This window comes from Microbacterium hydrocarbonoxydans (assembly GCF_900105205.1).
In the GTDB taxonomy this organism is placed as follows: Bacteria; Actinomycetota; Actinomycetes; order Actinomycetales; family Microbacteriaceae; genus Microbacterium; species Microbacterium hydrocarbonoxydans.
Map to the genome: position 1 here is coordinate 1,974,129 of NZ_FNSQ01000005.1, position 113,840 is coordinate 2,087,968.

Below are 113,840 nucleotides of genomic sequence, written 5' to 3' on the forward strand. Positions count from 1 at the left end.
TACGACGTCGTGCTCCAGCGCGAACGCCAGAAGGTGCTGGGACTGATCGACGATCTCGACCGCAACAGGTTCATCGTGTTCCGCTCGCTCACCCTGCTGCGCATGCTGAGCCTCGCCCCGGCGCTGGTCGACGACGCGGATGCGGAGATCGGGTCGAGCAAGCTCGACACCCTCCTCGAACGGGTCGTGGAGCTGCAGGCCGAGGGACACCGTGCGCTCGTCTTCAGCCAGTTCACCTCGTTCCTGGATCTGGCCGCCGCGCGTCTCGAGGCGGCCGGCATCCCGTACGCCCACCTCGACGGCTCCACGCGACACCGCGAGCAGGTCATCGACGGGTTCAAGGCGGGGGAGCAGCCGGTCTTCCTGATCAGTCTGAAGGCGGGTGGGTTCGGGCTCACGCTCACCGAGGCCGACTACGTCTTCCTGCTGGATCCCTGGTGGAACCCGGCGGCCGAGGAGCAGGCGATCGACCGCACGCACCGTATCGGTCAGACGAGCCAGGTCTTCGTCTACCGGATGATCTCGACGGGCACGATCGAGGAGAAGGTGCTGGAGCTGCAGCGGCGCAAGGCGCGGCTCTTCACCGCCGTGATGGACGACGACGAGCTGTTCGCGCAGTCGCTCACGGCAGACGACATCAAGGGACTCTTCGAGGATCGATGATTTCTCCCGGCCGGGTCACCGCATCCGCCCAGGACCCCATCGGTAGAATCGAACGGCTCACTTCAGGAGGATTGCATGCGGATCACGGGACTCGGCCACGCCGGGATGTTCATCGAGACGGTCGGCGGGAACATCATCTGCGACCCCGTCCTCGGGCCTTCCTTCTTCGGCTCCTGGTTCCCGTTCCCCGACAACAGGGGGCTCGACTGGGAGCGGTTCGGTCGGGAGGCCGACTTCCTCTACATCTCGCACCGGCACCGCGATCACTTCGATCCTGCGCTGCTCGAGCGATACATCCGCAAGGACATCGAGGTGCTGCTTCCCGAATACCCGATCGATGACCTCGAACAGGACATCAGGGCCCTCGGCTACACGAACATCACGTATGCGCCCGCCGGGGAGATCATCGAGCGCGGCGAACTGAAGATCATGATCACCCCGCTGCGGGCGCCGAGTGACGGCCCGATCGGAGACTCGTCGCTGAGCGTCGACGACGGCACGGGCTCTGTGCTCAATCAGAACGACTCGCATCCGCTCGACCTCGACGCCCTGCTGCACTTCGGCAAGCCTGACGCGTACTTCACCCAGGTGTCCGGAGCGATCTGGTGGCCGATGGTCTACGACCTGCCGATGGACGCCAAGCAGAACTTCGCGAAGCTGAAGCGCGACGCTCAGAACAAGCGCGCCATGTACTACATCGACAAGGTCGACGCGCCGCACGTCTTCCCGATGGCAGGGCCGCCGATGTTCCTGCGCGACGACCTCTTCGACTTCAACGGCATGGGGCGCAACGGCGAGTCGATCTTCACCGACCAGAAGCAGTTCCTCGCGCACATGAAGGAGCTGTCGCCGCAGTATGCCGGACACCTCTTCGTCCCCGGGACCGTGGTCACTGTCGACGGGGGAGAGGTGTCGACCGAGCAGTCGCTCTACACCGAGGCGGAGCTCGCCCACATCTTCGACGAGAAGTGGGACTACCTGGAGGAGCAGCGCGCCTCGCGTCAGCAGGAGCTCCGCGACGAGGAGGCCTCCCGCGCCGCGGTCCTTCCCGCCGCCGAGATGCTCGAAGAGCTCAAGACCTGGTGGGAGCCGCTGCTGAAGAAGTCGCGCACCATCCGTCTCGGCGTCGGCGGCTGCGTGCGCTTCCGGATCGGTGACCTCGACATGGTCGTCGACTTCCCCCGAGCAAAGGTCCGCGAGTACGCGGGCGAGGAGTGCATCTACTGGTACACGATCCCCGCCGACCTGGTCTCGACGAACATCCGCGACCACGAGATCGACTGGTCGAACTCGATCTTCCTGTCGATGCAGTTCCAGGTCGGACGCAGCGGCAAGTTCAACGAGTTCCTCACGACTTTCCTCAAGTGCCTGTCGGTGGATCGCATCGAGTACGTCGAGAACTGGTACCAGGAGCAGACGGATCAGACCGAGGATGCCGAGATCGGCGACTGGGTCGTGCAGCGCCGCTGCCCGCACCTGCGCGCTGACCTCACCAAGACCGGGAAGGTCGATGAGGACGGCATCCTGACGTGCAGCATGCACGACTGGAAGTGGGATCTCAAGACCGGGCGGTGCCTGTCGACGAGCGGCCACCCGATCCGGTCGAGCAAGATCGACGAGGTCACCGACGCCGTGCTCCGCGAGGCCAGCTGATCGTGCCGGGAATCGACCCCGGCGGTCCGCTCAGCGGCGCCAGGTGGGTCGCGCGCTCCACGACGGATCGACTGGTCCGCGTCGCCCAGGGGTTTCTGCAGGCAGAGGGCTTCGAGGAGCGACCGGACTGCTCCGTGGAGCAGCTCGCTGCCGCGAGCGAGGAGTGGGTGACCAGCGTGCTGAGCGTCGGCGCGGAGAAGCCCGCGCGCCGGCGATGGTGGGCGCTGCGATCGAGCGATGTCACGACAGTGCAGGTCGGCAGTCTTCCGCACACCGTGGTGGTCGCCGCTGCACGCCCCGTCGCATCCGGGGTGGCTGAGCTGGTCGTCTTCCCCTTCGTCTCCGGCGCCGCGGATGCCGCGCATGCCGAGGCCGTCGCACCGCGCATCGCGTCCGCTCTCGCGAGGATCACCGAGGCGGCAGGGGCCGAGACCGCGATGCTCTCGCACGAGGCGCTGACCGAGCCGCCCGCCGACGGCTTCCCAACCTCTCGAGATGCTGTCCGTCACAGGCTCGGATGGGACTGATCGCACCCGCTAGACTGGATGCATCGAGCAACCTTTAACACCGTCCTGTGAGGCGGAGAAGGGAGCGGCTGATGAGTGCACGCACGATTCTGCACGAAGCCGACATATCGCGGGCTCTGACCCGCATCGCACACGAGATCCTCGAGTCCAATCGGGGGGCTGAGAACCTCGTCCTGCTGGGCATCCCGACCCGCGGCGTGACTCTCGCCCGTCGCCTCGCCGCTCTGATCGGCGAGATCGCCCAGACCTCCGTCCCGGTCGGCGCGCTGGATGTCACGATGTTCCGCGACGACCTCGCCAAGCACCCGACCCGCTCGCCGCGGCCGACCGAGATCCCTGCCGGCGGGATCGACGGCAGGACGATCGTCCTCGTCGACGATGTGCTGTTCTCCGGCCGCAGCATCCGTGCCGCCCTCGACGCCCTGCAGTCGATCGGGCGTCCGTCGGTCGTGCGGCTCGCCATCCTCGTGGATCGCGGACACCGCGAACTGCCGATCCGCCCCGACTTCGTCGGGAAGAACATCCCCTCGTCCCGTCAGGAGCGTGTCAACGTACGCCTGACGGAGGACGACGGGGCCGAGGAGGTGACGATCGAAGCATGAGACACCTCCTCGACACCCGTACCCTCGATCGCGAGACCGCCCTGCGCATCCTGGATGTCGCCGAGGACATGTCAGACACCCAGTCACGCGAGGTCAAGAAGCTCCCGACCCTGCGCGGCAAGACCGTTGTCAACCTGTTCTTCGAGGACTCGACCCGCACGCGGATCTCGTTCGAGGCCGCGGCGAAGCGGCTCTCGGCCGACGTCATCAATTTCGCGGCCAAGGGATCGAGCGTCTCGAAGGGCGAGAGCCTGAAGGACACCGCCCAGACCCTGCAGGCGATGGGAGCGGATGCGGTCGTTATCCGCCACCACGCCTCCGGTGCGCCGCAGACGCTCGCGACGAGCGGCTGGATCTCCGCCGGGGTGGTCAACGCCGGAGACGGCACCCATGAGCATCCGACGCAGGCGCTGCTGGACGCGTTCACGATCCGCAAGCGCTTCTTCGGCGCGGACAGCCGGGGCCGCGATCTGTCCGGCCTCCGCGTCGTCGTCGTCGGCGACGTGCTGCACTCCAGGGTCGCGCGGTCGAACGTGTGGCTGCTCACCACGCTCGGCGCCGAGGTCACACTGGTCGCGCCGCCCACGTTGGTGCCGCAGAACATCTCGCTCTGGCCCGTCAGGATCGTCTACGACCTCGATGAGGCGCTGGCCGAGGGCCCGGACGCCGTCATGATGCTGCGCATCCAGCTCGAGCGGATGAGCGCCGCGTATTTCCCCACTGAGCGGGAGTATTCCAGGCGCTGGGGTCTGGACGCACGGCGAGTGGCCGGGCTTCCGGACGGTAGCATTGTGATGCACCCCGGACCCATGAACCGTGGGTTGGAGATCTCCTCCGAAGCCGCCGATTCCCCGCGCTCGACAGTGCTGGAACAGGTGACCAACGGAGTGTCCATCCGCATGGCGGTGCTGTACCTGCTTCTGGCAGGCGAACGAGACGACGAACGAGGGGGAGACCAGTGAGCGAGACCCTCGTCATCACCGGCGCACAGCTTCTCGGCGCACAGAGCGCCGACATCATCGTGGAGAACGGCGTGATCGCCGAGATCGGCTCGGGACTGAGCCGTTCGGGTGCGCGCGTCATCGACGCCGACGGCCTCGTCGCTCTCCCCGGCCTCGTGGACCTGCACACGCACCTGCGTGAGCCGGGGTATGAAGCCTCCGAGACGATCCTCACCGGTACCAGGGCCGCGGCCGCCGGCGGATTCACCGCGGTGTTCGCGATGCCGAACACCTCACCGGTGGCCGATACGGCGGGCGTGGTCGAGCAGGAGCTGGCCCTCGGCGAAGCGGCCGGCTACGCCACCGTGCAGCCGATCGGTGCCGTGACGGTCGGGCAGAAGGGCGAGCGCCTCGCGGAACTCGGCGCCATGGCGTCGTCGCGGGCGCAGGTGCGCGTGTTCAGCGACGACGGCTTCTGCGTCTTCGACCCGCTGATCATGCGCCGCGCGCTGGAGTACGTGAAGTCGTTCGGCGGCGTCATCGCGCAGCACGCGCAGGATCCACGGCTCACCGAGGGCGCCCAGATGAACGAGGGCACCGTGTCGGCGGAGCTCGGACTCGCCGGGTGGCCGGCAGTCGCGGAGGAGTCGATCATCGCTCGTGACGTGCTGCTCGCCGAGCATGTGGGCTCCCGCCTGCACGTGTGCCACCTCTCGACGGCAGGCTCGGTCGACATCATCCGCTGGGCCAAGAAGCGGGGCATCGACGTGACTGCGGAGGTCACCCCGCATCACCTGCTGCTCACCGACGAGCTCGTACGCGGCTACGACGCCCGGTACAAGGTCAACCCGCCGCTGCGTCGCGAGGAGGACGTCCTGGCCGTACGGGAAGGACTCGCCGACGGGACGATCGACATCGTCGCGACCGACCACGCGCCGCACCCCAGCGAGCACAAGTCGTGCGAGTGGCAGGCGGCCGCCAACGGCATGGTGGGTCTCGAGAGCGCACTGCGCGTCGTGCACCAGTCGATGGTGCAGACGGGGCTCATCGGATGGGACGACGTGGCACGGGTGATGAGCGCCGCGCCGGCGCGCATCGGCCGCCTCGCCGGCCACGGCACGCCTCTCGAGGTCGGCGCCCCCGCGCAGCTCACGCTGTACGACGCCTCGGTCGCAGGGGTCTTCACGGAGGCCGACCTGCACGGTCGCAGCGCGAACTCGCCCTACCTCGGGCGCGACCTCCCCGGGCGCGTCGAGTACACGGTGCACGGCGGCACGCTGACGGTCGACCGCGGCACCGTGGTCGAGGAGCTGGGCGCATGAGCGCTCGGGACATCGCCGTCGCCATCACGATCGGCGTCGCCATCCTCGTGCTGATCGTGATGTTCACCGCCTGGCGACGACGACTCCGACGCGACTCGGGGCTGACCGCACCGCTCGGAGTGCCGGAGCATGCCGAGGTCCTCGATCGCCACGAGGTGCTCTATGTCTCCACGACGAAGCACGATCAGCCGCTCGAGCGGCTGGCGATCCATCCGCTCGCGTACCGCGCCCGCGGCGAGGTCGCGGTCACGGACAGGGGGCTCGCCCTCTGCCTGGACGGAGCGCCCACGGTGTTCCTCGCCTCCTCGCGACTCGAGAGCGTCGGACGAGCGACGGTCACGATCGACCGGGTCGTCGAACCCGGTGGTCTCGTGCGAGTGGCCTGGGAGGTCGACGGCGGCACGATCGTCGACTCCTATCTCCGCCTGACCGACGGCGACCCGAAGAACTTCATCTCTGAACTGCAGCGACTCGTCCCCGCCCCCGGCGCCAGGGACGACATCGCCACCCCCGACACAGGAGCATCGTCATGACAGCCCTCCCCGAACCCGCCGTCCTCGTCCTCGAAGACGGCACCCGCCACACCGGTCGCGCTTACGGCGCGCTGGGCACCACGATCGGCGAGGTCGTCTTCGCCACCGGCATGTCCGGATACCAGGAGACCCTCACCGACCCGTCCTACGCCGGACAGATCGTGCTGCAGACCGCTCCCCACATCGGCAACACCGGGATGAACGATGAGGACACCGAGTCCCGCCGCATCTGGGTCGCCGGATACATCGTGCGCGACCCCTCGCGCGTCGTCTCGAACTGGCGGGCGAACGCCTCGCTCGACGAGATCCTCGTGCAGGACGGGATCGTCGGCATCAGCGGCATCGACACCCGCTCCATCACCCGCCACATCCGCTCGGCGGGGTCCATGCGCGGCGGAGTGTTCTCCGGCGAGGCGGCGACGCTCGATGCCGAGGAGCAGCTGCGTCTGGTGCGCGAGGCGCCGCAGATGGCCGGCCAGAACCTCTCCGCGCAGGTCTCCGTGGAGACGGCGACCGTGACCGAGGCCGTGGGGGAGAAGGTCGGCAACCTCGCCGTCCTCGACCTCGGAGTCAAGCAGGCCACGGTCGACAACCTCGCCGCCCGCGGTTTCGAGGTGCACGTGCTCCCGCAGGACGTCTCGATCGAGGGCATCCGCGCGATCGACCCTGTCGCCGTCTTCTACTCGAACGGCCCCGGCGACCCCGCAGCCTCCGGCGACCACGTCGAGCTGCTGCGCTCGGTGCTCGATGACGGCCTGCCGTTCTTCGGCATCTGCTTCGGCAACCAGCTGCTCGGACGCGCACTCGGACTCGGCACCTACAAGCTGCCGTTCGGACACCGCGGCATCAACCAGCCGGTCCTTGACAAGTCCACCGGGCGAGTCGAGATCACCGCGCACAACCACGGGTTCGCCGTGGAGGCACCGCTGGAGGGCTCCTTCGACAGTCCCCACGGCTACGGCAAGGTCGAGGTCAGCCACGTCGGCCTCAACGACAACGTGGTGGAAGGACTCCGCGCCCTCGACATCCCCGCGTTCTCCGTGCAGTACCACCCGGAGGCGGCCGCAGGCCCGCACGACGCCAACTACCTCTTCGACCGCTTCCGTGACATGGTCATCGCCAGCAAGAAGGACGCCAAGTAATGCCCAAGCGCGACGACATCAACTCCGTTCTCGTCATCGGCTCCGGCCCGATCGTCATCGGCCAGGCCTGTGAGTTCGACTATTCGGGCACCCAGGCGTGCCGGGTGCTCCGCGAAGAGGGCGTCAGGGTCATCCTGGTGAACTCGAACCCGGCGACGATCATGACCGATCCGGACTTCGCCGATGCGACCTACATCGAACCGATCACCTGGCAGGTCATCGAGACGATCATCGCCAAGGAGCGGCCGGATGCGATCCTCCCGACGCTCGGCGGTCAGACCGCTCTGAACGCCGCGATCGAGCTGCACAATCACGGCATCCTCGAGAAGTACGACGTCGAGCTCATCGGCGCGAGCTTCGAGGCGATCAACAAGGGCGAGGACCGCCAGATCTTCAAGCAGCTCGTGCTGGATGCCGGGGCCGACGTCGCCCGCAGCATCATCGCGCACACGATGGACGACCTGCTCGAGGGGGCGGCCGAGCTCGGCTACCCGCTCGTCGTGCGGCCCTCGTTCACGATGGGCGGCCTCGGATCCGGCTTCGCCTACAACGAGGAGGACCTTCGCCGTATCGGCGGCGCGGGGCTGCGCGACTCGCCCACCACCGAGGTGCTCCTCGAGGAGTCGATCCTCGGCTGGAAGGAGTACGAGCTCGAGCTCATGCGCGACACCGCCGACAACACGGTGGTCGTCTGCTCGATCGAGAACGTCGATCCGGTCGGCGTGCACACCGGCGACTCGATCACGGTCGCGCCCGCGCTGACCCTCACCGACCGCGAGTACCAGAAGCTGCGCGACATCGGCATCGACATCATCCGGGCCGTCGGGGTGGACACCGGCGGCTGCAACATCCAGTTCGCGGTGGATCCGAGCAACGGACGCATCATCGTGATCGAGATGAACCCGCGCGTCTCGCGCTCCAGCGCCCTGGCGTCGAAGGCCACCGGATTCCCGATCGCCAAGCTCGCCGCCAAGCTGGCCCTGGGCTACCGCCTCGACGAGATCCCCAACGACATCACCGGCGTGACCCCCGCGAGCTTCGAGCCCACGCTCGACTACGTCGTGGTCAAAGTGCCCCGGTTCGCGTTCGAGAAGTTCCCGGCGGCCGACGCGACCCTGACCACGACCATGAAGTCGGTCGGCGAGGCGATGGCCATCGGTCGCAACTACGCGACGGCTCTCCAGAAGGCGCTGCGCTCGCTCGAGAAGCGCGGCTCCAGCTTCCACTGGGGCGACGAGCAGCGCTCGATGGAAGAGTTGCTCGAGATCGCGAAGGTCCCTACCGATGGCCGCATCGTCACGCTGCAGCAGGCGCTGCGCAAGGGTGCCACGATCGAGCAGGCCTTCGAGGCGACGGCGATCGACCCGTGGTTCCTCGACCAGATCGTGCTGATCAACGAGGTCGCCGAGATCGTCCGCACCGCGCCGGAGCTCGACGCCGCCACCCTCCGCTATGCGAAGGAGCACGGTTTCTCCGACGCGCAGATCGCCGAGCTGCGGGGCGAGAAGGAGGCCGAGATCCGCGGTGTACGCCACGGCTTCGGCATCCGCCCGGTCTACAAGACGGTCGACACGTGCGCGGGCGAGTTCCCGGCCCTCACGCCGTACCACTACTCGAGCTACGACTTCGAGACCGAGGTCGCGCCGTCCGAGCGCACCAAGGTGGTCATCATCGGCTCCGGCCCGAACCGCATCGGCCAGGGCGTGGAGTTCGACTACTCCTGCGTGCACGCGTCGTTCGCCCTCTCGGATGCAGGTTTCGAGACAGTCATGGTCAACTGCAACCCCGAGACGGTCTCGACCGACTACGACACCTCGGACCGGCTGTACTTCGAGCCGCTGACCCTCGAAGACGTCCTCGAGGTGCTCGACGCCGAGGCGGCGAGCGGAACCATCCTCGGCGTCGTCTGCCAGCTCGGCGGACAGACCCCGCTCGGCCTCGCCAAGGGCATCGAGGCGGCCGGCTACACGGTGCTCGGCACGAGCCCCGAGGCGATCGACATCGCCGAGGAGCGGGAGCTGTTCTCGCAGCTGCTCGATTCCGCTGGCCTCATCGCGCCGCGTCACGGCACCGCGATCGACGCGGACGGCGCGGTCGCAGTGGCCGAGGAGATCGGCTACCCGGTGCTCGTGCGTCCGAGCTTCGTGCTCGGGGGCCGCGGCATGGAGATCGTCTACAGCTCCGAGTCGCTGCGCGAGTACTTCGTCCGCACCGCGGGTGAGGTCATCATCGAGGAGGGCAAGCCGCTCCTCGTCGACCGATTCCTCGACGACGCTATCGAGCTCGACGTCGACGCACTGTACGACGGCACCGACCTGTTCATCGGCGGCGTGATGGAGCACCTCGAAGAGGCAGGCATCCACTCCGGCGACTCGAGCTGCACGCTGCCCCCGGTCTCGCTCGGACGCAGCGACATCGACCGTGTGCGCGAGGCGACGCTCGCGATCGCGAAGGGCGTCGGCGTGCGCGGGCTGCTGAACGTGCAGTTCGCGATCAGCGCCGGAGTGCTCTACGTCATCGAGGCGAACCCCGGGCGAGCCGCACGGTGCCCTTCGTCTCCAAGGCGCTGGGCATCCCGATGGCCAAGGCCGCGAGCCGCGTCATGGTGGGCGCGACGATCGCCGAGCTCCGCGCCGAGGGGATGCTCCCCGAGCAGGACGGCTCGCGGGTTCCGCTCGACGCTCCCGTCTCGGTCAAGGAGGCCGTGCTGCCGTTCAAGCGGTTCCGCACCGCCGAGGGCAAGACCGTCGACTCGATCCTCGGACCGGAGATGCGCTCGACCGGCGAGGTCATGGGCATCGACCGCGACTTCCCGACGGCGTTCGCCAAGAGCCAGGCCGCCGCATACGGAGGGATGCCGACCTCCGGCACCGTGTTCATCTCGGTCGCCGACTCGGACAAGCGCGCGGTGATCCTGCCTGCGCACCGTCTGCAACAGCTCGGCTTCACGATCGTGGCCACCGAGGGCACCGCCGAGATCCTCTCCCGCAACGGCATCGCGGTCACGGTCGTCGAGAAGTTCAGCGAGACCCAGGAGTCGGGCGCCACGAACATCGTCGACCTCATCAACGAGGGCGCCATCGACATCGTCGTGAACACCCCGTCCGGCGGAGCCGCTCGTGCCGACGGCTACGAGATCCGGGCGGCGGCCGTCGCTGCCGACAAGGCGCTCTTCACGACGATGGCCGTGCTCGGTGCGGCGGTCAGTGGCATGGATGCGGCGCACGAGGGCTTCCAGGTGAAGAGCCTGCAGGAGTACGCGCTCGATCGGAAGGCCGCGGTGTGAGCACGCGCTTCGGTGAGCGGGTCCGTGCGGCGGTGACGTCGCACGGCCCGCTCTGCGTGGGCATCGACCCGCATGCGGCGCTGCTCGCAGCCTGGGGCCTCGGAGACGACGCAGCAGGCGTGCGCGAGTTCGGACTGCGCACGGTCGAGGCCGCTGCCGGTCGGGTGGGCATCGTGAAGCCGCAGGTGTCGTTCTTCGAGCGCTTCGGGTCCGCGGGATTCGCCGCGCTGGAGGACGTGCTCTCCGCCGCGCGCTCCGCAGGACTCATCGTCATCGCCGATGCGAAGCGCGGCGACATCGGATCCACCATGGATGCCTACGCCGCGGCGTGGCTGACGCCCGGGTCACCGCTGGAGGCCGACGCTCTCACCGTCAACCCGTTCCTCGGAGTCGGGGCGCTCGACGGCGCCTTCGACCTCGCAGCGACCCACGGCAAGGGACTGTTCGTGCTGGCAGCGACCAGCAACCCCGAGGCGGAAGTGCTCCAGCGCTCCGTGTCGGAAACGGGGCGCGCCGTGTCGGCTGACATCATCTCGGTGGTCTCGGCGCGCAACGCCGAGCACGCGGCCGCGGGGGAGTGGGGCAGTTTCGGCTTCGTCATCGGCGCGACGGTGGACTGGACTGATGCCGGCATCGCCGCCTTCACGCCGACGGCACCGATCCTCGCGCCCGGCTTCGGCGCGCAGGGCGCCGATCCATCCGATCTGCACAGGCGGTTCGGCTCGATGAGTGCCGCCGTCATCGCGAGTGAGAGCCGCAGCATCCTCTCCGCTGGACCGTCCGGTCTCGCCGCCGCCATCGACGCCCGCGTCGCAGAGTACAGAGAGGTCGGCCGTGTCTGAATCCCGTCCAGTGCCGGAGGTCGACCGCGCAGCCGCGGCACGCAAGGCCGTCGAACGTCGTCGTGCCCGTGCGTCTCTCAAACGCGACCTCACGATGCGGGTGGTGACGCCGCAGACCGTGCTCGAGCGAGCCACAGCCGACCCCGATTCGGTCGAGGGCTCGATGCGCATCACCGATTTCCTGCTCGCGCTGCCGGCGATCGGCGCGGGCAAGCGCGACCGCATCCTGGACGAGCTGCACATCTCGCCGGTGAAGCGACTGGGCGGTCTCGGTGTGCGTCAGCGCGTGGCGCTCGCGCAGTGGCTCGACACCCGCTTCCCGCGCCTCCAGCCGCGGGGAGCACGCAGCCGCCTGCTCGTGCTCGCCGGTCCGACCGCGGTCGGCAAGGGCACGGTGGCCGCCCACATCCGCGAGCACAATCCCGAGATCCACCTGTCGGTGTCCGCCACCACGCGTGCTCCGCGCCCCGGCGAGATCGACGGCGTGCACTACTACTTCGTGGACGATGCGGAGTTCGATCGGCTGATCGCCGAGGACGAGCTGCTCGAGTACGCGGTGGTGCACAACCGCTCGCGCTACGGCACGCCGCGGGCGCCGATCGACGCGGCTCTCGCCGAAGGCAGGACCGTGCTCCTCGAGATCGATCTGCAGGGTGCGCGTCAGGTGCGCAAGGCCGAGCCCGCCGCCACGCTCATCTTCCTGCTCCCTCCGACCTGGGACGAACTGGTGCAGCGCCTCGTAGGGCGGGGCACCGAGGGCCCGGAGGAACGGGCCCGCCGACTGCGCACAGCCAAGGTCGAACTGGCCGCGCAGAACGAGTTCGACCACCTCATCGTGAACGAGGACGTCGCCGCCGCGGCCGCAGAGGTCATAGAATTGTCTTCAAGCTCTGCGCGCTGAGCGTCTTCGCGCGCCTGCTGCACCGTCTTCGCGACGATCCCGTCGCCTGATCAGGAGGTCCCACCATGGCCGGACACCACACCAACGGCATCATCGATCCCCCATCGACAACCTGCTCGACCGGGTGGACTCGAAGTACGAGCTCGTGATCTACGCGGCCAAGCGCGCCCGTCAGATCAACGACTACTACTCCGATCTGCACGAGGGCAACCTCTTCGACAACGTCGGCCCGCTGGTCGACTCGTCCGTCGAGGACAAGCCGCTCACCATCGCACTCCACGAGATCAACGAGGACAAGCTCCGCCTCCGTCACGCCGAGTGACGTCCGATGACCGCACCGCCGACTGATGTCGGCGGTGCGGTCCATCATGGGAGCCACCCCCTTCCTGCTGCCCGATTCCGTTCTGGAGCCCTGATGAGCGCGCTGCGTCTGTTCACGTCCGAGTCCGTCACCGAGGGCCACCCCGACAAGATCTGCGACCAGATCTCGGACAGCATCCTCGACGGCCTCCTCGCGAAGGATCCGGCCTCCCGCGTCGCGGTCGAGACGCTCGTCACGACCGGTCTCGTGCACGTCGCGGGCGAGATCCGCACCGAGGCCTACGTCGACATCCCCACGATCGTCCGCCAGGTCGTGAACCGCATCGGCTACACGTCGAGCGACACCGGCTTCGACGGCGACTCCTGCGGCGTCAGCATCTCGGTGGGCGAGCAGTCGACGGACATCGCGCACGGTGTCGACAACGCCCAGGAGCACCGCGACGGCAGCTCGATCGACCCGCTCGACGGACTCGGAGCCGGCGACCAGGGCATCATGTTCGGCTTCGCGACCAACGAGACGCCCCAGCTGATGCCGATGGCTGCGTGGACCGCGCACCGCATCGCCGAGCGTCTCACCGAGGTCCGTCGCTCGGGGGCGCTGCCCTTCCTGCGCCCGGACGGCAAGACCCAGGTGACGCTGGGCTACGACGGTTTCACGCCGAAGAGCGTCGACGCCGTCGTGCTGTCGACACAGCACCACCCGGACATCTCGCAGGACGAGCTCAAGGCGCAGGTGCGCGCGCACGTGATCGACCCGATCCTCGCCGAGACGGGGCTCGATCTCGACGACATCACGTACTACATCAACCCCGCGGGGCCCTTCGTGACGGGCGGCCCTAAGGGCGATGCCGGACTCACGGGTCGCAAGATCATCATCGACACCTACGGCGGCGCGGCGCGTCACGGCGGTGGCGCGTTCAGCGGCAAGGACCCGTCGAAGGTCGACCGGTCCGGCGCGTACGCGACCCGCTGGGTCGCCAAGAACGCGGTCGCGGCCGGCCTCGCCGACCGACTCGAGGTGCAGGTCGCCTATGCGATCGGGGTCGCTCGTCCGGTCGGGCTGTACGTCGAGACCTTCGGCACCGGCAAGGTGTCCGACGAGGCGATCACGCGGGCGATCGACGAGGTCTTCGACCTGCGCCCGCAGGCCATCATCGAGCAGCTCGATCTGCTGCGGCCCATCTACGCCCAGACCGCCGCGTACGGACACTTCGGTCGTGAGCTGCCGGACTTCACCTGGGAGCGCACCGACCGCGCAGAAGAGCTCCGGCGCGCTGCAGGCCTCTGAGTGGCCGGCGGGCCTGAGGGCGTTCCCACGGTCGTGACGGCCGAGAGTCGGCGCATCGCGCGTGTGCTGCTCGATTCGCCGCTGCCGCAGCTGGACCGACTGTTCGACTACGCCCTGCCGCCAGAGCTCGGAGACGTGTCGACCGGAGTCCGTGTCCGGGTGCCGTTGCGCACCGCGGGCCGGGTGATCGACGGCTACGTCGTCGAGCTCGACACCGAGGACGATGCCGATCGGCCGCTGTCGGAGGTCGACAGCGTCGTCTCGCCCGTCTCCGTGCTTCCCGACCGCCTGTACCGCCTCGCCCGGCGTGCTGCGGACCGCGCGGCCGGGTCCGCGTCCGACGTGCTCCGTCTGGTGATCCCCAAGCGGCAGGTACGGGTGGAGAAGGCCTGGACGGCGGACGCTGCGGTTCCCGAGCAGAGCGAGTCCGCAGTCGCCGCCGCAGCCGACCTGCTCGCGTCCTACGACGGACTCGACGAGGTGCTGGAGGACGGTGGCCGGGCCGCGGTCGAGGCGATTCCCGTCTTCCATGACGGCGAGCCGGGGTGGGCCGCCCTCCTCGCAGCCAGCGCGGTGCGCGTCCTCGCCTCCGGTCGGTCGAGCATCCTCATCGTGCCCGATCATCGCGACCTCGACCGGCTCCTCGCAGCGTTGGAGGAGGCCGCGCCCGCAGAGTCGGTCGTGCGTTACGACTCGCGCCAGACGAACCCCGACAGGTACCGCTCGTTCCTGCGATCGCTCGAAGAGGCGCCCTGCATCGTGGTGGGCAACCGTTCCGCTGTCTACGCGCCGGTGCAGGCGGGGCTCGTCGCGATCTGGGACGACGGTGATCCGCTCCTCGGCGAGCCGCTCGCCCCGTACATCAACGCGCGCGATGCTGCGCTGCTGCGTCAGGAGCAGGAGAGTTCCGCGCTGCTCTTCGTCGGCCACACCCGCACCACGGACGTCGAACGGCTCGTCGCGCACGGCTGGCTGCAGGATGTGCGGGCGGTGCGCCGGGTCCTTCCGCGCGTGATCCTGAGCACTCCGCAGGAGATGGATGCTCCGACAGCGCAGCGGATGCCATCCTCGGCGTTCCTCTCCGCACGCAACGCCGCGGCCGAGGGACCCGTGCTCGTGCAGGTCTCGCGCCCGGGGTTCTCGCCGTCGCTCGTGTGCGCCGAATGCCGGGCACCGGCCCGGTGCGCGCACTGCGGAGGCCCTCTCGGCGCGAAGCACCGCGGCGCCGTTCCGGTGTGTGCCTGGTGCGGACGCGGTGCGAGGGCATGGGCCTGCCCGTCGTGCTCGTCCACCCAGCTGCGATTGGCGTCATCGGGCAGCGAGCGCACGGCGGACGAGCTGGGCAAGGCGTTCCCCGGCATCCGCGTGATCGTCGCCGACGGCGCGCATCCCGTCGAACGCGTCGCCGACAGACCCGCGTTGATCGTCGCGACGCGCGGCGCGGAACCGCTCGCCGACGGCGGGTATCGCGCGGTGGTCCTGCTGGACGGACCTCGGATGCTCCAGGCCCCCGATCTCCGCATCGGCGAGGCGTGCCTGCGCTGGTGGTCGAACGCCGCGGCCCTCGCGGCGCCCGGCGCGCCCATCCATCTCGTGGGCGTCGACGGGGCCATCGCGCGAGCCCTCGCGACGTGGAGCCACTCCGGGTACGCGCGATCCGAGCTCGCCGAGCGCGCGCCGCTGCACATGCCGCCCGCGGCCAGAGTCGCACTCGTGGAAGGGTCGGCTGCCGCGGTCGGGCGGGCACTCGTCGCTCTCGAGGAGCTGGCTCTGCCGGCGGACGCGGTGCTCGGTCCGGTGCCGATCGAGTCGGATGACTACCCACCACGTGTCCGTGCACTCGTCCGATTCGAGTACGGCGCCGGAGCACGCGTCGCGGCGACGCTGCGCGCATCCGTCGTCGCAGAGGCCGTGAGCAATCGACGGGGCCGAGGCAAGTCGACTCGGAGCGCGCTCACGGTTCGCCTCGATATCCTCGATCCAGAGCTCTGATCGCCGATACGCCTCAGCCCTCACCCGATCGCCCCCGCATCCCTCCGGAGCACCTTCATGCGCCTCGTCTTCGCCGGCACACCAGCCGCAGCCGTCCCCACCCTCCGCCGCCTCGCGGCTGAGCACGAGATCGCGGCGGTCGTCACACGACCGGATGCGCCGCTGGGCCGTAAGCGGGTGCTCACGCCGTCGCCCGTGGCACAGGTGGCCGAGGAACTCGGGCTGCCGGTCATCAAGGCGACTCGTCTCGACGACGACGCGACGGCCGCCATCACGGGGCTCGAGGTCGAGCTGGGCGTCATCGTCGCCTACGGGGGGTTGGTGCGTGAGCCGCTGCTCTCCGCACCGGCCAAGGGATGGATCAATCTGCATTTCTCGCTCCTCCCGCAGTGGCGCGGTGCCGCGCCGGTGCAGCGCGCGCTGATCAACGGCGACGCGCAGCTGGGCGCCAGCGTCTTCCAGCTCGTTTCCGCGCTGGATGCCGGAGACGTCTTCGCGACGCGGGTCGTCGCTGTCGCTCCCGAGGCCACGGCGGATGCCGCACTCGACGCACTCGCTCTGGATGGCGCCGAGCTGACAGCGGAGGTGGTCGCGGCGATCGCCGACGGCACTGCGCGCGCTGTGCCCCAGGAGGGGGAGGCGTCCCTGGCACCGAAGCTGACTCTCGACGACGGTCTGCTCGATTGGACCCGTCCGCTCAGCGAGGTGTTCGCGCGGTTCCGTGGAGTCACCCCCGAACCGGGCGCCCACACGACCGTCGACGGGCTCCGCCTGAAGGTGCTGGAGGCCGCTGCCTCGGAGGGCGACGTCGACCTCGAGCCGGGAGCGTTCACCGCGACCAAGTCCGCTCTCCTCATCGGAACGGGCTCTGCACCGCTCGCCGTAACGCGTGTGCAGCCATCGGGCAAGGGAGCGATGAGTGCGGTCGATTGGTGGCGCGGACAGCGCGACACCGAGAACCTGCGAGCCGGCGCGTGAGCGGGGAGCGGGGCGACGGCGCACGTCGCGAGCCGCGTCGCGGCGACTCCGGCCGCGGATCCCGTTCGGGACCGCGCAGGCCGCGCGATCAACGTCCGCGTGAGGGCCAGGCTCGGGGCGGAACGCGCGAAGGACAGCCTCGCGGCCCCCAGCGGACGGTGCAGCCCGCGCGGCGCGTTGCCTACGACGTGCTGCGCGCTGTCTCGGAGTCGGACGCCTACGCGAACCTGATCCTCCCTCCGGCGATCGCCGACGCCGGGCTCACCCCGCAGGATGCGGCGCTGGCCACCGAGCTCGCCTACGGGACTCTGCGGCGCAGGGGCACGTACGACGCGATCATCGCGTCCGCCGCCGACCGCCCGGCCGACGAGATCGACCCCGCGGTGCTCGACGCGCTGAGACTCGCGACCCATCAGCTGCTCGCGACCCGCGTCGCGTCACACGCGGCCGTCAACGAGTCTGTGAACATCGTCGCCGCCACCCAGGGTCGCGGAGCATCCAGCTTCGCGAATGCCGTGCTGAGGCGAATCTCGCGTGAGACGCCGGGGGAGTGGGAGACGCGGATCGAGGAATCGGCCCGCTCCGACGACGAGAGACTGGCGCTGCGCTCGGCGCATCCGGTCTGGGTGATCAGGGCGCTGCGCCGCGCACTGGCCGCCGAGCGCAGGGCCGACGAGCTGGAAGCGCTTCTGGATGCCGACAACGCCTCGCCCGAGGTCACGCTCGTGGCGCTCCCCGGACTCGCCGAACCGGGGGAGCCCCGGCGCCCGTACGCCCCCACCGCCTACGGATCTCCGGGCGGCGACCCGCATCACGTGATCGCCGACTCCGGCGGCACCGTGCGCGTCCAGGACGAGGGGTCGCAGCTGGTCGCCCTGGCACTGGCCGCGGCGGCTCCGATCGCTGAGGGCGAGCGGTGGCTCGATCTCTGCGCGGGGCCAGGAGGCAAGACGGCACTGCTCGCGTCAGTCGCCCGTCAGCACGAGGTGACTCTCGAGGCGAACGAGGTGGTGCCGACCAGGGCACGACTGGTGCGCAATGCACTGCGTGCGGTCCCTGGTGAGGTGGTCGTGCACGAAAACGACGGTCGCTCGTTCGGCACCACGCACCCCGGCGCCTTCGACCGCATCCTCGTCGACGCCCCGTGCACCGGCCTCGGTGCGCTGCGCCGTCGTCCCGAGGCGCGCTGGCGCAAGACGCCCGCCGATGTGGCCGAGCTCGTGCCGCTCCAGGTCGAGCTGCTGCAGTCCGCTCTCGCCGCCGTCGCTCCGGGCGGGATCGTCGCGTACGTGACCTGCTCGCCGCACCTCGCCGAGACGACGGGCGTCGTGCAGGAGGTGCTCCGTGGCCGCGACGACGTGACCGAGCTCGACGCCCGAGCGGTCCTGACGTCCGTGGTGTCCTCGCCGATCGACCTCGCGGAGGACGGCACGGGTCGAGTCCAACTGTGGCCGCACCGCCACGGGACGGATGCCATGTTCCTCGCGCTGCTGCAGCGCACCGGCACGGAACAGCCCGCCGCGGGCTCAGAAGAAGGAGACTAGAGACGTGGACCTGCCCCGCGCACCGCGCATCAACCCCAGCATCCTGGCCGCTGACTTCGTCAACATGCAGCGTGATCTTGCGAAGATCGCCACTGCGGACTTCGCACACGTCGACGTGATGGACAACCATTTCGTGCCGAACCTCACGTTCGGTCCGCAGATGGTGGAGCGGATCCAGGCGACGAGTCCCATCCCGCTCGACGTCCACCTGATGATCACCGACCCCGAACGCTGGGCGCCCGCGTACGCGGAGCTGGGCGCTGCGAGCGTCACGTTCCATCTCGAGGCCGCAGCCGACCCGATCTCCCTCGCGCGGACGCTGCGCGGCATCGGCGCACGCGCAGGCGTCGCGATCAAGCCGGACACCCCGGCCGAGGGACTCTACAGTGTGCTCGAGGAGTTCGATCAGATCCTCGTGATGACGGTCGAACCCGGGTTCGGCGGTCAGGGCTTCATGCCCGAGACCATGCCGAAGCTGCGTGCCCTCGCCGACGAGGCGAAGCGTCGGGGCTCGAACGTCTGGCTGCAGGTCGACGGCGGCATCTCCGATGCGACGATCGAGGCCGCGGCCGCGGCCGGGGCCGACACGTTCGTCGCGGGCTCCGCCGTGTACGGCGCGGATGACATCGAGGCGGCCGTCACCCGGCTCAGAGACCGCGCCAGAGCCGCTAGCCTGGAATCGTGAAGACTTTCGACGAGCTGTTCGCCGAGCTCAGCGTCAAGGCCGAGACCCGTCCAGAGGGATCGGGCACGGTCGCGGAGCTCGACGGCGGCGTGCACACGATCGGCAAGAAGATCGTAGAGGAGGCCGCCGAGGTCTGGATGGCATCCGAATACGAGTCGGATGACGCCGCTGCCGAGGAGATCTCGCAGCTGCTGTACCACGTGCAGGTGATGATGATCGCGAAGGGCCTGAGCCTGCAGGACGTCTACCGACATCTGTGAAGCGCCCCGCCCCACTCGCTTCGATCCGAAGGCTCTCCATGCTGCGCATTGCTGTTCCCAACAAGGGCTCTCTCTCCGAGACGGCCGCCGACATGCTCGCCGAGGCCGGTTACGCCGGTCGACGTGACCCCAAGACCCTCCACGTCGTCGACAGCGACAACGACGTCGAGTTCTTCTACCTCCGTCCGAAGGACATCGCCACGTACGTCGGATCCGGCGCGATCGATGTGGGCATCACGGGTCGCGACCTGCTGCTCGACGCCCGGATGCCCGGCGCACGCGAGGTCGAGGCTCTCGGCTTCGCCGGTTCCACATTCCGCTTCGCCGCGCCGGCCGGCCGCTACACCGATGTGTCGGAGCTCGACGGGCTCCGCATCGCGACCTCGTACCCCGGGCTCGTGGACGCGTTCCTCGACGAGCGAGGCATCGCGGTCGATCTCGTGCCGCTGGACGGCGCTGTGGAATCCGCGGTCCGTCTCGGTGTCGCGGACGCCGTCGCCGACGTCGTCGAGACCGGCACGACGCTGCGTCAGGCAGGACTCGACGTGTTCGGGCCGGTGATCCTGCAGTCCGAGGCCGTCCTGATCGCGGGACCGCACGACGCCGACGGCTCTGAGACGCTGCTGCGACGCCTGCGCGGAGTCATGGTCGCGCGTCGGTTCGTGATGATCGACTACGACCTGCCGCTGGCGCTGCTCGACGACGCCGTCAAGATCGCGGGCGGTGTCGAGTCGCCGACCGTGTCGCCGCTCCGCGACCCCGAGTGGGTGGCGGTCAGGGTGATGGTGGCCCGTTCCAGGGTGAACCCCGTGATGGATGCGCTGTACGCGCTGGGCGCGCGCGCGATCCTGGTCACGGCCATCCACAACGCGAGGCTCTGATGGCCCTCGCGAGCCGCGTCATCCCGTGCCTCGACGTCGCGGACGGCCGTGTCGTCAAGGGCGTGAACTTCGAGAACCTCCGCGACATGGGGGATCCGGTCGAGCTCGCCCGGCACTACGCCGCGCAGGGGGCTGACGAGATCACCTTCCTCGACGTGACGGCGACCGTCGATGCCCGCGCGACGACGTACGACGTCGTCCAGCGCACTGCCGAGCAGGTGTTCGTCCCCCTCACGGTGGGCGGGGGAGTGCGCAGCGTCGACGACGTCGCCCGGCTGCTCGCCGTCGGCGCAGACAAGGTGGGCGTCAACTCGGCGGCCATCGCGAGGCCCGAGCTGATCGGCGAGATCGCCGACCGCTTCGGCGCTCAGGTGCTCGTCCTCTCGCTCGACGTCAAGCGTGCGGGGACGACGGCCTCGGGGTTCGTCGTGACGACGCACGGCGGACGCACCCAGACGACCCTCGATGCGCTCGACTGGGCGCGCGAGGCCGCAGAGCGCGGAGCGGGGGAGCTGCTGGTCAATTCGATCGACGCCGACGGCACGCGCGACGGGTTCGACCTCGAGCTCGTCGCGCTGATGCGCGAGGCGGCCTCGGTGCCGGTGATCGCCTCTGGCGGCGCCGGCAAGGCGTCGGACTTCGCGCCCGCGATCAAGGCCGGAGCGGATGCCGTGCTCGCCGCCAGCGTGTTCCACACCGGTGCGCTGACAGTCGGCGATGTGAAGGACGCGCTGCGCGCGGAGGGAGTGCTGGTCCGATGAGCGATATCGAGGAGCGCATCGCGGGTGTCGCGTTCAACGACGACGGCCTCGCTCCGGTGATCGTGCAGCAGTGGGACACCGCGGAGGTCCTCATGCTCGCCTGGGTGGATGCCGAGGCGCTGCGTCGCACGCTCACCACCGGTCGCGCCGTCTACTGGTCGCGCTCCCGTCAGGAGTACTGGCGCAAGGGCGACACCTCCGGTCACATCCAGGCGGTCCACGAGGCGCGTCTGGACTGCGACGGCGACGCCATCCTGCTGCGGGTCGACCAGACCGGGCCCGCATGCCACACGGGCACCCGCACCTGCTTCGACACCACGGATCTCGAAGCCGTCGATGGAAGCGCGACGGCATGACTCTCGCACGCCGCGGCCGCTCCATCGCCGTCTCCGGGTTCCTCCTCTCCGGCGCGATCGGCATCATCTCGTCCACGCAGACCTGGCTGACGGTCGAGCGGGCCGACGCCGGTGAGGCGATCCTCGTGCCAGGCGCCTCCGCGCTTCCCCTCCTCGCGCCGCTCAGTCTCGCCGTGCTCGCGCTCGGCGTCGCGCTGTCGATCATCGGCCCGATACTGCGCCTCGTCTTCGGGGTGCTGGCGGCGGCCGCGTCGCTGTTCCTCGGCTGGACGACGTTGCAGCTGCTCCTCACCGAGCCGCTGCGGGCCGTCACCCCGACGGTCACCGAGACGACCGGCCTCGCCGGGAGCGCGGCCATCGCCGACGTCGTGGCGGGCATCCAGCTCTCGCCCTGGCCCGTCGTCACCCTGGTCGGCTGGGTGCTGCTGCTGGCGGCATCCGTCGTCGTGCTCCTCACCTGGCGGCGCTGGAAGTCCGGCGGCCGTCGGTACCGTACGGATGCCGCGCATGTCGAGGCATCCGCAGGACCCGTCGATGCGATCGATTCCTGGGACGACCTGTCCCGCGGAACCGACCCGACACGCTGACCCCGATAGACTGAATCCGATCCCGCACGTCGTCCCCGGAGGAGACCATGACCAACCCGATCGCTGACCCCGGCCACGGACACTCGCCTGCGGCATGGACGGGCGTCATCATCATGCTCGCCGGCTTCACGATCGGCACGCTGGCCTTCTGCCTCGCCGCGTTCAGCCCCGTCTGGGTCCCCGTGATCTGGGTCGGTGCCGCGATCGTCCCGATCGGCGCCCTGGTGGGCTGGCTCGTGTCGAAGGCCGGCTACGGCGTGAAGGGCCCCAAGTACTCGCCGAAGGCGCACTAATGGTGCTCGCCGACCTCACGGCCGGCGCAGTCGCAGACGCAGAGCGTCGCGCTCTCACCCGGCCGCTGGCCGAGGTCGAGCGCGACGCTCTCTCGCGACCGGCCGCCAAGGACGCCCTGGCGTTCCTCGCCCCGACCGAGCGTGTGAAGATCATCGCCGAGGTCAAGCGCGCCAGTCCCTCGCGCGGCGCCCTCGCCGAGATCCCAGACCCTGCGCACCAGGCCTCGCTGTACGAGACCGGCGGCGCCTCCGCGATCAGCGTCCTCACCGAGGAGCGCCGTTTCGGTGGCAGCCTCTCCGATCTCGAGGCCGTCACGGCCCGCGTGTCGCTCCCGGTCCTGCGCAAGGACTTCATCGCGAACCGGTACCAGGTGCTCGAGGCCCGCGCCGCCGGTGCCGACCTCGTGCTGCTGATCGTCGCTGGTCTCGAACCCGCTGTGCTGCAGGATCTGTTCGGCTTCATCACCGAGCTCGGCATGACACCGCTCGTCGAGACGCACTCGGCGGACGAGCTCGAGGTCGCGATCGATCTCGGTGCGCCGCTGATCGGCGTCAACGCCCGTGATCTCACGACCCTCGAGCTCGACCGCGACCTGTTCGGACGCCTGGTCGACCGCATCCCGGACTCGGCGATCAAGATCGCGGAATCCGCCGTTCTCACCCCTGCAGACGTCACGCACTACCGCTCTGCGGGCGCGGACGTCGTCCTGATCGGGGAGGCGCTCGTCACGGGCGACCCGGTCGCCACACTCAAGAGCTTCCTGGAGGCGTGATGAGCCTGCGAGACCAGCACGGACCCCTGTTCGGCGAGTACGGCGGGCGCTACATGCCCGAGTCGCTGATCGCCGCGATCGACGAGCTCTCCGCGGCGTACGCGGATGCGATCGTCGACCCCGCGTTCCGTGCGGAGCTGGCGTCGCTGCTCAGCTCGTACGCCGGCCGCCCGTCGCCCCTGACCGAGGTGGCCCGCTTCGCCGAGCACGCCGGCGGTGCGCGGGTCTACCTCAAGCGCGAGGACCTGAACCACACCGGATCGCACAAGATCAACAACGTGCTCGGACAGGCGCTGCTCACCAAGCGCCTGGGCAAGACGCGCGTCATCGCCGAGACGGGCGCCGGTCAGCACGGCGTGGCCACGGCCACGGCTGCAGCCCTGTTCGGGCTCGACTGCACGATCTACATGGGCGAGGTCGACACCGAGCGGCAGGCGCTGAACGTCGCACGCATGCGGCTCCTCGGGGCAGAGGTGGTCGCGGTGACCTCGGGGTCCCGCACGCTGAAGGACGCGATCAACGACGCCTACCGCGACTGGGTCGCCACGGTCGAGACCACCAACTACATCTTCGGAACGGCAGCGGGTCCGCATCCGTTCCCCGCCATGGTGCGCGACTTCCAGAAGATCATCGGCGAAGAGGCGCGGCAGCAGCTGCTCGACGAGGTAGGCCGGCTGCCCGATGCGGTCATCGCGTGCGTCGGCGGCGGCTCGAACGCGATCGGCATGTTCGACGCATTCCTCGACGACGAGGGCGTGAAGCTCTACGGTGTCGAGGCCGCAGGCGACGGAGTGGACACCCCCCGTCACGCCGCGTCGATCGAGCGCGGACGCCCCGGCATCCTGCACGGCTCGAAGACCTATGTGCTCCAGGACGAGGACGGTCAGACGATCGAGTCGCACTCGATCTCCGCAGGTCTCGACTACCCGGGTGTCGGACCGGAGCACTCCTGGCTCGCCGACATCGGACGCGCCGAGTACATCCCGGCGACCGACGATGAGGCCATGCAGGCGCTCCGCCTGCTGAGCCGTACCGAGGGGATCATCCCTGCGATCGAGTCCGCCCACGCCCTCGCGGGTGCCCTGCGCCTCGGACGCGAGATGGGGCCGGACGCCGTGCTAGCCATCTGCCTCTCCGGGCGCGGCGACAAGGACATGGACACCGCCGCCCGCTACTTCGACCTGTACGACGCCGCCGCGCTCGAACACGACGTGAACGAGGAGAGCGCTGCCGAACAGGCCGCTTCGAAGGGGGAGCCGGAACTGTGAGCCGCGTGGAAGAGGTCATCGCCGCCGCCCACGCCGCCGGGCGCAGCGTCTTCGTCGGCTACCTTCCGGTCGGGTTCCCCGACCTCGAGACCAGCATCCAGGCCGCGATCACCCTCGCTGAGAACGGCGTCGACATCATCGAACTGGGCCCGCCCTACAGCGACCCGGTCATGGACGGCGCGGTGATCCAGGAGGCGACGACCGCCGCCCTCGCCAACGGATTCAAGATGAAGGATCTGTTCACGGCCGTGCGGGCGATCACCGAGGCGACCGACGTGCCGGTCCTCGTGATGACGTACTGGAACCCCGTCTTCCAGTACGGGGTCGATCGCTATGCCGACGATCTGCTCGCGGCCGGAGGTGCGGGACTGATCACGCCCGACATCACCCCGGACGTCGCAGGGGAGTGGATCGCCGCGAGCGAGCGCACCGGACTCGACCGGGTCTTCCTCGCCGCACCGACCTCGTCCGACGAGCGCCTCGACCTCGTCGTGAAGTCCTCGACCGGGTTCGTCTACACCGTCTCGACCATGGGCATCACGGGCGAGCGCGCCGAGCTCGACCGCGCGGCCCGCACCCTCGTCGCCCGCCTGCGCGAGCATGGCGCGACCCGCGCCTGCGTCGGCATCGGGATCTCGACCGCCGAGCAGATCGCCGGCGTCTCCGAATACGCGGACGGCGCGATCGTCGGCACCGCACTCGTCCGAGCCCTCCGAGACGGCGGCATCCCCGCCCTCGCCGAGGTCACCCGCACCCTGGCCGTCGGCACGTCGTCGTCGCGCCCCGTACACGAGAACTAGAATCGCACTCATGTCCCTCGCGCTCCACAGCACCTTCACCGGCGTGCTCGCCAGCATCCCGAGCCCTCCCGTCGCCTATATCGACGTCTGGCCGGGGCTCCGCATCCACTTCTACGCCCTCTGCATCATCGCCGGCATCATCGCCGCCGTGCTGCTGACGAACCACCGTCTGACCCGCCGCGGCGCAGAGCCGTGGGTCGTGATCGACATCTCGATCCTCGCGGTGCCTCTGGCCATCATCGGCGCGCGCATCTTCCACGTGCTCACGCACCCGAACTTCTACTTCGGCGAGGGCAAGAACACCTGGAACCCGTTCGAGCCCGGGTCCGTCTGGGCCATCTGGGAGGGTGGCATCGCCATCTTCGGCGCCCTCATCGGCGGCGCTGTCGGTGCGTACCTGGGATGCCGCTGGACCGGCATCCGCTTCTGGACCTTCGCTGACGCTCTTGCCCCCGGCCTGCTGCTCGCGCAGGCGATGGGCCGCTTCGGCAACTGGTTCAACAAGGAGCTCTACGGGCTCCCCACCGATCTGCCGTGGGGTCTGGAGATCCCCTCAGACAACTCCGCATTCCCCCTGGACTGCCCGAGGGGACGCTGTTCCACCCGACGTTCCTCTACGAGGTGCTCTGGAACGGACTCGGCGTGGTCGTCCTGCTCTGGCTCAGCCGCAAGGCCACCTCGCTGCAGTGGGGACGCCTCTTCGCGATCTACCTCATCTGGTACAGCGCCGGTCGCGTCGTCTGGGAGTCGATCCGCATCGATCCGAGCGAGATCATCCTGGGCCTGCGCAGCAACGTCTGGGCCTCGATCATCGGCATCGTCGTCGGACTCGTCATCCTCGTGGTGCAGACCCGTCGTCACCCCGGACTCGAGCCTTCGCCGTACCAGCCCGGCCGCGGACGGAACGACCTCGACGCTGATGTAGAATCGCAGGACAATCCCTCCGATTTCGTGGACCTGAGTGAGCCTCCGTCCGAAGAAGTCGCCGCAGGAGCCAGCGCCACAAGCACCGCTCCCACGGACACGGAAAGCTCTCGATAGCAGACCGGTCCGTGAGGACCCCATCGCATCCACCCGGCCAATGACGTCCCCGGGTCATCCGAAGATCTGAGGACGGTACAGGTGTATTTTCAGCCTCCGTACGGCGCTTCCGGCGCTTACCCCCCGAAGCAGGGCATGTACAACCCGGCGTTCGAGAAGGACGCCTGCGGCCTCGCCATGGTCGCGACCCTGCGGGGTGAGCCTGGACACGACATCATCTCGCTGGCTCTCGAAGCGCTGCGCAACCTCGAGCACCGCGGCGCGATCGGCTCCGATGCGGGAACGGGCGACGGCGCTGGCATCCTGACCCAGATGCCCGATGCGTTCCTGCGCGCGGTCACCGACTTCGAGCTGCCCCCGGTCGGCGAGTATGCCGCGGGGCTGGCCTTCCTGCCGCGTGACTCGAGCGAGCGTCGCCAGCAGAAGGCGGGCATCGAGAAGATCGCCCGCAGCGAGGGGCTCCGCGTCCTCGGCTGGCGCGAGGTCCCCACCGTCAACGACAACCTCGGCAAGCTCGCCGATGAGGCACGGCCCGCCTTCGAGCAGCTCTTCGTGAGCGCCGGCGGCACGACCCACGCGGATGCGCCTCTCACCGGCATCGCGCTGGATCGCGTCGCCTACCGCCTGCGCAAGCGCGCCGGCCACGAGCTCGGCGCCTACTTCGTGACGCTGTCCGCCCGCACGCTCGGTTACAAGGGCATGGTCACCACGCTGCAGCTCGAGCCGTTCTACCCCGACCTGCAGGACGAGCGGTTCATGTCGGAGCTCGCAGTCGTGCACTCGCGGTACTCGACCAACACGTTCCCGTCGTGGCCGCTCGCACAGCCCCTGCGCATGCTCGCGCACAACGGCGAGATCAACACCGTCGGCGGCAACCGCAACTGGATGCGGGCCCGTCAGTCGCAGCTCGAGTCCGAGCTTCTCGGCGACGTCGCACCGCTGCTGCCCATCTGCACCGACGGTGCGAGCGACTCGGCGTCGTTCGACGAGGTCCTCGAGCTCCTCACCCTCACCGGTCGCAGCCTCCCGCACGCCATCATGATGATGGTGCCTGAGGCATACGAGAAGCAGTCGGACATCTCGCCGGAGCTGCGCTCGTTCTACGAGTACCACTCGAACCAGATGGAGCCGTGGGACGGCCCCGCCGCCCTCATCTTCACCGACGGCACCGTGGTCGGCGCGACCCTCGACCGCAACGGGCTGCGCCCGGGGCGCTGGACCGAGACGACAGACGGCCTGATCGTGATCGGCTCGGAGACGGGCGTCCTCACTTTCGAGCCCGAGCGCATCAAGCGCCGCGGGCGGCTGCAGCCCGGCAAGATGTTCCTCGTCGATACGTCCCAGCGACGCATCATCGAGGACGAGGAGATCAAGCACGACCTCGCGACCCTGCACCCGTGGCAGGAGTGGCTGGATGCCGGGTCGGTCCGTCTGGCCGACCTGCCGGAACGCGAGCACATCGTGCACCCGCCGGCATCCATCACGCGGCGTCAGCGCACCTTCGGCTACACCGAGGAGGAAGTGCGCATCCTCCTGACTCCGATGGGCCAGACCGGCGTCGAGCCGCTCGGCGCCATGGGCTCGGACACGCCGATCGCGGTGCTCAGCAAGCGGCCGCGTCTGCTCTTCGACTACTTCACGCAGCAGTTCGCGCAGGTCACCAACCCGCCGCTGGACTCGATCCGCGAAGAGGTCGTGACGAGCCTCAAGCTGGGCCTCGGCCCCGAGAGCAACCTGCTCACCTGGGGACCCGACCACACGCGCACGGTGTCGCTCGACTTCCCGGTCATCGACAACGACGAGCTGGCGAAGATCCGTCACATCGACAAGGCGCTTCCCGACCGCTCGAGCGTGACGATCAGGGGTCTGTACCACTTCGACGCCGGCTCGAACACGCTCGAGAAGCGCCTCACCGAGATGTGCGCCGAGGTCGACGACGCCATCGCGGACGGGGCCGAGTTCATCATCCTGTCCGACCGCGACTCGAACAAGGACCTCACCCCGATCCCGTCGCTGCTCATGGTGTCTGCGGTGCATCACCACCTGATCCGCCGCGAGAACCGCATGAAGGTCGGACTGATCGTCGAGGCCGGAGACGTGCGCGAAGTGCACCACGTCGCGACGCTGATCGGCTACGGTGCCTCGGCCGTGAACCCGTACCTGGCGATGGAGACGGTCGAGCACCTGGTGCGCACCGGCTACATCACCGGCATCAGCCCCGAGAAGGCGGTGCGCAACCTGATCTACGCGCTCGGCAAAGGCGTGCTCAAGATCATGTCGAAGATGGGCATCTCGACGGTGTCCTCCTACGCCGGCGCCCAGGTCTTCGAGGCCGTGGGTCTGAGCGAGGAGTTCATCGACAAGTACTTCACGCGCACCGAGTCGAAGCTCGGCGGTGTGGGCATCGAAGAGATCTTCATCGAGAACCAGGCACGTCACGACTACGCGTACCCGGAGGACGAGGCAGCCCGCGCCCACGAGCGCCTCTGGACCGGTGGAGAGTACCAGTGGCGTCGTGACGGCTCTCCGCACCTCTTCAACCCCGAGACGGTGTTCAAGCTGCAGCACGCCACGCGCGAGCGCCGCTACGACATCTTCCGCGAGTACACCCGGATGGTCGACGACCAGGCGGCAGAGCTCAAGACGCTGCGGGGACTCTTCTCGCTGCGCACCGGCACCCGCAAGCCCGTGCCGCTGGACGAGGTGGAACCCGTCTCCGCGATCGTGAAGCGCTTCTCGACGGGAGCGATGAGCTACGGCTCGATCTCGAAGGAGGCACACGAGACCCTTGCTATTGCCATGAACCGGCTCGGCGGCAAGTCGAACACCGGTGAGGGCGGCGAGGACACCGATCGTCTGCTCGACCCCGAGCGCCGCAGCGCGATCAAGCAGGTCGCCTCCGGTCGCTTCGGTGTGACGAGCCTCTACCTCACTGAAGCCGACGACATCCAGATCAAGCTCGCGCAGGGTGCCAAGCCCGGCGAGGGCGGACAGCTTCCGCCGCAGAAGGTCTACCCGTGGGTGGCTCGCACCCGCGGCGGGACACCGGGCGTGGGACTGATCTCGCCGCCTCCCCATCACGACATCTACTCGATCGAAGACCTCAAGCAGCTCATCTTCGACCTGAAGCGGGCGAACCCCGAGGCGAGGATCCACACCAAGCTCGTGAGCCAGTCGGGTATCGGCGCGGTGTCGGCGGGTGTCGCGAAGGCGCTCAGCGACGTCATCCTGGTGTCCGGCCACGACGGTGGCACGGGCGCGAGCCCGATGAACTCGCTGAAGCACGCGGGCACGCCGTGGGAGCTCGGTCTCGCCGAGACGCAGCAGACGCTCATGCTCAACGGCATGCGCGACCGCGTCGTGGTGCAGGTCGACGGCCAGCTGAAGACCGGGCGCGACGTCATCATCGGCGCTCTGCTCGGGGCCGAGGAGTTCGGATTCGCCACCGCTCCGCTCGTCGTGAGCGGATGCATCATGATGCGCGTCTGCCACCTCGACACCTGCCCGGTCGGTGTCGCCACGCAGAACCCGGTGCTCCGCGAGCGCTTCACGGGCAAGCCCGAGTTCGTCGTGAACTTCATGGAGTTCATCGCCGAGCAGGTGCGCGAGATCCTCGCGGAGCTGGGCTTCCGCTCGATCGACGAGATCGTCGGACGCTCCGACCTGATCGAGGCGAATGCGGCTCTGGAGCACTGGAAGGCCGAGGGTCTCGACCTGACGCCGGTGCTCGAGGGACCTGCATTCCCGGCCAGCGAGCCGCGGCGCAGCCGTCGTGCGCAGGATCACGAGCTCGAGAAGCACTTCGACGTGCAGCTCATCGACATCGCAGGTCCTGCTCTCCTCAACGGGGAGCCGGTCGTGGTGGAGCTGCCCATCGCGAACACCGAGCGCGCGGTCGGCACGATGCTCGGCCACCAGGTCACGTCTCGGCACGGAGCGGACGGACTGCCGCGCGGCACGATCGACGTCACGTTGCGCGGCACCGCAGGGCAGTCGCTCGGCGCGTTCCTGCCGTCCGGCATCGTGCTGCGTCTCGAGGGCGACGCCAACGATTACGTCGGCAAGGGCCTCTCCGGCGGCGACATCTCGATCCGTCCGGCTCGAGGATCCTCCATCCAGCCGCACGAGAACGTGATCGCAGGAAACGTGATCGGCTACGGAGCCACCTCGGGGACCATGTTCCTGTCCGGCGTCGTCGGCGAGCGGTTCCTGGTGCGCAACTCCGGCGCGACAGCCGTGGTGGAGGGCGTGGGCGACCACGCCCTGGAGTACATGACCGGCGGCGTCGCGGTGATCCTCGGATCCACGGGACGCAACCTCGGCGCGGGGATGTCCGGGGGAGTGGCCTACATCCACTCGCTGGACTCCGCGAAGGTGAACGCACAGTCGCTCGGCAGCGGGGAGCTGCGGCTCGAGCCGCTCGACCGCGCCGATCTCGAGGTGCTGCGCAGCCTGATCGCCGAGCACGTGGAGCGTACGGCATCGCCGCTCGGCTCCGACATCCTGGCGCGGTTCGATGAGACCGCCGGCCAGTTCACGAAGGTGCTTCCGCGTGACTACGCTGCCGTGCGCAGCATGCGCGAAGAAGCAGTCGCCGAGGGCATCGACCCCGACGGCGACATCGTCTGGAACCGCATCCTGGAGGTGACCGGTGGCTGATCCCAAAGGTTTTCTGAAGGTCACGGAGCGCGAGCTCCCCAAGCGCCGGCCGGTGCCGGTGCGCATCATGGACTGGAAAGAGGTCTACGAGCCGGGCGACCAGGCCGTGCTCAAGCGGCAGGCCGGCCGGTGCATGGACTGCGGCGTGCCGTTCTGCCACCAGGGCTGCCCGCTGGGCAACCTCATCCCGGAGTGGAACGATCTGACCTGGCGTGGCGAGGGCCGCGCGGCGATCGATCGCCTGCATGCGACCAACAACTTCCCGGAGTTCACCGGTCGACTGTGCCCTGCGCCCTGCGAGAGCTCATGCGTGCTGGGGATCAACCAGCCTCCGGTCACGATCAAGCAGATCGAGGTCTCGATCATCGATGAGGCCTTTGCCAAGGGCTGGGTCGAGCCGCAGCCGCCTGCACGCCTGACCGGCAAGACCGTCGCGGTCGTCGGCTCCGGACCCGCCGGCCTGGCCGCCGCCCAGCAGCTCACCCGTGCCGGTCACACCGTGGCCGTGTTCGAGCGGGACGACCGAATCGGCGGTCTGCTGCGCTACGGCATCCCCGACTTCAAGATGGAGAAGGGCCAGCTGGAGTCCCGCCTGCGTCAGATGCAGGAGGAGGGCACCCGCTTCCGCGCTGGTGTCGAGATCGGCAGGGACATCTCCTGGGCCGACCTCCGAGCACGCTATGACGCCGTCGTGATCGCGACCGGCTCCACCGTCCCGCGCGACCTGGCGATCCCAGGGCGCGACCTCGACGGCGTGCACTTCGCGATGGAGTACCTCGTCGAATCGAACCACGCGGTCGCCGGCGACAAGGTGCCGGAGCAGATCACCGCAGAGGGCAAGCACGTCATCGTCATCGGCGGCGGCGACACCGGCGCGGACTGCATCGGCACCGCGCATCGTCAGGGTGCGCTCAGCGTCACCAACCTCGCGATCGGCACGCAGCCGAGCACGGAGCGTCCTCCGCACCAGCCCTGGCCCATGATGCCGACGCTGTTCGAGATCTCCTCGGCTCATGAGGAGGGCGGCGAGCGGATGTTCCTCGCCTCGACCGTGGAGTTCCTGTCCAACGACGTCGGCGAGGTCCGCGCGCTGCGCGTGGCCGAGACCGAGTACGTCGACGGACGACGCGTGCCCAAGAGCGGCACCGAGCGCGAGATCCCCGCTGACCTGGTGCTGATCGCGATGGGCTTCACCGGCCCAGAGCAGGACGTCTACACCGAGGACACGCTTCCGCAGGTCACCGACCGTGGCGCCTTCCAGCGTGACGACAGCTACGAGTCCACCGTTCCCGGCGTCTTCGTGGCCGGCGACGCGGGTCGTGGCCAGTCGCTCATCGTGTGGGCGATCGCCGAGGGTCGTGCCGCGGCGGCCAACGTCGATCGCTTCCTGATGGGGACGACGGTGCTCCCGGAGCCCGTGCGCCCGCACGAAGTCGCTATCGGCCTTCAGCCCGCGTAGGCTGAGCGGCGGCACCGTCGCCTGAGTTCTGAATCCCCCCCTCTACCCTGGAGAATCTGTTGAGACGCGCGAAAATCGTCGCCACCCTGGGCCCCGCCACCTCCACCTATGAAACCGTGCGTGCACTGATCGACGCCGGCGTGGACGTCGCCCGCCTGAACCTCAGCCACGGCGACTACTCCGTGCACGAGAACAACTACGCCAACGTCCGTCGGGCAGCCGACGACGCCGGCCGCGCTGTCGCCATCCTCGTCGACCTGCAGGGCCCGAAGATCCGACTCGGCAAGTTCGAGGCCGGCCCCTACGAGCTCGCCAAGGGCGACATCTTCAAGATCACCACCGAAGACATCATCGGCAACAAGGACATCTGCGGCACGACCTTCAAGGGTCTGCCCCAGGACGTCAAGCCGGGCGACTTCCTGCTGATCGATGACGGCAAGGTCCGTGTCGAGGTCGTCGAGACCGACGGTGTCACCGTCACGACGCGCGTCATCGTCGCGGGTGCCGTGTCGAACAACAAGGGCATCAACCTGCCAGGCGTCGCCGTCAACGTCCCCGCGCTCAGCGAGAAGGACGAGGACGACCTCCGCTGGGGCCTGCGCATCGGCGCCGATCTCATCGCGCTGTCGTTCGTGCGCAACGCCGAGGACGTGTCTCGGGTGCACGAGATCATGGCCGAAGAGGGCGTCAAGGTCCCCGTCATCGCCAAGGTCGAGAAGCCGCAGGCCGTCGACGCGCTCGAGGAGATCGTCGACGCGTTCGACGCGATCATGGTCGCCCGTGGCGACCTCGGCGTCGAGCTCCCGCTCGAGGCCGTCCCGATCGTGCAGAAGCGCGCCGTAGAGCTCGCGCGTCGCAACGCGAAGCCCGTCATCGTGGCGACGCAGATGCTCGAGTCCATGATCAACAGCCCGGTGCCGACCCGCGCCGAGACCTCCGACGTCGCGAACGCGGTTCTCGACGGTGCGGACGCCGTCATGCTCTCCGGCGAGACCAGCGTCGGCGACTACCCGGTCGTGGTCGTGGAGACCATGGCCCGCATCATCGAGTCCACCGAGGAGCACGGTCTGGAGCGCATCGCGCCGCTCACGACCAAGCCGCGCACCCAGGGTGGCGCGATCACGCTCGCGGCCCTCGAGGTCGCCGAGTTCGTCGAGGCGAAGTTCCTCTGCGTGTTCACGCAGTCGGGTGACTCGGCACGCCGTCTGTCGCGTCTTCGTTCGCGCATCCCGATGATCGCCTTCACGCCGGAGCCCAGCATCCGCCGTCGCATGGCGCTGACCTGGGGCATCCGCTCCAAGCTCGTCGACATGGTCCAGCACACCGACCTGATGTATCTGCAGGTCGACGACTACCTGCTCTCCAGCGGCCTGGCCGTCGAGGGAGACAAGGTCGTCGTGATCTCCGGTTCCCCTCCCGGGATCGTGGGGTCGACCAACGACATCCGCGTCCACAAGGTCGGGGATGCCGTGAACGGCGCAGCCCCCATCTACAAGGAAGCCACGGTCTGACCCTGATCGCACGACGAAGGGGCGGGACGATTCGTCCCGCCCCTTCGTCGTGCCCGCGTGCGGCACGAGCGGCCCGTCAGCGGCGTATCGTCGTGAGGGACGTGCATCGGCGGGGGAGGGTGACATAGAGATTCTCAAGAGAGCGGGATGGTGGGCGGCGGATTATGCCTACGCGGCCTACTGGCAGGTCCGTTCGGCCTTCGACCATCGCGATGCGCAGTCCTTCACGGACGGCGACGCGGCACCGATCGTTATCCTCCCCGGCGTCTACGAGACCTGGCGCTTCCTGCAGCCGCTCATAGCCGCGCTGCATGAGCGAGGTCATCCCGTTCACGTCGTCCAGACCCTCGGCCGGAACCGGCGACCGGTGCGCGAAGAGGCGGACGCCGTCACCGCCTTCCTCGAGGAGCGCGGACTGACGGACGTGCTGCTGGTCGCCCACAGCAAGGGCGGGCTCGCGGGAAAGCTCGCGATGACGGGACCAGCGGCCCACCGTGTGCGTGCGATGCTCGCCATCGCCACCCCGTTCGGCGGCTCGCGATACGCGCGGATACTGCCGGGGCGGACGCTGAGGGCCTTCTCGCCGTCGCATCCGTCGATCGTCGAGCTGGCGCGCGCCCTCGACGCCAACCAGCGGATCGTGTCGGTCTACGCGGAGTTCGACCCGCACATCCCCGAGGGCAGCGAGCTCAGCGGCGCCCGCAAGAACGTACGCGTCGCGACCGGTGGACACTTCCGGATCCTGGCGCACCCGCGTGTCATGGCGGAGGTCGCGGCGCTGTCCGAGAACTGAGCGGGTCCTCGGCCCGCGGACTCGGCCGTCGATCGGAGGACGTACGGTGCCAGCTCTCTGCGGCTGTACTCTGGTGCAGGCGCTGGGGCCACGACCTCCGCAGCCCGCGCCCCATCATGGATGACCTGACGATCGAACCACCTGCAGTCGACGGCCCGCTGAGCGCCCCGACTCCGGTCGACGTGCCCTGCGACGCTGACGTCGTCGCCGGAATGGATGCCCTCCCCGCGATGCGCGCGGGCAGCATCGGCGTCCGCTATCGACTTGTCCGCCGTTTCCGGACGTACGACGCGATCGCCTGCGTCCCTGTCTTCCTCTCCCAGACGCGATCGAGCGACACGGCGACCTGGGAGCCGGGGGAGCGCATCCACGCGGGGCGGACGTATCGCCCCGTGACGGTCGGGGGCCTGCCGTTCGAGGCCACGCGCGAGAATCTGGATGCGATCGTCAGAGCCGCAGTCCCCGACACCGTCGTGCACGCCAGGGAGCCGGCCTTCGCGGAGCGCGAGCTCCATGACGCGATGCTGCCCGCCCTCGATCGCTACCTGCTGATCGATGACGAGGTGTGGATCGCAGTCTGATCCTGTTGGGTGCCGGCGGTGGGACTCGAACCCACACGCCCTTTCGGACAAAGCATTTTGAGTGCTCCGCGTCTGCCATTCCGCCACGCCGGCTCGTGTGTCGCGTCTTCGACTGTAGCGCAGGGCGAGAGTCGTCTCGGTCAGCCTGGGCGTCGCCAGAGGACCTGTCAGGCGCTCTCCACTAGGATGGGTCTGTGACCGAGCAAGAACAGGCAGCCGAGCAGCCCACGTCATCCGCACCCCGACGCGTCGTCGTCGCCGAGGACGAATCGCTGATCCGTCTCGACATCGTCGAGATCCTCCGCGACAACGGCTTCGATGTCGTCGGCGAGGCCGGCGATGGCGAGACCGCGGTGGCGCTCGCGACCGAGCTGCGCCCCGACCTCGTCATCATGGACGTCAAGATGCCTCAGCTCGATGGCATCAGCGCCGCCGAGAAGCTGCACAAGGGCAACATCGCCCCCGTCGTCCTCCTCACGGCGTTCAGCCAGAAGGAGCTCGTCGAGCGTGCGAGCGAGGCGGGCGCTCTCGCCTACGTCGTCAAGCCGTTCACCCCGAACGACCTGCTGCCGGCGATCGAGATCGCCCTGGCTCGCCACGAGCAGATCATCACGCTCGAGGCCGAGGTCGCCGACATGGTCGAGCGCTTCGAGACCCGCAAGCTCGTCGATCGCGCCAAGGGCCTGCTCAACGAGAAGATGGGGCTCTCCGAGCCCGAGGCGTTCCGTTGGATTCAGAAGGCGTCGATGGATCGTCGCCTCACCATGCAGGACGTGGCGAAGGCGATCATCGAGCAGCTCGCTCCCAAGAAGTAGGCGATGCTTCCGCTCGATGCGGAGCACTCGCTGCGACCGGTCCAGGTCGGAGACGGTGCCGCCCTGGCACGCGCCTACTCCGCGAACCGCGAGCATCTGGCACCGTGGGAACCCCGCAGGTCGCCGGAGTTCTTCACCGCCGGATGGCAGGAGAAGGACGCCAGGCGCTGCGTCGATGACGCGGCCGCCGGGCGCGGTTTGCGTTTCGTCGTGGAATCGTCCGACGGCGAGATCCGCGGCCGGATCAACCTCAACAACATCGTCAGGGGCGCCTTCCGCAACGCCGATCTCGGCTACTGGATCGATCACTCGGTTCAGGGCAGAGGACTCGCCTCCGCGGGCGTGCGGCTTGTCGCGGAGTATGCGGCATCCGACCTGGGCCTGCACCGGCTGCAGGCTGGTACGTTGCTGCACAACGCCGGCTCTCAGCGGGTGCTGATGCGGTGCGGGTTCACTCGGATCGGCATCGCCCCGAGATATCTGCAGATCGCGGGGGAGTGGCAGGATCACGTGCTGTTCCAGCTGCTGCTCGAATGAGCCCGCGTCTGTGAGAGACCGATTGCGCTCGCGAGCCTCGTTGATGCCGGCACCGGCCGCCGCTAGCGTGGAGAGCGAGGTGGTGACGTGATGGACGATGCATTCAAGACGGCTCTGGCGGGGCTCGAAGCTCCGGAGACCCAGCTGACGGAGCTTCCGTTCTCGTTCCTGTCCGTGCTGCCGATCACCGGCGCATCCGTCTCCACTCTCGGCGACTTCCTCGGCAGCCAGACCGTCTCGGCCACGGACGAAGCCGCAGCGTGGCTCGACGAACTCCAGCTCGATCTCGGCGAAGGTCCCTGCTGGGATGCGATGAGGTCCGCCAAGCCCGTGATGGAGTCCGAGCTTCGCGGACGCTCGGGCGCCGAGCGGTGGCCCGCCTTCGCCCGGGCCGCCCAGACCGGAGAGGCCGCCTCGATCTTCGCCTTTCCGCTGGCCGTGGGCGGCCTGCGATTCGGCGCCATAGATCTGTACTCTCGCCACGCATTGCGTCTGGATCAGGTCCAGACGTCGCGGGCGTCAGCCATGGCAGCGGTCGTCGCCCGGCGGGTGCTGAGGGACCGGATCGACGAGCTCGAGGTCCCGGACGAGAGCACGCTGCCTCCGTTCTCGCGACGCAAGGTTCACCAGGCGACCGGAGTCGTGCTCGCGCAGCTCGACATCGATGCCGACGAGGCGCGCCTCCTGCTCCACAGCCGCGCGTTCGCGACGGAGAGCTCGGTGATGACCGTCGCCGAGGACGTGCTCGCGGGGCGAATCGTCTTCACCAGGGAGTCCGGCGCGATCGAGGTCGACTCATGACCGCGATCGAGCGGGATCGGCGTCTGCTGCGCACCTTCGCCCAGCTCGCCGACACGCTGGTCGACGAATACGACGTCGTCGAGCTCATGCAGCAACTGGCGGACACCTGCAGGGAAGAGTTGGGCGTCGCCGCTGCGGGGATCCTGATCGCGGATCCGAGTGACGAACTCGAGCTGGTCGCCTCGACGAGCGAGTCGGCACCCGTGGTCGAGGCCCTGATGCTCGGCTCCCAGGGGCCCGCGGTCGCCAGCTATCAGCGCGGCCAGACGGTCGCCGTCCCCGTCATCGATGAGCTCGGGCCCGGTTGGGATGATTTCCGGCTGTCTGCACGGGCTTCGGGGTTCACCTCGATCGTCGCGATCCCGCTGCGGCTCCGCGACCAGACCATCGGCACCCTGACGCTGCTGCAGACGGCCGGCGCGATGCCGACCGACGACGACCTCCTCATCGCGCGTGCTCTCGCAGACGTCGCCACGATCGGGATCCTCCACGAGCGGGTGCTCCGCGAGACGGAGATCCTCTCCGCGCAGCTGCAGCACGCCCTCAACAGCCGTATCGTGATCGAGCAGGCGAAGGGCGTCGTCTCCTACACCAAGGGAGTGCCGATCGATGAGGCGTTCACGCTGATCCGGGAGCATGCGCGCCGGCATTCCCGTCGGTTGGGAGATGTGGCCCGCCAGATCGTGGAGCGCCGACTCACGCTCGACTAGGGTAGCGGTGCGTGGCTGTCAAGGCCCACGCGGATCGTATGATCGATTCCTACGCTGACACATGATGCCCCGGACCCCGGCATCCTCGCCCATCGAGATCGGGGGTTCGGATGAAGCACATCGTGACGTCCATCGGTACGTTTCGCACGGGAGATCTGCTCGCAGAAGCGGTCGGACGCTACGCGCTCGCACTCGCGCACGCCTACGATTCGGCGGTCGTCGACGTGCCGTATCTGTCTGCGGGCGGGACGCTCCGGCGCGCGGAGCTGCGCGTCGGCTGGTTGGTCGACATCGGGATAGTGACTGCAGACGGCGACGAGGAGGAGGTGGTCGACCCCGACGCTCTCCGCATCCTCGTCGACTGCTGCGACGAGCTGGAGCGCGACAGGTGGCCGCAACTGCCGCCCGAGCAGTCCTGGGCCTATTGGGAGACCGTGCTCTGACAGGGGAGCGGAGTCACCGCCCCGGTGCGTCCTTGATCATGTTCGTGATCCGGATCGTCGAGCAGCGGCGGCCCTGGTCATCGGTCACGACGATCTCGTGCACGGTGATACTGCGGCCGAGGTGCACCGGAGTGCAGACCCCGGTCACCACCCCGGAGGTCGCCGAGCGGGTGTGGGTGGCGTTGATGTCGACGCCGACCGCGAGCCGTCCCGGCCCTGCATGCAGGTTGGCTGCCATGGAGCCGAGCGACTCGCCGAGCACCACGTACGCCCCGCCGTGCATCAGACCGACAGGCTGGGTGTTGCCCTCCACGGGCAGTGTCGCGACGCACCGTTCGGTGGAGAACTCGAGGAACTCCATCCCCATCTTCTGAGCGAGAGCCCCCATGCCCCGGGCTGTCGCCCAGTCGAGTCCTGCATCGGTCGTGGGCTCGCTCATGCATCCTCCTCAGCGGGTGTCTGTCGTCCTCGTTAGGCTGACAGGGTGACGGACTCCGCAAAGCCTACCCTCATGGTCGTCGACGGCCATTCGCTCGCCTATCGTGCCTTCTTCGCCCTGCCGGTCGAGAACTTCACGACCAAGGACAACCAGCACACGAACGCCATCTACGGCTTCCTGTCGATGCTCGTGAACCTGATCAAGGCCGAGCAGCCCACGCATATGGCGATCGCGTTCGACACCTCGCGCCACTCGTTCCGCACCGACGTGTACCCCGAGTACAAGGCGACCCGTTCGGAGTCCCCGCAGGAGTTCCGCGGTCAGATCCCCCTCCTCCAGGACTGCCTGGCGGCGATGTCGATCCCGGTGCTGACGAAAGAGGGGTTCGAGGCCGATGACATCCTCGCGACGCTCTCGACGCAGGGCGCCGAGCAGGGGTACGACGTGCTCGTGGTCTCGGGCGACCGCGACACCATCCAGCTCGTCACCGACGACGTGACCCTGCTGTATCCCTCGGTCCAGGGCGTCTCGCAGCTCAAGCGGTACGACCCCGTCACGGTGCAGGAGCGTTACGGCGTCCGGCCCGAGCAGTACCCCGACATCGCGGCGCTCGTGGGGGAGACGAGCGACAACCTCCCCGGCGTGCCGAAGGTCGGCGAGAAGACCGCCGTCAAGTGGCTCACCCAGTTCGGCTCGCTCGACGACCTGCTCGACCGCGCAGAAGAGATCAAGGGAGTGGTCGGCGGAAACCTGCGCGATCACATCGAGGACGTGCGGCGGAATCGCCGCCTCAACCGCCTGCTCCGCGACGTCGAGCTTCCGGTCGCACCCGGCGATCTCGCGGTCGCTCCGATCGACCCGCAGGCGGTCCGCGACATCTTCGCGCGCCTCGAGTTCCGCACTCTGCTGCCCCGCGTGTTCGAGGCCGTCGGCGCCGGCGAGGTCGCAGACGACCCCGCGACCGTTGTGGTCATGCCCGAGCCCGTACAGGTGTCCGCCGACGAGTTCCTCGTGTGGGCCGAGGCTCAGTCCGGCGATGTCGCGCTCCGCCTGCTCCTCCAGGGCGGCCTGCCGTCCCGACTGGGTGCCGCGACCGACGGCGAGCTCCGGGAGCTGGACTGGTCCGACGATGTCGCGACCGCGCTGCGGGCCTGGCTCGAATCCGACAGTCCCAAGGTGCTCCACGACGCCAAGCCCCAGGTGAAGGCGCTGCGGCGTGCGGGTCTCGGCCTCGGAGGGCTCGCCTACGACACGAGCCTCGCCGGCTGGCTGCTGCGGCCGAGCTTCCCGGACAAGACCCTCGGCGACCTCGTCGAGCGGTATCTGGGAGAGAAGCTCCCCGAAGCCGACCCCACCCAGCTGGTTCCTGAGACAGAGGGCGCCACGCCCGCGCAGGAGGCCTGGTTCGCCCTCCGGGTGGCGACAGCGCTGCGCGAGGACATTCCGGAGTCCGTGGCGGCCGTCCTCACCGACATCGAGCTGCCGACTCTTTTGACGCTCGCCGACATGGAGGTCGCCGGAGTGGCCGTCTCGCACGACGTGCTCTCGACCTTCTCGGGCGAGCTGGCCATCCGTGCCGACGGGCTCGCGAAGGAGGCGTTCGGGATCGTCGGTCGCGAGTTCAACCTGGGCTCGCCCAAGCAGCTGCAGGAGGTGCTGTTCGACGACCTGCAGCTTCCGAAGACTCGCAAGACCAAGACGGGATATTCGACGGATGCCGCGGTCCTGGCCGACCTGCAGGAGTCGCATCCGCATCCGTTCCTCGGCCTGCTGCTCCAGCACCGCGAGGCGACCAAGCTGCGGCAGATCATCGAGTCCCTCGACACCGCCATCGGCGCTGACGACCGGGTGCACACGACCTACGTGCAGACGGGCAGCCAGACCGGTCGCCTGTCGAGCACTGACCCGAACCTCCAGAACATCCCGGTGCGCACGGAGGAGTCGCGGCGCATCCGCAGCGCATTCCAGGTGGGTGAGGGATACGAGACCCTGCTGACGGCCGACTACTCGCAGATCGAGATGCGGATCATGGCGCACCTGTCCGGCGACGAGGGCCTGATCGAGGCGTTCAACAGCGGCGAGGACCTGCATCGTTTCGTCGGCGCTCGGGTCTTCGGCGTCGATCCGTCGGATGTGACCGCGCCGATGCGCACCAAGGTGAAGGCGATGTCGTACGGCCTGGTCTACGGTCTCTCGGCATTCGGCCTCTCGAAGCAGCTGCGCATCGAGCAGTCCGAGGCGAAGCAGCTGATGGTGGAGTACTTCGCGCGGTTCGGTGCGGTGCGCGACTACCTCAGGGCGTCGGTGCTGGCAGCGAAGGAGGTCGGCTACACCGAGACGATCTTCGGCCGCCGCCGACCGTTCCCCGATCTCGCGAGCCCCAACAGGGTGCTGCGGGAGAACGCCGAGCGCGCGGCGCTCAATGCTCCGATCCAGGGGAGCGCGGCCGACATCATGAAGATCGCGCTGCTCCACATCCACGACGACCTGAGATCCGAAGGGCTGGCCTCCCGGGTGCTGCTGCAGATCCACGACGAGCTCGTGGTCGAGGTGGCGCCGGGGGAGTGGGACGCCACCGAGCGGATCGTGCGCGCCCGCATGGGCGATGCCGCCGATCTGCGCGTCCCGCTCGACGTCCAGGTCGGCCGAGGGCTCGACTGGAACGAGGCCGCGCACTGACTCCGCACCGTCGCCGCAGGCCGATATCCTGCGGCGACGGTCCCGGACTACGCTGAAGGGATGACCTCTTCTCCCCGAACCCCCACTGCCATCGACACGGTCGCCGATGAATGGGTCGACACCCTCGCGGTGCTCGCTCCGACGCTCGGCACGTACATCGGTCGGGATGAGGTGAACGACCGATTCGGTGATCTGAGCCCGGCCGGCCACGAGGAGATCGCGTCCGCCACCCGCACGACGCTTGCGAAGCTCGCAGCGCTCGAACCCGTCGACGCGATCGACGAGGTCACGAAGACCGACCTCTCCGCCGAGCTCGCCCTCGACCTCGAGCTGCACGATGCGAACTGGCACCTGCGCGACCTCAACGTGATCGCCTCGGCGGCGCAGGACGTGCGTTCGGCATTCGACCTGATGCCCACGGCGACGGCAGATGACTGGAACGTCATCGCGACCCGCCTCGCGGCCGTTCCCGACGCGCTGCGCGGCTACACCGAGACGCTACGGGCCGGTATCGTTGCCGGCGTCACGCCTGCCCGACGCCAGGTCGTCGAGGTCGCCACGCAGATCGATCGATACACCGCCGACGACGGCTTCTTCGCGGCGTTCGTCGCCGAGGCGGCGCCGCAGGAGGGCAACCTGCCCGCCTCGCTCGCCCGCACCCTGGCCGACAACTCGGCCGCGGCCCGCGTCGCCTACGACGAGCTGCGCAGCTTCCTCGCCGAGGAGCTGGCCCCGGCCGCCACGGAGGTCGACGCGGTGGGCCGTGAGCTCTACGCGCTGAATTCCCGCCGCTTCCTGGGTGCGACGATCGATCTCGACGAGACGTACGAGTGGGGCCGTGAGGAGCTCGCGCGCATGGTCGCCGAGCAGACCGCCATCGCGAACGAGATCCTCCCCGGCGCATCGGTCGAGGAGGCCGTCGCGCACCTCGAGGCGGACCCTGCCCGCAAGCTGGTCGGCACGGACGCCCTGCAGCGATGGATGCAGGAGACGAGCGACCGTGCCGTCGCCGAGCTCGGCGCCACCCACTTCGACATCCCCGAGGCCATCCGCACCCTCGAGTGCATGATCGCGCCGACCCAGGAGGGTGGCATCTACTACACCGGACCGACGGACGACTTCTCTCGCCCCGGTCGCATGTGGTGGTCGGTTCCCGAGGGGGTCACGGAGTTCGACACCTGGCGTGAGCTGACCACGGTCTACCACGAGGGTGTGCCAGGGCATCACCTGCAGATCGCGCAGGCGGTGTACAACCGCGCCGAGCTGAACTCATGGCGTCGCCTGCTGGCGGGGACCTCTGGACATGCGGAGGGCTGGGCGCTGTACGCCGAGCGACTCATGCAGCAGCTCGGGTACCTCGACGATCCGGCCGACCGCCTCGGCATGCTCGACGGCCAGCGCATGCGCGCGGCGCGCGTCGTGCTCGACATCGGCGTCCACCTCGGAAAGCCGCGCCTCGACGGCGAGGGCACCTGGGACGCGGACTACGCGCTGGGCTTCATGCGCAAGAACGTGAACATGTCAGATCAGTTCGTGCAGTTCGAGGTCAACCGCTACCTCGGCTGGCCGGGGCAGGCACCCTCGTACAAGGTCGGTCAGCGCATCTGGGAGCAGGTGCGGGACGCGTACCAGACCGAGCGCGGCGCCGACTTCGACGTGAAGGAGTTCCACAAGCGGGCCCTGGACATGGGCGGTGTAGGACTGGACACGCTGCGCACAGCGCTCCTGAAGCGCTGAGGGAATGCATCCACCCCGCTCGCTGTTCATTCAGCTGAATAGAAAGGGCTGACATGAGCATCGAATTCGGGCTGGACACCTTCGGAGACATCACGAGAGGCGACGACGGCGAGCTCCTCACCGGCGCGCAGACGATCCGCAACATCGTCGAGCAGGCCGAGCGGGCCGACAGCGTCGGCGTCGATTTCTTCGGAGTGGGGGAGCACCACCGCACGGAGTTCGCCGTCTCTGCACCCGAGATGGTGCTCGCCGCGATCGCCGCACGCACCCGCAGCATCCGCCTCGGCACGGCCGTCACAGTCCTGTCGTCTGATGACCCTGTGCGCGTATACGAGCGTTTCGCGACCCTGGATGCCCTCTCGAACGGCCGCGCCGAGGTCGTGCTCGGCCGTGGGTCTTTCATCGAGTCCTTCCCGCTGTTCGGCTACGACCTCCGCGACTACGACGCGCTCTTCGAGCAGAAGCTCGAGCTGTTCGTCGAACTCCTCAAGGAGGAGCCCGTGACCTGGTCCGGCACGATGCGCGCGTCGCTGGAGAACGCGAACGTCTTCCCGAAGACGGAGAACGGTCTGCGCACGTGGGTCGGTGTCGGCGGCAGTCCCGAATCGGTCGTGCGGGTGGCCAGGCACGGGCTCGGTCTGATGCTCGCGATCATCGGCGGTCCTGCGGGTCGCTTCCGTCAGTTCGTCGACCTGTACCACCGCTCGGTCGCCTCGTTCGGCACGACGTCGCATCCGATCGCCGTCCATTCGCCTGGTCACATCGCCGACACCGACGAGGAGGCATGGGAGGCCGCGTACTCCGGGTTTGAGGCGATGAACAACACCATCGGTCGCGAGCGCGGGTGGCCCCCGTACAGCAGGGCACGGTTCCAGAACGACGTCGGCCCCGCCGGCGCGCTGTACGTCGGCTCCCCGGACCGGGTCGCCGCGAAGATCGCAGATACGGTCACGACCCTCGGTCTCGGACGCTTCGATCTGAAGTACGCCACGGGCACGCTGTCGCACGATGCGATGATGCGCAGCATCGAGCTCTACGGCACCGAGGTCATCCCACGGGTGCGAAAGCTGCTCGCAGACCGCGACTGACCCACGCGCTCGGCAGCGCGCCGGACGCCTCTACGATGAAGGCATGGCCAACACCGCGCTGCCGAGCCGGGCATCGATCGCCGGACGTCTCGACGAGCTTCCGTTCACGCGTCGCCATCTTCGTCTCCTCACCGGTTCCGGGGTCGGGTGGGCGCTGGATGCCATGGACGTCGGGCTCATCTCGTTCATCCTCGCCGCTCTCACCCAGCAGTGGGGCCTGAGCAAGACGGATGCCGGCTGGATCGCCTCGGTCGGATTCATCGGGATGGCGCTCGGTGCCACGCTGGGCGGTCTGCTGGCCGACAAGTGGGGCCGGCGACAGGTGTTCGCGCTCACCCTGCTGGTCTACGGCGTGGCCACCGGAGCCAGTGCGCTCGTCGGGGGACTCGCTGCCCTGCTGGTGCTCCGCTTCCTCGTCGGACTCGGGCTCGGCGCAGAGCTGCCCGTCGCGTCAACGTACGTGAGCGAGTTCGCGCCCGCTCGTATCCGCGGCCGCCTGATCGTCATCCTCGAGGCATTCTGGGCGCTCGGCTGGACGGCGGCCGCGCTGATCGGGTTCTTCGTGATCCCGGCATCCGATGCGGGCTGGCGGTGGGCATTCGCACTCGGGGCGATCCCGGCCGTGTACGCGCTCATCGTGCGTTGGGGCCTTCCGGAGTCCCCGCGATGGCTCGCATCGCGCGGGCGGATCGCCGAGGCGGATCGCATCGTCTCCGCCTTCGAGGCGGATGCCGGCGTGATCGCCGAACCAGCGATCCGGCGTGAGCCGGTGTCCCGCGCCATCGCCATCACAGCCAGGGCGCGGCTGACGACGTTGTGGAACGCCGAGTTCCGGGTGCGCACGGTGTGCCTGTGGATCGTGTGGCTCTGCGTGAACTTCGCGTACTACGGCGCCTTCATCTGGATCCCCAGCATCCTGGTCGATGCAGGTTTCGACCTCGTCCGATCCTTCGGATTCACGCTCATCATCACCCTGGCGCAGCTGCCTGGCTACGCCGTGGCCGCCTGGCTGATCGAGGTGTGGGGACGACGGATCACCCTGTCGGTGTTCCTGATCGGCTCGGCCGTCGCGGCCGTCTTCTTCGGCACCTCCACGACCGAGGCGGCCATCATCGCCTCGGGGATGGCCCTGTCGTTCTTCAACCTCGGAGCCTGGGGCGCGCTGTATGCAGTCACCCCGGAGATCTACCCCACCTCGCTGCGCGGCACGGGTGCAGGCTGGGCCGCCGGTGTCGGCAGGATCGCGTCGATCATCGCCCCGCTGGCGGTGCCCGTGCTGCTGGTCGCCGGGGGAGCGCCCGTGCTCTTCGCGGTCTTCGGAGCCTGCTTCGTCGCAGCGGCAGCGGCCGCGTGGGGGCTCGTCGACCGAGGTGGCGTCGCCCTCGACGATCGGTGATGCGCTGAGTGTCCGACCGCGGGAATAGGCTGTCGAGGTGACAGACGTGCGCTACGTGGCCATCGGCGATTCCTTCACCGAGGGAGTGGGTGACGTGCTGCACGACGGCCGGGAACGGGGCTGGGCCGACCTCGTCGCCCAGGGGTGGGCGGATGCTGCAGGGCACGCGATCAGCTACGCCAACCTCGCGATCCGTGGCAAGCTCGCCTGGCCGATCGTCGAGCAGCAGCTCGAGCCGGCGCTCGCTCTGCGTCCCACCCACCTGTCGTTCAACGGCGGTGGCAACGACATGCTGCGTCCGCGCACCGACCTCGAGCACATCGCCGACGCCTTCAGCAGGGTTCTCCGTCGGTGCGACGAGGAGGGCGTCACCCTCATCCTGCTCTCCGGCGCGAACCCGAGCGGGCAGTTGCCCATGGGCTCGCTCGTCCAGCGTCGAGGTGACCAGCTGTCCGAGGCGGTGCTGCGCCGCGTCGAGGGTCGCGACGATGTGGTGCGAGCGCTGAACTGGCCGGATCGCGAGCTCGCGCGGCCCGCGTACTGGTCGGAGGACCGCCTGCACATGAACGCCGCCGGACATCACCGGGTCGCCGCGCGCGTGCTGCACGGACTGGGCTTCGAGCCGCCGGCGACCTGGTGGTCGCCGACCTCCTTGGCGGCTGCGGGGCCGGCGGGCCTGGCCTACTACCGCGAGTTCGTCGGCCCGTGGGTGAGGCGGCGTGTCACTCGGACCTCCTCGGGCGACGGACGCGCGGCGAAGTACCCGGCCTGGGTCGAACGGGTCCCACACACGTGACCGACATCGAGATGCGGCGCATCGCAGGAGGTCAGGTGACCCTCCACGATGCGCGCCGCAAGGTCGAGCGGACCGTGCGTCTCGGCGACTTCGAGATCGGCGTGTTCCCGATCACGGAGGAGCAGCTCGCCGAGGTGCTCCCGATCGCCTCGCGGCATCCTCGTCGACCGGCGGCGGATCTGAGCTGGCTGCGCGCCGTGCACTTCTGCAACGCCGCCTCGGAGTGGGAGGGCCTCGAGCCCGTCTACCTGTTCGACGGCGAGGAGATCACCTGGGACGTCACCGGCGACGGCTACCGACTTCCGACAGAGGCCGAGTGGGAGTTCGCCTGCCGCGCGGGTTCGAGCGGTCCGCACTACGCGCCGCTGGCCGACGCCGCCTGGACCGCGGCCGACGGTGTGCCGACACCGCAGGACGTCGGAGGCAAGCTGCCGAATCTGCACGGCCTGTTCGACACGCTGGGCAACGTGTGGGAGTGGTGCTGGGATCTACTCGACCCGGCCCGGTACGACGACTACAGGGTGTTCCGCGGCGGCGGTTTCGCAGACGACGCCTGGAGCGTGCGGGCTTCCGTCCGCCGTGGGGGAGGGCCCCGGATGCATCATGAAGACGTCGGCCTCCGGGTCGCCCGAGGCGGTTTCGACACTCCGGGCGAGGCGCAGGGCTGGTCCGTGCGCGCCGATCGCGAGCGAGCCGCCTTCGATGGCCCCGTGCCCTTCGGCTGGACGCCTCCCTCTCGGCCCGGTCGGCGGTAGCACGCGGCGGATCAGTGCGACATCGGCCTGATCATGTAGGTGCTGGGGCCGTCGGGCTCGGCGAAGCCGAACTTCGCATACAGACCGTCCGCGTCGCTCGTGGCGAGCATGATCCGCTTCACGGTCGACGAGTGCTGCAGGTCGTCGATCACACCGGTGACCAGCATCCGCCCGATGCCGCGGCCCCGGGCGGATTCGTCGACGAAGACGTCGCACAGCCACGCGAAGGTCACCCCGTCGGTCACCACTCGGGCGTAGGCGACCTGACGGTCGTGGTCGTCGCGGATCGAGTAGTTCCGAGAGGCGTCGATCGCCGCATCCTGCATCTCTCTCGTGCGCCCCTTCGCCCAGTACGCCTGTTCGCTCAGCCAGCGATGTACCAGCTGACGGTCGATCAGCGCGGGGTCATCGGAGAAGGTGAAGCTCGGTGACATGTCACTCATCCTAGGGAGCGTCGGCGCCGGCGCTCGGGGTCCAGCCCCATCCGGATCCGTGTCTTCTTGCGTTCGATCACGATGAACACGACACCGAGGATCCAGAGCGGGATCGGCATCAGGAAGGCGATCCGGAACGCCTCGAAGGAATACGTCTCCGGCGTCCCGGCACCTTGGAGGTCGAGCGCGAAGCCGATCAGGAAGATCGCGATGAGAGCGGCGATGAATCCGCCCGCGTTCGTCACGCCGGTCGCCGTGCTGAGGCGGTGCGACGGGTTGTGCGTGCGCGCGTGGTCGAAGGCGATCATGCTGGCCGGCCCGCCTGTGGCCAGAGCGACCGCCAGTGCGTAGAGGAGCCAGAGCGGAGCAGGCTCCGGCATCGCGATGACAGCGATCCACGCCAGCATCTGGACGCCGACCGCGGGGAGGACGAGAGCGACCGACCGCTGATTGGGGAGCCGTCGGGAGAGATCGCCGATGATCGGGCCCAGCGCCATCCCCGCGACGACGTAGACCGAGATGATGCCGGCGGCATGCGCGGTGTCGAGCCCTTGCGCTGCGGTGAGGAACGGCATGCCCCAGAGCAGGATGAACGCGGTCCCGGCGAAGGGCGTCGTGAAATGCGACCAGAATGCGAGGCGAGTGCCGGGGTGCGCCCACGCCGCTCTGATGCCCACTCCGGTGTCGACGGACGACGTGACGACGCGGATCACCCCGGTGTCGGTGTCGACGCTCACGTCGGCTTCTCGGTCGGCCGGGTGGTTGCGGATCAGCAGCGCGACGAGAATCGTGAACAGCACGCCGAGCCCCGCGATGCTGCCGAAGGTGATGGTCCAGGTGGTCGCGTGCAGCAGCGCCGCCAGGGGGACCAGCGCGACCAGCTGACCGGCTTGCCCGATAATCCCCGTGAACTGGACCATGATCGGCCCGCGCTGCGCCGGGAACCACGTCGCCACGAGCCGCAGCACGGCGGGGAAGATCGCGGCGTCCCCGGCGCCGAGCAGGATGCGGGCGAAGATCGCGATGCCGATGCTCGGTGACAACGCCATCGTCAGCTGGCCTGCCGCCATCAGCAGCATCCCGACGGTCATGATCGGGCGAGAGCCGAACCGGTCGAGCAGGATGCCGATAGGGATCTGCATCCCTCCGTACACCGCGAGCTGCACGACCGCGAAGAGGGCGAGCGTGGAGGCATCGGCCTGGAACCGGTCTGCGGCCTCGACACCCACGGCGCCCAGCGAGGTGCGATTCGTGATCGCGAGCACGTAGGCGGCGACCCCGACGCCCCAGATGAGCCAGGCTCTCCATCCCGGAGTCGTCACGGGGGAGCGGGGAACCTGTTGCACTCCTCCTACGGTACTCCTGGTCGGCACCCTCACCTGCTCTATTCGGGTGACCTCGATGCCACGCAGGCAGCGATCACCGCAGCCGGTGGAACCGTCACTCAGGGGCCGTACGAGTTCCCCGGTGGCCGACGACTGCATTGAGTTCCGGACCGAAGGTCCCACCGACGGTGTGAACGAGGGCGAGTGCGGAGCCTGCTAGGCGGCTTCCTGGTAGGCCTGAACGACCCATCCAAGAAGTTCCTCATCGACATCGGTGACCGAGCGGAGTTCGATGTGATGCATCCAGGTCCGCGGCGACGGATGGACAACCTCCTTGATCGTGAAGAGCTCAGCGGTCCCTTCGTCGCGACAGAAACGACCATCGGTACTGCGCTCGTGATGTAACGAGAGGGGTTCCACGCATAGGCGAAAGGGCGCCGCGCCCAGAATGCCACCTGGCTCCGAGTCACGATGAGTCGAACATGCGCGAGAGCACTGACAGAGCGAGCGAAGACGCGGTAGATCTCGACCGCCCGTTCATCAGGAACGAACAGCTGTTCTCCCACCATCTGCATCGTCACACCGGGTGTGCCGTCACGCCCCGAGGATGCCGAGCACGTGGAAGGTCACGTAGACGGGCCAGACCGCTGCCTGAAGCAGGCCGAGAACGACGTCCCACAAACCCCCGCTGGAGTTCGAGACGAAATAGATGACAGCACCGATGTAGCAGAGCAGGAAGAAGAACCCCCATGGGCCGGCTTTCTCAACGACCCTGATTCGACTCGGTTGTTCGTGCATGGACGGAGCTTCACACAGCCCGGGCGCAGCTCCTGGGTCGGAAGTCCTTTCAACCTTGACCCATGACCGAGACGGTCATGGGTCGCCTCTGATCCAGTCCCTGCGGGACCAATGACCCTGCATGGGGTTCGCGAAGTCGGGAAGTCTGTGGATAGCGCGCGATATCGCCCGCACCGAAGAGAGGACGAGCAATGAGCACTCCCACCGTGGCGCGCAGCGACAACGACATCCAGACCGCCGTTCAGGACGAACTCGATTGGACCCCGGACGTGGACGCCGCCGGAATCGGCGTTGCTGTCGAGGACGGCGCCGTGATCCTCACTGGTGAGGTCGACCAGCACTCGGAGCGTCTCGCTGCCAAGCGTGCGGCACGGCGTGTGAGAGGCGTGTCGACCGTCGTCGACGCATTGACCGTGCACCCGAAGGCATCGATCACGATCACGGACACGGACGTCGCCCGGGAGGTGCGACGCGCTCTGCAGTGGGCAGACAATGTCCCCGACACAGTCAAAGCTGAGGTGTCGGATCACAACGTGATTCTCACCGGCGAGGTTCTCTGGGACTTCCAACGCCGGGCCGCGCAGCGAACCGTGCAGCATCTGCGCGGGGTGCATCGGGTCGACAACAGGATCACGCTGTTCGCTCGAGTCTCTGCCAGCGATGCGAAGGAGCGAATCAGGAACGCGCTTGTCCGCAACGCGCAGCTCGACGCCAACCACATCGTCGTCACCGTCATCGGGAACAGGGCCACCCTGTCCGGACATGTGCGGTCGTGGGCAGAGAGGGAGCAGGCAGGTCGTGCCGCGTGGGCCTCTCCTCACATCACTGAGGTCGAGAACAACGTGAGAGTCCAGTCAGATTGATGACGAGAGCGTTCGCTGGAGCGGAAAGTAGGATCCCATGCCGGAGAGCATCCTGGTCGGCGTCGTCGACACTCACGCTTCGCGTGAGGCGGTCGAGTGGGCGGCACGACGCGCATATGACCGCAGTGGCAGACTCACCCTCATCTCGATCGTCGGTGGTGCTGTAGGTGCGGTCGGGGAGGGGGAGATGCTCCGGGAGGCTCTCGCGTTGACGGCGGCGATGCTTGCGCGTGAGGCGACTCGGCTGCAGTCACGGGGACTGACCGTCGACACGCGTGTGGGGCGGGGCGATCCGGTCGGCGAACTCATCGAGGCCTCGATAGTCTGCGATCTCCTCGTCATCGGAAGCGACCACCGTGGTCCGTCGAAAGGGGACCGACGCGGTCTGCACGGTGTCCGCATAGCGGCGGGCGCTCATAGCCCGGTCGCGGTGGTGCCCGACATCGATCTCACTAACCGAAGTGGAGTTGTCGTGGGCATCGACGGATCGGCTGATTCCGAGCGAGCAATATCGTTTGCTGCCGAGGAGGCTGACAGAGCTGGCGACGTCCTCACGGCTGTGACGACATGGACGACCGTTCCGCTGCCTGTGGGGATGCACGGTTACCCGTCGACCTACCTGTCAGGGATGCAGCAGGCGGCAGAAGAGACACTTGCCATTGCGCTGGCGGGGATCGGGCAACAGTATCCGGATCTCGTCGTGCATCGCGTGGTGGAGAGGGGCACTCCGGGACGGACGATCAGCGACCGGGCAGCCAAAGCCCGGCTGGCGGTGGTCGGGTCTCACGGGCGCGGGGCGATCGCTCGTTTTCTTCTCGGATCCACCAGCGAGGAAGTCCTCTCCCGGCTCGCGACCGCCACCGTCGTGGTGCGCTAAGCGAGATCCCGCGGGCCCCGCAACGCCCGCAATGCGTAGAGGATCGTGGCCAGATCCACCAACTCCTGCGTGACCGCGCCAGCGACTGCGGGGATGATTCCGGTCATCGCCACGATCATGAGCGCGAGACTCAGCCCGATGCCGATCCAGATCGCCGTGAGGGCGACCCGCAGCGTGTGACGGCCGATGGATACGGCGTCCACGACCTTCGACAGCGAATCCACCAGGATCACGATGTCGGCGGCATCGCCGGCCGCCGTCGCGCCCTTCGCGCCCATCGCCACGCCGATGTCGGCGGCGGCCAACACAGGGGCATCGTTGACTCCGTCGCCGATCATCATCACCGGGCGTGGCTGCAGGTCTTGCGCGAGCCGTACTTTCTCGGGCGGGAGGAGTTCCGCGTGAATGTCGTCGACACCGATTCGATGTCCCACGGATTCCGCCGTCGACCGGACGTCGCCGGTCAGCATGATGATCCGTTCGATGCCGTGACTCCGGAGCCAGGACACCACGGACGCGGCTTCGGGGCGCGCGTCATCGGCAAGTACCAGAACGCCGGCGAATCGTCCGTCCACGGCGACGTATGCGGCGGCTTCGCCGACGTCGAGCGCGGCCCTGGGAGTATCGGGGGCGATAGCGATGACGTAGGCGGGTTTGCCGACAGTCACGGTGCGCCCATCGATCGTCGCCACCACACCGTTGGTCGCTTCCTCACGTGCGGCGCTGGCGGTGCGCAGCGCCAGGCCCCGATCCTCCGCAGCGCGACGGATACCGTCGGCGAGAACATGTGATGAGTACTCCTCTGCCGAGGCGGCGAGCATCAGGAGCTCATCCGCATCGAAGCCTTCGGCTGGTCGGACTTTGATGAGTCGTGGGCGACCCTGGGTGAGGGTTCCCGTCTTGTCGAAGGCGGCGGAACGCACGCGGGCGATCTGCTCGATGACGGCGCCGCCCTTCATGATCACGCCGGCCTTCGCGGCACGGGAGAGCCCGCCGAGGAAGGCGACCGGGGCGGCGATCAGGAGTGGACAGGGCGTTGCCAGGACCAGGACCTCTGCGAACCGCGTCGGATCACTCGACAACGCCCATGCGGTCCCGGCCAGCACGAGCGAGACTGCGGTGAACGGGATAGCGAATCGGTCGGCCAGCCTCACCACCGGCGCATGGGAGTCTTCCGCTGCACGCACGAGAGCGACGATCTGTTGGTACTGGCTGTCCTCGCTGGTCCGCACTGCTCGAATCCGCACCGCCCGGCTTCCATTGATCGCCCCGGACAGCACCTCTCCGCCCATCTCGCGGGTGACCGGCATACTCTCGCCCGTCAACGACGACTCGTCGAATGATCCGGTCTCCGTGAGAAGAGACCCGTCGACCGGCACGATCTCAGAAGGGCGGATGAGAAGCACATCCCCGATCTTGACCTCGTCGACGGGAACGTCACGGATGGCTTCGCCGGCGTCCGCGTCGGCCCACTCCAGGACGTGCGCGGTGCGAGGCGAGCGGTCCAGAAGTGCGGAGAGGTCGCGCTTTGCGCGTCGTCCGGCGAAATCCTCCAGCGCCTCGCCCCCCGACAGCATCAACACGATGATCAGCGACGCTACGTACTCACCGACCGCCAACGTGGCGATCATCGCCACGAGCGCCAGTATGTCGAGACCGACGTGCCCTCGGAGCACATCCCGCACCATTCTCACCAGTGTCCAGCTGATGAAGGCGGCCACGTAGATCGTCGCCGCCCAACGACCGGTGTTCTCGGCTCCCGCCACGAGCGCCGTGATGACTCCGACGAAGACGAGAACCGTGAGAGTGATGATCGGGTACCGCAACAGGACGGGCCTCAAGGGTTCAGGTCTCGTCCGAAGATGACGGAGAGGACTCGCTGTCGGTCGTCTTCTTCGTGTGCACGATGAGGACGGGGCAGTGGGCGTGTTCCGCGCAGGCAGCGCTGACTGATCCCAGGAGGAGCCCGACGAAGCCGCCGTGCCCGCGGCTGCCGAGGACCAGCATCGATGCCGAGTTGCTGAGGCCGATCAGGGTTCGCGCGGCCGACCCGAGCAGCACTTCGCTGGTGAGGTCGTGTGGTGGGTTGCCAGCGAATGCTCCCTGGATCGATTCGTCCAGAGCTTCGCGGGCGAACTCAGAGGGTGACCACTCGATAGCCAAGTAGGGATCGATCGGGGGAGCCGTCCAGGTCGTGACGACATGCAGAGGCTCCTTCAGCGCCTTCCCCAGGCGTGCTGCGTAGCGGAGGGCGTCGATAGAGGAATCGGATCCGTCCACGCCGACGACGATGTGGTGTGAGTGTGTGTTCGACATAGTTTCACGATCCTGCTTTTCGCTTCAGGCCACTGGGCCAAAGGTCACACGGAGCGTCGGAGCCCTCGCCCTTCCGGGGTCAGGGCGCGCTCCGCGCCTCAAGATCGAAGACCCTGCCGCGAACCTCAGACGCATCGATCCGTACCCAACGATCTTTCTCTTCCGGGGCCCATGGGTGCACGCCCAGTCGTTCCGCCGCGAGCACGTCGGTGTCGCGATCGAATTCCTGGGCTGTCCCTTTCACCACCACGCTGAAGGCTTCATGCTCGTCGTACCCGTCGATCTCGAAGGCAACCGACTCACGGATCGTGAGCTCGAGTAGCTTTGTTCCTGCCGAGGTTCGAAAGATGATCGTTCGTCCGTCGGTCTTGTGGTTTATCGGGAAGATGTCGATCTCCCCGGCCGCACCGCAGGCGATCCGTCCGTAGGGGGCTCGCGCGAGACGGTCCCAGCACTCGTCCTCGGTCAGCTGTCGTGTCGGTGAGCGTTCGATCTCAGTCATGATTCTCCCGTCCGGAGAGGTTCCTGTCTCGCTCCTCATCGTGCCCTGGGACCTCAGCGCGCCGGGGGGACCAAGGTCCTGTCATCGCGTGGGCTACATGGGCACGGGCGAGGGACCTTCGGCTCTATCCCGCGACCGTCGCAAGGCAAGACTGCGTCCATGGACGCATCTCCGACTTCCTCCTCCGCGCAGACCGAGACTCGTGGCGACACCGCGACCACATCCTCTTGGCCCCGAGGAGCCGGAAACCATCCTGCCGCGTCGACTCTGGAGGGTCTGAACGCCTGGTGGCGGGCGGCGAACTATCTGTCGGTAGGGCAGATCTACCTTCTCGACAACCCGCTACTCCGCGAGCCGCTCAGACCCGAGCACATCAAGCCTCGACTCCTCGGACACTGGGGAACGACCCCGGGGCTGAACTTCATCTACGCCCACCTCAACCGAGTGATCCGAGAACGCTCTCTCCAGACGATCTACATCGCCGGGCCAGGACACGGGGGACCGGGAATGGTCGCAAACGCCTACTTGGACGGCACGTACAGCGAGGTCTACAACAGCATCGACCACTCCGAGGACGGACTGCGCAGTCTCTTCCGCCAGTTCTCGTTCCCCGGAGGAATCCCGAGCCATGTGGCGCCGGAGACGCCCGGGTCGATCCACGAGGGTGGGGAACTGGGCTATTCCCTCTCTCACGCGTACGGCGCCGCGTTCGATAACCCCGACCTCCTCGTCGCTGCAGTCGTCGGAGACGGCGAGGCGGAGACGGGGCCGCTGGCAACGAGCTGGCACGGGAACAAGTTCCTCGATCCGCTGCACGACGGCGTCGTTCTGCCGATTCTTCACCTGAACGGGTACAAGATCGCCAACCCGACAGTGCTCGCACGTATGCCCGAGAAGGAGTTGCTCTCCCTCATGCGTGGGTACGGGCACACTCCATATCTCGTCTCCGGCGGGTTCGATGGCGAGGACCCGATCGACGTGCATCGACGTTTCGCGATCGTGCTGGATGACGTCCTCGACCACGTAGCACAGATCAAAGCGGATGCCGCGGCCGGCGTTCTCCGCACCCGGCCGGCATGGCCGATGATCATCCTGCGCACGCCGAAAGGATGGACATGTCCGCACGAGATCGACGGGCATCCGGCGGAGAACAACTGGCGTTCACACCAGGTGCCGCTGCGTGACGCGCGCGATACTGAAGCGCACACAGAGCTGCTTCAATCGTGGCTGCTGTCGTACCGGCCGGAAGAGCTCTTCGATCAGAAAGGTGCAGTGGCTGAGTGGGTGACGGCGCTGGCTCCAGAAGGAGAGCTCCGTATGAGTGCGAACCCGGTGGCCAACGGCGGGCTGCTGAGGAAAGAACTGCGACTCCCTGACTTCCGCGACTACGCCGTCGACGTGCCCAGCCCCGGTGCCACTGTGAGCGAGGCCACCCGCGTCCTCGGAGGCTGGCTTCGTGACGTGATCACGGCCAACCCCGAGAACTTCCGCATCTTCGGTCCCGACGAGACGGCATCCAATCGACTTGATGCCGTCTTCGAGGTGACAGACAAACAGTGGAACGCGGAGTCGCTGCCGATGGATGCCGACAATCATCTGTCGCGCACCGGCAGGGTGGTAGAGATGCTCAGTGAGCATCAGTGTCAGGGCTGGCTCGAGGGGTACCTGCTGACGGGACGACACGGCGTGCTCAACTCGTACGAGGCGTTCATCCACATCGTGGACTCGATGTTCAATCAGCACGCCAAGTGGCTGAAGACCTCCCGGAGCATCCCCTGGCGTCGCCCGATCTCCTCGCTGAACTACCTGCTCAGCTCGCACGTCTGGCGGCAGGATCACAACGGGCTCTCGCACCAGGACCCCGGTTTCATCGACCATGTCGTCAACAAGAAGGCCGACGTCGTGCGCGTGTACCTCCCGTTCGATGCGAACACCCTCCTGTCGACCTACGACCACTGTCTGCGCTCACGCGATTATGTCAACGTCGTCGTCGCAGGAAAGCAGCCCGCACCCAACTGGCTCGGGATGGATGCGGCCATCGAGCACTGCACCCGTGGACTCGGCATCTTCGACTGGGCGGGCTCCGAATATGCCGGCGAGGAACCCGATGTGGTGCTCGCCGCGGCCGGCGACGTGCCGACATTGGAGGTGCTCGCTGCGGCATCCATCCTTCGCCAGCGGCTTCCCTCCTTGAAGGTGCGCGTGGTGAACGTCGTCGACCTCATGCGCCTGCAGACCGACGGGGAGCATCCGCATGGCCTCGGAGATCGAGAATACGACGCGATCTTCACCACCGACAGGCCGGTGATCTTCGCCTACCACGGGTACCCCTGGCTGATCCATCGTCTGACATACCGTCGACACGGCCACGACCAGCTCCACGTCCGCGGGTACATCGAGGAAGGAACGACGACCACCCCGTTCGACATGGTGATGATGAACGACCTCGACCGCTTCCACCTCGTGATGGACGTGATCGACCATGTGCCCGGCCTGGGACCCCGGGAGGCTGTCCTGCGTCAGGAGATGCAGGATTCGCGCGTGCGAGCGAGGGCCTACACGCGGCTCCACGGAGAAGACGCGCCTGAGATCAGGAACTGGGAATGGCACGAGCCAGAGCCAGCAGCAAGTGGTGAAGCCCTCGACGAAGAGCGGTCGAAAGGAACAAGACGATGAACACGACAGAACACATCGACGATCGAGATGTGCAAAGGGCTGTCTCTCAGGAGCTGCAATGGACACCGGGTCTCGATGACGCGGCGATCGGAGTGGCTGTGACAGACGGCGCGGTTGCCCTGTCGGGGGAGGTGAACAGCTACTCTGAGCGCCTCACGGTCAAGCACGCGGCTCTCCGCGTCCGCGGCGTGAGCACCGTGGTCGACGACATGATCGTGCGCCCGATGGACGGCGCGCAGATCACCGACACCGATGTGGCTAGGGAAGTCGACCACGCCCTCCACGCCACCGCGAACGTGCCGAACACGGTCAAAGCGGTGATCGACGACGGCGAAGTCACGCTCATGGGGGAAGTCGAGTGGGACCACCAACGCCGGTCGGCGAAGCGCGCAGTACAACACCTTCGCGGGGTCAGGAACGTCAACAGCCTGATCACGTTGAGCGCACGACCGTCATCGGAAGATGCGACAGAGCGCATCCGTGGTGCCATACTTCGGAACGCGGCGGTGGATGCGAACGCGGTCTCTGTCGCGATCGAAGGGACCACTGCGATCCTCACCGGCACCGTGCGCTCATGGCCGGAGAAGAGTCAAGCGGCAGACGCGGCCTGGGCCTCACCACACGTGACATACGTGGACAATCGCATCGAGGTGCGCGCCCGGTAACCGGGGATCAGAGCTACGGGGCGCGATGGTCGAACGCGCGGCTGGCTCTCTCGGCCTGCAGGACCGCCGCCTGCGTGCGTCGCTCGAGACCCAGTTTGTTCAACAGAGATGAGACGTAGTTCTTGACGGTCTTCTCCGCGAGGCCGAGCCGGTCGCCGATCTGCCGGTTGGAGAGCCCTTCAGCGATGAGTGCGAGGACTTCCTTCTCGCGCATGCTCAGAGCACCGAAGCGAGGATCAGCAGTGTCGGCACGATCGACGGTGCCAGTGACATGGCGCACCATCGAGGGTTTGATAAGTCGCTGGCCCTGCGCGACGGCGCGGATCGAGTGAAGTAGTTCATCGGTGCGGAGCGTCTTCATCAGGTAGCCGGCCGCGTCTCCGAGAACGGCGGCAAACAAGGCATCGTCGTCATCGAACGCCGTGAATATCAGACATTGCACCTGCGGGTGCGCTTGGCGGATCTCACGACACAGATCGATGCCACTGCCGTCGGGGAGATGTACGTCCAAGACCGCCACATCCGGCAGAGTTGCGGCGACGACCGCTCGTGCATCGTGAACCGTTGCTGCTTCACCGACGACGCTGAGATCAGACTGCGTCTCGAGAAGATCCGCGATCCCGCGCCGCACCATCTCATGATCGTCTACGAGAACGATCCGGAACATGTCGCCCTCCGATCCCCTCACACTGGCGGGTAACCACAGAGTACAACTCCGCGGTGACGCGCCCTCGGGACTTTCGACCCTGCTCACAGGAAGGTGTCAGCGATTGACTGGACGCGTCTCGACCACCGACGACAACACGTCGGCGGCTGATCCGAAGACCCGATGCTCAGGAGACCCACCATGGCGAATGATGACCCCAACCCGTACTACCGGGATCCACCGACCGCGCCGGAGACGGCCGCGTCAGCCGGTGTAGAGGAGATCGGAACAGCCGCTTGCTGGAAACTCGTCGAGGCGAACTCGCTCGGTCGCCTTGCGATTCAGAACATCGACGGACGCCCTGATCTGTTTCCCCTTAACTACCTCGTGCATGAGGGCAGCGTGTTCATGAAATCGGCGCCTGGGGCTAAGCTGCGAAGCCTTGCCGGGCATCCGGACGTTGCTCTCGAGATCGACGGGGTGGATGGCGCGTTCCAGTGGAGCATCGTGATCCGCGGACACGCGATGCGCATGGACACGGATGCTGACATCGAAGCCTCCGGCGTTCTCACGCTTGCATCTGACAGTCCCACGGCGAAGCACAACTACGTGCGCCTCGTGCCCGACACCGTGACGGGCCGCCGCTTCCCCGTCCGCGGCCGGTCCGCGACGCGGAGGAACGTCCCATCCGCTTCCACTTCGGGCGGGCGCGCACGTGACGAGCACGTCGATCAAGGTGGTCCAGGGGCACGGACGGCCGATAAGCCGCAGCCCATCCCGCACCTTCCGCCGTGGGGCGGATAACTCGTCGACGCTCCGCCACCGCACCCGAAAGGGTCGCGGTTAGCCGCCTCTCATGGGGCTTCTCCGTTCGCAGGGTGTGGGGCCTTGGGGAACGAGGAAGGGCGGCGTCGAGGGGGGACGTGGGCAGGGGTGGTGCTTCGGGCAGACCACCCCTGCCCATATGAACGTCAGTCAGCCGAACGAGCCGTTCGGCGTATGCACGATCAGAACCGGGCATTGCGCGTGGGATGCACAGGCGGCGCTTACCGAACCGAGCAAGAGCCTCGAGAATCCGCCGCGTCCGCGGCTTCCCACGACCAGCATGGTGGCGCGATCGCTTTGTTCGAGCAGTACGGCAGCGGCCGGGCCGGGAACGGCTGACTGGCTGAACCGCTCCGGAGGGGATCCTTGAAAGGCCTCCTGCATCGCGTCTTGTAGCAGGTGTTCCGCAGCTGCCTTCGGCGACCAGTCGGAGCTCGGGTCGAAAAGACCCAGCATCACCGGGTAGGTCCACGCGATGATCGCTTGCAATGGTGCGCGGAGTGCTGTCGCGATCGTCGCGGCGCGGATAAGCGCCTCAACCGAGGATGCGGAACCGTCTACCCCGACGACGACGGGCGGAGTGTTTGCGTTGTCGCTCATGAATTCTGGGCCGATCCCGGTGAGATGCGGTCGGCGGCAGTGCGCCGCACGACGAGGACAGGGGCATCAATATTCACGAGGACGTCGTGTGTCACAGCGCCGAGCGCGTGCCCGGCGCCACGTGGGTGCCCTGCCCCTACGACGAGGAGTGCGGCGTTACGCGAGGCGTCGAGCAGTGCCTCTGCGGGCGGTCGCTGCGTGTAGCGCGTTCGAACCCTTAGGCCCGCATCGACCATGCTCTCCACGGCAGCGACGCGAGCCGCGATGGTCGCGCGCGTTTCGACCGTGGCAGGAATCACCCCGCTGAAGGACGAATGGATGAGTTCGATCGGCTCCTGGCGGGCGCTGGCCTCACCAGCGGCAGCGCCGATGATTGCGGTCATGAGATCGTCGTCCTTCACACCGGCGACGATTCCCCGTCGGAAACGTAGATCGATCGTCGGGATAACCACGACAGAACACGGCGCCTCGGCGGCGATCTGCAGACTGACGGTGCCGAAGACACGACTGTGAATGAAGCCGGTCTTGCCCGTGCCGATGACCAGAACGTCATCGGCGGTGACGAAGCGGGCGAGCGCTTCAGGAACCCGCCCGCCGATATGGACGATGTCCATTTCCTGTGTGCCGAACTTGTGACCAGGCGTTTGCTCCGTAACGCCGCCACCGACGTGCGCTCGCACCAGTGGAACGCCATCACGGCGGGCGTGGGATTCTGCCCACCGTCCTGCGGCAGTCGCGTCGGAATCGCCGACGCCAAGTACATATCGAGCGGGCATGCGTGCATCGCCTTCACAGATCAGATCGGGCACTCACACCATGCTGCGACCCGCGTCACCGCTCGCACAGAGGCGAAGGTCCCCCGAGCGGCGTTTGAGAGTATTGTCATCACCAGCGGGAGCCCGGAAGGGAATGTGATGGCCGACGATCACCTCCAAGTACCTGGCCGGCGACGAACGGACCCAGATAAGACGATCGGGGAATCACTGGATCGTGCCCATCTCGTCCTCGCGGATCAGGGGCGACTGCGAAGCCTTCTGCGCGCCAATCAGGCCGTCGTGGAGGACATCGAACTCGCGCACGTCCTCCGTCATATCGCTGAAGCAGCCGTCGCCCTCGTGGAAGCGCAGTACGGCGCGCTCGGCGTCATCGACCGCGACGGAGGTCTCGAGCAATTCATCCATGTAGGCATGGAGGAGGAGCTGGCGCACCAGATCGGACACCTTCCGGAGGGGCTGGGTATCCTCGGGGCAGTCATCGAGAGCGAACATCCCATCCGGCTTGACGATCTCGGAGAAGACCCGCGGTCGGTCGGGTTCCCCGTGCATCACCCCCCGATGCGCAGCTTTCTCGGGGTGCCCATTCGCGTACGAGACGAGATCTACGGAAATCTGTATCTCACGAACCCAGCCGCGGGCTCGTTCTCGGAAGAGGACGAGGAGCTCGTGCTCGCCCTCGCATCGACAGCGGCGATCGCGATCGACAACGCGCGACGCTTCGAGGAGTCGCGGAGGCTGCAGCGGCTGAGCGGTGCACTCGCGGAGATCAATGCTGCCCTTCTGTCGCCCGACGCGGGCGACGTGTTCGGTGTTCTCGCAGAACGCGTGGCGACATTGGTTGACGCCGATGTGGTGTGCATCGTGGTCTCAGACACGCTCACGGGCGACTACCGCATCGAGACCGCTCGCGGGATCGGCACCGAATCTCTCGAGGGCGTCGTGGTCCCTGCCAGTAACACCCTGATCTCAGCGGCGATGTCCGGCGGAGGTGTCGTCGTGGCCGACGGAGTCACCGAGCTCCTGTCGGAGCAGCAGCAGAACACCGGTGGATCGACGGTGGCCGTGCCACTGATCGTCACCGGCGCACCTGTCGGTGCGCTCTGCGTGACTCGCGATGAGAGCGGTCGTCGGTTCTCGCCCGAGGATCTTTCCACCCTTGCGGAATTCGCAGCGCAGGCAGGTCTCGCACTCGCGCTTGCTCAGGCCCGCGTTGATCGCCAGCGATTGGATCTCATCGAAGAGCGCGCGCGTATCGCCCGAGATCTCCATGACAATGTCATCCAGCGCCTGTTCGGGACAGGGCTGGGGTTACAGGCGCTTGCCGCACGATTGCCTGAGCACGCCATCGCCATCAGCGCGCAGGTGGCAGAGATCGACGCTGCGATTGCCGATTTTCGAACGGCGATATTCACTCTTCAGACCTCTGACCCCGAATCCGTTCGACATCGACTCATCGACGTCGCGAATGAACTCGCACCGATGCTCCAGAGTCCACCCCGAATCGCTTTTGCCGGCCCGGTCGATCTGCTGGTGACCAGCAGACTTGCGGAAGACGTCATCGCGGTGGTGCGAGAGGCTCTCAGCAACGTGGCTCGTCACGCCCACGCGAACAGCGCGGAGGTCAGCGTCTCCGTCACAGCGTCGCTCGTCACAGTTCTCGTGGAAGACGACGGAGTCGGCGTTCCCGAGAAACTCCCTCGGTCCAGCGGTACTGCGAACCTCCTCATGCGCGCACACGCGCATGGCGGTACGTGCGAAATCGAGCGGCGAAGCACAGGTGGCACGCGGGTACGCTGGCGCGTGCCGCTCGGATCGACGTCGCAGGCATCCTCATGACCCGGGTCTTCCTCGTGGACGATCATGAGATCGTTCGCCGCGGCATCGCCCAGATCATCGATGCGGACCCCGGCCTCGAGGTTGTGGGGGAGTCCGGCACGGTGCAGGGAACTCGCGGCCGTGTCTCAGCGACGATCCCGGACGTCGTCGTCCTCGATGTGAACCTTCCGGACGGCAACGGGGTGGATCTGTGCCGACTCATTCGATCCGACCACCCCGAAATCCGCTGCCTCATGCTGACAGCATTCGACGACGATGCTGCGAGCATCGCAGCGGTGATTGCAGGTGCATCCGGATACGTGCTCAAGACGATCCGTGGAACGGACCTCGTCGACTCGATCCATCGTGCGGCGCGGGGAGAGAACCTCATCCCCACGGAGGTCGCCGATGGCGTGCACCGCAGGCTTGAGGCTCGAGTAGCGGAATCTCAATCGCCAGCGGTGGAATTGACTCTCAGAGAACGCCAGGCGCTGATGCTGATCGCGGAGGGGCTCACCAACCGTCAGATCGGTGAGCGCCTCGGCCTCGCCGAGAAGACCGTCAAGAATTATGTTTCCGGGCTCCTCGCCAAGCTCGGCATGCAACGCCGCACCCAAGCTGCCGTGTTTGCGACAGAAGAGTGGGAAGGTCGCGCCCGACCGTAATCAGGCGTCGGCCGGCTCGGCCGACTGGTCCCGCGCACCACACATCTGTGCGCGGGACGCATCTGTCGCGTGTAGCCGACGAAGCAGGTCCAACTGGAGGCGATTGATCCCCATCAGCTCCTCAAGCTCCTGCTTCGCTGCAACGTTCGTCTCATAGTCGTGCTGTGCGAGGACCGCAGCAATTGCGTCCTGACGTTTTGCCGCAATCAGGAGGATCGCTCCCTGGAGACCGGCGAGCATGCTGAGAAACAGGTTCAGGAGGATGTACGGGTACGGATCCCAGGAGAACTCCATTGAATTCACGATCGCTCACGTGATCATGAACAGGACAAAGCACCCGATGAAGAGCCATGAACCCATCCCGTTCCTCAACCTGTCGGCTGCGCGCTGACCCGAGGTGAGCGTCTCAGTGTGAACCGTGTGCCAGTTGGTCAGGGGACGCAAGAGGCGCCGCTGGACACCACTGTCGTCATTTCCGGTGTTAGCAGTCGTCTTATTGGGATCGATCGCAGTCGCCTGATCGACGTCGGCCGTATTGACCCCCTGCGCTCCCATAGTCATTCGTCGAACGTTAGCCCTGTGCGGAGCAGAGGGAACGGGCCCAAGGTCCCGGCCTCACCACTCTCGCCGGGGGACCTTCGGCCCTGCCCGGCGAGCACGCGAACGGAAACGATGGGAGGAGGGGGAACCACATCGCTGCTGAAGGAGCACCATGAACGACTCGATCTTCGCCGTCCTGCCTTCCCTGCAGGTTGGTCCCGCTGACCTCACACTCCCGCCGACCCAGCCCATCGACATCACCGTTCTGATGCTCGAGGAGAAGGAATCATGACAGCGACCAGCTCACCCAGCCCGGGGCCGATGATCGCGATCGTCTACGAATCGCTGTTCGGCAACACTCGTCTCATCGCAGAAACAATCGCGGACGGCATCCGAGAACAACACATGCCCGTGACCGTCGTGCCCGTCGCGAAAGCAGCCGCTCTCCCAGAATGCGATGTCCTCGTGGTGGGAGCTCCCACCCACGCACACTCGTTGAGCAGCCCGGCATCACGCACAGAAGCCGAACGATGGGCGCTCAATCCCTCGAGGCACCTGGCGCTCGAGAGCGGGAGTCTGACCACAGGAGTCCGAGAGTGGATCGAGCTACCGCCCGCCGCACGACACGGCTACGTGGCCTTCGATACTCGTGTCGACATGCCCCGCATCTTCACCGGCGCTGCGTCATCCGCGATCGGTAGGCGGTTGAAGAAGCACGGGCTGCGCGAGGTGCTCGCAGCGGAGAGCTTCCTCGTGGATAAGGACAGTCATCTCCTCCCGGACGAGCATGACCGCGCACTGCGCTGGGGCCGTGAGATCGCGGCAACAACACGGGCGCTGACAGGCCCCTCGACGCGCGTGCACACGTGAACGCCACGAATACGCGTCAGCCGCGGACAACATCAGGCGCTAGCCTCGCCTTCCTCGGCGGCGCCGATACCGTGACCGGGTCACGCTACCTCGTCACTGACTCCACCTCACGGGTTCTGGTCGATTGCGGTCTGTTCCAAGGCTTCAAGGTGCTGCGCCAGCGCAACCGTGCTCCGTTCCCGGTTCCACCGAGCTCGATCGACGCAGTCGTTCTCACCCATGCTCATCTCGATCACTCCGGGTATCTTCCGGCGCTCGTGCGCGATGGGTACCGCGGACACATCTACGCGAGCGAGGGCACAGCGGCTCTCTGCCGGATCATGCTCCTGGACAGCGCGCACCTGCTGGAGGAGGAGGCGCGTCACGCCGCACGGCATGGATGGTCCAGGCATGAAAAGCCGCGACCCCTCTATACGGTCGATGACGCAAAGGCGGCACTCGAACGATTCGTCGCCGTACCCGAAGGGGAAGCGGTGTCGTTGGCGGGTTCGATGACCGCGAGACTTCTCGGTGCCGGCCACATCCTCGGGGCAAGCAGCGTCTACCTCGACGTCGACGCACGGCGGGTGTGCTTCACCGGCGACCTCGGCCGCTCGGACGACCCCCTCATGCGCGCCCCTCACGCGTTCGAAGGAGCAGACGTCCTTGTCACCGAGTCGACCTATGGAGATCGCCGACACGCCAAGGTCGATCCCGAAGAGCAGCTGCGTGACATCGTGAATCGCACCGTCCATCGTGGGGGAGTGGTGCTGATCCCGGCGTTCGCTGTGGGGCGTACGGAGACAGTACTTCTGCACCTGTCGCGGCTTCGGGAACGCGGGGCGATCCCCGACGTGCCTATCTATGTCAACAGTCCCATGGCGGTCAGTGTCGCCGACATCTATCGCAACCGTCCTGAGCAACACCGCATATCGAAGGATGAAGTCGAGCGGATCTACGATCTCGCGACCTTCGTCCGGAGCGTCGATGAATCGAAACTCCTCAACCTGAGGGGCGGCCCCATGATCATCGTCTCCGCGAGCGGGATGCTCGAGGGTGGACGCATCTTGCACCATCTCCGCGCCTACGGACCCGAGCACCGCAACACCATCGTCCTGACTGGTTATCAGGCCGGGGGCACACGCGGCGATCGACTTCTTGCGGGGGAGCGGTCTCTCCGAATCTTCGGTAACGATGTGCCGATCCGGGCCGAGGTCGCGATGATCGATGCGATGTCCGCTCATGCGGATGCCGACGATCTCCTCGCATGGATGAAGGCGGCTCCGCATCCGCCCCAGGCCGTATACGTCACCCACGGCGAACCTTCCGCTGCGGACACTCTCAGGCTCAGAATCGAACGGGAGTTGGGGTGGCCGGCTCGGGTGCCCGATCAAGAGCAGCAAGTTCAGATCACGGAGCACCATGCAGCTGCGCACGCGATGTCGGCCTGATACATGAGATCAGCAGCTTCGTCGACGCTGCGGCGAAGGACCTTCGACCCGACCAGTGCGCCTGCACAGCGAAAGACTTCGAGCGTACCCACCCCGTCAAGGAGGAATGATGCGAGCAGCAGTTGTCTCAGAGTTCGGTTCACCGGCGCACGTCGACGAGCGTCCGATCCCACAGCCCGGTGCCGGCCAGGTCCTGATCCGCTTGGAAACGTGCGGACTCTGTCACACCGACATCCATGCGATGCGTGGAGACTGGCCTGTGAAGCCGAACCTGCCTCTGGTCCCGGGCCACGAAGGCGTGGGGATCATCGAGCAGATCGGCGACGGTGTGACCGGCCGTACTGTCGGGCAGCGGGTGGCGATGCCCTGGCTCGGCCACGCGTGCGGGGAATGCCGCTACTGCGTCAGCGGCCGAGAGAACCTCTGCGAGGGGCAGTACAACAACGGCTACGCCGTCGACGGAGGGTTCAGCGAGTACATGCTTGCCGATGCCCGCTTCGCCACCCCCGTTCCTGACGGTGTCAGCGCCCTCGACGCCGCGCCTCTCACCTGTGCCGGAGTCACCACCTATGCGGCGATCAAGAACGCACGCGTCACGCCCGGAGAGACAGTCGCCATCTTCGGTGTCGGTGGACTCGGACACCTCGCGGTCCAGTACGCACGCCTGGTCGGTGCGAAAGTCATCGCAGTGGATGTCACCACTGAGAAGCTCGACTTGGCCACTGAGCTTGGAGCGGATCATGTCGTCAACGCGCGCGACACGGACCCGGTACGGGCGATCCGGGATCTCGGCGGAGCGGACGTCGTCGTGGTCCTCGCCGTCGCGCCGGCAGTCTTCCATCAGGCATTCAGCTCCCTGAATCGCGGAGGCAGACTCGTACTCGTCTCGCTGCCAGCCGGAGGGGAGCTGACCGTGCCGGTCTTCGACACCGTCCTGAAGGGGATCAGCATCATCGGCTCCATCGTCGGCACGAGACAGGACCTCGCCGAGGTGTTCGCCCTGCATGCTGCAGGGCGAACACGGGTGGTCACTGAGACACGCGAACTTCAGAGCGTGAACTCCTCCGTCGACGAGGTGCTCGCCGGTACGGTGCCCGCTCGTCTTGTGTTCCAGTACCACACCGCGGACGTCGTGCCGGTCCGAGAGCCCGCTACGGCAGGTCGTTGAGGGATTGCGGGCTGAGATCTCTATGTGGGAGCCAGCCAGCCCCGAATCATGTCACAACCCGAGAACATGGATCTGATTGTCGACGACAGCGACGCCGGTAGTCTGAATAGCCGTTCTTGCCGTGGCCATTCAGCGAGAAGTTGAAGTGAGTCGGCGATGACGGCGATCAAGAGGGGCTGCGCCGCATGGCTGCGATAGATGGTCAAATTCTCGGCATGCGGCCACCTGAGTCCCCACAACTGTGGCGTTTTTCTTCACGTTAACCAGGCTTTTCCGTGACGCGCGCCACGCCTACTAGGCTGGATCTGAGCCAGCCGTCGACAATACGGCAACGCGAACTCGTGGCCAACCGCCAGCGCAGCAAGTGGATGGGGGATCACCGGCGAGTTCGCAGTTTCCGAGAATATGTCGTCTTCTATCTGACATAATGTGCATTATCGGCTTATCCGTAATCCGCTCAGAGACGATGAGAGGCTAAGCCGATGACCACTGAGATCCGAATCGACGGACTGGCCAACGCTCGCGACCTCGGCGGCCTCACACGTCAGGACGGGAGCACGACGCCCTCAGGTGTCTTCCTGCGATCTGAATCGCTGGGCCATGTGAGTCGCTCTGGCTGGCAGACCATCCGTGCCTCTGGAGTGCGAACCGTCATCGATCTGCGCCGTCCGTCCGAGAGATCCACCGACGTGCCAGCGGATCTGGTCTACCGATGCGTCGATCTCGACGGCGCCGACGAGACCGAGTTCTGGACCGAGTACGAAGCTGACGGACGCTGGGCCACGCCGCTGTACTATTCCGCGCATCTGCATGCACTGACGCATCGGACGGCCGACGTGCTCAGGACGATCGCCGACGCACCTCCGGGTGCCATCCTGTTCCATTGCTCAGCCGGCTGGGACCGCACCGGACTCGTCGCGGCCCTGCTGCTCAGGGCACTCGATACCTCCGTCGACGACGCCGTCGCCGACTACATGCGGTCGTTCGAGAATGCCCCGCGGATGGAGCGACTTCACGGCCGCTCGTTCGAGGCGAACGCACGACGCAGAGTACTCGAGGCACACGGCCATACGGCCGAGTCGGCTTTTCTCGAGGCATACGAGAACCTCGACCTCTCAGCCTGGTTCGACATGTCGGGAATCGACACTGGCACCCGCGACGCTATCTGGACATGGCGCGGAGCCGTTCCCCCACCCCGCGAGAATTGACTGCATTGCTCCCGCCGTCTGCGCCCGAGACCCTCAGTCCAGGTCGTAGGACTGCCGGTCGTCAACCTCCAGCGGCTGACTCGTGGGCGACTCGAGACCGCGGGTCAGCTGACGGAGCCGTGCGACCAGCTCGGCATCCTCGATCTCCGGACCTTCTCCGATCGCCGTCTTGGAAACGATCTGGCTGGCAGGACCGATGAGGAACTTGGCAGTGATCACAGACCCGTCTTCGGACCGCACCGGGATCTCGACGACCTCTGCGCGCTCGTCGTCTCCCAGCGCGCGGCTGTATGCCAGCAGCGCGTCCGCGATGTCGTCTCCAGTGAGGTATTCGTCTCCGGCGTAGATGATCGTCTGCATCCTCCCGTTCTAGCGCTTTCCGATCACGGCGGTGATCACCCTTGATCGCGGTTCGAGTTTTTGCTACAACGACCGCAACGACGGGCTGGTCCCCGACGCACCTCGGTAGGGTCGTCCTGTGAACGGAAGCAACGTCGACATCGAATGGCAGGCCGCGCGCGACGCGAACCATGACAACTGGAACGATCGTGTGCCACTGCACGAGACGGCCTACGGTCTCGACGCGTTCGACGACCCGAACCACCTGAGCGACGTCGTGCGAGACGATCTCCCGGTGCTCAGCCGGCTCCTGCCGTCCGGATCGCTCACGGGACTCGACCTGTGCCATCTGCAGTGCCACATCGGAACGGACACCATCTCGCTGGCGCGCGCGGGCGCGACGGTCACCGGAGTCGACTTCTCGGCCCCGGCGCTGGCCGTCGCGGCCGAGCTCGCGAGCCGTTCCGGCATCGAGGCGACCTGGGTCGAGACGGATGTGCTGGATGCCCGAACCGCCGTCAGCGGCGACTTCGACGTCGTGTACTCGAGCATCGGCACGATCACCTGGCTCGCGGATCTCGATCGCTGGGCCACCCAGATCGTCGGTCTGCTGCGCCCCGGCGGCACGTTCTTCATCCGCGATGGGCACCCCGCGCTCTATGCCCTCGACGAGGACGCTCCCACGCTGACCACCCGCTACGCGTACTTCGGGGACGGACGCGCACAGCAATGGGATGACGAATCGACCTACGTCGGCGATGGAACGGTCGCGCACCCCCGCACGTACGAGTGGCCGCACCCGCTTTCGGAGATCATCGGAGCTCTCCTGCGTGCTGGGCTGCGACTCATCCACTTCGATGAAGGGCGGACACTCCCCTGGCGGTTCAGCTCACGCATGGTCGAAGTAGCCGGAGGCTTCGCCTGGCCCGAGGCGGAACGGAACCTGATCCCCTGCACCTACACGATCGTCGCCCGCAAGGATTGACCGACACCTGCCGCTCAGGCGCCGACGTAGGCGGCGAGGTGCTCCCCCGTCACCGTGGACTTCGCGGCGACCAGGTCGGCCGGGATGCCCTCGAAGACCACCCGTCCGCCGTCGTGACCCGCGCCGGGACCGATGTCGATGATCCAGTCGGCGTGCGCCATGACCGCCTGGTGATGCTCGATCACGATCACCGTCTTGCCGGAGTCGACGAGACGATCCAGCAGTCCGAGGATGTTCTGCACATCGGCCAGGTGGAGCCCGGTGGTCGGCTCGTCGAGGACGTAGGTGTCACCCTTCTCCCCCATCTGGATCGCGAGCTTGATGCGCTGACGCTCACCACCGGACAGCGTCGAGAGCGGCTGTCCGAGTGAGAGATAGCCGAGGCCGACGTCCTCGAGCCGCCCGAGGATCGCTGCCGCCGCTGGCAGCTTCGCCTCGCCCTCAGAGAAGAACGTCCGCGCCTCCGACACCGGCAGATCGAGCACCTGCGTGATGTCCTTGCCCGCCAGCGTGTACTCGAGCACGGCGGCCTGGAAGCGCTTGCCCCCGCAGTCCTCGCACGGTGTCTCGATCGTGTCCATGAAGCCGAGTTCCGTGATGATCACGCCCGCGCCCTTGCACGTCGGGCACGCTCCCTCGGAGTTGGCGCTGAACAGGGCGGGCTTCACGCCGTTCGCCTTGGCGAACGCCTTGCGGATCGGCTCGAGCAGCCCGGTGTAGGTGGCGGGGTTGCTGCGACGCGACCCCTTGATCGCCCCCTGATCGATCGCGACGACCCCGTCCAGCTTCGAGACGGACCCGTGGATCAGGGAGCTCTTGCCAGACCCGGCCACACCGGTCACCACGGTCAGGATGCCGGTGGGAATGTCGACATCGACATCCTGGAGATTGTTGGCCGACGCTCCGCGAACCTCGATGGCGCCGCCGGCGGCGCGGACTGACGGCTTGAGTGTCGCTCGGTCGTCGAGGTGCAGCCCGGTACGGGTCCCGCTGGCCTTGAGTCCCTCGACCGTGCCCTCGAAGCAGATCTCTCCCCCGGCGCTTCCTGCGCCAGGACCGAGATCGACGACGTGGTCGGCGATCGCGATGGTCTCCGGCTTGTGCTCCACGACGAGCACCGTGTTCCCCTTGTCGCGCAGCTGAAGCAGCAGCGTGTTCATCCGCTGGATGTCGTGCGGGTGCAGCCCGATCGTCGGCTCGTCGAACACGTAGGTGACATCGGTCAGCGACGAACCGAGATGCCGCAGCATCTTGATGCGCTGCGCCTCTCCCCCGGACAGGGTCCCCGACGGCCGGTCCAGGCTGAGGTATCCGAGTCCGAGCGTCACGAAGGCGTCGAGGTTGGCGCTCAGCGCCTCCAGCAGCGGTGCGGCGCCGGGAAGACGCAGCCCGCGCACCCACTCCGCGAGGTCGGTGACCTGCATCCGACACGCGTCGGCGATGCTCACGCCGTCGATCTTCGACGAGCGCGCGCCCTCGGTGAGGCGCGTGCCATCGCACTCCGGGCACGTGGCGAAGGTCGCCACACGCTGCACGAAGGCACGGATGTGCGGCTGGAGCGCATCGACGTCCTTCGAGAGCATCGACTTCGTGATCTTGGGGATCAGCCCCTCGTAGGTCATGTTGATGCCGGAGATCTTGACCTTGGTGACCTCGCCGTAGAGGAACAGCTGACGCTGCTTATCCGTGAATTGCGAGATCGGCTTGTCCGCGGGATAGAACCCCGATGCCGAGAAGCCCTTCACCATCCAGCCGTCCGCCGTGTATCCCGGGACCATGATGGCGCCCTCGTCGAGGGACTTCGACTCGTCGACGATCTGCGCGAGGTCCAGGTCGGACACCACTCCCCTGCCCTCGCATCGCGGACACATGCCACCCAGATAGATCGCATCCTTGACGATCTTCTTCTCGCCCCCGGGTCCCGTCATCACCCCGCTGGCCTTCTGCGTGGGGATGTTGAACGAGAACGCGGTGGGTCCGCCGATGTACGGCTCCCCCAGCTTGCTGAAGAGGATCCGCAGCATGGCGTTCGCGTCGGTGACCGTGCCGACGGTCGACCGCGGGTTCGCGCCGAGGCGCTCCTGGTCGACGATGATCGAGGTCGTGAGCCCTTCCAGGACGTCGACATCCGGACGGGGTACCGACGGCATGAAACCCTGCACGAAGGCGCTGTAGGTCTCATCGATCATCCGCCGTGATTCCGCGGCGATCGTGTCGAAGACGAGTGAGCTCTTGCCCGATCCCGAGACACCGGTGAACACCGACAGACGTCGCTTCGGAATGTCGACGCTCACCTCTTTGAGATTGTTCTCGCGCGCGCCCTGGACGCGGATGATGTCATGGCCGTCTGCGGGATGCGTCGTCATTGTCGTCCTCGATATCGGTGGACCGGGTCAGCCGGCCTGATTGATACGGAGCAGATTTCCTGCGGGGTCTCGGAGTGCGCAGTCCCGCACCCCGTAAGGCTGGTCCATGGGTTCCTGCACGACATCGGCGCCTCGCTCGACCAGGCGCTCGAACAGCCCGTCGAGGTCGTCGCTCGCCAGGGTGAGCGCGCCGTAGCTGCCCTTGGCGATCAGCTCGAGGATGGTCTGCCGCTCGGTGTCGGTGATGCCGGGGTCGGTCGCCGGCGGATGCAGGACGATCGACGTGCCGGGCTGCCCCTCGGGGCCGACCGTGATCCATCGGAGTCCGTCATAGCCGACGTCGTTGCGCACCTCGAACCCGAGGGCGTCACGATAGAAGCCGAGAGCCGCCTCGGCGTCGGTGTGCGGAAGGAATGCGTAGTGGATGCTGATGTTCATGGCTTCACGTTAGATGTGCGTCCGTGCGCGGTGCTTCTTGATTCCTGATCGGTCTGATGACGTGCTTGGCCTGGAAGGTCGGTATGCCCTCCACATCGGCCGCGCGCTCACGGTACACGATGGGTGAGACACCCACGAGTTCCGTGAACCTCGTGCTGAAAGTCCCGAGCGACGAGCACCCCACGGCGAAGCAGACGTCGGTCACGCTCAGGTCGCCCCGCCGCAGCAGCGCCATGGCCCTCTCGATCCTCCGTGTCATGAGGTACGAGTAGGGAGACTCGCCGTAGGTCTCCTTGAAACGACGACTGAGGTGCCCGGCCGACATATGCGCCCCTTTCGCGAGCGCCTCGACGTCGAGGGGTGACGCGTACTCCCTGTCGATCCGGTCGCGGACCTTGCGCATGGTCACCAGCTCGAGGATGCGCGCGTCGTCGTCCGGTGTCACGTGATGATCTTGCCATGACGCGCGATGACGGCGTGTGAATGCGCGCGACATGGTCCGAGGCCCCTCCCCCACTTCCCCGTCCGACAGCGGTACCCTGTGAGCATCCCTCACAGGGATTTCTCAGAAAGGGTCCCCAACCATGTCTGATCCACTCGCAACCGAAGCGAAGACGCTGTTCAAATCCATCCGCATCGTGCTCGCCGTCTCGGGCGTCATCGCGCTGATCGCCGGCCTCGTCCTGCTGGTCTGGCCGGTCAAGTCCGCGGTGATCGTCACCGGCATCTTCGCCAGCTACCTCGTCATCGCAGGTCTCGTCTACATCGGCCTCGGCATCTTCTCGCGCGTCAAGGGCGGGTGGGCGCGCGTCGGCCACATCGTCCTCGGGCTCGTCTATATCATCGCCGGCGTGATCGCGTTCGCGAACCTCGGCGCCGCAGCGGCCACACTCGCGCTCGTCGTCGTCATCTTCATCGGCATCAGCTGGATCGTCGATGGGGTCGTGGCGCTGTCGCTCCTCGGGCAGGACGGCTCGCGCGTCTGGACGCTCCTCTACGCCCTGCTGAGCATCGTGGCCGGAATCGTCGTGCTCTTCTCGCCGCTGTACGCCGCGGCCGTGCTCTGGCTCGTGCTCGGCATCTCGCTCGTCGTGCTCGGGATCGTCCAGATCGTGCGTGCCATCACGCTCGGCAAGGATGCGAAGGGCTTCGTCGCCTCCGTCCAGGCTGACACCGCCGTCTGACACTCTGCTGCCCAGACAGCAGACATGAAGAGAGCCCCGTCCATCCCGGACGGGGCTCTCTTCATCTGCCAGGGGCGTTCGGAGTCCTACTCGGCGCCGAACGCGCTCACGTCGCCGACCAGGCGGGTGTTGTCCTCAGGAACCGGGTCCACGGCGGCGCGCGCGACCTCTGCCGCGAACTCCGAGACGTTGTAGAGCTTGCCCGCGGACTCGCGACGCTCCGCGATCGCGCCGGGGTTCGCCCGCTCCAGCAGCGTCGCGGTGATCGTGCCCTCGATCATGTCACCGGAGACCACCGTGAAGCCGATCCCCTTCTCGGCGAGGCCCGGGATGCGCTCGCGCAGAGCATCCTCCCCCGCACGCTTGGACAGCGCGACCGGCTCGTACTCGGGCATCGTCGGCGTCGTGCGGATGAAGTGCGCCTGGTGGCTCGTGACGAAGACGACGCGGGCGCCGTCGCCGAGCAGCGGCGTCGCCGCCTCCAGCACATTCACCTGCGCGTCGCGGTTGAGGGTCAGCGCGTAGTCCGCTGCCATGCCGGACTCCATGCCGCCTGAGGCGTTCAGCACGAGGACATCGAGGCGGCCGAACTCGGTCTTGACGGCGTCGAACATCTCGCCGATCGAGGCGGGGTCCGTGAGGTCGGCACCCACGACCAGCACGCGGCGTCCGAGCTCGCGGAGCTGCGCGGCGAGCTTCTCGGCGCGCGGCGCCTTGTTGCGGAAGTTGATGACGACGTCGGCGCCCGCCTCGGCGAGGTAGCGGACCGTGTCGGCGCCGATGCCCCGAGACGAGCCGGTGACAAGGGCGACCTTGCCGTCGAGAGAACCTGCAGGAAGAACGTCGGTCACGGGGACTCCTCAAATGCGTGGATCGCCGTGATGACACGGCGCTCTCAGACTACCAAGCCGCCCTCGTGGCACCGGGATCGCGTTCGTGCTGCGTGATAGGTTGACCGCAAAGGAGGCCGCATGGACAACTTCGCGACATTCGTACAGTTCATCGACCAATGGGCATGGATCGGGTGGCTGATCCTGATCGCCCTGTTCCTCGTGATCGAGATGCTCACCCTCGACTTCACCTTCCTGATGCTCAGCTTCGGCAGCGCAGTGGGGCTCGTCACGGATTTCGTGGGGATCCCGGTGTGGGTCCAGGTCCTCATCGCGGCGGCCGCCGCAGGACTCTTCATCCTGTTCCTGCGCCCACCGCTGATCAAGCGGCTGCATCGTGGCGAGGACCCCACGAAGTCCAACGTCGATGCACTCCTCGATCTGCGGGGCACCGCACTGCAGGACATCACGCAGATCTCGGGCCAGGTCAAGCTCAGCAACGGCGACACCTGGACCGCCCGCACCGCCGGCCCCGTGCCGATCCCTCAGGGATCTCCGATCGCGGTCATCGCGATCAACGGCGCGACAGCAACCGTCCGTCCCGTCAACGACTAGGAGAATCCCTTGGACGACGCATCGTTCATCCCCGCCGCGATCGGCTGGATCCTGGTCATCGCGATCATCATCTTCGTGGTGGTCACGCTGGCCCGCTCGATCCGCATCATCCCTCAGGCGACCGCCGGGGTCGTCGAGCGTCTCGGGCGGTACCACAAGACCCTCACGCCGGGGCTCAACATCCTGGTGCCGTTCATCGACCGGCTCCGCCCGCTCATCGACATGCGCGAGCAGGTGGTCTCGTTCCCGCCGCAGCCCGTCATCACCGAGGACAACCTGGTGGTCTCGATCGACACCGTCGTCTACTTCCAGGTGACGGACGCACGTGCGGCGACCTACGAGATCGCGAACTACCTCGGCGCCGTCGAGCAGCTCACGACCACCACGCTGCGTAACGTCGTCGGTGGACTCAACCTCGAAGAGGCGCTGACGAGCCGCGACAACATCAACGGCCAGCTGCGCGTCGTGCTCGACGAGGCGACCGGCAAGTGGGGCATCCGCGTCGGACGTGTCGAGCTCAAGGCCATCGATCCGCCCATCTCCATCCAGGACTCGATGGAGAAGCAGATGCGCGCAGAGCGAGACCGTCGCGCCGCGATCCTCACCGCGGAGGGAACGAAGCAGTCCGCCATCCTCGAGGCCGAGGGTGCGCGTCAGGCCGAGATCCTCCGCGCTGAGGGTGACAAGCAGGCCGCCGTGCTGCGCGCTCAGGGTGAGGCCGAGGCGATCCAGAACGTCTTCACCGCGATCCATCAGGGCGAGCCTGACGACAAGCTCCTCGCTTACCAGTACCTGCAGATGCTGCCGAAGATCAGCGAGGGTCAGTCCAACAAGCTGTGGATCATCCCGAGCGAGCTGACCGAGGCGCTCAAGGGAATCGGCAGCGCCTTCACGCCGCGGCCGGGCCAGGCTCCGACGAATCACCCCGGCGCGTGACGCACCCCTACTTCGAGAAAGCACGCCACCCCCGAGTCCTCGCCCACCGCGGTCTGATCACCGCGGCAGGCGAGGACTCCGGCGTGTGGGAGAACTCCGCAGCCGCGTTCGCCGCGGCGCACGCGGCCGGGGCCGAGTACATCGAGACCGACTGCCAGGTCACGGCCGACGGTGATGTCGTCCTGTTCCACGACGCCACCCTGCAGCGTCTGACCGGGGACCCGCGTGCCGTCGCGGCCGTGCGCACCCGAGAGCTCGCCGAGATCTTCGCCGATCACGGCGGGCTGCTCACAGTCGCGGATGCGCTGTCGGCGTTCCCGACGACGCGCTTCAACATCGACGTCAAGACTCCCGCCGCCGTCGCACCGCTCGGTCCTCTCCTGGTCGACCACACCCACCGTGTGCTGCTGACGAGCTTCTCCGACGCGAACCGTCGCGCCGCCATGGCCTCGGTGCTCCGCGCGGGTGCGGACATCCCCCCGGCGGCATCCGCAGGAAGCCGCACCATCGCGGCGGTCCGCGCGCTGTCCGCCGCCCACCTCTCCCCCGCCCGGGTGCTGCGTGGTGTCGATGCGCTCCAGATCCCCGAGCGCCACCGCGGAGTCAGGGTGCTCACCGGGTCGCTCCTCCGCGCCGCGCACCGACACGGTGTCGAGGTGCACGTCTGGACGGTCAACGACCCCGACGACATGCGGCGACTCGTAGCTCTCGGTGTCGACGGCATCGTGTCCGACCGCGCCGACCTCGCGCTCGCGACTCTGGCCGTCTGACCCGCCACGCCGCCCATACGCTCTCGCGCTGAGATTCCCCTGTGAATCCCGCCGAGAACGCGGGCGCGTGGATGAAGAACACAGGCTGGAGCGTTATACCTGACAGCGACGAGAGGACCACACAATGGCAGATCGCAGCCTACGCGGCATCCGACTCGGCGCCCAGAGCCTACAGAGCGAAGAGGGCGTCGTTTTCATGGAGCGCCGTGAAACCACCTACACCTGTGACGCCTGCGGCCATGTCACGAACCTGATGTTCGCGGCTGACGCCGAGCCGCCTCAGACCTGGGAATGCCGTGCCTGCGGAGCCGACGCCCGCCTGAACGTCGACGGCCAGGCCGTCACGCTCGACGCGAGCGACGAGAAGGCCGCGCGCACCCACTGGGACATGCTCCTGGAGCGCCGCACGCGCGCTGAGCTCGAAGAGCTCCTCGAGGAGCGTCTCGCCTTCATCCGCGCCCGCCGCGGCGCAGGCGAGGACCCCACCCGCGAGAAGATCGGCGCCTAGCGCCTCCGGGCGCGCAACCACCCGAATGCGAGCGCGCCCACTCCGCCCCACATCAGGATCTGCTGGATCCAGGGACCGAGGACGACGCCGGCTGTCAGGCCGGAGCGCAGCTCGACATCTTCGAGCAGTGCTCCGGCCTTTCCCGCATCCAGGCTCGAGACCGTCGACCCGTCGGGTCGGATGATCTGGCTGGTGCCGACGGTCGAGATGTTGACCACGCTCCGCCCCGTCTCCATGGCGCGCATCCGCGCGAACGCGAGCTGCTGCAGGTTCTCGTCGGTGCCTCGGAAGTCGGCGTTGTTCGTCTGGAGCACGAGAACCTGTGCGCCCTCGCGCACCCCGGCGGTGATGACATCGTCGTAGATGACGTCGAAGCAGATCGCCAGACCGACAGGCACGCCGCCGACCTCCACGATCGGGTCGTTCGATCCAGGGGTGTAATCGCGCTGCAGAAGCCCGATCAGGTCGGGAGCCAACGCATTGAAGAACGGACGGTCCGGCACGTACTCCCCGAACGGTACCGGATGGCGTTTGTCGTGGATCTGTCCGGTGGGACCCTCACTGGTCCACAGCATCGACGTGTTGTAGAAAAGACCACCGCGCTCGGTCGCCGCGTTGGCGAGCAGCGGCGCGTCGATCCGAGTGGAGACGAGGGAGAGGCGCCGAGCCAGCGACTCCGAGAGGAACGGATCCGAGTCGACGGAACCCTCCGGCCACACGAGCAGGTCGACGTCCTCGCCGTAGAGGGGCTCCGTAGCGTCGGTCTGCGCCTGGATGACCGAGTAGCGTTCGCGCTGGTCGAAATAGCCGCTGGGGCCATTGCCCTGCACCGCAGCGATTCGCATCGAGCCGCTGGCGGTCGTCGGAAAAAGCGGTGTGAACAGCAGCGCCACTGCGACCAGGGCCGGGGCGACCAGAGCCCAGGGGCGTCGCCACCCACGATCGCGCACGAGTTCGATGACGAGCGCCACGAAGAACACCATGAGAAAGCTGAGCCCGCTGACGCCCACCCAGGAGGTGACCGAGGCGAGCGGGCTCTCCGCTTGGCTCATCCCCAGCCGTGCCCACGGGAAGCCGCCGTAGGGCCACGAGCCGACGAACAGCTCCCGTCCCACCCACAGGGCCGAGACGACGACGGGCAGCAGGATGAGCCGGGCCCACCGCTGTGGCAGCGCCCGCGGAACCCAGCGGTACGCGAGAGTGATCAGGATCAGGGCGACTGCCGTGAGCAGCCCTTCGAGGACGCTCAGCGCCGCCCACGGGATCGGGCCGAGGTAGCGCGATGTCCAGGACACGAGGAGGCCGAAGAAGAGCACCCCGTAGACGGCGCCGACGAGGAATGCTCCGCCGGCCCGGCGCCCGATCAGCGCGAGGAGCAGCAGCGCGGTCGCCGGGAACGCCAGCACCCACGCGGCGACATCCGGGTAGGAGAGATCCATGAGGAGCGCGGCCGCCGCGGCGACGGGGAGCGCGAGCGCCAGGGGCAGCAGTGGGCGCTGTCGAGCGCGCGGTTCAGGCATCCGACTCATTCTCACATCGACGAGTACGCCACGATGCCACGGCGCACGGAATCGAGTGCCTGCCGGGCCGTGCGCGCGAGCGCGCCGTCTTCCGCGACGATCGAGAGCTGGTCGAGCAGGTCGATCGTCTGCTTGGCCCAGCGGACGAAGTCCCCCGCCGCCATATCGGCATCGACGAGGACGCGGTCCAGCATCCCGCCGCGCGCCCACGAGTGCATGGCCGCGGCCAGGCCGGCAGCCAGCGGCTCCGTCCCCGGCAGGTGATGATCCTTCTCCAGGTCGTCGAGTTCGGCCCACAGCGTCGTGGTCTTCTCGTATGCAGACCGGAATGCACCTCGGGGAAGGTCCCGCTCCCCCGCGTTGGCCTCGTCACGCCGCGGTTCATAGACCAGGCAGCAGGCCATCGCCGCGAGAGAGGGGGCATCGAGCCCCTTCCACAGGCCCTGACGCAGCGATTCTGCGACCAGCAGGTCACGCTCGCCGTAGATCCGGCGCATGGTCCGCCCGGCCTCCGTGAGCACGGTACCGCTGTCGTCGCGCTGCAGGTAGTCCAGAGTCTCCAGCACTTCGACGACGCGGTCGAATACGCGGGCGACAGTGCCGGTCCTGGTCTCGATCTGACGGCGGATGCGGTCGGTCTGTCGCTTCAGCTTCCAATAGCGCTCCGCCCAGCGCGCGTGCGCCTCGCGGTCCGGACAGCGGTGGCAGCCATGGCGCTGCATTCTCGTGCGCAGGCTCTGGATCTGCTTCATGCGCTTGTCCCGCGACGCGCGCGGCGCGTTCGAGTCCTGGCGGTTCTTCTTCTCGAGATCGCTGAGCTCACGGCGGATCGACGCGTAGTCGAGGAAGTCGCCGTGATCGCAGACCATGGCGGCCTTGTAGCCGTCGAGAGACTGCTCGGCTTCGCGCACCTGGCGTGCAAGACCGACAACCGCTCGGTCTGCCTGGAACTGCGCGAACGACGATTCGAGGATCTGACGGGCCCGCGGCTTGCCGAACAGGTCGATCAGGTTCACGGCCATGTTGTAGGTCGGGCGGAAGCTCGAGTTCAGCGGGTAGGTGCGGCGGGATGCCAGGGCGGCGACGGCCTGTGGATCCATCCCCTCTGTCCACTGCACGACGGCGTGACCTTCGACGTCGATCCCTCGGCGTCCTGCACGCCCGGTGAGTTGGGTGTACTCGCCGGAGGTGATCGCGACGCGCGCTTCACCGTTGAACTTCTCCATCTTCTCGAGCACGACCGTACGCGCGGGCATGTTGATGCCGAGCGCGAGCGTCTCGGTCGCGAACACCACTTTGACGAGCTTGCGCTTGAAGAGGTCCTCGACGACCTCCTTGAACGCGGGCAGCATGCCTGCGTGATGCGCAGCCACGCCCCGCTCGAGGTTCTCCAGCCACTCCCAGTACCCCAGGACTCCGAGGTCCTCATCCTGCAGCGACCGCGTCCGGTCCTCGACGAGGGCCCTGATCTCGGCACGTTCCTCGGTCGTCGTCAGCCGGACGCCCGACCTGCGCACCTGCTGCACCGCCGCATCGCAGCCCACGCGGCTGAAGATGAAGAAGATCGCCGGCAGCAGATTCGCCTGCTCGAGCAGACGCACGACGTCCGGACGATCCATCCGCTCGATCCGGCGGACGTTCGCCGAGCGCACCGGACGGCGTCCTCCCCGCGGTGGCCGCTGCGCCTGCCGTCCCGCATGTCGGTTGCTGCGGTACTCCTGAGCGGAGCGGTTGTTGTCGTAGTTGGAGCCGGTGAACGAGCGGATCCGCATCAGCTCCTGATTCACCTGGGCCGTGGCGATCCCCGCCCTGTCGTCGAAGAGCGGAAGCAGGTCGTCCCGCACGAGCACATGCTGCTCGAGAGGCACAGGGCGGATCTCGGAGACGATCACCTCGGTGCCGCCGCGCACGGTGTCGAGCCAGTCGCCGAACTCCTCGGCGTTCGAGACGGTGGCGCTCAGTGACACCAGGCGCACATGCTGCGGGAGGTGGATGATCACCTCTTCCCAGACGGCGCCTCGGAAGCGGTCGGCGAGATAGTGCACCTCGTCCATGACGACGTAGCGGAGATCGCGCAGCGCCGCGGAGTCGGCGTAGATCATGTTGCGCAGGACCTCGGTCGTCATCACGACGATCCGGGCGTTGCCGTTGATGTTCGTGTCGCCGGTGAGCAGGCCCACGTCATCCGCGCCGTACACGTCGACCAGCTCGCGGAACTTCTGGTTCGACAGCGCCTTCATCGGCGTCGTGTAGAACGCCTTGTCTCGGGGCGTCTGCATCGCGAGGTGGATCGCGAACTCGCCCACGATCGTCTTCCCGGCCCCTGTCGGGGCGGCGACGAGGACGCTCTGCCCCTCTTCGAGCGCATGGCATCCCTCGACCTGGAAGGGGTCGAGCTCGAACTTCTGCCGCGCGGCGAACGCGACGGTCTCCGGGTGGCCTGCGGCTTCGCGAGCTGCCGCGTAACGCTCGGACGGCGAGCTCATGCGGTCAGGGGGTCGATGCCGGCGGCCTGACCGCGCTTGCGCTTGCGTCTGTCGAACAGCATCGAGATCAGTGTCGCTCCGAAGTAGAGGACGATCATCGAGCCCATCAGCAGCAGCATCGAGAAGACGTCGGCGGGTGGCGTGGTGACCGCGGCGAAGATCGTGCAGACCAGGATGGCGACTCGCCAGCCCTTCAGGATATCCCGCCCGGAGACGATCCCCGCCACGTTGAGCGCGACGAGGAAGACGGGCAGGACGAAGGCGATCCCGAGCACGAGCAGGAACTTGAACACGAAGTCGTAGTACGTCGAGTACTCGAAGAACTGCGCCATACCCGTCGGCACGAAGCCCGCCATGATCTCGATGACGTGCGGCAGGACGAAGAAGGCCACGGTGCAGCCGCCGAAGAACAGCGGGATCGCGGCGCCGAGGAATCCCCAGGTGTACTGGGTCTCCTTCTTCGTGAGCCCGGGCATGATGAAGGCCCAGACCTGCCAGAGCCAGACCGGTGCGGAGATGAGGAGCCCGATGGCGAACGCGATGCGCATCCGGAGGTCGAAACCGCTCGTCACGGTCGTGAAGTTCAGGCCGGTGTACTCACGCCCCTGTTGCGCGGCGATGGTACGGATCGGCACGGAGAGCAGCTCGATGATCGGCTCGGTGACGAAGAAGGCGACGATCATGCCGACCACCAGCGCGCCGGCGGCGATGAACAGTCGCCTGCGCAGTTCGATCAGGTGCGCGCCCAGAGTCATCCGCCTGTCGCGGCCGGGCGTCTCCTGGTCGGCGGAATCGAGTGCAGACACGAACTACGCGGATCGAGGAGGCTGACCCGGGTCCGCGTCGCGAGGCGTCACCGAGGGGTCTGCGACCGGCGCGGTTGACGACGATGCTGCCGTTCCCGTGGTGTCGCTCGCGTCCTCGTTCTTCATCGCCTTCATCTCGCCCTTGAACACTCGGGCGGACTGACCGAGGCTCTTCGCCAGTGCCGGCAGCTTCGCCGCACCGAAGAGCAACAGGATGACGGCGAGGATGATCAGCAGATGTGGCCAACCGAAAGCGCCCATGATTCTCCTTCGTCGTTTGACGCCCAGTCTACCGGGCGTTGTCTCCATCGGGGTGGCGATACAGCGCGAGTCCGGCCGCAGCCCACTCCCGCGCCGCGCTGCGCGCGATCGCAGGATCGATCACTTCCATCGCTCCGCCGAACTTCGCCGCGAGCCGCTTGACCCCTCGAGGGTCGGCGAGATGCAGCCGCACGGTCACGACTCCATCGCTGAACTCGGCGTTGTCCGCTGTCAGGAAGTCGCCCAGGAGCGGCGCCATCCGCTCGGGAACCCGCACGCGGACCTCTCCCTCGTCGTCTACCGCGGAGAAGGCCTCGGGAACCTGCTCGCCGGCATGGGTGATCGGGATGTCGGTCAGCCGAGGATCGCTCACGCGGTCCAGGTGGAAGGTGCGCATCGCCTCGCGCATGTGGCACCAGCCCTGCAGATACCACTGGGCGTTGGTGATCAGCACCTGCACCGGGTCCACCGTCCGCGTGGTCGGCGCGGCATCCGGCGCCTGATAGGTGAACGACACGGCGACGCCGTCCTGTACGGCCCGCGAGACCACCTGGCGGACCTCGTCGACCGCGCTCGGGGCGACGACGACCTCAGCCGGAGCATCTGCGGCTCCGCGGGAGAGCTTCGAGATCAGGCCGGTGACGAGCCCGGAATCGGACACCGCGGGGACAGCCGCGACCATCTGGAGACCGGCGAGCAGAGCCGCAGCCTCGCGAGCGGTGAAGCGCGGCACGCGGCGCAGGGCGACGTCGTTCGTGATCTCGATCACGTCCTCCTCGTCGAGGAGGTCCCAGTTGATGTCGAACATCTCCTGCGGCTGCTGCCAGAAGCCGGAGTCGCCGGGCAGGCCGATGACCGTGAGCTTCTCGACCATCTGACGCATCTCGTTCGGCGTGACACCGAACTCCTCGGCGGCCTCCGCCAGCGACACCTGACCGTGCTCGAGCAGATACGGCACCAGGGTGAGATAGACGCGCACGCGGTCGGACGCGAGAAGCGGTTTCACCTGAGCGCTCATCGTCCGTCCCCTGTCTCCGAGTTCGCCTCGGCATTGGACTCGATGACGGCCGTCAGCCGCGAGATCACGGCCTCGCGGAGTGCGGCCGGTTCGACCACCCGCACCTCGGGGCCGTACGAGGCGAGCTCGTCGGCGAAGATGTGCAGGTCTACGAAGGGCACGAGGATCCCCTGGGTCGGCGCCGGAGTCGCTCGCCGTCCGAGGCGGAGGGAGGCCTCAGTGCCAGGGGTGACCTCGAGCAGAGCGGAGTTCTGGGATGCGACACGTTCGAGCCCGGCCAGCGCGCGCTCCCCTGCGCCCTCGCGCAGTCCCGGATCGAAGCCCTTCGCCGTGATCTTCACATCGCCGACGATGCGGCTGAGCAGGAACATCCGATCGGCGTCGATGTCGACGTCCACGCCGAACACGTGCCACCGCGCCTCGTAGTCCACGAGCGCGAGCGGACGGATGCTGCGGCGCCGCGGCGCATCCTCTCCCGGCTTGAGGTAGTCGAAGACCACGATCCGGCTCTTCTCGATCGCCTCCTGCAAGGGCGGGAACGCCGCGTCGCGCGCCGTGATACGAGGAGCGAAGCCGATGATCGGCTCGTCGCCGTCGATACCCAAAGCGCGGATCTTGCGGACCCCGGCCTTCGCATCACCGGATGCCGACTCGGCACTCCACACGCTGCCGGCGAGCTGCAGCACCGCGAGTTCCGCCGGAGTGAACTCGATGTCGCTGGGCAGGTCGTATTCCGCTTGCGGAATACGGTAGCGGGCCTCCCGCAGGTCGTTCGGGTCGGCGGGGTCGCCGATCGTCTCCACGGGGACTCCGAGAGTGCGGAGCTCGTCCTTGTCGCGCTCGAACATCTTCTCGAGGGCGTCGGAGCGCGCCCCGGCATCCGCCCGCTGTCGGTAGCCGGAGACGTTGTCGAGGATCTGCTGCTTCGTGAGCCCGATCTCCGTGGCCATGAGCGCCACGACGAGGTTCGTCAGGCGCTCCTCCGCGGGGATACGGGCCGCCATCACTGCTCCGGGACGGGAACGATGCCGAGGATGTCGACCACGATGGCCGTCGCGGGATTGCCATCGGCCTCGGGCACGACGACCAGGAGCTGCGAGCCCACGGTCGCTCCCACGAGCTCTCCCGCTGCGGGGCCGATGTTGGGCTCCGCACCCCAGGAGCTCGAGGTGACAGTCTTGTCGTCCCAGCCGAGAGCCATGATGTTGGTGACGATCGTCGAGTCCTTCTCGACCTTCGCGCCGTCGCCCTTGATGAGCGTCTGGGTGACGGGCTTCTTCGGAGCGGCGCTGTCGGGGATGATCACGCCGGGCGTTCCGTCGGGTGCTCGCACGACGGTCGGCAGGCCGCGGGCATCGTTGAACTGCGATGCACCCTCGGCGCGAGCGAGGTAGACGTCCTGCACGTCGATGATCGCGACGATGTCCTCGTCCTTCGCGAGGCCGAATGCCTCGACGTTCGCCTCACCGAAGTCCTCCGGCGTCAGCACTGCCACGATCCGGCTGCCGCCGGTGGCGCACTCGAGCACCTTCTCGAGGCCGGCGGACCGCTCGGCCCAGTACGAGATGCTGTGCACCCGGCTCGGGTCGCCGTTGAACTCGGACTCGTAGAGCTTGTCGCCGCTGTCTCCGCCGTAGAAGGCGATGTCGAGCACCATCGGCTGCGACGTCGAGGTGAGGGTCTTGCCGTCGCCCGTGATGACGTCGGCGAACGACGTCTCATCGGTCTTGACGGGCTTGTAGACGGTCACGTCCGGCGCCTCGCCCAGATCGCCCTCCACGGTCACCGACTCCTCGACGGACGGCGTCGATGCGGCGGTGCGATCGCAGACATCGCCCGCGAACGTCGGGGCCTGCGAGCATCCGGTCAGAGTGAGGACGGCAAGGCTGAGGGTGGCCAGAACGGCGGACGTTTTACGCACGCGCTCCAGTCTATTCCGTCGTCGGCCCTGATTCGCGCGAACCGGCAGCCAGGCGCGCCCCCTCGGCGGCCTTCGCTGCCTCACGGGCGCGCTTGCGAAGGTTCTTGTCGTTGATCTCACGGTCCCCCACCGCGCCGGGCGTCCACGCCTCGACATCGGCGTCGCCGTAGCTGCTCTTGGACGCACGCCGCTTGACCGACGGGGCGACAGCCCCGGGCGCGAGCCGACGTGCCGTGAGGAGGAAGCCGGTGTGGGCGACCATGCGGTGGTCGGGTCGGACGGCGAGGCCCTCGACGTGCCAACCGCGCACCATGGTCTCCGACGCCTCCGGATCGGTGAAGAGCCCGGTACTGCGGATGTACTCGGCGACGCGCGAGAGCTGGGTCGCGGTCGCGACGTAGCAGAGCACGACGCCACCGGGAGTCAGCGCGTCCGCCACGACGTCCATGCACTCCCACGGGGCGAGCATGTCGAGGACGACACGGTCCACGGTGCCGGCCGGGAACTCACCGGGAAGGGAGTCGACGAGATCCCCCACGACGACGTCCCAGGTCTCGGGGGTGATGCCGAAGAAGGTCTCGACGTTCCCGCGGGCCACCTGGGCGAAGTCCTCACGGCGCTCGAACGACACCAGGCGGCCGGCGGAACCGATCGCCCGCAGCAGTGAGAGCGACAGGGCGCCGGATCCGACGCCGGCCTCGACGACGACCGCTCCGGGGAAGATATCGGCCTGCATGACGATCTGCGCGGCATCCTTGGGGTAGACGATCGCCGCGCCGCGCGGCATCGACATCGCGAAGTCCCTCAGCAGCGGACGCAGCGCCAGATAGTCGTGACCGGAGCTGTTGGCCACGACCGACCCGTCCGGCAGCCCGATGAGGTCGCGATGACGCAGCACGCCCTGATGGGTGTGCAGTTCGCCGTCCTCGCGCAGAGTCACGGTGTGCAGGCGCCCCTTGGGCCCCGTCAGCTGCACCCGATCGCCCTCGCGGAACGGTCCGCTGGGCCGCTGCGTGCTGGTCGTCGTCATCGGGTGGCTCCTGTCATCGATGTCTTGCGATCGAAGAGATCGATCAGGTCGGCCGCGCTGCGATCCTGCAGCGTCGGCCAGAGTTCATGCGCCCCGACGTGGTCGAGCGAGACGATGTGCGGCACGCCGAGGGCGACAGCGCCTGACGCGAGTCCCGCTCGCAGCCCGGTGGGCGAATCCTCGATGACCAGGGCGTCTGCGATGTCGATGTCGAGCAGCGCCGCCGCATGCAGGTAGGGCTCGGGGTGCGGCTTCGGGTTGGTCACGTCGTCGCCGGCCACCACGATGTCGAAGGCCTCGAACTCGATGAGCTCGACGACGCTCAGCGCCATCCGGCGGAGCGACATCGTGACGAGGCCGGTGGGGATGCCCGCGGCTCTCAGATCCTGCAGCAGCTCACGGGCGCCGGGGCGGAAGGGCACGCCCTGCGTGCGCAGCGCGTTCTGGACCCCGTCGGTGAGGAGGGCGATGATCGCCTCCGCCTCCATGTCGACGCCGGCGTTCTGGAGGATGATCGCGCTGTCGATGAGCCCGTTGCCGACGAGCTGCAGGGCGTCCTCGTGGGACCACGTGCCGCCGAACGATTCGACCAGGGCCGTCTCGGCGGCCATCCAGTACGGCTCGGTGTCGACGAGGGTTCCGTCCATGTCCCAGAGGATCGCGCGGGGCTGTCTGCTCACCGAACCATGTTACCCGTGGCGCCGCCCGGTCCCCGCGCGCTCGGACTAGCCTGGAGGGATACCGATCCGGATTTCGCGAAGGGAGCCATGATGGATGTCCTCGGCTCACGCATCGTCATCGTCGCCTTCGACGGGTGGAACGATGCCGGCGAAGCAGCGAGCGGTGCGATCGCCGCACTGCGCGCGAACAGCGACTACGACCTGGTGCACTCGATCGACCCCGAGCTGTACTTCGACTACCAGTACACGCGTCCTGCGACGAAGATGGACGCGGAGGGTCGACGGCAGCTGACATGGCCGGAGGCCGGACTCTGGCGCCCGCGCGACCCGGGGCCCGGTCCCGAGTTCTGGGTCCTCACGGGTGTCGAGCCCGCACGCACCTGGCAGGCGTTCGCCGCCGAGTTCATCGACGTCGCACTCCGCGACGACATCACGGGGTTCGTGACCCTCGGCGCGATGCTCTCGGACGTGCCGCACACGCGCCCGATCTCGATCTTCGCCTCGAGTCAGAACGAGCAGGTCCGCGAGGCCCACGGCCTCGAACGGTCGATGTACGAGGGCCCGGTCGGCATCCTCAGCGTCTTCGAGCACTTCGCCGAGAGCGCCGGCATCCCCACCGCCAGTCTGTGGGCGAGCGTGCCGCACTACGTGGCCCAGGCGACGCCGTCGCCCAAGGTCACGCTCGCGCTGCTCGACCGTCTCGAAGAGCTCACCGGGGTCGACGTCCCGCGCGATCACCTGCGCACGGAGGCCGCCGCCTGGGAGGCCTCCATCGATGCGGCGGCCGCGGACGACGAGGACATGACGGAGTACATCCGCCAGCTCGAGCGCACCCGTGACACCTGGGACTCCCCCGATGCCTCGGGCGACGCGATCGCGCAGGCATTCGAGCGGTACCTCAAGCGCCGCGGAGACGGCCCGGGCGATCACAAGCGCTGACCCGCGCTCTGACGCGGACGCGGTTCCGCCACGGTCCGGGCGGCGAGATCGCTCAGGCTGCGATGACTCCCGTGCCCAGCAGCACCAGCAGCACCGTGCCGAGCAGGATGCGGTAGATCACGAACGGCAGGAAGCTGCGCTTCGAGATGTAGTTCATGAAGAAGGCGATGACTCCGAGCGCCACCACGAAGGCGATGCCGGTGGCCGCGAGCGTGTCGCCGAACGAGAAGAACGACGGCTGGTCCCAGCTCTTGAAGACCTGGTAGAAACCGCTGCCGAACACGGCGGGGATCGCGAGCAGGAACGCGTAGCGCGCGGCGGCGGCACGCTCGTAGCCGAGGAAGAGCCCCATCGTGATCGTTCCACCGGAGCGTGACACTCCGGGGATCAGCGAGAGCGCCTGCGCGAAGCCGTAGGCGATTCCGTGCGGGTAGGTGAGCTGGTCGAGCCTGCGACGCTTCGCGCCGACGTGGTCGGCGATGCCGAGCAGGATGCCGAAGACGATGAGCATGATCGCGACGATCCAGAGCGAGCGGAAGACCGTCTCGATCTGGTCCTGGAAGAGCAGCCCGAGCACCACGATCGGGATGCTGCCGATGATGATCATCCAGCCCATCCGGGCGTCCGGATCGCTGCGCGGCACCTTTCCGGCCAGCGAGCGGAACCACTGCGCGATGATGCGCACGATGTCGCGCCAGAAGAACACGACGACCGCGGCCTCCGTGCCGATCTGCGTGATCGCGGTGAATGCGGCTCCGGGGTCCTCGCCCGAGGGCAGGAACGTCCCGAGGATCCGCAGATGTGCGCTGGAGGAGATCGGCAGGAATTCGGTGAGGCCTTGGACGACACCGAGGATGAGCGCTTCGAGCAGGTGCATGGAGGAGCTTTCTGATTCGTGGTGCGGACGCGAGCCGACAGCTCAGTACGTGCGCAGCAGTTCGGCCAGCACCCGCTGACCGAAGACAAGCGATTCTACGGGTACGCGCTCGTCGACTCCGTGGAACATGCCCGTGAAGTCGAGGTCCGCGGGCAGCCGCAGGGGCGCGAAGCCGTAGCCGGTGATGTCGAGGTAGGCCAGTGCCTTGTTGTCGGTGCCTGCCCCCAAGAGGTACGGGATCACCGGCACGCCGGGGTCGTGTCGCCCCAGACTCGCGACCATCGCCTCGACGAGGTCGCCCTCGAACGGCGTCTCCATCCCGATGTCGCGGACGACCGTCTCGATCTCGATGTCCGGTCCCACGATCTGACGGAGCTCCTCCAGGACGTCGTCCTCGGTGCCTGGAATCACGCGCACGTCGATCAGCGCCTCAGCCCGCTCCGGGATCACGTTGTGCTTGTACCCGGCAGTGAGCGCGGTGGGGTTCGTGGTCGTCCGGAAGGACGATCGGAGGAATGCCTCGGCGGGACCGGCGGCCGCGGCGAGTGCATCCGGATCGTCGACGGATCTGCCGGTGAGGTCGCTCAGACCCGCCAGGAGCGCCTCGGTGGTCGGTGTGAGCCGCAGTGGCCAGCGGGTGCGGCCGATGGCGGCCACCGCCTCCGCCAACTTGGTGACGGCGTTGTCGTCGTGCAGGCGACTGCCGTGGCCGGCCCGGCCCTTCGCGATGAGACGGATCCAGATCATCGCCTTCTCCCCCACCTGGAGCAGATAGGCGCGGCGGTCATCTACGGTGATCGAGTAGCCGCCGACCTCGCTGATCGCCTCGGTGGCGCCTTCGAACCACTCAGGGCGGTTCTGGACGACGAGCGCCGAGCCCTCGACTCCGCCGTTCTCCTCGTCGGCGAAGAACGCGAGGATGAGGTCTCGCTCCGGCTGCTCGCCGGCACGCAGGATGTCGGCAACGGCGGTCAGGATCATCGCGTTCATGTTCTTCATGTCGACGGCGCCGCGACCCCACAGCATCCCGTCCTTCACGATGCCGGCGAAGGGATCGACGGTCCAGTCCTCGGCCATTGCCGGTACGACGTCGAGGTGCCCGTGGACGACCAGCGCGGGCTTCTCCGGGTCACGACCCGGGACGCGCGCCATCACGTTCGTGCGGCGCGGGATCGGCTCGTAGTACTCAACGCTCAGGCCCAGCCCCTCCAGGAACGCGCCGACGTACTCCGCCGCCTCCCGCTCGCCCTTCGCGTTGCCGCCGCCGAAGTTGGAGGTGTCGAAGCGGATCAGATCGCTCGCGATGCGCACGACCTCGGGAAGGGAGGGGTCAGTCATGTGCTCCAGGCTATCGAAGCGCCGTGGCGCGCCCGGGCGGCGGCGTCGGTTTCGGGGAGCCGTGATCCCCGTGCTAATGTAAATCTTCGTTCGGCAACGAGCATCCAACACCTGCGCGGGTGGCGGAATGGTAGACGCGCTACGTTGAGGTCGTAGTGCCCGTAAGGGCGTGGGGGTTCAAGTCCCCCTCCGCGCACAGACAGCCCCGGAGCTCCTGATCACTCAGGAGCTCCGGGGCTTCTTGCATCTGCGGACCCTCTGTACTCCGGACCGTTCTCGTCAGACGGCGCCGACTCCGAAAACCAGTCCGAGGACGTAGGTGATGGCCGCGGCGCCGAAGCCGATCGCGAGCTGACGGAGGGCACGTCGCAGCGGCGGGCCGCCCGACAGGATGCCGACCATCGCACCGGTGGACAGCAGGGCGATCCCGACGAGCACGAGGGCGACGACGACGGCGGTCGCACCGTCGAGACCGAAGATCCACGGGAGCACCGGGATGATCGCCCCGGAGGCGAACAGCAGGAAGCTCGAGATCGCAGCCGTCCAGTCGCTGCCGACGATCTCATGGTCGTCCCCGGCGTGCGCATGGATGTGGACGGGACCCGTCACGGTCTTCTCGACACCCGCGCGCGCGGCGGCCACGATCCTCCTGGCCCGCTCCAGGGCTTCGGTAGGATCGATGCCGCGCGCCCGATACACGAGCGCGAGCTCGTTCTCGTCGATGTCCAGGTCGGCTGCAGACGCCGCGGCGTCCTCGTTCGCCTCGGTCGCGGCCAGCAGCTCACGCTGCGAGCGGACCGACACGAACTCCCCCGCCCCCATCGATAGCGCGCCGGCCAAGAGACCCGCGATTCCGCTGAACAGGACGAAACCGGAACTGACACCGGTGGCTCCGATGCCCAGGACGAGGGCGAGGTTGCTCACCAGTCCGTCGTTGGCACCGAACACAGCCGCGCGGAAGGAACCGGACAGACGTCGTCGTCCGCGAGCGGCCAGCCCCCGGACGACCTCGTAGTGGACCTTCTCGTCGGCGCGCATGGCCGGGGTCGCGTACTGCTCGGCGTCGTAGGGGGAACGTGCCTCCGCGCTCTGCGCGAGGGCGAGCACGAAGATCGAGCCGAACCGTCCGGCCATCCAGCCGAGGAGCCGGGAGCGGATGCCGGCGCTCGGCAGTCTCACAGGCTCTGCGCCGAGCAGATCGAGCCAGTGTTGCTCATGGCGTCGCTCGGCGTCGGCCAGGCTGAGCAGGATCTCCCGCTCTTCACCCGAACGACGGTTCGCGAGCTTCTGGTATACCGAACCTTCGGCGCGCTCCTCGACGAGATAGCGTGCCCAGCGGCGGCGGTCTGCGGCGGTCGGCTCTGCGGCAGCGGGGGCTGTCATGGCTTCTCCTGATCGATTCTCCCCAGTCTCGGGGCAACCGTTCCACGCTAGCTTCGGGCGCACCCCGCGGTCGCATCGGGAGCAGTATTGCCAGCTTTTCGGGTTTCCGAACCCGATCAGCGTCAGGAGCGTACGCGTTTGCGGAGCACGTCGATCCGCGACTGCAGCTGGGTGACCGTCGCCTGCGCCACCGCTGGCCCACCGCAGATCCGACGCAGTTCGGCATGCACGGCACCGTGTGGCTCGCCCTTCTGGCGCGCATACAGTCCGACGAGGCTGTTCAGAAGCTGACGCTGCTCACGCAGCGTGCGGTGCAGCGGCGCGGGCAGCGTCGTCGTCTCGGTGGGTCCGGCTTCGGCTTCACGCGTCTCGCGAAGCCGCGTCTGGCGCGCCTGGCGCTGCATCAGGAGCTCGTGCACGTGCTCGGGCTCGAGGAGCCCGGGGAACCCGATGAACTCCTCCTCCTCCGGCGTGCCAGGCTCGGCGAGCTGGCCGAACTCCTGCCCCTCGAACACCACGCGGTCGAAGTGGGCGACGGAGGACAGCGCCTGATAGCTGAACTCCTGCGTGAGCGCGTCGGAGGCGTCGTCCTCGCGGTTCGCAGACTCGAGCAGCGAGTCCTCGAGTCCGTCGTCGTCCTTCGACTGACGGTCGAGCGCATGGTCGCGCTGCTTGTCCATCTCGTTCGCGAGCCCCATGAGCACCGGGACCTGCGGCAGGAAGACGCTGGCGGCCTCACCGCGGCGGCGCGCACGCACGAAACGCCCGATGGCCTGGGCGAAGAAGAGCGGAGTGGATGACGACGTGGCATAGACGCCGACGGCGAGGCGGGGCACGTCGACCCCCTCCGACACCATTCGGACGGCCACCATCCAGCGGTCCTCGCTGGCGCTGAACTTCTCGATCCGCTCCGAGGCCGTCGCATCGTCGGAGAGCACGATGGTCGGCTGCTGGCCCGTGATGCTGTGCAGGATCTTGGCATAGGCACGCGCGACGGTCTGGTCGGTCGCCAGGACGAGTCCTCCCGCATCCGGCACGTGGTGGCGGATCTCGGTGAGGCGGCGGTCTGCGGCCGAGAGCACGGCCGGCATCCACTCCCCCTCGGGGTCGAGCGCCGTGCGCCAGGCCTGGGAGGTGACGTCCTTGGTGTTGTCCTGTCCGAGATGCGTCTCGAGCTCGTCTCCGGTGCTCGTCCGCCAGCGCATCTTGCCTGCGTACATATGGAAGAGCACGGGGCGCACGACGCCGTCTGCCAGCGCTCGCCCGTAGCCGTAGTTGTAGTCGGTGCGGGAGATGCGGGCACCGGATTCGTCGGGGTGGTACTCGACGAACGGGATCGGCGCCGTGTCACTGCGGAACGGCGTGCCCGAGAGCAGGAGGCGGCGTTTCGCCGGCCCGTACGCGTCTCGGATCGCGTCACCCCAGCTGAGCGCGTCGCCACCGTGGTGGACCTCGTCGAGGATCACCAGGGTCTTGGCGTCTTCGGTCAGATGGCGGTGCACGGACGACTTGGCTGCGACCTGCGCATACGTCACGACCGCACCGTGATAGTGCCGAGCCGGAGCCCAGTGACTGTTGCGGAAGCGAGGGTCGAGACGGATGTGCACGCGCGCCGCCGCGTCGGCCCACTGCGTCTTGAGATGCTCGGTCGGGGCGACCACGATGATCCGGTTGATCTCGCCCATGCGCATGAGCTCGACCGCGAGGGTCAGGGCGAAGGTCGTCTTGCCTGCACCGGGAGTGGCGGCGACGAGGAAGTCGCGCTGGTCGGCCTGGAAGTACTGTTCGAGCGCCTCCTGCTGCCAGGCGCGCAGCTTGTTCGCGGTTCCCCACGGGGCGCGTTGCGGGAAGGACGGAGAAAGCATCGACTCAACGATAAACGGTGCCGCAGACACTGTGCGCACGCTCACGACGACCCGCGCGCGTCTGCGCCCTGCGGGCCCAGGAGCGACTAGGCTCTGTCACTGCGCGACCGCCGTCGATGCGTCGCGCTCGTTCGCGAAGGAGAGCCGGATGACAGACCAGGATTCGACCCGGACCCCGCATTCCGACGATGCGAGTGCACGCCCGGACAACGAGAGCGCGCACCCCTGGCGGCGCTTCGTCGCCATCGGGGATTCGTTCACCGAGGGCATCGGCGACCCAGACCCCTCCCGCCCCGGCAGCCACCGCGGCTGGGCCGACCGCGTCGCCGAGGTGCTCTCACGTCAGGTCGACGACTTCGCGTACGCGAACCTCGCAGTGCGCGGCAAGCTGATCGCGCAGATCGTGCGCGATCAGATCGAGCCGGCGGTCGCACTGCATCCCGATCTCGTCTCGATCTGCGCCGGCGGCAACGACGTCATCCGCCCCGGCACCGATCCGGACGCCATCGCGTCGCAGCTGGAGGATGCCGTCGCGCGCCTCTCCTCGACGGGCGCCACCGTGCTGCTCTTCACCGGGATCGACACCGGATTCACCCCCGTGTTCCGTGCCTTCCGCGGCAAGGTCGCGATCTACAACGAGAACGTCAGGGCGATTGCCGAGCGCTATGACTGCGTCGTCGCCGACCAGTGGGCGCTCAAGGTCGTGCAGGACATGCGCTTCTTCGACGACGACCGGCTGCACTACAACTCGCTCGGTCATCACGAGGTGGCCAGGATGGCGCTGCGCGCGCTCAACGTGCCCAACGACCTCGAATCGATGCAGCCGGAACCGCTGCCGATGCGGACCTGGCGCGAGGCCCGCTCCGAGGATCTCGGGTGGGCCAGGGAGCACCTCGTCCCGTGGGTGCTGCGGCGCCTGCGGCACCAGTCCTCCGGCGACCACGTGGTGGCCAAGCGTCCTGAGCCGTCGCCTGTCGTCTTCCCGCCGACCGACTGACGAGCGCGGGGCGACTCAGCTGGTGCTGAGCGCCCATAGTGCGACCGCCGCCGCGGAGGCGACGTTCAGTGAGTCGACGCCCCCGGACATCGGGATCGTCACGACCGTGTCTGCACTGTCGAGCGCGGTGCGCGAGAGCCCGTCGCCCTCTGAACCCATGACGAGGGCGACGCGCTCCGGACGGTCGGCGACGTAGGCATCGAGCGTCACCGCGTCGTCGCGCAGAGCGAGGGCTGCGACATCGAACCCCGCGGCGTGAAGGTCGGCGACGGCAGACTCCCAGTCCGCGATGCGGGTCCACGGCACCTGGAAGACGGTCCCCATGCTGACGCGGACGCTGCGGCGGTAGAGCGGATCCGCTCCCCCTGGCGACACCAGCACCGCATCAGCGCCGAGGCCCGCGGCCGCTCGGAATGCGGCTCCGACGTTCGTGTGGTCGCCGACGTTCTCGAGGATCAGCACCAGCCGCGCGCCCTCGAGGACCTCTCGCACCGTCGGCAGCTGCGGCCTGTGCATCGACGCGATCGTTCCTCGGTGCACGGCGAATCCGGTCACGGACTCGGCCACCTCGTCCGGGACGATGTACACCGGTACGTCCAGGTCGCCGACGATCGCTCGGATGTCATCCACCCGACGCTCCTGCACGAGGACCGAGCGGGGTCGGTGGCCGGCCGCCACGGCGCGTGCGATCACCTTGGTCGACTCGGCGATGTACAGGCCGCCGGCCGGATCCGTCACGGTGCGCAACGCGGTGTCGGTGAGCGCCCGGTAGTCGTCGAGTCGTCGATCATCCGGATTCGTCACGCGCTGCAGGTCCACGAGGCCCAGTCTGCCATCGCGCGCTGGCACGACTCCCCCGCCTCCCTCACCCCGCCACCCGCGAGCATCCGCCGCATCGAGCACGCCGTAGACTCGCTCAGGGAGGTCCTGTGAGCGCATCGAGTCCGGTCGAGCTGTCGACCACCATCGCTCGCACCGCCGAACTCCTGCGCGGACGCAGGATCGCCCTCCTCACCGGGGCCGGGATCTCGACCGACTCGGGGATCCCCGCCTACCGCGGCGAAGGCGCGCGCACCAGGTCCGATCCCATGACCATCCAGCGCTACCTCGGCGACGAGGCGGCAAGACGTCGCTACTGGGTCGGTGGCCATCTCGGCTGGCGCGCGTTCGCCCAGGCCGAGCCGAACCCCGGGCATCTGTCGCTCGCGGCGATGGAGGCTTCCGGCCAGGTCAGCGGTGTCATCACCCAGAACGTCGATGGCCTGCACCTCCGCGCCGGCAGCGCGCACGTCATCGAGGTGCACGGCACGATGCGTCGAGTCCTGTGCCTGCACTGCGGCCAGGTGTTCGACCGTCGCGACATCGCCGTGCAGATCGAGGAGCGCAACCCCTGGATCACGGTGCCCGAGAACGTGGCGCTGGCACCGGACGGTGACGTGCTCCCCGAGAGCACCGAGGGTTTCGTCGTCCCGGTCTGCACGGTGTGCGAAGGGATGCTGAAGCCCGACGTCGTCTTCTTCGGCGAGTACGTGCCCCAGGGCCGCTTCAAGGCGGCCGAGTCGCTGCTCAGGGCGAGCGACGCGATGATCGTGGCCGGGTCCTCGCTCGTCGTGAACTCCGGCGTCCGACTGGTGGAGCGCGCCCGGCGGCGCAGCATCCCACTCATCATCATCAACCGCGAGCCGACCCGCGCGGATGTCTGGGCCGATGTCACCATCGCCGCAGGCACCAGCGATGTGCTGCCGGCCCTTCAGGAGCTCCTCGCATGACGCTGATCACCCTCGTCCGCCACGGCCAGACCGACTGGAACCTCGCCCGCCGCATCCAGGGCTCCACCGACATCCCGCTGAACGAGACGGGTCGAGCCGACGCCCTGACCGCCGCGGCTGCCCTCGCGGGAGTCACCCATCACGCGATCTACTCGAGCCCGCTCCTGCGGGCTAGCGAGACCGCGGAGATCATCTCGGCAGAACTCGGCCTCGGAGCACCGGTGGTGGTGCCGGACGTCCGCGAGCGCGAGTTCGGCGAGGGCGAGGGGATGCTCGTGTCGGAGTACATGGAGGCCTACGGCGGCTGGCGAGCTGCCGTTCCCGGAGCCGAGACGCTCGAGGACGTCGCCGAGCGCTCGCTGCGCGCACTCGACGCCGTCGCCCGCGACTCTCGCCGACGTTCGACTCCGCTCGCCGAGTCCGTGGTCGTGGTGGCGCACGGAGGCGTGATCCGTGCCCTCATCGATCACGTCTCGGGCGGCACCCTCCCCCGCTCTGGCGATCAGATCGCCAACGGGTCGGCGCATCGGTTCGAGATCTCGCAGGGAACGCTCCGGCTGTTGGATCAGTTCGTCCTGGTCTGATTCGGCCCTGAAGGGCTCGTGCACCGGCTCAGCGACTCAGCGACTGCTGCTGAGCACCGAGCGTGCGTGTCGGAGCACGGGCTCGTCGACCATGCGTCCCTCGAAGCGGAACACCCCGCGCTCGGACTCCGCGGCGGCAAGCACCGCGCGCGCCCAGTCGACGGTTGCGGCATCCGGGGCGTAGGCCGCCCTGATCACCGCGACCTGACTCGGATGGATGCAGGCCGTCGCCGCGAACCCGGAGGCGGCAGCATCCTCCGCCTCGACCTGCAGCCCGGCGGTGTCCTCTATGTCGAGGTGCACCGCGTCGATGGCCGCTTTGCCGTGCGCGCCCGACTCGACGAGCACGCGCGAGCGCGCGTAGCGCGCGACATCGCGGTAGCCGCCTGCCGAGGTGCGGCTCGACGTGCCGCCGAGCGAGGCGACCAGGTCCTCCGCGCCCCACATCATCGCCACGACCTGCGGGTGTGCGGCGATGCGATCCGCGGCGTGGATCCCCCGTGCCGTCTCGCAGAGCGCGACGAGCGAGAACCGTTCGTCGAAGGCAGTGAGGCTCTCGGCACTCTCCGTCTTGGCCACCATGACGGTGCGGAAGTCGGTCTGCGCGAGAGTCGAGAGATCGGATACGAAGTCCTGAGTGCCCGGGGCGGTCACGCGGACGATGACACGATCCGGATCCAGGTCCGCGTCGATGAGATTGCCCCTCGCGGCCGCCTTGGCGTCTGGCAGCACCGCGTCCTCCAGGTCGAGGATGACGGCGTCCGCCTTCTCGAGCGCGCCACGGAAGCGCTCCGGGCGATCGGCGGGGCAGAACAGCAGTGCAGGTCCGAGCGCGAACATCATGCCTCGCCGTCCTTCGGCAGGCAGTGCACGAGCACCGAGCGAGTGGCCGTGGCCACGACGACATCATCCTGCGTCCGACCGGTGTGGGCGATCGTGACGATCCCCTGCCCCGGCCGAGACGACGACAGCCGCTTCTCGACGATCACGCTCTCGGTATAGAGGGTGTCTCCGGCGTACAGCGGATGCGGGAAGGTGATGTCTCCGAAGCCGAGCTGCGCCACCAGGGTGCCCTGGGTGAGCTGCGCGACGGAGGCTCCGACCATGGTCGACAGCGTCCACATCGAGTTGATCAGGCGGCGGTGGAACGGTGCCTGCGCCTCGGCGAAGGCCGCGTCGAGGTGAAGCGCCTGCGTGTTCATCGTCAGAGTGGTGAAGAAGACGTTGTCCGCCTCCGTCGCCGTGCGGCCAGGCCGATGCAGGTAGCGGGCGTCCGGGATGAACTCCTCGAAGTAGAGTCCTCGCTGGACGATGTCGTGCGCGCTCATGCTGCCACGCTACCCGGCGAGGCCCAGGGCACGAGCGATCACCAGCAGCTGCACCTCGGTAGTGCCCTCGCCGATCTCGAGGATCTTCGAGTCGCGGTAGTGACGCGCGACGGGGAACTCGTTCATGAAGCCGTTGCCCCCGAAGATCTGGGTCGCGTCCCTGGCGTTGTCCATCGCCGCCTCCCCCGCGACGAGCTTGGCGATGGCTGCCTGCTCGGCGAAGGGCCGCCCCGCGTCGCGAAGACGGGCCGCGTGATGCCAGGCGAGCCGCGATGTGTGCACACGCGCCCGCATCCTCGCGAGGGTGAACTGCGCATTCTGGCGCGTACTCAGCGCGCTGCCGAAAATTGTGCGACTCTTCGCGTACTCGACGGCGGCCTCGAGGCAGCCCTCCGCCGCACCGGTCGACAGCGCGGCGATCGCGATCCGCCCCTCGTCGAGGATGCTGAGGAAGTTGCGGAACCCGCTCCCCTCGGCTCCCAGGAGGTTGCCCGCCGGAACGCGCGCACCCTCGAAGGTCAGCGGATGCGTGTCGGAGGCGTTCCACCCGACCTTGTCGTACGGCGCCTCGACCGTGAAGCCCGCAGTGCCGTTGGGGACGATGATGGTCGAGATCTGCTTGCGCCCGTTCTCGACGCCGGTCACTGCCGTCACCGTGACGAATCGTGTGATGGGCGTGCCGGAGTTGGTGATGAACTGCTTCGAACCGTCGATCACCCACTCCTCGCCCTCGCGGCGGGCCGTCGTCCTCGTCGCTCCCGCGTCGCTCCCCGCCTCCGGCTCGGTGAGGCCGAAGCCCGCCAGCGCCCGGCCGGCGAGGAGATCGGGTAGGTACTCGCGCTTCTGCTCCTCGGTGCCGAAGCGGAACACGGGCATGGCGCCGAGACTCACACCGGCCTCGAGGGTGATGGCGATGGACTGGTCGACACGCCCGAGTGCTTCGATCGCGATGCCCAGCGCCATGTAGTCGCCGCCCTGCCCGCCGTACTCCTCGGGGAACGGCAACCCGAACAGGCCGAGGTCCCCCATCTGCGCGACCACGTCCATCGACAGGGTGTGCGTGCGGTCGGCCTCATACGCCTGCGGTGCGACGACCGTGTCGGCGAAGTCCCGCACCATCGCGGCGAGCTCGCGCTCCTCATCGGTCAGCTGTTCCATGATCACTTCTCCTCCGTCGAGATCCGCGCGACCGTCTGATCGCGCCTCACCTGGTCACCCAGAGCCACCGTGAGCTGCACGGCGCCGTCGTGGGGTGCGAGCACCGGGTGCTCCATCTTCATCGCCTCGATCGAGACCAGCGGCGTGCCCGCTGTCACCGTCTCGCCGTCGCGCACATGCACGGCGACCACGCTGCCTGGCATCGGCGCGCGCGCCTCCGGACCATGCGAGCTCTCGCGCTCGCCCTGCGCGGAGAGCCGGTGCAGCATCCGTCCCCGGCGGTCCAGCGGCCGGAGACGCTCGGTGCGACCACTCTCGCTGACCCAGATGTCACCGTCGGCGTCGGTCGCCACGGCTCCGCGGTCGCTCGCAGGCGCTGCAGAAGGGGCGTCCAGCACCTCGCCCTGATCCGTGAGGAACGAAGTGTCCGGGTACGTCGCCAGGGCGAGCGTGCTCCAGACCCCGCCGGCGCGGGTCGCAAGACGATGCGCGGCCTCTGTCCGGCGGTTCGGGTCCTGGTGCCGGAGATGCTCTCGTGCCGCGACGAGCATCGACGGGGTCGGCGCCTCCACGGGCAGGGGCAGCAGCGTCTCGATGAGACCGGTGTCGAGGTCGCCCGCGACGACCCGCTCGTCGGCGCAGAGCTGACGGAGGAACGCGATGTTCGTGTCCACTCCGAGCACGACGGTGCGAGCGAGGGCGTCATCCAGATACCGCAGCGCCGTGGGCCTGTCCTCGGCCACGGCGACGATCTTGGCGATCATCGGATCGTAGAACCCGGTGACCTCCGATCCGGTCTCCACGGCCGCATCCACCCGCACCCCCGCGGGAGGATCGAACAGGAGCACCCGCCCTGTGGAAGGGAGGAACCCGCGAGTCGGGGACTCCGCGTACACGCGGGCCTCGATCGCATGCCCGCGCACCTGCGGCGCCGGATCGAGTCGACCGCCTGCTGCGACACGGATCTGCAGCGCGACGAGGTCGAGGCCGGTCACCTCCTCGGTGACGGGGTGCTCGACCTGCAGACGGGTGTTCATCTCGATGAAGAAGATCTGGTCGGGAGCGTCGGCGTCGAGCAGGAACTCCACCGTGCCTGCACCCACGTACGACACGCTCTCCGCCGCCTGGACGGCTGCGGCGAGCAGGCGATCTCTGGTGCTCTCCGGGATCCCAGCGGACGGCGCCTCCTCGATGACCTTCTGGTGGCGTCGCTGCAGCGTGCACTCGCGCTCGCCGAGGGCGATCACCGTCCCGTGCACGTCGCCGAAGACCTGGACCTCGATGTGCCGGGGCCGACGGATCAGCCGCTCGAGGATCAAGGCGTCGTCGCCGAAGGCGGAGATCGCAACCCGTCGGGCCGACGCCAGCGCCGCGTCGAGGCCCGAAGCGTCGCCGACGACCTCCATGCCCTTGCCGCCCCCGCCCGCGCTCGGCTTGACCAGCAGGGGGAAGCCTACGGCGGCCGCCTCATCGGCGACCTCGGCATCCGAGAGCCCGCGCGCATCGAAACCGGGCACCACGGGCACGCCGGAGCGCACGACGTGGTCGCGGGCCTTGGCTTTGTCGCCCATGATCTGAAGGGCCTGCACCGAGGGGCCGATGAATACGATGTCGCTCTCGGCGCAGGCCTCGGCGAGGCCGACGCTCTCGGACAGGAAGCCGTAGCCGGGGTGGATGGCCTGCGCCCCGGTGGTGCGTGCGGCGGCGATCACGGCGTCGATGTCGAGGTACGACTCGGCTGCGGGTGCCGCGCCGATCCGAACCGCATCATCCGCCTCTCTGACATGGGGCGCCTCGGCATCCGCATCGCTGTAGACGGCGACGCTGCGGATGCCCATCGCCCGCAGGGTACGGATGATCCGTCGTGCGATCTCGCCCCGATTGGCGACCAGGATCGTCTCGAATCGGCGGGGATCGTCGGCGGTGGTCGTGGTGGTCATCGTGGTCATGGTGGTCACATCCGGAAGAGGCCGAACCGCGGTTCGGGCAGAGGGCTGCGGGCGATCACGTCGAGGGCGAGTCCGAGCAGGTCGCGGGTGTCTGCGGGGTCGATGATGCCGTCGTCCCACAGTCGGGCGGTGGCGTAGTAGGGCTCGCCCTGCGTCTCGTACTGGTCGCGGATCGGCTGCTCGAACGCCGCTCGCTCCTCGGCGCTCCATCCCTCACCGCGTGCGGCGAGCTGGTCGTCCTTCACTGTGCCGAGGACGGATGCCGCCTGGGCACCGCCCATCACCGAGATGCGACTGGCAGGCCAGGTCCACAGGAACCGCGGTGAATAGGCACGACCACACATCGAGTAGTTGCCCGCGCCGAAGGACCCTCCGATGATCACGGTGAGCTTGGGGACCCTCGTGCTCGCCACGGCGGTGACCATCTTCGCGCCGTCCTTGGCGATGCCGCCGGCCTCGGCGTCGGACCCGACCATGAAGCCGGTGATGTTCTGCAGGAAGAGCAGCGGGATGCCGCGCTGATCGCACAGTTCGATGAAGTGCGCGCCCTTCAGCGCCGACTCGCTGAACAGGACGCCGTTGTTGGCCACGATCCCGACGGGATGCCCGTGCAGTCGCGCGAACCCCGTGACCAGGGTGGTGCCATACTCCGACTTGAACTCGCGGAAGCTGTCCCGGTCGATGAGACGCACGATCACCTCGTGCACGTCGTAGGCGGCGTTCACGTCGACCGGCACGACGTCATACAGGGGGCCGGCCTCGGACGGCGGCCGACTGTCGTGCACCTCCCACGCAGGCGCGGTCGGCGCGGGTAGCGTGGCCACGATGTCGCGCAGGATCTCGAGCGCGTGCTCGTCGTCCTCGGCGAGATGGTCGACGACTCCGCTGCGGCGCGCATGCAGCTCGCCTCCGCCGAGGTCCTCCGCCGACACGATCTCTCCGATGGCGGCCTTCACCAGGGGCGGCCCACCGAGGAAGATGGTGCCCTGCCCCCGGACGATCACCGTCTCGTCGCTCATTGCGGGGACGTACGCGCCGCCGGCCGTGCAGGAGCCGAGCACGGCGGCGAGCTGCGGAATGCCCTCCGCCGACATCCTCGCCTGGTTGAAGAAGATCCGTCCGAAGTGCTCGCGGTCGGGGAAGACCTCGTCCTGCTTGGGAAGGAACGCGCCTCCCGAGTCGACGAGGTAGAGGCACGGAAGCCTGTTCTCGAGGGCGATCTCCTGCGCCCTCAGGTGCTTCTTCACCGTGAGCGGGTAGTACGTCCCGCCTTTGACGGTGGCGTCGTTGCAGACGACCATCACATGTCGTCCGTGCACCAGCCCGATCCCGGCGATGACACCGGCGGCCGGTGCCTCTCCCCCGTACAGGCCTTCTGCGGCCAGCGGTGCGATCTCGATGAACGGGCTGCCCTCGTCGAGGAGCCTGGCGACGCGGTCGCGAGGAAGGAGCTTGCCCCGCCCGATGTGACGCTCGCGCGAGGCCGCAGGACCCCCTTGTGCGGCGGTGGCGAGCCGCTCACGCAGCTCCGTCGCGAGAGACCGCTGGGTTGCCGGCATGTGACGTCCTCCTCGACCCCGTGACACGGGCGACATCGCCCTGGCGCACTGCATGCTGTTTCGGTTAGTGTTCACTAACCGATGACATCAGGTTAGCGAGGATTAACTGAGATGACAACCCCCGTCACGGCGCGAGATCGCGCCAAGGCAGAGCGCTCTGACGCGATCCTCCGAGAGGCCGCCCGTCTCTTCGCCGAGCACGGCTACAACGGGGTGAGTCTCGAGGACATCGGAGCTGCCGTGGGCGTCTCCGGACCCGCCGTGTACCGACACTTCACCGGCAAGCAGGCGCTCCTCGGCGCTGTACTGGTCAAGGTCAGCGACGATCTCGTGACCGGCGGGACGAAGGTCGCCTCCGACGGTGCGACAGCCGCGGAGCGGATGCGGGCGCTCGTCGAGTTCCACGTCGACTTCGCGCTCGGTCACGCCGAGGTGATCCGCGTGCAGGACAGGGACGTCGCGCACCTCGATTCTCGCGACCATGCCGAGGTCCGTCGTCTGCAGCGGGCGTACATCGAGCTCTGGATCGACACCCTCGCCCCTCTCGTCGACGCGGATGCCGACGAGCTGCGGCTGCGCGTCCAGGCATGCTTCGGACTCATCAACTCCACTCCGCACAGCACGCGTGCCGCGGCCAGACGGCACTCCGCCACCGCGACAGTGCTCGTCGCGATGGCGGAGTCGGCGCTCACGGCTCCTACCTGAGCAGCATCGCCCGTCCCGGCTCCTCGAGCACGTCTGCCACGTCCTTGAGGAACCGCGCCCCTTCGGCACCGTCCACGAGCCGGTGGTCGAACGACAGACTCAGCGTCATGATCTGACGCAGGGCGATCTCGCCACGATGCTCCCACGGCTGCCTGCGGACGGCGCCCACGGCCAGGATGCCGGACTGCCCCGGCGGCAGGATCGGCGTGCCGGCGTCGATTCCGAAGACCCCGATGTTCGAGATCGAGAAGGTACCGCCCGCGAGTTCGGCCGGCGACGTCTTGCCCGCCCTCGCCGTCCCTGCGAGGTCCTTCAGCGCATCGGCGAGGTCGATGAGGCTGAGCCTCTCGGCGTCGCGGATGTTCGGGACGATCAGCCCGCGTTCCGTGGCCGCTGCGATCCCCAGGTCGACGTAGTGGTACTGGACGATCTCCCCGGCGGCCTCATCCCAGTGGGAGTTGAGCCCCGGAGTGCGGCCGAGTGCGAGGCACACGGCCTTTGCGACGACCGCGAGCGGACCGATGCGGTGCTCGGACAGCGCGCGATCCTCGCGGAACGAAGACAGCAGCTCCATCGTCGCGGTGACGTCGACCGTGTGGAAGACCGTGACGTGCGGGGCAGTGAAGGCGCTCTGCACCATGGCGGCGGCCGTGTGCTTGCGCACGCCGCGAATGGGGATCCTGGTCTCCCTGGCGTCGTCCTGCCCCGCAGTGCGGTGCGGCAGCGCGTCCGCACCACGGGGAACGGGTGCCGCGGATGCGGTCGCCCCCTGCGGCTCGGCGACGGCACCGACGCGCTCCGCGTATGCGTCGATGTCGTCGCGGGTGATCACCCGGTCGCCGACGGACGCGGCCACGAGCACGAGGTCGATGCCGAGGCGCTTGGCGTAGGCCCGAACCGGCGGCGTGGACCGAGGACGCTCGATCACCGTCTCGACGCTGAGTGACGGAGACGCGTCATGCGGCGCCGCCTCGAGCACGGCGGTGTCTGCCGCGGGCGAGCCGCCGCCGAGACGCCGCGCGCGACGCGCCGGACGGCCGGATGCCGAGGGTGCTGCGCCGTAGCCGACGAGGTTGGGCTGAGTCTTCTCCTCGCCCTCGGTCGCCACGGACCCGGACCCCGCACCCCGTGCGGGCGTCTCCGCGCCGACCACGTCGAACTCGATGAGGGGCGCGCCGACGGCCACGGTCTGACCCGCCTCGGCGTGCAGAGCCGTGACGGTGCCCTCGTACGGCGACGGCAGCTCGACCACGGCCTTCGCCGTCTCGACCTCGGCGAGAGTCTGGTTCAGGGCGACCGGATCCCCCGGCCCCACCATCCACTGGATCACCTCGGCCTCGGTGAGGCCCTCGCCCAGGTCGGGCAGTCGGAACTCGGCGTTCATGCCTCTGCTCCCGTCAGGCTGTTCGGGCGATCGAGCACCCGGTCGACGGCATCCAGGAGCCGGTCGAGATCCGGCAGATGGTACTTCTCGAGCTTGGCCGGCGGGTAGGGCACATCGTGCCCTGTCACCCGCAGCGGCGCGGACTCCAGGTACTCGAAGCACCGCTCGGTGATGCTGGCGATGACCTCGGCGGCCACGCCGGCCTCACGGGAGGCCTCGTGAGCGACGACGACGCGGCCGGTCTTGCGCACCGAGGCCGCGACGGTGTCGTAGTCCACCGGCGACAAGGACCGCAGGTCGATGACCTCCAGAGAGGTTCCTTCATCCTGGGCCGCCTCCGCCGCCTGGAGCGCGGTCGCGACCATCGCGCCATAGGTGATGAGGGTGGCGTCCCGTCCCTCTCGGACGACGCGGGCGAGACCCATCGGCGCCGCGTCCGCCAGCGGAGCATCCAGATCCACCTCCCCCTTGTGGTGGTACAGCCGCTTGGGCTCGAAGAAGATCACGGGGTCATCGGAGGCGATCGCCTGCCGCAGACTCCGGTAGGCGTCCTCCGGATTCGACACGGCGATCACGCGGAGCCCCGCCGTGTGCACGAAGTACGCCTCGGGCGATTCGGAATGGTGCTCCGCAGCGCCGATGCCCCCGGCCCACGGGATGCGGATGGTGATCGGCATCTTCACGCGGCCCTGCGTGCGGTAGTGCAGCTTCGCCACCTGCGCGACGATCTGATCGAAGGCGGGGTACACGAAGCCGTCGAACTGGATCTCGACGACCGGCCGGTATCCGCGGAATGCGAGGCCCACCGCGGTGCCGACGATGCCGGACTCCGCGAGCGGGGTGTCGATGACGCGCGTGGCGCCGAACTCGTCGAGCAGGCCGTCGGTGATGCGGAACACGCCGCCGAGCTTGCCGATGTCCTCCCCCAGGAGCACGACCTTGTCATCGTCGCGCATCGCCTGGCGCAGCCCCGCACCGAGCGCTTTGCCGAGAGTGAGCTCTGCCATGGTCACGCCTCGCCCTCGAAGGACGAGACGTAGGCGGCGTACTCGCCACGCTGCCTCTCGAGTCCGGTGTGCGGTTCGGCGTAGACGCCGTCGAACACTGAGAGCGGCGGGCGCGTGACCATCGCGAGGCATTCCGCCCGCATCTCACGGGCGACGACATCCGCCGCGGCCTGCGTCTCGGCGACCTGCTCGTCGCTGAGTTCTCCGAGGGCACGCAGGTGAGCCTCCAGGCGCGTGATCGGATCGCGTCGCCGCCAGGCCTCGAGTTCCTCGTCCTTGCGGTAACGGGTCGGATCGTCGGCCGTCGTGTGCGGTCCCATCCGGTAGGTGACCGCTTCGAGGTAGGCCGGTCCCTTGCCGCTGCGAGCGTGCGCGAGCGCCCAGCGCATCGCTGCGAGACACGCCAGCACGTCGTTGCCGTCGACCCGCATGCTCGGGATGCCGAAGCCGGGAGCGCGGCCGGCGATCGGATACTGCGACTGCACGGACACAGGCTCGGAGATCGCCCAATGGTTGTTCTGGCACACGAACACCACGGGTGCCCGGTACGAGGAGGCGAAGATCATCGCCTCGTTCACGTCGCCCTGGCTCGTCGCTCCGTCACCGAAGTAGGTGACGGCCACCTCGTCGGCCCCTTCGTGACGGATGCCGAGGGCGTACCCGACGGCGTGGAGCGTCTGGGCGCCGATGATGATCTGCAGCGGTGCCACGCCCAACGCCGCCGGGTCGTGCCCTGCACCCTCCTCGCCGCGCCACATCCGCACGTAATCGCCGGGCTGGGCGCCGCGGGCGTAGATCACGCCGGTCTCGCGATAGCTGGGGAACACGTAGTCGTTCGCGGCGATCGCGCGTGCGGTGCCGATCTGGGTGGCCTCCTGCCCTTGACAGGGGGCCCACAGACCGAGCTGCCCCTGACGCTGGAGAGCGACTCCCTCCGAGTCGATCCTGCGGAGGATGACCATGTCTCGGTGCAGTGCGCGCAGCTGCGCGGGGTCGACGTCCTCGACGAAGGGGTCGAGCTGCGGGTTCGCGATCCGCGTGCCATCCGGGGTGAGGATGCGCTCGGCGAGTTCGAGATCCTGCACGGTGTCGGCGATCGGGGTGATCTGCGGTGACATCATCGTCCTCCTCGTTCGTGGCCGTCGTCACGGGTTCTACGCTCGGCCCCGGCATCATCGCCGGTTAACTCGAGGGTACGTCCGCTCATCACCTCGCTCAAGCAATCGCGCACCGCTTGAGCATGTTGCCCAATCCAGGGCATCCGAGCCCTGCTATCGTTTGGCACTATGGCCGGACTTGACCGCATCGATCTGGAACTGCTCGCAGCCCTCGCCGACGATCCGCGCGTGACCATCGTCGCTCTCGCGGAGAATCTGGGGCTGTCTCGCAACACGATCCAGGCGCGGATGACCAGGTTGGAGCAGACCGGGGTCTTCCTCTCCTACGAGCGCTCGTTCTCCACCGACGTCCTCGGCTTCCCGCTGCAGGCGTTCGTGAGCATCGGCGTACGGCAGACCGAGCTGCCCAGGATCATCAACGAGCTCGCCCGCATCCCCGAGGTCGTACAGGCGCACGGACTCAGCGGGTCGATCGATCTGCTCGCGCGTGTCGCCTGTCGCGATGCGCGCCATCTGTTCGACACGGACGCGCGCATCCTCTCGATCGACGGGGTCGAGCGCACCGAGACCTCCCTCGCGATGGGCGAGGTCATCCCGTTCCGCGTCGCGGGACTCATCGGCCTCGCGCGACGGGAATCCTGAGGAAGCGGCGAACGGCCCCCGCCGCCTCGGCAGGGGTCTCGTAGTGGATGAGGTGTCCGACGTGGGCGATCTCCACGAGAGTGCCGTCATCGAAACGGGTCACCAGCTCGCGCTCCACCTCGATCGGCGTGATGTCGTCGCGCTGCGCCGCGATGAGCATAGTCGGCGTCGAGATCGACGCCGCGAACTCGCTCACGTCGTGTGACACGCTCGCGACGAAGGCGTCGCGCAGCACGTCTCGATCGGCGAAGCGCGAGAAGTAGGTGTCGTGCTGGTCATGGATGAATCGACGGATCTCCGGGTCGGAGGTCTTCGCCATCGCGATGCTCATGATCCGGACGATCAGACGGTTGCGGAGAAGCGCGGTTCCCAGCCGTTCAGGGAGCCGTGCCCCCAGGGAGTAGTACAGGACCGCGAGCCGCGTCATCAGCCCCTTCGGGCCCTCGAGCGCCGGCGCTCCGATCGGGTTGATGAGGATGAGACGAGGTGTCGCGAGGCCCTGAGCCACCGCGGCGGAGGTGACGATGGAGCCGAAGGAATGCCCGAGGATGACGGCACCCGGCGCCACGGCCGCCGCGAACTCGGTGAGCCAGGCGACGTACTCGGCCAGATCGTAGGTGCGCCCGGGCACGGGAGCCGTCTCTCCGAAGCCGGGAAGATCGGGCGCGATCACGCGCACCTCGGGGAGGAAGGCGAGCACCGACTCCAGCCCGTGATGCTCACCGCGGAACCCGTGCACGGCGATCACCGTGGTCTCGGAGCCCTCGGGCCCGTACTCCCAATACGCCGTGACGCCATCCCTGACCTCCACCTCGTGGCGCTCGACCGGGAGTCGGCTGAGGCGGTCGGCGTACGGAGAGGGGGCGGGCATGGTGCAAGTCTATGGTCACGGCCTGTGGTGCCCCCGTGTCCCTCCGAGCGGATGTCGGCGGTCCGTTCTACGGTGAGATCATGCCGCCGGCCCCCGCTTCCCCCTCCTGGATCACGCGCGTCGGCGTGTTCGACCTGGAGACCACCGGGGTCGATGTGGAGCACGACCGCGTCGTGACCGCCCATGTCGGGCTGCTCGATGCGGAAGGGCGCGAGATCGCAGCGCGTGATTGGCTCGCGGATCCGGGGATCGACATCCCCGCCGGGGCGACGGCCGTGCACGGCGTCACCACACAGCACGCGCGTCGTCTCGGCCGTCCGGCCGCCGAGGTCGTCGACCAGGTCACCTCAGCCCTGCGCTCACTGCTGTCGCAGGGGGTCCCGATCGTCGCGTACAACGCTGCCTACGACTTCTCGCTTCTCGCGCACGAGGCCCGCCGCCACGGCGTGGTTCCGTTGGAAGACCCTTCGCCGATCATCGATCCGCACGTCATCGACAAGGCTTATGACCGGTACCGGCCGGGTAAACGCACACTGCAGGCGGTCGCCGCGCTGTACGCCGTCCGTCTCGAGGACGCGCACGAGGCTGCGGCGGACGCCGTCGCGGCCGGCCGGGTCGCCCAGGCGCTCGCGAGGCAGTTCGTGCTGCCCGAGACGCTCGCCGAGCTCCACACCCGCCAGATCGGGTGGGCGCGGTCGCAGGCCGAGAGCCTCACGGAGTACTTCATCCGCATCGGACGTCTGGAGCCGGAGGAGCGCCTCGACGGCACCTGGCCGGTCCGGAGGCACCGCACACAGGAGGGGGCGGATCCACATGCGGTTCCGAACTCGTGACATCACCCGCGTCGAGAGCACCTGGAAGCAGTTCGTCCCGTCGGCGGTGTTGCACGACGTCGATCCGACGAGCTTCCTGTTCGACTGGCACTCCGCGGATCTGGGCGGGGTGAGCATGGTGCGCTACGACCTCGCGGCAGAGGTGCGTTCGACGGCGGAACCCCAGGAGCAGCTTCTCGTCTGCAGGGTCGACGGTCCCGAGGCGCGCGTGTACTCCGATCGCGGCGACCTCGACGCGCGTAGCCCCTGGATCTCGGAGGGTCAACGGGTACACGCGCACTGGGAAGGCGGCGCCCGGGTGACGGCCCTGGTCTTCGAGCGCAAGGCACTGGAGCGACAGGCCAGACGGATCAGCGGCGACGACTCCCTGTCGGTTCGAGTCCGCGACCTCTCGCCCCGCTCCGCGCACGCTGCCGCCGCGTGGGATCGGATGTTCGCGTACATCGAGCAGAGCGCGCTGACGCTCGCCGACAACAGTTCGGACGAGCTACTGCGCGCCGAACTCGCCCGTCACTCTGCTGCCACGACCCTGGCAGCCTTCGCGGTCGCTGATCGGCTCGAGCGGCATCGACCGGCTCAGGCGGCACCCGCGCCGGCGACTGTACGGCGCGCGCTGCAATACATCGCCGAGAATGCCCACAGCCCGATCACGGTCGATGATGTCGCCACTGCTGTCCACATCTCGACCCGCGGACTGCAGTATGCATTCCGACGCGCACTCGATGTCACGCCGGCGGAATCACTCAGACAGGCTCGCCTCGACGGCGCCCACCGCGACCTGCGATCGGGCACCCCGGTGACGGTGTCCGCAGTGGCACGGCGGTGGGGTTTTTCACACCCTTCCCGCTTCGCCGCCGCCTATCGGGAGAGCTTCGGCGTGCTTCCTTCTGTGACGGCCGCGAAGCACCGGCGATGACACCATGCGAACAACCTGTTCGCATGCGTCGCGCGTCCTGCTCGTCCGGCGTCTGGCGGGCTGCGCGGCGGCATAGATTCCGAGTCATGGGTTCTCTCTATTACGGCGGCTCGGAGCCGATCCATATCGATGATCGTGCGCTTGCGCACCTCAAGGTCGTCGTCGCCACGAAGCTGCGCCGGAACGAGAGCTTCACACTGAGCTGGAAGCATCCGGACGGCGAGTCCGAAGGGCGCTCGACGGTCTGGCTGCATCCGTCCATCCCCCTGCGGTTCGTGTTCGATGAGGTGGAAGCTCCGGAACTCAGCCGTCGATGGATCGAGGCATTGGCGCATTCGGCGAACTCGAGCGGCGGGATCATGCTGGTCGAGGAGCTGATCGAGCCGTCCGAGCTCGCGGGCGCTGACGCCGGCTGAGCACCGGTGTGGGAGGAGCCTGCGGTGTCAAGTCCCTCGCTCTCTCGCTCGAGGCGATGGCACGATGACCGAGATGACAGCGCAGGCGAGGAGTGACGAGGGGCGAGGCGCTGGCGAGGGCAGCGGCGCCGCGACTGCTCCGTCGAGCATCCTGACGACATCGGTGGTCATCCCGGTGAAGGATGATGCCCCGCTGCTCGCCCGCTGCCTCGAGCGGTTGCGTGCGCAGAATCGGCCCGCTGACGAGATCATCGTGATCGACAACGACTCCTCGGATGCGTCGGCCGCCGTGGCGCGCGATGCCGGAGCGCGCGTGCTGTTCTGCGCCGATCCTGGAATCTCGGCAGCCGCGGCGACCGGCTACGACGCGGCTGCCGGAGACCTGATCCTTCGACTGGACGCCGACTGCGAGCCCGACCCGGACTGGGTGGACACGGTCACGGCCGCGTTCGCGGAGGATGCCGGAGTATCAGCCCTCACTGGTCGGGCGCGGTTCACCGATGGTCCGCCGGCGCTGCGGGTGCCGCTCGCCAGGCTCTACCTCGGCGCCTACACGACGTTGATGGGAGTCACGCTCGGGCATCCGCCTCTCTTCGGTTCGAATCTCGCCTTCCGTCGGGACGCGTGGCGTGCCATCCGTGACGAAGTGCATCGCGATCCCGAGCTCCACGACGACCTCGATCTCGCCTTCCATCTGGGCGCGGAGCACCGTATCGCCCTCCTTCCGGGGACGACCATGGGGATGTCGATGAGGCCTTTCACGGCGGGGAGCTTCGGTCGCCGCGTGCACCGTGGCTTTCGGAGCGTGGTCGTCCACTGGCCGCACGACTTTCCTCCGTTCCGCTGGAGGCGGCTGATCGCTCGCCGTCTCCGACGACAGCGGCGACGAGCGGACGCCCGGTGAGCAGCGCACTGATCGGACCTGCGCACCCGCCGGATCTGCACCTCATGTCGTTCAACCTCCGCCGCGCCATGGACGGGCGGCTTCTGCCGAGGCGTGAACGGTGGAGCGTCCGCTCGCCGGCTGTCGGCGCAGTTCTCCACACCGAACTTCCCACCGTGCTGGGTCTGCAGGAGGCCCTCCCCCGATCCGTGCGCGTGGTCATGGACGCTCTCGGCCCGCAACAGCGTGTGATCGGACACGGGCGAGGAAGGGCCGGAAGAGGCGAGGGCACCCCGCTGGTCTACGACGCCGAGCGGCTCGACATGGAGTTCTGGGAGCAGCGCGCGCTCTCGGACCACCCTGACGTCCCGGGTTCTCGGACGTGGGGCAACCTGATTCCACGGACGCTCGTGCGGGCCGGGTTCCGTGACACGGCCACCGGCCAGCGATTCGTCGTGATCAACACGCATCTCGATCCCTTCTCCGCCCGGTCTCGCCGCCGCTCGGCTGAGGCGATCGCCAGGCTGACAGCGGCCAGCGAGCTGCCCGTGATCGTGCTCGGCGACTTCAACGCCGATCTCGGCGCGACGTCGCTGCGGCCGCTGTTCGCCGCCGGTGCGGTCAGCGATTCCTGGGTGTCGGCACAGCGACGACTCACCCCGGAATGGGGGTCGTTCGTCGGAGGCCACGGTCCCCGGCTGCGCGGTCGCCGTATCGATGGAGTGCTGACGACGCGCGACGTCAGCGTGCGCGCGATCGGCTTGAACACGCGGACCATGGACGGCATCCGTCCTTCGGATCACCTCCCGGTGCAGGCTCTCGTCCGTCTCCCTGAGGAGGGTGCGTGAAGGAAGACTTCCTGCGGCCGCCCCGCACCACGTCGGAATGGACGGCCGATGGCCTCCGCGTACTCGGCATCCTCGGCGTCGTCGTGGCCGCGATCTGGTGGGATCCTACGGACGCCGGGATCGCTGCGCTCGCGACGCCGGCGCTGATGCTGCCCCGCGCGCTCGGCATGCGCGGCGGCTTCGATGCCGCCGCGTGCGCGATCGTGCTCACCGCTGCCTGGAGCAACGTCTTCGACCTCTACACGAGCGTTCCCGGCTGGGATCTGCTGCTGCACCTCCTCTGCACAGGGCTGCTCGCCATCATCACAGCTCTCGTCCTGACGCGGACCGAGGTGGCGCGGATCACCCGTGGGAGCGGCGTCCGCGCGCGCACGCCGCTCGTGCTGCTGCCGCTGATCGCCCTCGCGCTGAGCGCCGTGTGGGAGATGGTCGAGTGGCTGGGCAAGGCCTATCTCAGCGACGACATCTTCGTCACGTACCAGGACACGATCGGCGACATGCTGTTCGGCGGCCTCGGGGGTCTTCTCGCCGGTCTTCTGCTGTCACGGGTGCAGGTGGAGCGGGCCCGCCGCAGGGGGTGAACCGTCCGTCAGATCGACGACACGAACGGGTCGAGCTCGGCGACGAGGCGCGTCATGAGGAACGCGCTCAACAACAGGTTGAGGAACAGGAGCACGATCTCCGTCGCAATCATCGCGATGAGTGGGCCTGCGCCCTGGCCGCCACGCTGCCGGATCACGACATGCCGCCCGATGATGTAGACGGGGGTCGCGAGGAAGATCCACGCCCAGTGGAACGGCTTGACGAAGCCGCGCTGCGCGAGAGTCCGCATGTCCATGGCAGCGAACCACACGGAAGCTCCGAAGATCGTCCAGACGATGAGCATGGAGAACCAGTACCAGGGAGCGAGAGCCAGCTTCAGCTCCGCCAACAGCACCTGTTCGATATCCGGAGTCCCCGCCGTCGACGGGCAGCGATCTCATGAATTCGATCATGGCGCCAGGCATCTCGACGGAGAACCATACGACGGGGATGATGCTGACGGCCATCGCCCCGATGATCGACCAGACCCATACCGTGTGGGAGCCGGTCCCTGGCGGGACGCGCGCGATCGTGCTCGGTGCGAGGTGGGCTGCCCCGTGCACAGGGATGCCGAGATCGGGCTGGTCATGGCTCCTCCGCCCGTCGCGTGGTCGGAAGCGTCGGCGCGAGACCGCTCGCGACAGCTGCGACCAGCTCCGATGTGGCCGCGGCGATGATGAGTCCGAGCGAGACGCCGGCGCTCACGATGAATGCGATCCCATCCGTCGTGCGCCAGACCATCTCGATGACGATAGCGA

The 113,840-nt window shown here is 67.8% G+C and carries 111 protein-coding genes, 2 tRNA genes and 3 pseudogenes (2 of these 116 cut by a window edge); 73 read left to right on the forward strand and 43 right to left on the reverse strand.

Annotated features, from left to right (window positions below; genetic code table 11):
* The 32 genes and pseudogenes from BLW44_RS09780 to BLW44_RS09935 all read left to right on the forward strand — a co-directional run.
* Window positions 1–663, forward strand: partial view of a DEAD/DEAH box helicase gene (locus BLW44_RS09780; protein WP_245647395.1) — the 3' end only. Its footprint begins 2,634 nt before the window's first position; 663 of the gene's 3,297 nt are visible here — the last part of the coding sequence; its start codon lies beyond the left edge, outside the window; it ends in the stop codon at window positions 661–663.
* A gap of 75 nt (window positions 664–738) precedes the next feature.
* Window positions 739–2,316, forward strand: a complete 1,578-nt coding sequence (locus tag BLW44_RS09785; RefSeq protein ID WP_060926825.1) for a Rieske 2Fe-2S domain-containing protein — start codon at window positions 739–741, stop codon at window positions 2,314–2,316.
* 2 nt (window positions 2,317–2,318) lie between these two features.
* On the forward strand, window positions 2,319–2,843 hold the full coding sequence (locus BLW44_RS09790; RefSeq protein ID WP_060926826.1) for a hypothetical protein: 525 nt from the start codon (window positions 2,319–2,321) through the stop codon (window positions 2,841–2,843).
* A gap of 71 nt (window positions 2,844–2,914) precedes the next feature.
* The gene (gene pyrR / locus BLW44_RS09795; protein WP_060926827.1) at window positions 2,915–3,445 is read left to right on the forward strand and encodes a bifunctional pyr operon transcriptional regulator/uracil phosphoribosyltransferase PyrR; all 531 of its coding nucleotides are present in this window, start codon (window positions 2,915–2,917) and stop codon (window positions 3,443–3,445) included.
* Entirely contained in the window at window positions 3,442–4,407 is a 966-nt protein-coding gene (locus tag BLW44_RS09800; protein ID WP_060926828.1) for an aspartate carbamoyltransferase catalytic subunit, read from the forward strand. Before pyrR ends, BLW44_RS09800 begins: the two co-directional genes overlap by 4 nt.
* Window positions 4,404–5,708 carry a dihydroorotase gene (locus tag BLW44_RS09805; RefSeq protein WP_060926829.1) on the forward strand — a complete coding sequence of 435 codons (1,305 nt, stop codon included), beginning with the start codon at window positions 4,404–4,406 and terminating at the stop codon, window positions 5,706–5,708. The genes BLW44_RS09800 and BLW44_RS09805 overlap by 4 nt, the downstream gene beginning before the upstream one ends.
* A complete protein-coding gene (locus BLW44_RS09810; RefSeq protein WP_060926830.1) occupies window positions 5,705–6,241 on the forward strand; it encodes a PH-like domain-containing protein in 537 nt (178 codons plus the stop codon). Before BLW44_RS09805 ends, BLW44_RS09810 begins: the two co-directional genes overlap by 4 nt.
* Entirely contained in the window at window positions 6,238–7,383 is a 1,146-nt protein-coding gene (gene carA, locus BLW44_RS09815) for a glutamine-hydrolyzing carbamoyl-phosphate synthase small subunit (RefSeq protein ID WP_060926831.1), read from the forward strand. Before BLW44_RS09810 ends, carA begins: the two co-directional genes overlap by 4 nt.
* Window positions 7,383–10,669: pseudogene (carB, locus tag BLW44_RS09820) on the forward strand (carbamoyl-phosphate synthase large subunit). The gene carA and the pseudogene carB overlap by 1 nt, the downstream one beginning before the upstream one ends.
* The gene (pyrF, locus tag BLW44_RS09825; protein WP_060926833.1) at window positions 10,666–11,511 is read left to right on the forward strand and encodes an orotidine-5'-phosphate decarboxylase; all 846 of its coding nucleotides are present in this window, start codon (window positions 10,666–10,668) and stop codon (window positions 11,509–11,511) included. Before carB ends, pyrF begins: the two are co-directional and overlap by 4 nt.
* A complete protein-coding gene (gene gmk, locus BLW44_RS09830; protein ID WP_060926834.1) occupies window positions 11,504–12,412 on the forward strand; it encodes a guanylate kinase in 909 nt (302 codons plus the stop codon). Before pyrF ends, gmk begins: the two co-directional genes overlap by 8 nt.
* Before the next feature lie 65 nt (window positions 12,413–12,477).
* Window positions 12,478–12,734: pseudogene (gene rpoZ, locus BLW44_RS09835) on the forward strand (DNA-directed RNA polymerase subunit omega).
* Between the two features lie 93 nt (window positions 12,735–12,827).
* Window positions 12,828–14,021, forward strand: a complete 1,194-nt coding sequence (gene metK / locus BLW44_RS09840) for a methionine adenosyltransferase (protein ID WP_060926835.1) — start codon at window positions 12,828–12,830, stop codon at window positions 14,019–14,021.
* Window positions 14,022–16,013, forward strand: coding sequence for a primosomal protein N' family DNA-binding protein (locus BLW44_RS09845; protein ID WP_245647396.1), 1,992 nt, complete (start codon window positions 14,022–14,024; stop codon window positions 16,011–16,013).
* 57 nt (window positions 16,014–16,070) lie between these two features.
* Window positions 16,071–16,991: a methionyl-tRNA formyltransferase gene (fmt, locus tag BLW44_RS09850; RefSeq protein WP_060926836.1), complete on the forward strand. Its 921-nt coding sequence runs from the start codon at window positions 16,071–16,073 to the stop codon at window positions 16,989–16,991.
* A 158-nt stretch (window positions 16,992–17,149) separates the two neighbouring features.
* A complete protein-coding gene (locus BLW44_RS09855) occupies window positions 17,150–18,535 on the forward strand; it encodes an RsmB/NOP family class I SAM-dependent RNA methyltransferase (RefSeq protein ID WP_060926015.1) in 1,386 nt (461 codons plus the stop codon).
* Window positions 18,536–18,539: 4 nt separating this feature from the next.
* On the forward strand, window positions 18,540–19,220 hold the full coding sequence (rpe, locus tag BLW44_RS09860; protein ID WP_060926014.1) for a ribulose-phosphate 3-epimerase: 681 nt from the start codon (window positions 18,540–18,542) through the stop codon (window positions 19,218–19,220).
* Window positions 19,217–19,480 carry a phosphoribosyl-ATP diphosphatase gene (locus BLW44_RS09865; RefSeq protein WP_056417561.1) on the forward strand — a complete coding sequence of 88 codons (264 nt, stop codon included), beginning with the start codon at window positions 19,217–19,219 and terminating at the stop codon, window positions 19,478–19,480. The genes rpe and BLW44_RS09865 overlap by 4 nt, the downstream gene beginning before the upstream one ends.
* 38 nt (window positions 19,481–19,518) lie before the next feature.
* Window positions 19,519–20,361 carry an ATP phosphoribosyltransferase gene (gene hisG, locus BLW44_RS09870; protein WP_060926013.1) on the forward strand — a complete coding sequence of 281 codons (843 nt, stop codon included), beginning with the start codon at window positions 19,519–19,521 and terminating at the stop codon, window positions 20,359–20,361.
* Entirely contained in the window at window positions 20,361–21,122 is a 762-nt protein-coding gene (hisF, locus tag BLW44_RS09875; protein WP_060926012.1) for an imidazole glycerol phosphate synthase subunit HisF, read from the forward strand. The genes hisG and hisF overlap by 1 nt, the downstream gene beginning before the upstream one ends.
* Window positions 21,119–21,478 carry a phosphoribosyl-AMP cyclohydrolase gene (hisI, locus tag BLW44_RS09880; RefSeq protein ID WP_060926011.1) on the forward strand — a complete coding sequence of 120 codons (360 nt, stop codon included), beginning with the start codon at window positions 21,119–21,121 and terminating at the stop codon, window positions 21,476–21,478. Before hisF ends, hisI begins: the two co-directional genes overlap by 4 nt.
* Complete coding sequence (locus BLW44_RS09885; RefSeq protein WP_060926010.1) at window positions 21,475–22,065, forward strand: Trp biosynthesis-associated membrane protein; 591 nt, start codon at window positions 21,475–21,477, stop codon at window positions 22,063–22,065. Before hisI ends, BLW44_RS09885 begins: the two co-directional genes overlap by 4 nt.
* Window positions 22,066–22,112: 47 nt before the next feature.
* On the forward strand, window positions 22,113–22,358 hold the full coding sequence (locus BLW44_RS09890) for an HGxxPAAW family protein (protein ID WP_060926009.1): 246 nt from the start codon (window positions 22,113–22,115) through the stop codon (window positions 22,356–22,358).
* Window positions 22,359–22,360: 2 nt separating this feature from the next.
* Window positions 22,361–23,131: an indole-3-glycerol phosphate synthase TrpC gene (gene trpC / locus BLW44_RS09895; RefSeq protein ID WP_060926052.1), complete on the forward strand. Its 771-nt coding sequence runs from the start codon at window positions 22,361–22,363 to the stop codon at window positions 23,129–23,131.
* Window positions 23,131–24,399, forward strand: coding sequence for a tryptophan synthase subunit beta (gene trpB / locus BLW44_RS09900; protein ID WP_060926008.1), 1,269 nt, complete (start codon window positions 23,131–23,133; stop codon window positions 24,397–24,399). Before trpC ends, trpB begins: the two co-directional genes overlap by 1 nt.
* Entirely contained in the window at window positions 24,396–25,199 is an 804-nt protein-coding gene (gene trpA / locus BLW44_RS09905) for a tryptophan synthase subunit alpha (protein WP_060926007.1), read from the forward strand. The genes trpB and trpA overlap by 4 nt, the downstream gene beginning before the upstream one ends.
* A 10-nt stretch (window positions 25,200–25,209) precedes the next feature.
* Window positions 25,210–26,240 (forward strand): annotated as a pseudogene (gene lgt, locus BLW44_RS09910) (prolipoprotein diacylglyceryl transferase).
* Window positions 26,241–26,375: 135 nt separating this feature from the next.
* Window positions 26,376–30,899, forward strand: a complete 4,524-nt coding sequence (gene gltB / locus BLW44_RS09915; protein WP_174521336.1) for a glutamate synthase large subunit — start codon at window positions 26,376–26,378, stop codon at window positions 30,897–30,899.
* Entirely contained in the window at window positions 30,892–32,358 is a 1,467-nt protein-coding gene (locus BLW44_RS09920) for a glutamate synthase subunit beta (protein WP_060926004.1), read from the forward strand. The genes gltB and BLW44_RS09920 overlap by 8 nt, the downstream gene beginning before the upstream one ends.
* Window positions 32,359–32,417: 59 nt before the next feature.
* Window positions 32,418–33,869 carry a pyruvate kinase gene (pyk, locus tag BLW44_RS09925; RefSeq protein WP_060926003.1) on the forward strand — a complete coding sequence of 484 codons (1,452 nt, stop codon included), beginning with the start codon at window positions 32,418–32,420 and terminating at the stop codon, window positions 33,867–33,869.
* A gap of 367 nt (window positions 33,870–34,236) precedes the next feature.
* On the forward strand, window positions 34,237–34,662 hold the full coding sequence (locus BLW44_RS18530; RefSeq protein WP_338061382.1) for a hypothetical protein: 426 nt from the start codon (window positions 34,237–34,239) through the stop codon (window positions 34,660–34,662).
* Between the two features lie 116 nt (window positions 34,663–34,778).
* The gene (locus tag BLW44_RS09935) at window positions 34,779–35,243 is read left to right on the forward strand and encodes a hypothetical protein (protein WP_060926002.1); all 465 of its coding nucleotides are present in this window, start codon (window positions 34,779–34,781) and stop codon (window positions 35,241–35,243) included.
* Between the two features lie 10 nt (window positions 35,244–35,253).
* On the opposite strand, the gene BLW44_RS09940 is transcribed toward BLW44_RS09935, so the two are convergent.
* A tRNA-Leu gene (locus BLW44_RS09940) sits at window positions 35,254–35,336 on the reverse strand.
* 101 nt (window positions 35,337–35,437) lie between these two features.
* Here BLW44_RS09940 and BLW44_RS09945 point away from each other — a divergent pair.
* The 5 genes from BLW44_RS09945 (at window position 35,438) to BLW44_RS09965 (ending at window position 38,549) form a co-directional block, all read left to right on the forward strand.
* Window positions 35,438–36,058, forward strand: a complete 621-nt coding sequence (locus tag BLW44_RS09945) for an ANTAR domain-containing response regulator (RefSeq protein WP_042536652.1) — start codon at window positions 35,438–35,440, stop codon at window positions 36,056–36,058.
* A gap of 3 nt (window positions 36,059–36,061) precedes the next feature.
* Window positions 36,062–36,595: a GNAT family N-acetyltransferase gene (locus BLW44_RS09950; protein ID WP_060926001.1), complete on the forward strand. Its 534-nt coding sequence runs from the start codon at window positions 36,062–36,064 to the stop codon at window positions 36,593–36,595.
* A gap of 90 nt (window positions 36,596–36,685) precedes the next feature.
* A complete protein-coding gene (locus BLW44_RS09955) occupies window positions 36,686–37,396 on the forward strand; it encodes a GAF and ANTAR domain-containing protein (RefSeq protein ID WP_060926000.1) in 711 nt (236 codons plus the stop codon).
* Window positions 37,393–38,106, forward strand: a complete 714-nt coding sequence (locus BLW44_RS09960; RefSeq protein ID WP_060925999.1) for a GAF and ANTAR domain-containing protein — start codon at window positions 37,393–37,395, stop codon at window positions 38,104–38,106. The genes BLW44_RS09955 and BLW44_RS09960 overlap by 4 nt, the downstream gene beginning before the upstream one ends.
* Window positions 38,107–38,228: 122 nt before the next feature.
* Window positions 38,229–38,549, forward strand: coding sequence for a hypothetical protein (locus BLW44_RS09965; protein WP_139305265.1), 321 nt, complete (start codon window positions 38,229–38,231; stop codon window positions 38,547–38,549).
* 13 nt (window positions 38,550–38,562) lie between these two features.
* Here BLW44_RS09965 and BLW44_RS09970 read toward each other — a convergent pair whose 3' ends face one another.
* Window positions 38,563–38,988, reverse strand: a complete 426-nt coding sequence (locus BLW44_RS09970; RefSeq protein WP_060925997.1) for a hotdog fold thioesterase — start codon at window positions 38,986–38,988, stop codon at window positions 38,563–38,565.
* A gap of 45 nt (window positions 38,989–39,033) precedes the next feature.
* Between BLW44_RS09970 and polA the strand changes: the two genes are divergently transcribed.
* The 6 genes from polA to BLW44_RS10000 are packed head-to-tail and all read left to right on the forward strand — an operon-like array spanning window position 39,034 to window position 47,439.
* Window positions 39,034–41,667, forward strand: a complete 2,634-nt coding sequence (gene polA / locus BLW44_RS09975) for a DNA polymerase I (RefSeq protein WP_060925996.1) — start codon at window positions 39,034–39,036, stop codon at window positions 41,665–41,667.
* A 60-nt stretch (window positions 41,668–41,727) separates the two neighbouring features.
* Window positions 41,728–43,404 carry a DUF885 domain-containing protein gene (locus tag BLW44_RS09980; RefSeq protein ID WP_060925995.1) on the forward strand — a complete coding sequence of 559 codons (1,677 nt, stop codon included), beginning with the start codon at window positions 41,728–41,730 and terminating at the stop codon, window positions 43,402–43,404.
* Window positions 43,405–43,457: 53 nt separating this feature from the next.
* Entirely contained in the window at window positions 43,458–44,492 is a 1,035-nt protein-coding gene (locus tag BLW44_RS09985) for an LLM class flavin-dependent oxidoreductase (RefSeq protein WP_060925994.1), read from the forward strand.
* Window positions 44,493–44,535: 43 nt separating this feature from the next.
* The gene (locus BLW44_RS09990; RefSeq protein ID WP_060925993.1) at window positions 44,536–45,888 is read left to right on the forward strand and encodes an MFS transporter; all 1,353 of its coding nucleotides are present in this window, start codon (window positions 44,536–44,538) and stop codon (window positions 45,886–45,888) included.
* Between the two features lie 46 nt (window positions 45,889–45,934).
* Window positions 45,935–46,684: an SGNH/GDSL hydrolase family protein gene (locus tag BLW44_RS09995; protein ID WP_060926050.1), complete on the forward strand. Its 750-nt coding sequence runs from the start codon at window positions 45,935–45,937 to the stop codon at window positions 46,682–46,684.
* Between the two features lie 11 nt (window positions 46,685–46,695).
* On the forward strand, window positions 46,696–47,439 hold the full coding sequence (locus BLW44_RS10000) for a formylglycine-generating enzyme family protein (protein WP_060926049.1): 744 nt from the start codon (window positions 46,696–46,698) through the stop codon (window positions 47,437–47,439).
* 11 nt (window positions 47,440–47,450) lie between these two features.
* On the opposite strand, the gene BLW44_RS10005 is transcribed toward BLW44_RS10000, so the two are convergent.
* The 4 genes from BLW44_RS10005 to BLW44_RS10025 all read right to left on the reverse strand — a co-directional run bounded on the left by BLW44_RS10005 (window position 47,451) and on the right by BLW44_RS10025 (window position 49,996).
* A complete protein-coding gene (locus tag BLW44_RS10005) occupies window positions 47,451–47,873 on the reverse strand; it encodes a GNAT family N-acetyltransferase (RefSeq protein WP_082724465.1) in 423 nt (140 codons plus the stop codon).
* Window positions 47,874–47,878: 5 nt separating this feature from the next.
* A complete protein-coding gene (locus BLW44_RS10010; protein WP_060925991.1) occupies window positions 47,879–49,219 on the reverse strand; it encodes an MFS transporter in 1,341 nt (446 codons plus the stop codon).
* 195 nt (window positions 49,220–49,414) lie between these two features.
* Entirely contained in the window at window positions 49,415–49,618 is a 204-nt protein-coding gene (locus BLW44_RS18650) for a DUF5655 domain-containing protein (protein WP_369690615.1), read from the reverse strand.
* 174 nt (window positions 49,619–49,792) lie between these two features.
* A complete protein-coding gene (locus BLW44_RS10025; protein ID WP_060925989.1) occupies window positions 49,793–49,996 on the reverse strand; it encodes a hypothetical protein in 204 nt (67 codons plus the stop codon).
* Window positions 49,997–50,187: 191 nt separating this feature from the next.
* Between BLW44_RS10025 and BLW44_RS10030 the strand changes: the two genes are divergently transcribed.
* Together BLW44_RS10030 and BLW44_RS10035 are read left to right on the forward strand one after the other, a co-directional pair.
* Window positions 50,188–50,859, forward strand: coding sequence for a BON domain-containing protein (locus BLW44_RS10030; protein WP_060925988.1), 672 nt, complete (start codon window positions 50,188–50,190; stop codon window positions 50,857–50,859).
* Between the two features lie 37 nt (window positions 50,860–50,896).
* Window positions 50,897–51,736 carry a universal stress protein gene (locus tag BLW44_RS10035; protein ID WP_056276971.1) on the forward strand — a complete coding sequence of 280 codons (840 nt, stop codon included), beginning with the start codon at window positions 50,897–50,899 and terminating at the stop codon, window positions 51,734–51,736.
* Here the strand turns inward: BLW44_RS10035 and BLW44_RS10040 are convergent.
* The 3 genes from BLW44_RS10040 to BLW44_RS10050 all read right to left on the reverse strand — a co-directional run bounded on the left by BLW44_RS10040 (window position 51,733) and on the right by BLW44_RS10050 (window position 54,554).
* Window positions 51,733–53,562, reverse strand: coding sequence for a heavy metal translocating P-type ATPase (locus tag BLW44_RS10040; RefSeq protein WP_245647350.1), 1,830 nt, complete (start codon window positions 53,560–53,562; stop codon window positions 51,733–51,735). The two genes, BLW44_RS10035 and BLW44_RS10040, sit on opposite strands and share 4 nt — an antisense overlap.
* Window positions 53,563–53,581: 19 nt before the next feature.
* Window positions 53,582–54,052: a universal stress protein gene (locus BLW44_RS10045; protein WP_060925986.1), complete on the reverse strand. Its 471-nt coding sequence runs from the start codon at window positions 54,050–54,052 to the stop codon at window positions 53,582–53,584.
* A gap of 79 nt (window positions 54,053–54,131) precedes the next feature.
* Window positions 54,132–54,554, reverse strand: coding sequence for a pyridoxamine 5'-phosphate oxidase family protein (locus BLW44_RS10050; protein WP_060925985.1), 423 nt, complete (start codon window positions 54,552–54,554; stop codon window positions 54,132–54,134).
* Between the two features lie 159 nt (window positions 54,555–54,713).
* Between BLW44_RS10050 and BLW44_RS10055 the strand changes: the two genes are divergently transcribed.
* Entirely contained in the window at window positions 54,714–57,230 is a 2,517-nt protein-coding gene (locus BLW44_RS10055) for a phosphoketolase family protein (RefSeq protein ID WP_060925984.1), read from the forward strand.
* The gene (locus BLW44_RS10060; protein ID WP_060925983.1) at window positions 57,227–57,895 is read left to right on the forward strand and encodes a BON domain-containing protein; all 669 of its coding nucleotides are present in this window, start codon (window positions 57,227–57,229) and stop codon (window positions 57,893–57,895) included. Before BLW44_RS10055 ends, BLW44_RS10060 begins: the two co-directional genes overlap by 4 nt.
* 13 nt (window positions 57,896–57,908) lie before the next feature.
* Here the strand turns inward: BLW44_RS10060 and BLW44_RS10065 are convergent, their stop codons facing one another.
* Window positions 57,909–58,562, reverse strand: coding sequence for a response regulator (locus BLW44_RS10065; RefSeq protein WP_056276986.1), 654 nt, complete (start codon window positions 58,560–58,562; stop codon window positions 57,909–57,911).
* 180 nt (window positions 58,563–58,742) lie between these two features.
* Here BLW44_RS10065 and BLW44_RS10070 point away from each other — a divergent pair, with 180 nt between their 5' ends.
* The gene (locus tag BLW44_RS10070) at window positions 58,743–59,345 is read left to right on the forward strand and encodes a pyridoxamine 5'-phosphate oxidase family protein (RefSeq protein ID WP_060925982.1); all 603 of its coding nucleotides are present in this window, start codon (window positions 58,743–58,745) and stop codon (window positions 59,343–59,345) included.
* Window positions 59,346–59,516: 171 nt separating this feature from the next.
* On the opposite strand, the gene BLW44_RS10075 is transcribed toward BLW44_RS10070, so the two are convergent.
* Together BLW44_RS10075 and BLW44_RS10080 are read right to left on the reverse strand one after the other, a co-directional pair.
* Entirely contained in the window at window positions 59,517–59,966 is a 450-nt protein-coding gene (locus BLW44_RS10075) for a universal stress protein (RefSeq protein ID WP_074731743.1), read from the reverse strand.
* Window positions 59,963–60,580 (reverse strand): universal stress protein, encoded by a 618-nt coding sequence (locus tag BLW44_RS10080; protein WP_060925981.1) that lies wholly within the window; start codon window positions 60,578–60,580, stop codon window positions 59,963–59,965. The genes BLW44_RS10075 and BLW44_RS10080 overlap by 4 nt, the downstream gene beginning before the upstream one ends.
* On the opposite strand from BLW44_RS10080, the gene BLW44_RS10085 reads away from it, so the two are divergent.
* Both BLW44_RS10085 and BLW44_RS10090 read left to right on the forward strand, forming a co-directional pair.
* Complete coding sequence (locus BLW44_RS10085) at window positions 60,566–62,578, forward strand: GAF domain-containing protein (RefSeq protein ID WP_139305266.1); 2,013 nt, start codon at window positions 60,566–60,568, stop codon at window positions 62,576–62,578. The two genes, BLW44_RS10080 and BLW44_RS10085, sit on opposite strands and share 15 nt — an antisense overlap.
* A complete protein-coding gene (locus tag BLW44_RS10090) occupies window positions 62,575–63,222 on the forward strand; it encodes a response regulator (protein ID WP_060925978.1) in 648 nt (215 codons plus the stop codon). Before BLW44_RS10085 ends, BLW44_RS10090 begins: the two co-directional genes overlap by 4 nt.
* Here BLW44_RS10090 and BLW44_RS10095 read toward each other — a convergent pair whose 3' ends face one another.
* Window positions 63,223–63,516 carry a DUF1003 domain-containing protein gene (locus tag BLW44_RS10095; protein ID WP_338061383.1) on the reverse strand — a complete coding sequence of 98 codons (294 nt, stop codon included), beginning with the start codon at window positions 63,514–63,516 and terminating at the stop codon, window positions 63,223–63,225.
* Between the two features lie 534 nt (window positions 63,517–64,050).
* Between BLW44_RS10095 and BLW44_RS10100 the strand changes: the two genes are divergently transcribed.
* From BLW44_RS10100 to BLW44_RS10115, 4 genes are all read left to right on the forward strand, one after another.
* The gene (locus BLW44_RS10100; protein WP_082724461.1) at window positions 64,051–64,632 is read left to right on the forward strand and encodes a flavodoxin family protein; all 582 of its coding nucleotides are present in this window, start codon (window positions 64,051–64,053) and stop codon (window positions 64,630–64,632) included.
* Window positions 64,629–66,062 carry an MBL fold metallo-hydrolase RNA specificity domain-containing protein gene (locus BLW44_RS10105; protein WP_060925976.1) on the forward strand — a complete coding sequence of 478 codons (1,434 nt, stop codon included), beginning with the start codon at window positions 64,629–64,631 and terminating at the stop codon, window positions 66,060–66,062. Before BLW44_RS10100 ends, BLW44_RS10105 begins: the two co-directional genes overlap by 4 nt.
* 109 nt (window positions 66,063–66,171) lie before the next feature.
* Window positions 66,172–67,230: a zinc-dependent alcohol dehydrogenase gene (locus tag BLW44_RS10110; RefSeq protein WP_060926048.1), complete on the forward strand. Its 1,059-nt coding sequence runs from the start codon at window positions 66,172–66,174 to the stop codon at window positions 67,228–67,230.
* A gap of 482 nt (window positions 67,231–67,712) precedes the next feature.
* Window positions 67,713–68,438, forward strand: coding sequence for a tyrosine-protein phosphatase (locus BLW44_RS10115; RefSeq protein WP_060925975.1), 726 nt, complete (start codon window positions 67,713–67,715; stop codon window positions 68,436–68,438).
* A gap of 33 nt (window positions 68,439–68,471) precedes the next feature.
* On the opposite strand, the gene BLW44_RS10120 is transcribed toward BLW44_RS10115, so the two are convergent.
* Window positions 68,472–68,798: a hypothetical protein gene (locus BLW44_RS10120; protein WP_060925974.1), complete on the reverse strand. Its 327-nt coding sequence runs from the start codon at window positions 68,796–68,798 to the stop codon at window positions 68,472–68,474.
* Window positions 68,799–68,916: 118 nt separating this feature from the next.
* On the opposite strand from BLW44_RS10120, the gene BLW44_RS10125 reads away from it, so the two are divergent.
* Window positions 68,917–69,762 (forward strand): class I SAM-dependent methyltransferase, encoded by an 846-nt coding sequence (locus BLW44_RS10125; protein WP_060925973.1) that lies wholly within the window; start codon window positions 68,917–68,919, stop codon window positions 69,760–69,762.
* A gap of 14 nt (window positions 69,763–69,776) precedes the next feature.
* Here the strand turns inward: BLW44_RS10125 and BLW44_RS10130 are convergent, their stop codons facing one another.
* From BLW44_RS10130 to BLW44_RS10140, 3 genes are read right to left on the reverse strand one after another with little or no spacing between them, the layout of a single operon-like run.
* The gene (locus BLW44_RS10130) at window positions 69,777–72,128 is read right to left on the reverse strand and encodes an ATP-binding cassette domain-containing protein (RefSeq protein WP_060925972.1); all 2,352 of its coding nucleotides are present in this window, start codon (window positions 72,126–72,128) and stop codon (window positions 69,777–69,779) included.
* A 27-nt stretch (window positions 72,129–72,155) separates the two neighbouring features.
* A complete protein-coding gene (locus BLW44_RS10135) occupies window positions 72,156–72,566 on the reverse strand; it encodes a VOC family protein (protein ID WP_060925971.1) in 411 nt (136 codons plus the stop codon).
* Between the two features lie 4 nt (window positions 72,567–72,570).
* Window positions 72,571–72,969: a helix-turn-helix transcriptional regulator gene (locus BLW44_RS10140; protein ID WP_139305342.1), complete on the reverse strand. Its 399-nt coding sequence runs from the start codon at window positions 72,967–72,969 to the stop codon at window positions 72,571–72,573.
* A gap of 181 nt (window positions 72,970–73,150) precedes the next feature.
* Between BLW44_RS10140 and BLW44_RS10145 the strand changes: the two genes are divergently transcribed.
* Window positions 73,151–73,750, forward strand: coding sequence for an HdeD family acid-resistance protein (locus tag BLW44_RS10145; protein WP_060925970.1), 600 nt, complete (start codon window positions 73,151–73,153; stop codon window positions 73,748–73,750).
* A gap of 86 nt (window positions 73,751–73,836) precedes the next feature.
* Here BLW44_RS10145 and BLW44_RS10150 read toward each other — a convergent pair whose 3' ends face one another.
* Entirely contained in the window at window positions 73,837–74,601 is a 765-nt protein-coding gene (locus BLW44_RS10150; RefSeq protein ID WP_060925969.1) for an SDR family oxidoreductase, read from the reverse strand.
* Window positions 74,602–74,721: 120 nt separating this feature from the next.
* On the opposite strand from BLW44_RS10150, the gene BLW44_RS10155 reads away from it, so the two are divergent.
* From BLW44_RS10155 to BLW44_RS10170, 4 genes are all read left to right on the forward strand, one after another.
* Entirely contained in the window at window positions 74,722–75,195 is a 474-nt protein-coding gene (locus BLW44_RS10155; protein ID WP_060925968.1) for an NfeD family protein, read from the forward strand.
* A 9-nt stretch (window positions 75,196–75,204) separates the two neighbouring features.
* Complete coding sequence (locus BLW44_RS10160; protein WP_060925967.1) at window positions 75,205–76,131, forward strand: SPFH domain-containing protein; 927 nt, start codon at window positions 75,205–75,207, stop codon at window positions 76,129–76,131.
* Window positions 76,128–76,901, forward strand: a complete 774-nt coding sequence (locus tag BLW44_RS10165) for a glycerophosphodiester phosphodiesterase family protein (RefSeq protein WP_060925966.1) — start codon at window positions 76,128–76,130, stop codon at window positions 76,899–76,901. The genes BLW44_RS10160 and BLW44_RS10165 overlap by 4 nt, the downstream gene beginning before the upstream one ends.
* A 124-nt stretch (window positions 76,902–77,025) precedes the next feature.
* A complete protein-coding gene (locus BLW44_RS10170) occupies window positions 77,026–77,409 on the forward strand; it encodes an RNA polymerase-binding protein RbpA (RefSeq protein WP_060925965.1) in 384 nt (127 codons plus the stop codon).
* On the opposite strand, the gene lnt is transcribed toward BLW44_RS10170, so the two are convergent.
* From lnt to BLW44_RS10215, 9 genes are read right to left on the reverse strand one after another with little or no spacing between them, the layout of a single operon-like run.
* Entirely contained in the window at window positions 77,406–78,938 is a 1,533-nt protein-coding gene (lnt, locus tag BLW44_RS10175) for an apolipoprotein N-acyltransferase (RefSeq protein WP_074731747.1), read from the reverse strand. The two genes, BLW44_RS10170 and lnt, sit on opposite strands and share 4 nt — an antisense overlap.
* Window positions 78,939–78,940: 2 nt before the next feature.
* Window positions 78,941–81,415, reverse strand: a complete 2,475-nt coding sequence (locus BLW44_RS10180; RefSeq protein ID WP_060925963.1) for a DEAD/DEAH box helicase — start codon at window positions 81,413–81,415, stop codon at window positions 78,941–78,943.
* A complete protein-coding gene (gene tatC, locus BLW44_RS10185; RefSeq protein WP_420811375.1) occupies window positions 81,412–82,221 on the reverse strand; it encodes a twin-arginine translocase subunit TatC in 810 nt (269 codons plus the stop codon). Before tatC ends, BLW44_RS10180 begins: the two co-directional genes overlap by 4 nt.
* A gap of 3 nt (window positions 82,222–82,224) precedes the next feature.
* Window positions 82,225–82,482 carry a Sec-independent protein translocase subunit TatA gene (tatA, locus tag BLW44_RS10190; RefSeq protein WP_060925961.1) on the reverse strand — a complete coding sequence of 86 codons (258 nt, stop codon included), beginning with the start codon at window positions 82,480–82,482 and terminating at the stop codon, window positions 82,225–82,227.
* Window positions 82,483–82,510: 28 nt separating this feature from the next.
* The gene (locus tag BLW44_RS10195; protein WP_060925960.1) at window positions 82,511–83,500 is read right to left on the reverse strand and encodes a helix-turn-helix transcriptional regulator; all 990 of its coding nucleotides are present in this window, start codon (window positions 83,498–83,500) and stop codon (window positions 82,511–82,513) included.
* On the reverse strand, window positions 83,497–84,504 hold the full coding sequence (locus BLW44_RS10200; protein ID WP_060925959.1) for a helix-turn-helix transcriptional regulator: 1,008 nt from the start codon (window positions 84,502–84,504) through the stop codon (window positions 83,497–83,499). Before BLW44_RS10200 ends, BLW44_RS10195 begins: the two co-directional genes overlap by 4 nt.
* Window positions 84,504–85,421 (reverse strand): hypothetical protein, encoded by a 918-nt coding sequence (locus BLW44_RS10205; protein WP_060925958.1) that lies wholly within the window; start codon window positions 85,419–85,421, stop codon window positions 84,504–84,506. The genes BLW44_RS10200 and BLW44_RS10205 overlap by 1 nt, the downstream gene beginning before the upstream one ends.
* 10 nt (window positions 85,422–85,431) lie before the next feature.
* Window positions 85,432–86,451: a tRNA (adenine-N1)-methyltransferase gene (locus BLW44_RS10210; RefSeq protein WP_060925957.1), complete on the reverse strand. Its 1,020-nt coding sequence runs from the start codon at window positions 86,449–86,451 to the stop codon at window positions 85,432–85,434.
* The gene (locus tag BLW44_RS10215) at window positions 86,448–87,131 is read right to left on the reverse strand and encodes an HAD family hydrolase (RefSeq protein WP_074731750.1); all 684 of its coding nucleotides are present in this window, start codon (window positions 87,129–87,131) and stop codon (window positions 86,448–86,450) included. The genes BLW44_RS10210 and BLW44_RS10215 overlap by 4 nt, the downstream gene beginning before the upstream one ends.
* Window positions 87,132–87,221: 90 nt before the next feature.
* Between BLW44_RS10215 and BLW44_RS10220 the strand changes: the two genes are divergently transcribed.
* On the forward strand, window positions 87,222–88,070 hold the full coding sequence (locus BLW44_RS10220) for a PAC2 family protein (protein WP_060925955.1): 849 nt from the start codon (window positions 87,222–87,224) through the stop codon (window positions 88,068–88,070).
* 52 nt (window positions 88,071–88,122) lie between these two features.
* Here BLW44_RS10220 and BLW44_RS10225 read toward each other — a convergent pair whose 3' ends face one another.
* Both BLW44_RS10225 and BLW44_RS10230 read right to left on the reverse strand, forming a co-directional pair.
* Window positions 88,123–88,947, reverse strand: coding sequence for an undecaprenyl-diphosphate phosphatase (locus BLW44_RS10225; protein WP_060925954.1), 825 nt, complete (start codon window positions 88,945–88,947; stop codon window positions 88,123–88,125).
* A 42-nt stretch (window positions 88,948–88,989) separates the two neighbouring features.
* Window positions 88,990–90,285 (reverse strand): M20/M25/M40 family metallo-hydrolase, encoded by a 1,296-nt coding sequence (locus tag BLW44_RS10230; RefSeq protein WP_060925953.1) that lies wholly within the window; start codon window positions 90,283–90,285, stop codon window positions 88,990–88,992.
* 113 nt (window positions 90,286–90,398) lie between these two features.
* On the opposite strand from BLW44_RS10230, the gene BLW44_RS10235 reads away from it, so the two are divergent.
* Window positions 90,399–90,481 (forward strand) — tRNA-Leu (locus BLW44_RS10235).
* An 83-nt stretch (window positions 90,482–90,564) separates the two neighbouring features.
* Here BLW44_RS10235 and BLW44_RS10240 read toward each other — a convergent pair.
* Together BLW44_RS10240 and BLW44_RS10245 are read right to left on the reverse strand one after the other, a co-directional pair.
* Complete coding sequence (locus BLW44_RS10240) at window positions 90,565–91,668, reverse strand: VIT1/CCC1 transporter family protein (RefSeq protein ID WP_060925952.1); 1,104 nt, start codon at window positions 91,666–91,668, stop codon at window positions 90,565–90,567.
* Between the two features lie 122 nt (window positions 91,669–91,790).
* The gene (locus BLW44_RS10245) at window positions 91,791–93,533 is read right to left on the reverse strand and encodes a DEAD/DEAH box helicase (protein ID WP_060925951.1); all 1,743 of its coding nucleotides are present in this window, start codon (window positions 93,531–93,533) and stop codon (window positions 91,791–91,793) included.
* 148 nt (window positions 93,534–93,681) lie between these two features.
* Between BLW44_RS10245 and BLW44_RS10250 the strand changes: the two genes are divergently transcribed.
* A complete protein-coding gene (locus tag BLW44_RS10250; protein ID WP_060925950.1) occupies window positions 93,682–94,530 on the forward strand; it encodes an SGNH/GDSL hydrolase family protein in 849 nt (282 codons plus the stop codon).
* A gap of 15 nt (window positions 94,531–94,545) precedes the next feature.
* Here BLW44_RS10250 and BLW44_RS10255 read toward each other — a convergent pair whose 3' ends face one another.
* The gene (locus BLW44_RS10255; protein ID WP_060925949.1) at window positions 94,546–95,349 is read right to left on the reverse strand and encodes a TrmH family RNA methyltransferase; all 804 of its coding nucleotides are present in this window, start codon (window positions 95,347–95,349) and stop codon (window positions 94,546–94,548) included.
* 110 nt (window positions 95,350–95,459) lie between these two features.
* Between BLW44_RS10255 and BLW44_RS10260 the strand changes: the two genes are divergently transcribed.
* Both BLW44_RS10260 and BLW44_RS10265 read left to right on the forward strand, forming a co-directional pair.
* On the forward strand, window positions 95,460–96,299 hold the full coding sequence (locus BLW44_RS10260; protein WP_060925948.1) for a Sir2 family NAD-dependent protein deacetylase: 840 nt from the start codon (window positions 95,460–95,462) through the stop codon (window positions 96,297–96,299).
* On the forward strand, window positions 96,296–96,883 hold the full coding sequence (locus BLW44_RS10265; protein WP_060925947.1) for a histidine phosphatase family protein: 588 nt from the start codon (window positions 96,296–96,298) through the stop codon (window positions 96,881–96,883). Before BLW44_RS10260 ends, BLW44_RS10265 begins: the two co-directional genes overlap by 4 nt.
* A 36-nt stretch (window positions 96,884–96,919) precedes the next feature.
* On the opposite strand, the gene BLW44_RS10270 is transcribed toward BLW44_RS10265, so the two are convergent.
* From BLW44_RS10270 to BLW44_RS10290, 5 genes are read right to left on the reverse strand one after another with little or no spacing between them, the layout of a single operon-like run.
* Entirely contained in the window at window positions 96,920–97,726 is an 807-nt protein-coding gene (locus BLW44_RS10270; RefSeq protein WP_060925946.1) for an HpcH/HpaI aldolase/citrate lyase family protein, read from the reverse strand.
* A complete protein-coding gene (locus tag BLW44_RS10275) occupies window positions 97,723–98,211 on the reverse strand; it encodes a MaoC family dehydratase (protein WP_060925945.1) in 489 nt (162 codons plus the stop codon). Before BLW44_RS10275 ends, BLW44_RS10270 begins: the two co-directional genes overlap by 4 nt.
* A 9-nt stretch (window positions 98,212–98,220) precedes the next feature.
* A complete protein-coding gene (locus BLW44_RS10280; RefSeq protein ID WP_060925944.1) occupies window positions 98,221–99,369 on the reverse strand; it encodes an acyl-CoA dehydrogenase family protein in 1,149 nt (382 codons plus the stop codon).
* A gap of 2 nt (window positions 99,370–99,371) precedes the next feature.
* Window positions 99,372–101,318 (reverse strand): ATP-binding protein, encoded by a 1,947-nt coding sequence (locus BLW44_RS10285; RefSeq protein WP_060925943.1) that lies wholly within the window; start codon window positions 101,316–101,318, stop codon window positions 99,372–99,374.
* A 5-nt stretch (window positions 101,319–101,323) separates the two neighbouring features.
* Window positions 101,324–102,877 carry a carboxyl transferase domain-containing protein gene (locus BLW44_RS10290; RefSeq protein WP_060925942.1) on the reverse strand — a complete coding sequence of 518 codons (1,554 nt, stop codon included), beginning with the start codon at window positions 102,875–102,877 and terminating at the stop codon, window positions 101,324–101,326.
* 111 nt (window positions 102,878–102,988) lie between these two features.
* On the opposite strand from BLW44_RS10290, the gene BLW44_RS10295 reads away from it, so the two are divergent.
* Window positions 102,989–103,582 carry a TetR/AcrR family transcriptional regulator gene (locus BLW44_RS10295; RefSeq protein WP_060925941.1) on the forward strand — a complete coding sequence of 198 codons (594 nt, stop codon included), beginning with the start codon at window positions 102,989–102,991 and terminating at the stop codon, window positions 103,580–103,582.
* On the opposite strand, the gene BLW44_RS10300 is transcribed toward BLW44_RS10295, so the two are convergent.
* From BLW44_RS10300 to pdhA, 3 genes are read right to left on the reverse strand one after another with little or no spacing between them, the layout of a single operon-like run.
* Complete coding sequence (locus BLW44_RS10300; RefSeq protein WP_060925940.1) at window positions 103,575–104,966, reverse strand: dihydrolipoamide acetyltransferase family protein; 1,392 nt, start codon at window positions 104,964–104,966, stop codon at window positions 103,575–103,577. The two genes, BLW44_RS10295 and BLW44_RS10300, sit on opposite strands and share 8 nt — an antisense overlap.
* Window positions 104,963–105,973, reverse strand: coding sequence for an alpha-ketoacid dehydrogenase subunit beta (locus BLW44_RS10305; protein WP_060925939.1), 1,011 nt, complete (start codon window positions 105,971–105,973; stop codon window positions 104,963–104,965). Before BLW44_RS10305 ends, BLW44_RS10300 begins: the two co-directional genes overlap by 4 nt.
* A gap of 2 nt (window positions 105,974–105,975) precedes the next feature.
* Window positions 105,976–107,091, reverse strand: coding sequence for a pyruvate dehydrogenase (acetyl-transferring) E1 component subunit alpha (pdhA, locus tag BLW44_RS10310; protein ID WP_060926046.1), 1,116 nt, complete (start codon window positions 107,089–107,091; stop codon window positions 105,976–105,978).
* 168 nt (window positions 107,092–107,259) lie between these two features.
* On the opposite strand from pdhA, the gene BLW44_RS10315 reads away from it, so the two are divergent.
* Complete coding sequence (locus tag BLW44_RS10315) at window positions 107,260–107,733, forward strand: Lrp/AsnC family transcriptional regulator (RefSeq protein ID WP_060925938.1); 474 nt, start codon at window positions 107,260–107,262, stop codon at window positions 107,731–107,733.
* On the opposite strand, the gene BLW44_RS10320 is transcribed toward BLW44_RS10315, so the two are convergent.
* Window positions 107,705–108,604 (reverse strand): alpha/beta fold hydrolase, encoded by a 900-nt coding sequence (locus BLW44_RS10320; protein ID WP_060925937.1) that lies wholly within the window; start codon window positions 108,602–108,604, stop codon window positions 107,705–107,707. The genes BLW44_RS10315 and BLW44_RS10320 overlap by 29 nt on opposite strands.
* Before the next feature lie 80 nt (window positions 108,605–108,684).
* Between BLW44_RS10320 and BLW44_RS10325 the strand changes: the two genes are divergently transcribed.
* From BLW44_RS10325 to BLW44_RS10350, 6 genes are all read left to right on the forward strand, one after another.
* Window positions 108,685–109,437, forward strand: a complete 753-nt coding sequence (locus BLW44_RS10325; RefSeq protein ID WP_060926045.1) for an exonuclease domain-containing protein — start codon at window positions 108,685–108,687, stop codon at window positions 109,435–109,437.
* Window positions 109,418–110,353: a helix-turn-helix domain-containing protein gene (locus BLW44_RS10330; RefSeq protein WP_060925936.1), complete on the forward strand. Its 936-nt coding sequence runs from the start codon at window positions 109,418–109,420 to the stop codon at window positions 110,351–110,353. Before BLW44_RS10325 ends, BLW44_RS10330 begins: the two co-directional genes overlap by 20 nt.
* A gap of 86 nt (window positions 110,354–110,439) precedes the next feature.
* Window positions 110,440–110,769, forward strand: a complete 330-nt coding sequence (locus BLW44_RS10335; protein ID WP_060925935.1) for a DUF7882 family protein — start codon at window positions 110,440–110,442, stop codon at window positions 110,767–110,769.
* A 64-nt stretch (window positions 110,770–110,833) separates the two neighbouring features.
* Window positions 110,834–111,673, forward strand: coding sequence for a glycosyltransferase family 2 protein (locus BLW44_RS10340; protein WP_338061384.1), 840 nt, complete (start codon window positions 110,834–110,836; stop codon window positions 111,671–111,673).
* Window positions 111,670–112,500 carry an endonuclease/exonuclease/phosphatase family protein gene (locus BLW44_RS10345; protein WP_060925934.1) on the forward strand — a complete coding sequence of 277 codons (831 nt, stop codon included), beginning with the start codon at window positions 111,670–111,672 and terminating at the stop codon, window positions 112,498–112,500. The genes BLW44_RS10340 and BLW44_RS10345 overlap by 4 nt, the downstream gene beginning before the upstream one ends.
* A complete protein-coding gene (locus tag BLW44_RS10350) occupies window positions 112,497–113,081 on the forward strand; it encodes a DUF2238 domain-containing protein (protein WP_060925933.1) in 585 nt (194 codons plus the stop codon). Before BLW44_RS10345 ends, BLW44_RS10350 begins: the two co-directional genes overlap by 4 nt.
* Before the next feature lie 8 nt (window positions 113,082–113,089).
* Here the strand turns inward: BLW44_RS10350 and BLW44_RS10355 are convergent, their stop codons facing one another.
* Together BLW44_RS10355 and BLW44_RS10360 are read right to left on the reverse strand one after the other, a co-directional pair.
* Window positions 113,090–113,431, reverse strand: coding sequence for a hypothetical protein (locus tag BLW44_RS10355; protein ID WP_139305269.1), 342 nt, complete (start codon window positions 113,429–113,431; stop codon window positions 113,090–113,092).
* 236 nt (window positions 113,432–113,667) lie between these two features.
* On the reverse strand, window positions 113,668–113,840 hold the 3' portion of the coding sequence (locus tag BLW44_RS10360) for a hypothetical protein (protein ID WP_060925931.1). Its footprint extends 154 nt past the window's final position; 173 of the gene's 327 nt are visible here — the last part of the coding sequence; the start codon falls outside the window, past its right edge; the stop codon is at window positions 113,668–113,670.

Coding starts and splice junctions, on each gene's coding strand:
- BLW44_RS09785 (WP_060926825.1), top strand. CDS start 739: ATGCGGATCACGGGACTCGGCCACGCCGGGATGTTCATCGAGACGGTC.
- pyrR (WP_060926827.1), top strand. CDS start 2,915: ATGAGTGCACGCACGATTCTGCACGAAGCCGACATATCGCGGGCTCTG.
- BLW44_RS09800 (WP_060926828.1), top strand. CDS start 3,442: ATGAGACACCTCCTCGACACCCGTACCCTCGATCGCGAGACCGCCCTG.
- BLW44_RS09810 (WP_060926830.1), top strand. CDS start 5,705: ATGAGCGCTCGGGACATCGCCGTCGCCATCACGATCGGCGTCGCCATC.
- carA (WP_060926831.1), top strand. CDS start 6,238: ATGACAGCCCTCCCCGAACCCGCCGTCCTCGTCCTCGAAGACGGCACC.
- metK (WP_060926835.1), top strand. CDS start 12,828: ATGAGCGCGCTGCGTCTGTTCACGTCCGAGTCCGTCACCGAGGGCCAC.
- fmt (WP_060926836.1), top strand. CDS start 16,071: ATGCGCCTCGTCTTCGCCGGCACACCAGCCGCAGCCGTCCCCACCCTC.
- hisG (WP_060926013.1), top strand. CDS start 19,519: ATGCTGCGCATTGCTGTTCCCAACAAGGGCTCTCTCTCCGAGACGGCC.
- hisF (WP_060926012.1), top strand. CDS start 20,361: ATGGCCCTCGCGAGCCGCGTCATCCCGTGCCTCGACGTCGCGGACGGC.
- hisI (WP_060926011.1), top strand. CDS start 21,119: ATGAGCGATATCGAGGAGCGCATCGCGGGTGTCGCGTTCAACGACGAC.
- BLW44_RS09885 (WP_060926010.1), top strand. CDS start 21,475: ATGACTCTCGCACGCCGCGGCCGCTCCATCGCCGTCTCCGGGTTCCTC.
- BLW44_RS09890 (WP_060926009.1), top strand. CDS start 22,113: ATGACCAACCCGATCGCTGACCCCGGCCACGGACACTCGCCTGCGGCA.
- trpB (WP_060926008.1), top strand. CDS start 23,131: ATGAGCCTGCGAGACCAGCACGGACCCCTGTTCGGCGAGTACGGCGGG.
- gltB (WP_174521336.1), top strand. CDS start 26,376: ATGTACAACCCGGCGTTCGAGAAGGACGCCTGCGGCCTCGCCATGGTC.
- BLW44_RS09935 (WP_060926002.1), top strand. CDS start 34,779: ATGGATGACCTGACGATCGAACCACCTGCAGTCGACGGCCCGCTGAGC.
- BLW44_RS09950 (WP_060926001.1), top strand. CDS start 36,062: ATGCTTCCGCTCGATGCGGAGCACTCGCTGCGACCGGTCCAGGTCGGA.
- BLW44_RS09955 (WP_060926000.1), top strand. CDS start 36,686: ATGGACGATGCATTCAAGACGGCTCTGGCGGGGCTCGAAGCTCCGGAG.
- BLW44_RS09960 (WP_060925999.1), top strand. CDS start 37,393: ATGACCGCGATCGAGCGGGATCGGCGTCTGCTGCGCACCTTCGCCCAG.
- BLW44_RS09970 (WP_060925997.1), bottom strand. CDS start 38,988: ATGAGCGAGCCCACGACCGATGCAGGACTCGACTGGGCGACAGCCCGG.
- BLW44_RS09980 (WP_060925995.1), top strand. CDS start 41,728: ATGACCTCTTCTCCCCGAACCCCCACTGCCATCGACACGGTCGCCGAT.
- BLW44_RS09985 (WP_060925994.1), top strand. CDS start 43,458: ATGAGCATCGAATTCGGGCTGGACACCTTCGGAGACATCACGAGAGGC.
- BLW44_RS09990 (WP_060925993.1), top strand. CDS start 44,536: ATGGCCAACACCGCGCTGCCGAGCCGGGCATCGATCGCCGGACGTCTC.
- BLW44_RS10000 (WP_060926049.1), top strand. CDS start 46,696: ATGCGGCGCATCGCAGGAGGTCAGGTGACCCTCCACGATGCGCGCCGC.
- BLW44_RS10005 (WP_082724465.1), bottom strand. CDS start 47,873: ATGTCACCGAGCTTCACCTTCTCCGATGACCCCGCGCTGATCGACCGT.
- BLW44_RS10025 (WP_060925989.1), bottom strand. CDS start 49,996: ATGCACGAACAACCGAGTCGAATCAGGGTCGTTGAGAAAGCCGGCCCA.
- BLW44_RS10030 (WP_060925988.1), top strand. CDS start 50,188: ATGAGCACTCCCACCGTGGCGCGCAGCGACAACGACATCCAGACCGCC.
- BLW44_RS10035 (WP_056276971.1), top strand. CDS start 50,897: ATGCCGGAGAGCATCCTGGTCGGCGTCGTCGACACTCACGCTTCGCGT.
- BLW44_RS10045 (WP_060925986.1), bottom strand. CDS start 54,052: ATGTCGAACACACACTCACACCACATCGTCGTCGGCGTGGACGGATCC.
- BLW44_RS10050 (WP_060925985.1), bottom strand. CDS start 54,554: ATGACTGAGATCGAACGCTCACCGACACGACAGCTGACCGAGGACGAG.
- BLW44_RS10055 (WP_060925984.1), top strand. CDS start 54,714: ATGGACGCATCTCCGACTTCCTCCTCCGCGCAGACCGAGACTCGTGGC.
- BLW44_RS10060 (WP_060925983.1), top strand. CDS start 57,227: ATGAACACGACAGAACACATCGACGATCGAGATGTGCAAAGGGCTGTC.
- BLW44_RS10065 (WP_056276986.1), bottom strand. CDS start 58,562: ATGTTCCGGATCGTTCTCGTAGACGATCATGAGATGGTGCGGCGCGGG.
- BLW44_RS10070 (WP_060925982.1), top strand. CDS start 58,743: ATGGCGAATGATGACCCCAACCCGTACTACCGGGATCCACCGACCGCG.
- BLW44_RS10075 (WP_074731743.1), bottom strand. CDS start 59,966: ATGAGCGACAACGCAAACACTCCGCCCGTCGTCGTCGGGGTAGACGGT.
- BLW44_RS10085 (WP_139305266.1), top strand. CDS start 60,566: ATGGACGATGTCCATTTCCTGTGTGCCGAACTTGTGACCAGGCGTTTG.
- BLW44_RS10080 (WP_060925981.1), bottom strand. CDS start 60,580: ATGGACATCGTCCATATCGGCGGGCGGGTTCCTGAAGCGCTCGCCCGC.
- BLW44_RS10090 (WP_060925978.1), top strand. CDS start 62,575: ATGACCCGGGTCTTCCTCGTGGACGATCATGAGATCGTTCGCCGCGGC.
- BLW44_RS10095 (WP_338061383.1), bottom strand. CDS start 63,516: ATGGAGTTCTCCTGGGATCCGTACCCGTACATCCTCCTGAACCTGTTT.
- BLW44_RS10100 (WP_082724461.1), top strand. CDS start 64,051: ATGACAGCGACCAGCTCACCCAGCCCGGGGCCGATGATCGCGATCGTC.
- BLW44_RS10110 (WP_060926048.1), top strand. CDS start 66,172: ATGCGAGCAGCAGTTGTCTCAGAGTTCGGTTCACCGGCGCACGTCGAC.
- BLW44_RS10115 (WP_060925975.1), top strand. CDS start 67,713: ATGACCACTGAGATCCGAATCGACGGACTGGCCAACGCTCGCGACCTC.
- BLW44_RS10120 (WP_060925974.1), bottom strand. CDS start 68,798: ATGCAGACGATCATCTACGCCGGAGACGAATACCTCACTGGAGACGAC.
- BLW44_RS10130 (WP_060925972.1), bottom strand. CDS start 72,128: ATGACGACGCATCCCGCAGACGGCCATGACATCATCCGCGTCCAGGGC.
- BLW44_RS10135 (WP_060925971.1), bottom strand. CDS start 72,566: ATGAACATCAGCATCCACTACGCATTCCTTCCGCACACCGACGCCGAG.
- BLW44_RS10140 (WP_139305342.1), bottom strand. CDS start 72,969: ATGCGCAAGGTCCGCGACCGGATCGACAGGGAGTACGCGTCACCCCTC.
- BLW44_RS10145 (WP_060925970.1), top strand. CDS start 73,151: ATGTCTGATCCACTCGCAACCGAAGCGAAGACGCTGTTCAAATCCATC.
- BLW44_RS10155 (WP_060925968.1), top strand. CDS start 74,722: ATGGACAACTTCGCGACATTCGTACAGTTCATCGACCAATGGGCATGG.
- BLW44_RS10170 (WP_060925965.1), top strand. CDS start 77,026: ATGGCAGATCGCAGCCTACGCGGCATCCGACTCGGCGCCCAGAGCCTA.
- lnt (WP_074731747.1), bottom strand. CDS start 78,938: ATGAGTCGGATGCCTGAACCGCGCGCTCGACAGCGCCCACTGCTGCCC.
- BLW44_RS10180 (WP_060925963.1), bottom strand. CDS start 81,415: ATGAGCTCGCCGTCCGAGCGTTACGCGGCAGCTCGCGAAGCCGCAGGC.
- tatA (WP_060925961.1), bottom strand. CDS start 82,482: ATGGGCGCTTTCGGTTGGCCACATCTGCTGATCATCCTCGCCGTCATC.
- BLW44_RS10195 (WP_060925960.1), bottom strand. CDS start 83,500: ATGAGCGCTCAGGTGAAACCGCTTCTCGCGTCCGACCGCGTGCGCGTC.
- BLW44_RS10200 (WP_060925959.1), bottom strand. CDS start 84,504: ATGGCGGCCCGTATCCCCGCGGAGGAGCGCCTGACGAACCTCGTCGTG.
- BLW44_RS10210 (WP_060925957.1), bottom strand. CDS start 86,451: ATGACGACGACCAGCACGCAGCGGCCCAGCGGACCGTTCCGCGAGGGC.
- BLW44_RS10220 (WP_060925955.1), top strand. CDS start 87,222: ATGGATGTCCTCGGCTCACGCATCGTCATCGTCGCCTTCGACGGGTGG.
- BLW44_RS10225 (WP_060925954.1), bottom strand. CDS start 88,947: ATGCACCTGCTCGAAGCGCTCATCCTCGGTGTCGTCCAAGGCCTCACC.
- BLW44_RS10230 (WP_060925953.1), bottom strand. CDS start 90,285: ATGACTGACCCCTCCCTTCCCGAGGTCGTGCGCATCGCGAGCGATCTG.
- BLW44_RS10240 (WP_060925952.1), bottom strand. CDS start 91,668: ATGACAGCCCCCGCTGCCGCAGAGCCGACCGCCGCAGACCGCCGCCGC.
- BLW44_RS10245 (WP_060925951.1), bottom strand. CDS start 93,533: ATGCTTTCTCCGTCCTTCCCGCAACGCGCCCCGTGGGGAACCGCGAAC.
- BLW44_RS10250 (WP_060925950.1), top strand. CDS start 93,682: ATGACAGACCAGGATTCGACCCGGACCCCGCATTCCGACGATGCGAGT.
- BLW44_RS10265 (WP_060925947.1), top strand. CDS start 96,296: ATGACGCTGATCACCCTCGTCCGCCACGGCCAGACCGACTGGAACCTC.
- BLW44_RS10270 (WP_060925946.1), bottom strand. CDS start 97,726: ATGATGTTCGCGCTCGGACCTGCACTGCTGTTCTGCCCCGCCGATCGC.
- BLW44_RS10275 (WP_060925945.1), bottom strand. CDS start 98,211: ATGAGCGCGCACGACATCGTCCAGCGAGGACTCTACTTCGAGGAGTTC.
- BLW44_RS10280 (WP_060925944.1), bottom strand. CDS start 99,369: ATGGAACAGCTGACCGATGAGGAGCGCGAGCTCGCCGCGATGGTGCGG.
- BLW44_RS10285 (WP_060925943.1), bottom strand. CDS start 101,318: ATGACCACGATGACCACCACGACCACCGCCGACGATCCCCGCCGATTC.
- BLW44_RS10290 (WP_060925942.1), bottom strand. CDS start 102,877: ATGCCGGCAACCCAGCGGTCTCTCGCGACGGAGCTGCGTGAGCGGCTC.
- BLW44_RS10295 (WP_060925941.1), top strand. CDS start 102,989: ATGACAACCCCCGTCACGGCGCGAGATCGCGCCAAGGCAGAGCGCTCT.
- BLW44_RS10300 (WP_060925940.1), bottom strand. CDS start 104,966: ATGAACGCCGAGTTCCGACTGCCCGACCTGGGCGAGGGCCTCACCGAG.
- BLW44_RS10305 (WP_060925939.1), bottom strand. CDS start 105,973: ATGGCAGAGCTCACTCTCGGCAAAGCGCTCGGTGCGGGGCTGCGCCAG.
- pdhA (WP_060926046.1), bottom strand. CDS start 107,091: ATGTCACCGCAGATCACCCCGATCGCCGACACCGTGCAGGATCTCGAA.
- BLW44_RS10315 (WP_060925938.1), top strand. CDS start 107,260: ATGGCCGGACTTGACCGCATCGATCTGGAACTGCTCGCAGCCCTCGCC.
- BLW44_RS10320 (WP_060925937.1), bottom strand. CDS start 108,604: ATGCCCGCCCCCTCTCCGTACGCCGACCGCCTCAGCCGACTCCCGGTC.
- BLW44_RS10325 (WP_060926045.1), top strand. CDS start 108,685: ATGCCGCCGGCCCCCGCTTCCCCCTCCTGGATCACGCGCGTCGGCGTG.
- BLW44_RS10330 (WP_060925936.1), top strand. CDS start 109,418: ATGCGGTTCCGAACTCGTGACATCACCCGCGTCGAGAGCACCTGGAAG.
- BLW44_RS10335 (WP_060925935.1), top strand. CDS start 110,440: ATGGGTTCTCTCTATTACGGCGGCTCGGAGCCGATCCATATCGATGAT.
- BLW44_RS10340 (WP_338061384.1), top strand. CDS start 110,834: ATGACCGAGATGACAGCGCAGGCGAGGAGTGACGAGGGGCGAGGCGCT.